At 71.4% G+C, this 115,343-nt stretch carries 77 protein-coding genes and 4 pseudogenes (1 of these 81 running past the window's edge); 36 read left to right on the forward strand and 45 right to left on the reverse strand.

Annotated elements, in window-relative coordinates:
• Positions 1 to 626 (reverse strand): annotated as a pseudogene (locus tag IG08_RS60675) (hypothetical protein); the annotation flags it as partial.
• 145 nt (positions 627 to 771) lie between these two features.
• Positions 772 to 4,464: a S8 family peptidase gene (locus IG08_RS0117075; RefSeq protein ID WP_052424741.1), complete on the reverse strand. Its 3,693-nt coding sequence runs from the start codon at positions 4,462 to 4,464 to the stop codon at positions 772 to 774.
• Between the two features lie 220 nt (positions 4,465 to 4,684).
• Here IG08_RS0117075 and IG08_RS0117080 point away from each other — a divergent pair, with 220 nt between their 5' ends.
• The 3 genes from IG08_RS0117080 (at position 4,685) to IG08_RS0117090 (ending at position 6,646) form a co-directional block, all read left to right on the forward strand.
• Positions 4,685 to 5,674: a helix-turn-helix transcriptional regulator gene (locus IG08_RS0117080; protein ID WP_030602430.1), complete on the forward strand. Its 990-nt coding sequence runs from the start codon at positions 4,685 to 4,687 to the stop codon at positions 5,672 to 5,674.
• A gap of 46 nt (positions 5,675 to 5,720) precedes the next feature.
• Positions 5,721 to 6,203, forward strand: a complete 483-nt coding sequence (locus IG08_RS0117085) for a DUF456 domain-containing protein (protein WP_030602434.1) — start codon at positions 5,721 to 5,723, stop codon at positions 6,201 to 6,203.
• A gap of 68 nt (positions 6,204 to 6,271) precedes the next feature.
• The gene (locus tag IG08_RS0117090; RefSeq protein WP_030602438.1) at positions 6,272 to 6,646 is read left to right on the forward strand and encodes a PPOX class F420-dependent oxidoreductase; all 375 of its coding nucleotides are present in this window, start codon (positions 6,272 to 6,274) and stop codon (positions 6,644 to 6,646) included.
• A gap of 49 nt (positions 6,647 to 6,695) precedes the next feature.
• Here IG08_RS0117090 and IG08_RS0117095 read toward each other — a convergent pair whose 3' ends face one another.
• The 7 genes and pseudogenes from IG08_RS0117095 to IG08_RS0117120 all read right to left on the reverse strand — a co-directional run bounded on the left by IG08_RS0117095 (position 6,696) and on the right by IG08_RS0117120 (position 12,835).
• Positions 6,696 to 7,241 (reverse strand): methylated-DNA--[protein]-cysteine S-methyltransferase, encoded by a 546-nt coding sequence (locus IG08_RS0117095; RefSeq protein WP_052424742.1) that lies wholly within the window; start codon positions 7,239 to 7,241, stop codon positions 6,696 to 6,698.
• Positions 7,238 to 8,629: a bifunctional transcriptional activator/DNA repair enzyme AdaA gene (locus IG08_RS0117100; RefSeq protein WP_030602443.1), complete on the reverse strand. Its 1,392-nt coding sequence runs from the start codon at positions 8,627 to 8,629 to the stop codon at positions 7,238 to 7,240. Before IG08_RS0117100 ends, IG08_RS0117095 begins: the two co-directional genes overlap by 4 nt.
• Positions 8,630 to 8,794: 165 nt before the next feature.
• Positions 8,795 to 9,897: pseudogene (rsgA, locus tag IG08_RS54240) on the reverse strand (ribosome small subunit-dependent GTPase A).
• Positions 9,898 to 10,148: 251 nt separating this feature from the next.
• A complete protein-coding gene (locus IG08_RS55855; protein WP_052424743.1) occupies positions 10,149 to 10,961 on the reverse strand; it encodes a hypothetical protein in 813 nt (270 codons plus the stop codon).
• 146 nt (positions 10,962 to 11,107) lie between these two features.
• The gene (locus IG08_RS61350; RefSeq protein ID WP_234342900.1) at positions 11,108 to 11,293 is read right to left on the reverse strand and encodes a cyclase family protein; all 186 of its coding nucleotides are present in this window, start codon (positions 11,291 to 11,293) and stop codon (positions 11,108 to 11,110) included.
• Between the two features lie 45 nt (positions 11,294 to 11,338).
• Positions 11,339 to 11,464: pseudogene (locus IG08_RS62480) on the reverse strand (cyclase family protein); the annotation flags it as partial.
• A 39-nt stretch (positions 11,465 to 11,503) separates the two neighbouring features.
• Positions 11,504 to 12,835 (reverse strand): cytochrome P450, encoded by a 1,332-nt coding sequence (locus IG08_RS0117120; protein ID WP_030602452.1) that lies wholly within the window; start codon positions 12,833 to 12,835, stop codon positions 11,504 to 11,506.
• 118 nt (positions 12,836 to 12,953) lie between these two features.
• Here IG08_RS0117120 and IG08_RS0117125 point away from each other — a divergent pair, with 118 nt between their 5' ends.
• From IG08_RS0117125 to IG08_RS57165, 4 genes and pseudogenes are all read left to right on the forward strand, one after another.
• Complete coding sequence (locus tag IG08_RS0117125) at positions 12,954 to 13,181, forward strand: hypothetical protein (RefSeq protein ID WP_158812255.1); 228 nt, start codon at positions 12,954 to 12,956, stop codon at positions 13,179 to 13,181.
• A gap of 191 nt (positions 13,182 to 13,372) precedes the next feature.
• Entirely contained in the window at positions 13,373 to 15,697 is a 2,325-nt protein-coding gene (locus IG08_RS0117130; protein WP_030602458.1) for an ATP-binding protein, read from the forward strand.
• A 41-nt stretch (positions 15,698 to 15,738) separates the two neighbouring features.
• A complete protein-coding gene (locus IG08_RS0117135; protein ID WP_030602460.1) occupies positions 15,739 to 16,707 on the forward strand; it encodes an MEDS domain-containing protein in 969 nt (322 codons plus the stop codon).
• Positions 16,708 to 16,848: 141 nt separating this feature from the next.
• Positions 16,849 to 17,241 (forward strand): annotated as a pseudogene (locus tag IG08_RS57165) (ATP-binding protein); the annotation flags it as partial.
• Between the two features lie 240 nt (positions 17,242 to 17,481).
• Here IG08_RS57165 and IG08_RS0117140 read toward each other — a convergent pair.
• The 7 genes from IG08_RS0117140 to IG08_RS0117170 form a co-directional block, all read right to left on the reverse strand.
• A complete protein-coding gene (locus IG08_RS0117140; RefSeq protein ID WP_030602463.1) occupies positions 17,482 to 18,360 on the reverse strand; it encodes a shikimate dehydrogenase in 879 nt (292 codons plus the stop codon).
• Positions 18,361 to 18,533: 173 nt separating this feature from the next.
• Entirely contained in the window at positions 18,534 to 19,268 is a 735-nt protein-coding gene (locus IG08_RS0117145) for an ABC transporter ATP-binding protein (RefSeq protein ID WP_030602466.1), read from the reverse strand.
• Positions 19,265 to 21,103, reverse strand: a complete 1,839-nt coding sequence (locus tag IG08_RS0117150) for a branched-chain amino acid ABC transporter ATP-binding protein/permease (protein WP_052424745.1) — start codon at positions 21,101 to 21,103, stop codon at positions 19,265 to 19,267. Before IG08_RS0117150 ends, IG08_RS0117145 begins: the two co-directional genes overlap by 4 nt.
• Positions 21,100 to 21,969 (reverse strand): branched-chain amino acid ABC transporter permease, encoded by an 870-nt coding sequence (locus IG08_RS0117155; protein WP_030602473.1) that lies wholly within the window; start codon positions 21,967 to 21,969, stop codon positions 21,100 to 21,102. Before IG08_RS0117155 ends, IG08_RS0117150 begins: the two co-directional genes overlap by 4 nt.
• Before the next feature lie 7 nt (positions 21,970 to 21,976).
• The gene (locus IG08_RS0117160; protein ID WP_030602476.1) at positions 21,977 to 23,137 is read right to left on the reverse strand and encodes an ABC transporter substrate-binding protein; all 1,161 of its coding nucleotides are present in this window, start codon (positions 23,135 to 23,137) and stop codon (positions 21,977 to 21,979) included.
• Between the two features lie 47 nt (positions 23,138 to 23,184).
• Positions 23,185 to 24,921: a thiamine pyrophosphate-binding protein gene (locus tag IG08_RS0117165; RefSeq protein WP_030602478.1), complete on the reverse strand. Its 1,737-nt coding sequence runs from the start codon at positions 24,919 to 24,921 to the stop codon at positions 23,185 to 23,187.
• The gene (locus tag IG08_RS0117170) at positions 24,918 to 26,420 is read right to left on the reverse strand and encodes an aldehyde dehydrogenase family protein (RefSeq protein WP_052424746.1); all 1,503 of its coding nucleotides are present in this window, start codon (positions 26,418 to 26,420) and stop codon (positions 24,918 to 24,920) included. Before IG08_RS0117170 ends, IG08_RS0117165 begins: the two co-directional genes overlap by 4 nt.
• Before the next feature lie 192 nt (positions 26,421 to 26,612).
• Between IG08_RS0117170 and IG08_RS0117175 the strand changes: the two genes are divergently transcribed.
• The 5 genes from IG08_RS0117175 (at position 26,613) to IG08_RS0117195 (ending at position 32,894) form a co-directional block, all read left to right on the forward strand.
• The gene (locus IG08_RS0117175; protein WP_030602484.1) at positions 26,613 to 27,380 is read left to right on the forward strand and encodes an IclR family transcriptional regulator; all 768 of its coding nucleotides are present in this window, start codon (positions 26,613 to 26,615) and stop codon (positions 27,378 to 27,380) included.
• 51 nt (positions 27,381 to 27,431) lie between these two features.
• Positions 27,432 to 28,784, forward strand: coding sequence for a CaiB/BaiF CoA transferase family protein (locus IG08_RS0117180; RefSeq protein ID WP_063757778.1), 1,353 nt, complete (start codon positions 27,432 to 27,434; stop codon positions 28,782 to 28,784).
• Positions 28,781 to 29,581 carry a citryl-CoA lyase gene (locus IG08_RS0117185; RefSeq protein WP_043454576.1) on the forward strand — a complete coding sequence of 267 codons (801 nt, stop codon included), beginning with the start codon at positions 28,781 to 28,783 and terminating at the stop codon, positions 29,579 to 29,581. Before IG08_RS0117180 ends, IG08_RS0117185 begins: the two co-directional genes overlap by 4 nt.
• Positions 29,582 to 29,776: 195 nt before the next feature.
• Entirely contained in the window at positions 29,777 to 31,930 is a 2,154-nt protein-coding gene (locus IG08_RS0117190; protein WP_052424748.1) for an outer membrane protein assembly factor BamB family protein, read from the forward strand.
• A gap of 16 nt (positions 31,931 to 31,946) precedes the next feature.
• Complete coding sequence (locus IG08_RS0117195; RefSeq protein WP_078655627.1) at positions 31,947 to 32,894, forward strand: ThuA domain-containing protein; 948 nt, start codon at positions 31,947 to 31,949, stop codon at positions 32,892 to 32,894.
• Between the two features lie 15 nt (positions 32,895 to 32,909).
• Here IG08_RS0117195 and IG08_RS0117200 read toward each other — a convergent pair whose 3' ends face one another.
• On the reverse strand, positions 32,910 to 34,235 hold the full coding sequence (locus tag IG08_RS0117200; RefSeq protein ID WP_030602499.1) for a lysine N(6)-hydroxylase/L-ornithine N(5)-oxygenase family protein: 1,326 nt from the start codon (positions 34,233 to 34,235) through the stop codon (positions 32,910 to 32,912).
• A 124-nt stretch (positions 34,236 to 34,359) separates the two neighbouring features.
• On the opposite strand from IG08_RS0117200, the gene IG08_RS0117205 reads away from it, so the two are divergent.
• On the forward strand, positions 34,360 to 35,307 hold the full coding sequence (locus IG08_RS0117205; protein WP_030602502.1) for a methionyl-tRNA formyltransferase: 948 nt from the start codon (positions 34,360 to 34,362) through the stop codon (positions 35,305 to 35,307).
• Here IG08_RS0117205 and IG08_RS0117210 read toward each other — a convergent pair.
• The 3 genes from IG08_RS0117210 to IG08_RS0117220 form a co-directional block, all read right to left on the reverse strand.
• A complete protein-coding gene (locus IG08_RS0117210; protein ID WP_052424749.1) occupies positions 35,286 to 36,155 on the reverse strand; it encodes an ABC transporter ATP-binding protein in 870 nt (289 codons plus the stop codon). The two genes, IG08_RS0117205 and IG08_RS0117210, sit on opposite strands and share 22 nt — an antisense overlap.
• Positions 36,156 to 36,159: 4 nt before the next feature.
• Positions 36,160 to 37,218: a FecCD family ABC transporter permease gene (locus IG08_RS0117215; protein WP_030602507.1), complete on the reverse strand. Its 1,059-nt coding sequence runs from the start codon at positions 37,216 to 37,218 to the stop codon at positions 36,160 to 36,162.
• A gap of 159 nt (positions 37,219 to 37,377) precedes the next feature.
• Positions 37,378 to 38,418: a FecCD family ABC transporter permease gene (locus IG08_RS0117220; protein ID WP_043454523.1), complete on the reverse strand. Its 1,041-nt coding sequence runs from the start codon at positions 38,416 to 38,418 to the stop codon at positions 37,378 to 37,380.
• A gap of 171 nt (positions 38,419 to 38,589) precedes the next feature.
• On the opposite strand from IG08_RS0117220, the gene IG08_RS0117225 reads away from it, so the two are divergent.
• Both IG08_RS0117225 and IG08_RS0117230 read left to right on the forward strand, forming a co-directional pair.
• On the forward strand, positions 38,590 to 57,273 hold the full coding sequence (locus IG08_RS0117225) for a non-ribosomal peptide synthetase (RefSeq protein WP_030602513.1): 18,684 nt from the start codon (positions 38,590 to 38,592) through the stop codon (positions 57,271 to 57,273).
• Positions 57,274 to 57,289: 16 nt separating this feature from the next.
• Positions 57,290 to 57,499, forward strand: coding sequence for an MbtH family protein (locus tag IG08_RS0117230; protein ID WP_030602516.1), 210 nt, complete (start codon positions 57,290 to 57,292; stop codon positions 57,497 to 57,499).
• 18 nt (positions 57,500 to 57,517) lie between these two features.
• Here the strand turns inward: IG08_RS0117230 and IG08_RS0117235 are convergent, their stop codons facing one another.
• From IG08_RS0117235 to IG08_RS0117300, 14 genes are all read right to left on the reverse strand, one after another.
• Positions 57,518 to 58,594 (reverse strand): iron-siderophore ABC transporter substrate-binding protein, encoded by a 1,077-nt coding sequence (locus IG08_RS0117235; RefSeq protein WP_030602519.1) that lies wholly within the window; start codon positions 58,592 to 58,594, stop codon positions 57,518 to 57,520.
• Between the two features lie 59 nt (positions 58,595 to 58,653).
• On the reverse strand, positions 58,654 to 60,399 hold the full coding sequence (locus IG08_RS0117240; RefSeq protein WP_030602522.1) for an ABC transporter ATP-binding protein: 1,746 nt from the start codon (positions 60,397 to 60,399) through the stop codon (positions 58,654 to 58,656).
• Positions 60,396 to 62,129 (reverse strand): ABC transporter ATP-binding protein, encoded by a 1,734-nt coding sequence (locus tag IG08_RS0117245; protein ID WP_030602526.1) that lies wholly within the window; start codon positions 62,127 to 62,129, stop codon positions 60,396 to 60,398. The genes IG08_RS0117240 and IG08_RS0117245 overlap by 4 nt, the downstream gene beginning before the upstream one ends.
• Positions 62,130 to 62,250: 121 nt before the next feature.
• The gene (locus IG08_RS55860) at positions 62,251 to 64,188 is read right to left on the reverse strand and encodes a right-handed parallel beta-helix repeat-containing protein (protein WP_052424750.1); all 1,938 of its coding nucleotides are present in this window, start codon (positions 64,186 to 64,188) and stop codon (positions 62,251 to 62,253) included.
• A 67-nt stretch (positions 64,189 to 64,255) separates the two neighbouring features.
• The gene (locus tag IG08_RS0117255; RefSeq protein WP_030602533.1) at positions 64,256 to 64,978 is read right to left on the reverse strand and encodes an SDR family NAD(P)-dependent oxidoreductase; all 723 of its coding nucleotides are present in this window, start codon (positions 64,976 to 64,978) and stop codon (positions 64,256 to 64,258) included.
• Positions 64,975 to 65,823 carry an ABC transporter permease gene (locus IG08_RS0117260; protein WP_030602536.1) on the reverse strand — a complete coding sequence of 283 codons (849 nt, stop codon included), beginning with the start codon at positions 65,821 to 65,823 and terminating at the stop codon, positions 64,975 to 64,977. Before IG08_RS0117260 ends, IG08_RS0117255 begins: the two co-directional genes overlap by 4 nt.
• 151 nt (positions 65,824 to 65,974) lie before the next feature.
• The gene (locus tag IG08_RS0117265) at positions 65,975 to 66,928 is read right to left on the reverse strand and encodes an ABC transporter permease (RefSeq protein ID WP_030602539.1); all 954 of its coding nucleotides are present in this window, start codon (positions 66,926 to 66,928) and stop codon (positions 65,975 to 65,977) included.
• Positions 66,929 to 66,931: 3 nt separating this feature from the next.
• Positions 66,932 to 68,509, reverse strand: a complete 1,578-nt coding sequence (locus tag IG08_RS0117270; RefSeq protein WP_030602543.1) for an ABC transporter substrate-binding protein — start codon at positions 68,507 to 68,509, stop codon at positions 66,932 to 66,934.
• A 54-nt stretch (positions 68,510 to 68,563) separates the two neighbouring features.
• Positions 68,564 to 69,619: a mandelate racemase/muconate lactonizing enzyme family protein gene (locus IG08_RS0117275; protein ID WP_030602545.1), complete on the reverse strand. Its 1,056-nt coding sequence runs from the start codon at positions 69,617 to 69,619 to the stop codon at positions 68,564 to 68,566.
• Positions 69,616 to 70,830 carry an ROK family transcriptional regulator gene (locus tag IG08_RS0117280; protein WP_078655629.1) on the reverse strand — a complete coding sequence of 405 codons (1,215 nt, stop codon included), beginning with the start codon at positions 70,828 to 70,830 and terminating at the stop codon, positions 69,616 to 69,618. The genes IG08_RS0117275 and IG08_RS0117280 overlap by 4 nt, the downstream gene beginning before the upstream one ends.
• Positions 70,831 to 70,959: 129 nt before the next feature.
• Positions 70,960 to 72,444: a cellulose-binding domain-containing protein gene (locus tag IG08_RS0117285; RefSeq protein WP_030602551.1), complete on the reverse strand. Its 1,485-nt coding sequence runs from the start codon at positions 72,442 to 72,444 to the stop codon at positions 70,960 to 70,962.
• 236 nt (positions 72,445 to 72,680) lie between these two features.
• Positions 72,681 to 74,021: a radical SAM protein gene (locus tag IG08_RS0117290; protein ID WP_030602555.1), complete on the reverse strand. Its 1,341-nt coding sequence runs from the start codon at positions 74,019 to 74,021 to the stop codon at positions 72,681 to 72,683.
• A gap of 58 nt (positions 74,022 to 74,079) precedes the next feature.
• Positions 74,080 to 74,742 (reverse strand): pyridoxamine 5'-phosphate oxidase family protein, encoded by a 663-nt coding sequence (locus IG08_RS0117295; RefSeq protein ID WP_030602557.1) that lies wholly within the window; start codon positions 74,740 to 74,742, stop codon positions 74,080 to 74,082.
• An 89-nt stretch (positions 74,743 to 74,831) separates the two neighbouring features.
• Positions 74,832 to 75,839, reverse strand: a complete 1,008-nt coding sequence (locus IG08_RS0117300) for a hydroxyacid dehydrogenase (protein WP_030602559.1) — start codon at positions 75,837 to 75,839, stop codon at positions 74,832 to 74,834.
• Between the two features lie 170 nt (positions 75,840 to 76,009).
• Between IG08_RS0117300 and IG08_RS0117305 the strand changes: the two genes are divergently transcribed.
• From IG08_RS0117305 to IG08_RS0117355, 11 genes are all read left to right on the forward strand, one after another.
• On the forward strand, positions 76,010 to 77,254 hold the full coding sequence (locus IG08_RS0117305) for a D-arabinono-1,4-lactone oxidase (RefSeq protein WP_030602562.1): 1,245 nt from the start codon (positions 76,010 to 76,012) through the stop codon (positions 77,252 to 77,254).
• Between the two features lie 121 nt (positions 77,255 to 77,375).
• Positions 77,376 to 78,623, forward strand: coding sequence for an ROK family transcriptional regulator (locus tag IG08_RS0117310; RefSeq protein WP_030602565.1), 1,248 nt, complete (start codon positions 77,376 to 77,378; stop codon positions 78,621 to 78,623).
• An 11-nt stretch (positions 78,624 to 78,634) separates the two neighbouring features.
• On the forward strand, positions 78,635 to 80,479 hold the full coding sequence (locus tag IG08_RS0117315) for a glycoside hydrolase (RefSeq protein ID WP_030602569.1): 1,845 nt from the start codon (positions 78,635 to 78,637) through the stop codon (positions 80,477 to 80,479).
• A 230-nt stretch (positions 80,480 to 80,709) separates the two neighbouring features.
• On the forward strand, positions 80,710 to 81,966 hold the full coding sequence (locus tag IG08_RS0117320; protein WP_030602571.1) for an ABC transporter substrate-binding protein: 1,257 nt from the start codon (positions 80,710 to 80,712) through the stop codon (positions 81,964 to 81,966).
• A gap of 20 nt (positions 81,967 to 81,986) precedes the next feature.
• Positions 81,987 to 82,952, forward strand: a complete 966-nt coding sequence (locus tag IG08_RS0117325) for a carbohydrate ABC transporter permease (protein ID WP_030602573.1) — start codon at positions 81,987 to 81,989, stop codon at positions 82,950 to 82,952.
• On the forward strand, positions 82,949 to 83,824 hold the full coding sequence (locus IG08_RS0117330) for a carbohydrate ABC transporter permease (RefSeq protein ID WP_030602576.1): 876 nt from the start codon (positions 82,949 to 82,951) through the stop codon (positions 83,822 to 83,824). Before IG08_RS0117325 ends, IG08_RS0117330 begins: the two co-directional genes overlap by 4 nt.
• A 27-nt stretch (positions 83,825 to 83,851) precedes the next feature.
• The gene (locus IG08_RS0117335; RefSeq protein ID WP_030602577.1) at positions 83,852 to 86,728 is read left to right on the forward strand and encodes a glycoside hydrolase family 2 TIM barrel-domain containing protein; all 2,877 of its coding nucleotides are present in this window, start codon (positions 83,852 to 83,854) and stop codon (positions 86,726 to 86,728) included.
• A gap of 133 nt (positions 86,729 to 86,861) precedes the next feature.
• A complete protein-coding gene (locus IG08_RS0117340) occupies positions 86,862 to 87,857 on the forward strand; it encodes an ABC transporter ATP-binding protein (protein WP_030602578.1) in 996 nt (331 codons plus the stop codon).
• A gap of 1 nt (position 87,858) precedes the next feature.
• On the forward strand, positions 87,859 to 88,662 hold the full coding sequence (locus IG08_RS0117345) for an ABC transporter permease (RefSeq protein ID WP_030602579.1): 804 nt from the start codon (positions 87,859 to 87,861) through the stop codon (positions 88,660 to 88,662).
• A gap of 5 nt (positions 88,663 to 88,667) precedes the next feature.
• Positions 88,668 to 89,468 (forward strand): ABC transporter permease, encoded by an 801-nt coding sequence (locus IG08_RS0117350; RefSeq protein ID WP_030602582.1) that lies wholly within the window; start codon positions 88,668 to 88,670, stop codon positions 89,466 to 89,468.
• Complete coding sequence (locus IG08_RS0117355) at positions 89,465 to 90,631, forward strand: MFS transporter (RefSeq protein ID WP_052424752.1); 1,167 nt, start codon at positions 89,465 to 89,467, stop codon at positions 90,629 to 90,631. Before IG08_RS0117350 ends, IG08_RS0117355 begins: the two co-directional genes overlap by 4 nt.
• Here IG08_RS0117355 and IG08_RS0117360 read toward each other — a convergent pair.
• Entirely contained in the window at positions 90,618 to 92,645 is a 2,028-nt protein-coding gene (locus IG08_RS0117360; RefSeq protein ID WP_052424753.1) for a DUF11 domain-containing protein, read from the reverse strand. The genes IG08_RS0117355 and IG08_RS0117360 overlap by 14 nt on opposite strands.
• 128 nt (positions 92,646 to 92,773) lie before the next feature.
• Positions 92,774 to 94,030, reverse strand: a complete 1,257-nt coding sequence (locus tag IG08_RS0117365; protein WP_030602590.1) for an MFS transporter — start codon at positions 94,028 to 94,030, stop codon at positions 92,774 to 92,776.
• Positions 94,031 to 94,142: 112 nt separating this feature from the next.
• On the opposite strand from IG08_RS0117365, the gene IG08_RS0117370 reads away from it, so the two are divergent.
• Positions 94,143 to 95,210, forward strand: a complete 1,068-nt coding sequence (locus tag IG08_RS0117370; RefSeq protein WP_030602593.1) for a glycoside hydrolase family 10 protein — start codon at positions 94,143 to 94,145, stop codon at positions 95,208 to 95,210.
• On the opposite strand, the gene IG08_RS0117375 is transcribed toward IG08_RS0117370, so the two are convergent.
• The gene (locus IG08_RS0117375; RefSeq protein ID WP_043454530.1) at positions 95,171 to 96,451 is read right to left on the reverse strand and encodes an MFS transporter; all 1,281 of its coding nucleotides are present in this window, start codon (positions 96,449 to 96,451) and stop codon (positions 95,171 to 95,173) included. The genes IG08_RS0117370 and IG08_RS0117375 overlap by 40 nt on opposite strands.
• Complete coding sequence (locus IG08_RS62485) at positions 96,448 to 97,026, reverse strand: ArsR/SmtB family transcription factor (protein ID WP_030602598.1); 579 nt, start codon at positions 97,024 to 97,026, stop codon at positions 96,448 to 96,450. The genes IG08_RS0117375 and IG08_RS62485 overlap by 4 nt, the downstream gene beginning before the upstream one ends.
• A 144-nt stretch (positions 97,027 to 97,170) precedes the next feature.
• Here IG08_RS62485 and IG08_RS0117385 point away from each other — a divergent pair, with 144 nt between their 5' ends.
• Positions 97,171 to 98,490: a jacalin-like lectin gene (locus IG08_RS0117385; protein ID WP_030602600.1), complete on the forward strand. Its 1,320-nt coding sequence runs from the start codon at positions 97,171 to 97,173 to the stop codon at positions 98,488 to 98,490.
• Between the two features lie 33 nt (positions 98,491 to 98,523).
• Positions 98,524 to 99,192, forward strand: coding sequence for an alpha/beta fold hydrolase (locus tag IG08_RS0117390; protein WP_030602602.1), 669 nt, complete (start codon positions 98,524 to 98,526; stop codon positions 99,190 to 99,192).
• A gap of 18 nt (positions 99,193 to 99,210) precedes the next feature.
• Here the strand turns inward: IG08_RS0117390 and IG08_RS0117395 are convergent, their stop codons facing one another.
• Positions 99,211 to 99,666 (reverse strand): MarR family winged helix-turn-helix transcriptional regulator, encoded by a 456-nt coding sequence (locus IG08_RS0117395; protein ID WP_030602604.1) that lies wholly within the window; start codon positions 99,664 to 99,666, stop codon positions 99,211 to 99,213.
• 194 nt (positions 99,667 to 99,860) lie between these two features.
• On the opposite strand from IG08_RS0117395, the gene IG08_RS0117400 reads away from it, so the two are divergent.
• The 5 genes from IG08_RS0117400 (at position 99,861) to IG08_RS0117420 (ending at position 104,551) form a co-directional block, all read left to right on the forward strand.
• Positions 99,861 to 100,829, forward strand: a complete 969-nt coding sequence (locus IG08_RS0117400; protein ID WP_030602606.1) for an alpha/beta hydrolase — start codon at positions 99,861 to 99,863, stop codon at positions 100,827 to 100,829.
• Positions 100,830 to 100,933: 104 nt separating this feature from the next.
• On the forward strand, positions 100,934 to 101,509 hold the full coding sequence (locus tag IG08_RS0117405) for a TetR/AcrR family transcriptional regulator (RefSeq protein WP_030602608.1): 576 nt from the start codon (positions 100,934 to 100,936) through the stop codon (positions 101,507 to 101,509).
• 33 nt (positions 101,510 to 101,542) lie between these two features.
• A complete protein-coding gene (locus IG08_RS0117410; RefSeq protein ID WP_052424754.1) occupies positions 101,543 to 102,352 on the forward strand; it encodes an alpha/beta fold hydrolase in 810 nt (269 codons plus the stop codon).
• A gap of 70 nt (positions 102,353 to 102,422) precedes the next feature.
• Positions 102,423 to 103,781: a prenyltransferase/squalene oxidase repeat-containing protein gene (locus IG08_RS0117415; protein ID WP_234342901.1), complete on the forward strand. Its 1,359-nt coding sequence runs from the start codon at positions 102,423 to 102,425 to the stop codon at positions 103,779 to 103,781.
• A 38-nt stretch (positions 103,782 to 103,819) separates the two neighbouring features.
• Positions 103,820 to 104,551, forward strand: a complete 732-nt coding sequence (locus tag IG08_RS0117420) for a hypothetical protein (protein ID WP_030602620.1) — start codon at positions 103,820 to 103,822, stop codon at positions 104,549 to 104,551.
• Here the strand turns inward: IG08_RS0117420 and IG08_RS0117425 are convergent.
• From IG08_RS0117425 to IG08_RS60155, 3 genes are all read right to left on the reverse strand, one after another.
• Positions 104,538 to 104,963, reverse strand: a complete 426-nt coding sequence (locus IG08_RS0117425; RefSeq protein ID WP_043454533.1) for an NUDIX hydrolase — start codon at positions 104,961 to 104,963, stop codon at positions 104,538 to 104,540. The genes IG08_RS0117420 and IG08_RS0117425 overlap by 14 nt on opposite strands.
• Before the next feature lie 111 nt (positions 104,964 to 105,074).
• Entirely contained in the window at positions 105,075 to 105,533 is a 459-nt protein-coding gene (locus IG08_RS0117430; protein WP_030602632.1) for a hypothetical protein, read from the reverse strand.
• A gap of 57 nt (positions 105,534 to 105,590) precedes the next feature.
• The gene (locus IG08_RS60155; RefSeq protein WP_030602633.1) at positions 105,591 to 105,959 is read right to left on the reverse strand and encodes a VOC family protein; all 369 of its coding nucleotides are present in this window, start codon (positions 105,957 to 105,959) and stop codon (positions 105,591 to 105,593) included.
• A 79-nt stretch (positions 105,960 to 106,038) separates the two neighbouring features.
• Between IG08_RS60155 and IG08_RS0117440 the strand changes: the two genes are divergently transcribed.
• A complete protein-coding gene (locus IG08_RS0117440; protein ID WP_420823287.1) occupies positions 106,039 to 107,451 on the forward strand; it encodes a hypothetical protein in 1,413 nt (470 codons plus the stop codon).
• A gap of 83 nt (positions 107,452 to 107,534) precedes the next feature.
• Positions 107,535 to 107,948, forward strand: coding sequence for a hypothetical protein (locus IG08_RS0117445; RefSeq protein ID WP_234342903.1), 414 nt, complete (start codon positions 107,535 to 107,537; stop codon positions 107,946 to 107,948).
• Here the strand turns inward: IG08_RS0117445 and IG08_RS0117450 are convergent.
• The 3 genes from IG08_RS0117450 to IG08_RS0117460 all read right to left on the reverse strand — a co-directional run.
• On the reverse strand, positions 107,917 to 109,878 hold the full coding sequence (locus IG08_RS0117450; RefSeq protein ID WP_338060161.1) for a PE-PGRS family protein: 1,962 nt from the start codon (positions 109,876 to 109,878) through the stop codon (positions 107,917 to 107,919). The two genes, IG08_RS0117445 and IG08_RS0117450, sit on opposite strands and share 32 nt — an antisense overlap.
• 139 nt (positions 109,879 to 110,017) lie before the next feature.
• Positions 110,018 to 110,878, reverse strand: coding sequence for a hypothetical protein (locus tag IG08_RS0117455; RefSeq protein WP_030602645.1), 861 nt, complete (start codon positions 110,876 to 110,878; stop codon positions 110,018 to 110,020).
• A protein-coding gene (locus tag IG08_RS0117460) for a caspase family protein (protein WP_030602648.1) crosses the window boundary here: on the reverse strand, positions 110,875 to 115,343 show its 3' portion. Its footprint extends 781 nt past the window's final position; the window shows 4,469 of its 5,250 coding nt (coding positions 782-5,250); its start codon lies beyond the right edge, outside the window; its stop codon occupies positions 110,875 to 110,877. Before IG08_RS0117460 ends, IG08_RS0117455 begins: the two co-directional genes overlap by 4 nt.

The raw sequence follows: 115,343 nt of genomic DNA on the forward strand, positions 1-115,343 counted from the left end.
GTGGGGAGGTCGACGCGGGTGGCGGTGCGCAGACCCTGCGGGGCGGGCGGGGAGGTGGGGTCGGCCGGGGTGCCCTGGTCGGCGGGCGTGGCGGGCTCCTGCTGGGCGGCCCACCAGTCGTCGTTCCGGGCCGTCTGGGCTGCGGGTCCCCCGGGCGGAACAGCGGGACCAGGCGGGGCGGTCGGCGGAGACGGCACATCGGGGGGCACCCGCGAGGCAGCGACCGTCGTGACGGGTGACTCCGTGGGCGTGCGGTCCTGGGGTGGTGTCCGCTCGACGAAGCCGGGCGGCTTCGGGCCCGGTGGGAAGGTCGCGGGGCCCGCGGGTGGGTCGGGCGGCGGTTCCCAGGGGGCACCCTCCGGCACGAACTCGGCGCCGTACGGAGTGTCCGCCGCGTCGGCGAGGCCCCTGCGCGGCGCGGGAACTCCGGCCCCCGCCCGGGAGCTCTCGTCCACCGCACCCGTGTCCGACTCGGCCCCGTCATTCACCGCCCCCGACGCGGAAGCGAACCGGTCGTCCAGTGAGTCGGCCGCGGGCGCCGGGCCCGTGTCCTCGGTGGATTCGTCGTACAGCTGGCCCCACCAGTCGTCCTCGTGACCGGTGGGCTTTCCCCCCTGCTGGCTCATGCCCCTAATTGTCCACCGCGCGGGCCGTATGAAAACGGGGCATCCGGAAAATCCGGCCTTACGAAGGAAGTCGCCGGACGGCTCCACCCCCACGGGAGAACCGCCCGGCGACACCAGGTGACCCGAACCTCCGATCCCCTACGCGCTAGCGCACGTCGTAGGCCCGGGTCACGATCTGGCTGACCGAGTTGCCGTTGGCGTCGGTCAGGTCGGCCCTGAGTGTGACCTGCTTCCCTGAGGCTGCGCTGTGATTCACGACCGCTTCCCAGGCCCCGCCACGCCGGACGGTCCTCGCCTCGGTCCAGGTCGCCCCCGCGTCGTACGAGTAGGCGAGCTTCACGGAGGTCAGTGCGCCGGGCGGGTAGCCCGCGTGCCCCGTGGCCGTGAGGCCGATGCGCAGGCCGTTCGCCGCCGGGAGCGTCTTGAGCCCGTCCTCAGGCAGGGTGTAGCGCGGGAAGAGCAGCGGGATGCCCTGCGAGTACGCGGTGTCGTCCCGTTCGGACCGGAAGGACCACGTCGTCGTCGTGCCCGTCGAGCGATTCCACACCCGCGCCGGCGCGCCGAACCTCTCGGTGTTCAGGGTGAGTTCGTATGACGACTCCTCGGCCGGGACGGTGAACACCCCGAACGGATAAGGACTGTCGCCGATGACCTCGCCGCCCCGTTTCAGCACCATGTTGCCGATGTCGCCGAAGCTGCCCTGGACGCCGAGGTGTTCACCGTCTCCCCAGAAGCCGGGTGCCACGCCGATCAGGTCGCCCTGCCGTTCGGCGGCGAGCGCCTGCTCCCCGTTCGTGTCGAGCGGGCCGGTCGGCGCGAGGACGCCGCCGTACCACTCCTCGGTCCGTCGCTCGCCCTTCTCGTAGGTCCGCACGGGGTCGATCATGAACTCGCCCCACGGGAAGCTGCTGGACACCTCGTGCTCCCAGCCGGTCGTGCCGGGCGTGTGGAACTCGGTGCGGGTGAAGGGCGCCGGGACGGTCTCCAGACCGCCGAAGTAGCCGGTCAGTCCGATCGGGCGGGTCATCGACTGCAGGTCGATGTGGTCGGTGGCGGTGCCCGCCATCGAGTTGTACGTCGCGGTCGTCGCCGCCAGTTCCTTGTCCCGCACGCGGTAGGCGCGGTCGTCCCGGATCTGTCCCGTCTCCGGGAAGGCGAGGTTGTAGACGTACGGGCTCTTGGCCGTGGCCTTCCAGCGCAGGCTCACGTCGCCGGCGGCGAGCAGGGCCGTCGCCTCCTCGGTGGGGATGGCGAGGGCGGGCAGCGGGCCACCGGTGAAGCCGGCCGACGGGTACCAGCGGCCGGGTGCCTCGCGGTAGGCCAGGACGGCCACCGCGCCTGCCTCCTGCGCGGCGGTCGCGACATCCAGCACCCCGCCGTCGTCCGGGACCTTGACGAGCGCGATCTTGCCCGCGGCTCCCGAAAGTTCTTCCGTCGTACCGGACTTGGCGTCGAAGAGCGGCGCCTTCCCGATCCCGTCGAGGTTCGCCGAACTCGTGGACGCGGTCACCGGGTGCAGCGACCGTCCGCCGACCACGGCGAGTTCGGTGATCTGCGGGGCGGCTGCACGCCAGAAGCTGTCGAACTCGAAGGTGCCGTCGGTCGCCTTACCCGTGACGTCCGCGTAGTAGCCGCGCAGGGAACGGCCTCCGACCGCGGTGCCCGCGTGCAGCCAGGTGTCGTCCCAGGAGCGGGCGAACCCGAGGGTGGCGCCCCGGAGTTCGGACGGCTTGTCCGTCTCGACGCTCAGCCGGTGGGCCTTGCGGGCGTCGAGGACGACGGTCGTGTCGCCACGGACCTCCAGCTGCGGACGGGCCAGATAGGCAAGGGAGTTGAGGAGGGTCCCCTCGGTCTCCGGGGTGGTGATGAAGCTGGAGAGGAAGTAGCTGCCGGGGCGGATCTCGTACGTCTGGCCGGTCGCGCCCTCGTTGAAGCGGCGCTCGCCGCTCGCGTCGTCGGTGCCGATGAGGTCGACCGAGGAGGCGCCGGTGGCGGGCTTGCCGAGGCGGTCGATGAGCTTGACGCGCAGAGTGACGGTCTCCGGCTGGACGTAGAGGGAGAAGGGGGTGGAGATCTTCACCCCGTCGGCCGTCGCCAGGACGCGGCCCGTGATGTCGCCGTACTGGGCGGGCGTGAGGCTCGCGGTCGGGTCGATCTTCAGCGGGACCTCGACGGTCCGCCCGGCCGGGACGGTGAGCGAGCGGGCTCCCGGCCGGGCGACCGTCGAGCGGACGGCGGAGCCGTCGTTGCCGGTGACTCCCACCACCGACAGCTTCAACTCCACCGTCCCGTCTGTGGTGTTGGTGTAGGGCACGGCGACCGTCGTACGGTCGCTGCTGTCCTGCGGCCAGTCGAAGGAACCGGCCTGGACGGCGGGCGCGCCGAGCACCGTCTGGTCGATCGCGGCCTTCACGTCGAGGCGTCCGCCGCCCGTCTCCCGGACGTCGCCGGGTGTGTCCGCGTCGGCGGAGGAGACCAGGGCCGCCTTGATCCGCTGGGCGCTCCAGTCGGGGTGGCGCTGCTCGAGGATCGCGGCGGCGCCGGCGACGTGCGGGGTCGCCATCGACGTACCGCTCATGGACTGGTAGGCGTAGACGCCGCGGCCGCCCGCGTTGGCGGCGGAGATGCCGACGCCCGGTGCGGTGATCTCGGGCTTGAGGGTGTGCGAGCCGTGGACGGGGCCGCGGCTGGAGAAGGTGGCGGTGGTGTCGTCGCGGTCGACGGCGCCGACGGTGAGGACGCTGGGCGCGCAACCCGGTGAGGAGACCGTGTTGTTGCCGGGTCCGGTGTTGCCCGCCGCGATCACGAACAAGGTGTCCTTGCTCGACTGGGCCAGCTCCTCCGTCGCCTGTGCCATCGGGTCGCCGCAGTCGGTGCGGGCTGGATTGCCGAGGCTCATGGAGACGACGTCGGCGCCCTCGTCGACCGCCCACTGCATGCCGGCGATGATCCAGGAGGTCTCGCCGTAGCCGTAGTCGTTGAGGACCTTGCCGTTGAGGAGGTCCGCTCCTGGGGCCACGCCCTTCTTCTTGCCGTCGCTCGCCGCGCCCGTGCCGCCCACGGTGGAGGTGGTGTGGGTGCCGTGGCCCTGGTGGTCGTCGGCGTCCGCGGAGTCGGTGAAGTTCTTCGAGGCGGTGATGTGGCCCTTGAGGTCCGGGTGGTCGGCGTCGACGCCCGTGTCCAGGACGGCGACCTTGGTGCCCTTGCCGTCGTAGCCGGCGGCCCAGGCTTCGGGGGCGTGGACCTGCTTGGTCGACTGGTCCAGGGTGGCCTGGACCTTCGCGTCGAGCCAGAGCTTCTTCACCGGACCCTTGTTGATGTCGGCCCAGAAGTCGTCGGCCCGCTTCTTGTCCGCGTCCAGGGAGACGCCGTCGATCGACTCCAGGACGAGATCGCGTTCGGCGCCGCGCGGGGTCGCCGGGACGCTGCGGGCTGTTATGGAGCGGTCGTACGTCGCGATCAGCGGCAGTGTGTCGCTGTGGGCGTCGTCGTAGCCCTGGCGGACCAGGCCGGTGACGTTGAAGAGCTCCTCGTCGACACGGCCGGCGGCCAGCGCCTCGATCGCGCCCTCGGGATAGACGTAGAGGTCGTCGCCGGACTGCCGCGTCTGGGTGAAGGGGGTCGTGCCGTCCGCGCCGGGCAGGGCGACGGCCCCGTCCTTCGTGACGAGGACCCGGTCGCCGGTGACGAGGGTGACGACGGAGCCGGAGCCGGGGGTGACCCGGCTGCCGACGGGCGGTCTCTGCGTGTCGGCCGCGTGCGTGGGCGCGGCTGTCGTGACGGCCAGGACGGCGGCGGTCGCCGCGCCCAGGGCCGTACGCCGTATCGCTCTCCCCAAGATCGCCTCTTCCCGTGCTGCCGTACTGCCCGCAGGCGCGAATGCGCAGGCCAAAGAGACCCAAGGCGGGCTTTACGGGCGGTGGTTGATGCTGCGGTGGCGCCACCTTGGCAGAGTGGCGGGTGGTGCGGCGATGATGTGCCGGGGCGGGTTTGCGCCGTGGCCGGTTTCCGCCAGGGGCACGCACCGCGGGACCGCTAAGGGGAGGGACGAGCGCCTGATGCTGTCGGCGATAGGTCTGGACGAGCGGCACGAGTCGGCGTACCGGGCGCTGGTGTCCGTGGGGGCCGCCGAGGTGCCCGATCTCGCGCGGCGGCTCACGCTCGGCGAACAGGACACCGAGCGGGCCCTGCGCCGGCTGGAGCGGCACGGGCTGGCCGCCCAGTCCTCGGCCCGGCCCGGGCGCTGGGTCGCCGCGCCGCCGGGGGTCGCGCTGGGCGCGCTGCTCACCCAGCAGCGGCACGAGCTGGAGCAGGCGGAGCTGGCGGCCGCGCTGCTCGCCGAGGAGTACCGGGCGGCGGCCGCCGAGCCCGCCGTACACGATCTGGTCGAGGTGGTGATCGGCGCGGCGGCCGTGTCGCAGCGCTTCCTGCAGCTCCAGCTCGGGGCGAGCCAGGAGGTGTGCGCGCTGGTCACCGGTAATCCGGTCGCCGTCACCGGCATGGAGAACGACGCCGAGGAACAGGCGGCCGGGCGCGGGGTCGGCTACCGGGTGGTCGTCGAGCGGTCGGTGCTGGACCTGCCGGACGGGATCACCGAGCTGACCGCCGCGCTGGGCCGCGACGAGCGGGTGCGGGTGGTGGATCAGGTGCCGACCAAGCTGGTGGTCGCCGACCGGAGCCTCGCCCTCGTACCGCTGACCTCGCACACCGCGGAGCCCGCCGCGCTGGTCGTGCACGCGAGCGGGCTCCTGGAACTGCTGCAGGGCCTGTTCGAGTCGGTGTGGGAGCAGGCTCTGCCACTCCGGCTCGGGGCGTCGGGGGTCGGCGAGCAGGAGCCGGACGCCCCCGACGGCGCCGATCTGGAGGTCCTGTCCCTGCTGCTCGCGGGGATGACCGACGCGAGCGTCGCCAAACAGCTCGACCTGGGGCTCAGAACCGTGCAGCGGCGGGTGAAACACCTGATGGAGCTGTGCGGGGTGAGCACCCGGCTGCAGCTGGGGTGGCATGCGTACGAGCGGGGCTGGGTGGCCCGGGAGCGTCCCGAGTGACCAACGCTGACCTGCGTTTTCTCACAGCCTCCGGCACCCTGGACAGATGGGAGTGTGGGACCTCCTGCTGGTCGGCGTGGTCATTCTCCTCGGCCTGTGCGGAGTACTGGTGCCCGGAGTGCCGGGGTCGTGGCTCGTGTGGGCCGCGGTCCTGTGGTGGGCGCTGAAGGATCCGCAGCCGGTCGCGTGGTGGGTCCTCGTGGGGGCCACCGTCGCGCTGTTCCTCTCCCAGGTGGTGCGCTGGGCCCTGCCGCCGAGGCGGCTGCGGGCGAGCGGCGCCACCCCGCGCATGGGCGTGTACGCCGGTGCGGGGGCGTTCCTCGGCTTCTTCCTGGTCCCCGTGCTCGGCGCGATCCCCGGGTTCATGGGCGGCATCTACCTCTCCGAGCGCCTCCGCCTCGGCCGCCACGGCGAGGCGGTGGCCGCGCTGCGTACGGCGATGCGCTCGGGCGGCTCCAGCGTGCTGACGGAGCTGTTCACCTGCCTGCTGATCACGGGGGCGTGGCTGGGCGCGGTGATCTGGGGCTGACGTAGGACCGCAGGCTTAAGCCGAGGAGCCGATGCGGTGGGCGGGGCGGGCGTGTTTGGGTGGCTGTCATGACCGCATTCAGCGAGGCCGAGCGTGCGTACCTCAGATCGCAGCGGCTGGGACGGCTCGCCACCGTCGACCCGCAGGGGCAGCCCCAGGCGAACCCGGTCGGCTTCTTTCCGCAGGACGACGGGACGATCCTGGTCGGCGGCTATGCGATGGGCACCACGAAGAAGTGGCGCAACCTCCGGAAGAACCCGAAGGTCGCGCTGGTCGTCGACGACGTCGTCAGCCTGCGCCCGTGGAAGGTGCGCGGCATCGACATCCGCGGGGAGGCGGAACTCCTCACGGGCCCGCACGACCTGGGCCCGCACTTCAGCGAGGAGGTGATCCGCATCCATCCGCGGCGGATCCACAGCTGGGGGCTGGACGACGACGCCTAGGGCTGTCCGGCGGATCAGGTCGGCGTCGCGGGGCCTGGCACGCACTCCCTCACTGCCTCAAAGGCGTGGGGGGACCCCCAGCGGCGTTGTCGTCGGTTGCCGACTCCCCCATCGCGTCGACGCCCTCCAGCGTGAGCAGCGTCGTCTTGCGTTCCAGCCCGCCCGCGTATCCCGTCAGGGAACCGTCCGCCCCGATCACCCGGTGGCACGGCCGGACGATCAGCAGCGGGTTCGCGCCGATCGCGCCGCCGACGGCCCGTACGGCGGCCCGGGAGGCGCCGATGCGCGCCGCGATCTCGCCGTACGTCGTCGTCGCGCCGTAGGCGACGCCGTCGAGGGCGGCCCAGACACGCTCCCGGAACTCGCTGCCCTCCGTGTGCAACTCCAGCCGGAACTCCTTGAGTTCACCGGCGAAGTAGGCGACGAGCTGTTCCTCCGCCGCACGGAAGGGGCCGGGGTCGCGCCGCCAACCCTCCTGGACGGTACGGCCGTTCTTCTGCCCCGGGAAAGACAGCGAGGTCAGCGCGCCGGTCTCGTCGGCGGTGAGGAGGAGGCGGCCGACGGGGCTTTCGAGGTGAGTCCAGTAGGTGTTCATGAGTACTCCAACTCCCCTGCTGTACGCAGGTGTTGCAAGGCATAGGAGCGCCAGGGGCGCCATGTGTCGGGTACGTCCGCGCCGGGCGGGGCGACGTCCGGGTCGCCGAGGGCGCGGGTGCGGATGACGGCGACGGTACGGGCGTGAAGGCCGGGCAGGGCGAGCAGGGCCGCCTGTGCGTCGTCCCGGTCGGCGCCCGGGTCCAGCCGTGGCGTGCCGTCGGCGAGGGCGGCGGTGAGCGCGCCCAGCGGGCCCTCGGGTTCGGCCTCCGCGATGGCCGACGGCTCGGGGAAGAGATGGGTGAGGCTGCCGCAGGGGGCGTCGAGCGTCTTGCCGTATCGCTGAACCAGTCTCCCGGCCTCCGCCCGTCCCACCACCGCCCGCACCGCCAGCTCCTCCGGATCGGCGGCACCCGGCGAACGCAGGCCGGGCCGGGCGGCGACCAGCGGGGCGAGTCGTTCATCGGCACCCAGCCGCTCGTCCACGGCGTACGGATCGGCGTCGAGGTCGAACAGCCGCCGCAGCCGCTGGACGGCGGTGGTCAGGTCGCGGGGGTCGGTGAGGTGCAGGTGGGCGTCGAGCCAGCCGCCGGGGTGGGCGGCGGACGTGGTGCGGGTCGTGCCCGGCCGTTCGTCGACGGCGACGATCCCGCTGCCGTGCGGAAGGCGGAGCGTACGGCGATACAGGCGGCGTCCGCGTGTCCCGCTCACTTCCTCGACGCCGGGCACGGCCTCGCTCTCCAGCAGGTCGAGGACGGCTCCGGCCTGGTAGGGGCCCCGGTAGGCCAGCCGCAGCGGAATGCCCGCCGTCGGGGTGGCCGTACGCCGGGCGGTCCGTACCGCGGCGCGCAGCGCGCTCGGTGTCGACGCGTACACCTCCCGCATCGTGTCGTTGAACTGCCGCACGCTGGCGAATCCCGCCGCGAACGCGATCTCCGTGATCGGCAGGCCGGTGGTCTGCAGCAGGACGCGCGCGGTGTGCGCCCGCTGGGCGCGGGCCAGGGCGACGGGGCCGGCGCCGAGCTCGGCAGTGAGCTGCCGCTGCACCTGCCGGGCGCTGTAGCCGAGCCGGGTGGCGAGTCCGGCGACGCCTTCGCGGTCGACGATGCCGTCGCCGATCAGGCGCATGGCCCGGCCCACGACGTCGGCGCGTACGTTCCAGTCGGCGGAGCCGGGCACGGCGTCCGGACGGCACCGCCGGCAGGCCCGGAAACCCGAGCCCTGCGCGGCGGCGGCCGTCGCGTAGAAGCGGACGTTGCGGCGCTTCGGCGTCACCGCCGGACAGCTGGGCCGGCAGTAGATCCCGGTCGTCTCGACGGCGAAGAAGAACTCCCCGTCGAACCGGGCATCCCGGCTCCGTACGGCTTCGTACCTGGTGTCTTCGTCCATCACATGTCCTAGTTTCCGCCGTGGGCGAGGGTGCCGCTGGCGGAAATCGGACATGGCGCTGGGGCCGGGCGGGGGTGGGCTCACCTGCGACGGCGTGCGCCTGACGGCAACTGGACCCACCCGGGGGCGCGGGGAACTGCGCGACCAGCCCCCACCGGCCCGCGGCTAGGAACGCCACCTGCCCCTCTTCGCCTCCATCGCCGCCTTGCCCTCCGCCCCCTTCCGCTTCCAGTCCTTCCGGATCTCCGCCCGGAGCCTCGCATCGGTCTTGGCGACGATCCGCTGGTTCTCCCGGATGAGCTTGCGGTAACTCTCCAGGCGCCGTTCGCCCAACTCGCCGGAGGCGATCGCGGCGAGGACCGCGCACCCCGGCTCGCTCTCGTGCGCGCAGTCCTGGAACCGGCACTTCTCGCCCAGTTCCGCGATCTCGGCGAAGACCTGCCCGACACCGGTCTCGGCGTCCCACAGCCCGACGCCCCTCAGCCCCGGTGTGTCGATGAGCACTCCCCCACCCGGCAGCGCGAGGAGGTTGCGGGTGGTGGTCGTGTGGCGGCCCTTGCCGTCCGCGTCCCGGGTGGCCTGCACGACCATGACCTCGTCGCCGAGGAGGGCGTTCGCGAGCGTCGACTTGCCCGCACCGGACTGCCCGAGCAGCACGGACGTACCACCGGAGACAAGGGCGACGAGGCCGTCGAGCCCGTCCCCGTCCAGCGCGCTGACCGGCAGCACCGTCACACCCGGCGCGGTCGTCTCGACATCCTGGACGAGATGCCCGAGCGTCACCGCGTCCGGCACGAGGTCGGCCTTGGTCAGCACGATCAGGGGCTGCGCCCCGGACTCCCAGGCCAGGGCCAGGAACCTTTCGATGCGGCCGAGGTCGAGCTCGCCGGCCAGCGACACGGCGACGACCGCGTGGTCGACGTTGGCCGCGAGGTCTGCCCCTCGGACCGCTCGGAGGAGGTGGAGCGTACGAAGGCGGTACGGCGGGGCAGATACGCGCGTACGTAACGGGGGTTGCCGGCGGGTTCCACGACGGCCCAGTCGCCGGTGCAGATGACCCGCATCGGGTCGCGCGGGGTGACGAAGGCGGTGTCCGCCCGTACGAGACCCTCTGCGGTGATCACGTCGCACTGCCCGCGGTCGACCCGGATGACGCGTCCGGGCAGGAGCCCCTCGGGCTCGTAGGGGGCGAACTCGTCCGCCCATGCCTCGTCCCAGCCGTAGGGAGCGAGAGCGGAGAAAACAGAAGAAGTGGAGCTGGAAGTCAAGGGTGGGCCCTTCACAAGGGCGGCCCCGGCATGCGTGGGAAGTCTGGGTTCAGCCGGCGGCCACGGAGGTGGAGTGGACGATCTTCTGGTTGCGGGCAGCGCCCATCACAGAGACAGCCATTGGTCACACCTCCCGTTCCTCACTCGGCCGACAGCGGCAGCCGAAGGCCGCCGCACGAAGCGGTCCTCACCTTAGAGTTGCGCGCACTCGGGTGCCACCGATTTACCGAAGGACAAAGGCAGCCGGTGCCTCACCCGAGGTACTGCGTGATCCGGGTCCACACAGTGGGCGAGCCGGCGGCGACGGGTGCCGGGCGTCGCTCTCGGAGCTGACGCCAGACGTCCTGCGGGCAGGGGCCCTTGGGTCTGGGGTCGGTGAACTTCCCGTAGGCCACCCGGCGTGGCGGGAGGCCTATCTCGACCCAGTGGTCCTTGTCGGAGGTGAAGTCCCAGCCGATGTTGGGGATGCGGATGTGGTCGTCGCGGCTGTCCTTGTCCTGGCTGGTGATCTGGAGCACTTCGACGTGGCGGAGGCCGGGCTTCATGACCACGCAGTAGTGCGGGCGTTCGGTGGCGGACTCCCGGAAGGGGACCAGGGCGTGCCAGATCTCGCCGGCGGCCGGGCGGCGTCGTCCGCCGTTGAGGCCGCCGTTGCCCCACCAGCGCACCGCTCGGTGGCAGAGGAACGCGGTGAGTCCGGCGGCCCCGCCCTGGGCGAAGGCACGGGAGTTCACGTCGGGTGAGTCGAATCGTGCCTCGGCCCAGAGCACGGCGGCCTGGCTGAGGGCGAGCACGACGGCCGTACGGGCGAGGAGGACCCGCCATGAGCCGCGACGCATCCGGCCCATGAACCCGGCCACCCCCGCGGCGACGGCGACGGGTGCGCCGTACACGAGCGCGTGCTGTCCGAAGCCGCGCAGTTGCAGCGGCGGCTCCTGAGAGGCCATCAGGTCGACCACAGTGACCGGCAGCGCCAGGGTGGAGCCGACGGCGGCCCACATGATCACCAGGAGATAGCCCTTGACGGCCATCCCCAGGCAGGACGTGTTGGTGCGACGGGCCACCGAATCCCCCTTTTTCTCCATGGACGAACATGATCCCCACGGAGGTGCCGTGCGGGATCCGTGGATCTACGTACGCGGTTACGGAGTGCGGGTCGACAGCCCTGCTCCGCCTCGGCCGTTGGCGGCGATGACCTTCTCCGCCCGGGTCACTGGTCCTGAACCCGCCCGTCGCCTTCGTCGGGCTCGTCGTCGAGCAGCGCGTAGGCCCGTACCGGGAAGGTGCCCATCTCTTCGACGGCCGGTGGCGCGGCGTGGAAGCGGAAGCCGTGCGGGGGCGGTTGCTCCAGGCCGCGCAGGTGCTCCACGACCGGGATGCCGGCGGCCAGCAGCATGGTGTGCGCGGGGCGGGCGCCGTCGTCGGTGTCGTCGATGTCGAGCGAGTCGATACCGACCAGGGCCGCGCGCTGCTCGACGAGCCAGGCTGCGCCACCCCTGGTGAGGTGGGGGTGGCCGCTTCCGTACCGCTCGGTGCCCCAGTGCCGGTCCCAGCCGGTGTGGATCAGTCGGCCCGCACCACGACGGGGGTGGTGCGCTGGGCCGGGTCAAGCGCCCGCGACACCGCCGGGCACCGGGCTGACGGGGCAGGCGCCGGCGTGCGTCATGCCGCCGGGGCCGCCTTGGGAATCATCGGTCGGCATGGCCTGCGAACCGCTCTCGTGCTCGTCCGAAGGCGGGGTGAAGGCGACGTCCAGGCGGGTGAGCCCGCGGAAGTTGAGGCTGCGCTGCCACTGCGGCGCGGGGCCGTCGAGCCGCAGGCCGGGGAGCCGGGTGAGGAGTGCTTCCAGGACGATCGCGCCTTCCAGCCGGGCCAGCGCAGCGCCGAGGCAGAAGTGCGGGCCGTGCCCGAACGCCATGTGCCGTCCGCCGGGCCGTTCGAAGTCCAGCACATGAGGGTCGGGAAACACGGCCGGATCCCGGTTGGCGGCGCCGCCCACCAGAAGCACCGTCTGCCCTTCGGCGATGGTGCGGCCCGCCAGGTCCAGGTCGTGCCGCGCCCGACGCAGCATCAGCTGTACCGGGGCGTCGTAGCGCAGGAGTTCCTCGACTGCGGCGGGCATCAGTTCGGGCCGGCGGCGCAGTTGGTCGGCCGCGTGCGGGTGGCGGAGCAGGGCGAGTGTGGCGTTGCCGATGAAGTGGGTGGTGGTCTCGTGGCCGGCGATCAGGAGCAGGGCGCAGTTGGCGAGGAGTTCGTCGAGGTCCTGGTCGGTGTTCGCGGCCTGTGCGCTCACCAGTGCGCGCAGACTGTGGGGGGCCGGCGGGGTGTCGTGGCGGGTGAGGAGTTCGCGGAAGTAGGCGAGCATGTCCGTCATGCTCTGCGAGGCCTCGCGGTTGCGGTCGGCGTCGAGCCGGGAGTTGCCTATGGCCTCGGCGATCGGCTCGGACCAGGAGGCGAGGGCTGGGCGGTCCTGCTGCGGTACGTCGAGGAGGTCGCAGATGATGGTGAGCGGCAGGGGTCGGGCGAGGTCCGCGACGATGTCCATCCGCCCGGTCGGCGCCGCGTGGGCGATGATCCGGTCGACGGCTTCGAAGATCCGGGCGCGGAGCGTCTCCACTGCCCGAGGAGTGAAGGCCTTGCTGATCAGGGCCCGCAGCCGGGAGTGGTCGGGGGCGTCGCTGTAGAGCATCTGCCGGCTCAGGACCCGGGCCAGCGGCCGCAGTTCCTCGGAGACGGCCTCGATGTCGGGATAGCGCACCGAGGACAGCCCCGGGTCACCCGCGGCTTTGCTGACGACCGCGTGTCCGGTAGCGACCCACGCGCGCAGGCTGCGGTCCCAGAAGAGGTCGTCGGCGCTCCTCAGCTCTTCGTAGAAGTCGTAGAGTCGCTCTTGGACTTGGGGCCGAAAGGCCCGCAACAGTGAGGTGGGAGTGCCCATCGCCCCATGTTAGGGGCCTGCGCCCGGAGTTCGATCAAGATATGCGGCGAGATGTCGCAGGATCGCGTCGGCACTCTTCGTCCGGATGCGGAAAGCGTGTCCCCGGCCGGTGGCGAACATGCGCCTCCTCCAAGCCCCTTACCAGGACAGGGACCCGTTGCCGTCACTGGAGGTGGTGCCTGCCCTGCTGGGTTCGGGTGCGGATGTGCACGTCCTCGACCGGGTCGGGGTCACGCCCGTCGGCCGGGCAGTCCTGCTCGACGACACGGCGCCGGAAGCCGCCGTCGACCGGTCGGTGGCGGTACTGGGGCTCCTGGTGAGAGCGTCAACGGCGCTGCGCGGCTGATCCACGGGTGAACGTCGTGAGACAGACTCTGCGCATATTCCGTCAGAAATGTGCCTCCAACTGGCAATGCCGTGCTCCGGGCGTTTCGCCCGCGTCCCGCCCATAGAGTTCTTTGAGGTCCGTGCGTCGCGAGGCCACGGCGGGCACCGGGCGTACCACTTTCGGAGGCGGGGCCGATTGTGCAGGTATCCGTGACGAGGGAACAGACCGGCCGGCCCGTCAGGACGTCGAGCTTCGTCGGCAGGCGCCAGGAGGCCGCCGAAGTCAAGCGTCTGCTGGCCACCCACCGGCTGGTGAGTCTGACCGGGACGGGCGGCGTCGGCAAGACCAGGCTGGCTCTGCACGCCGTGCCCCGGCTGGCGCGGGCGTTCCCCGACGGAGTGCACATCGTCCAGCTCGCCGGTGTGCGGGACGCGTCGCTGGTGCCGCTCGCCCTGATCGAGGGGCTGAACATCCGTGACGTATCGGGGCGTTCGCCCGTGCGGGTCCTGGTCGACCATCTCCAGGACCGGGAGCTCCTCCTGGTCCTGGACAACTGCGAACACCTGGCGGACGCCTGCGCACGGCTGGTCGAGGCGTTGCTGGCGGAGACCGCGGGGGTACGCGTCCTGGCCACCAGCAGGCATCCGCTGGACGTGCCCGTCCAACACGTCCTGGAGGTGCAGCCGTTGCCGACTCCCGCGCCGGGCGAGCCGTTGCCTCCGAAGCCCGCTCTGGAGTACCCGGCACTGGCGCTGTTCGCCGACCGGGCCGCGGCCGTGCTGCCCGGATTCACGCTCACGGCGGACAACCAGGACGCGGTGGCCGCCCTGTGCCACCGGCTGGACGGGCTGCCGCTCGCGATCGAGCTGGCGGCGGTCCGGATGCGTGCCCTGGGTGTGCAGCAGTTGCTCGAACGGCTCGACCGGCGCTACCGGTTGCTGGCCCACAGCGCCGACAGCGACGACAGCGACGCCGCCCTGCCCCGGCACCGCACCCTGCGGGCGGCCGTCGACTGGAGCCATGACCTGTGCACCGCCGAGGAGCAGACGGTGTGGGCGCGCGCCTCGGCCTTCGCCGGGAGTTTCGACCTGGGCGCGGCGGAGGAGGTCTGTGCCGGGCCGGGCCTCGACCGTGACGAGATGGTGGACGCGGTCGCCGGTCTGGTGGACAAGTCACTGCTGGTCCGGGACGGCGACGCCGTCCATGCCCGGTACCGGATGCTGGAGTCGATCCGGCAGTACGGCCTCGACCGGCTCCGCGAGGGCGGCCCCGACGCGGAGGAGGCGGCCCGGCGCCGGGTGCGGGACTGGTGCCTGGACTTCGTCGAGGAATGCGAGCGGCGATGGTTCGGCCCCTACCAGCCGGAGCTGGTCCGGCGGCTGCACGCGGAGTCGGACACCATCCGCTCGGCGTTGGAGTTCTGCCTGAGCACCCCGGGAGAGCTGCAGGCCGGGCTGAAGCTGGCCGGGCATCTGTGGTTCTTCTGGTTCGCGACCGGCACCCCTGTGGAGGGCAGGTACTGGCTGGAGCGGCTGCTCGCCGCCGCCCCCGAGCCGACCGTCGCGCGGGCGCGGGCACTGTGGGCCCTGGCCCTGATGCTGCTCAGCCAGGGCAATGCCGTCGAGGCCACGCCCCTCGTCGAGGAGGGACACGAGCTGGCCCTGCGGCTGGGCGACGAGGCAGGGGTGGCGCACAGCTACTTCGGCCGGGGCGGTGCCCGCCTGATCAGCGGTGACTACGAGCGGGCCCGGGAGGTGTACGAGGAGGCGCTCTCCCGGCCGCCGCGCGAGGGCGAGTCGATGAGCCTGGTCGGCTTCAAGTACATCGAGCTGGCCCATGTCCTCGCCATCCAGGGCGAGTACGACCGCGCCATGGCCCTGTGCGAGGAGTTCCGGCAGATCTGCCTGAGCCACGGCGAACAGTGGGTCCACTCCTACCTCCTGCGCATCCTCGCCTTCGCCGAGTGGGCCAAGGGAGACCAGGCGCCGGCCAGGACCCACGCCCGGGAGTGCCTGCGGCTCAAGCGGGCGGTCGGCGACGTGTTCGGGATCGGCATGACACTGGAACTGCTCGCCGCGGTCCACGCCCGCGACGGCGAGGGCCGGCCCGCCGCCGTTCTGCTGGGCGCGGCCAAGCGGATCTGGCAGGACGCCCACGTCGCACTGGACCGCACCCCGTCCCACGGTCCGGTGCGCACCGAGGCCGAAGAAGTCGCTCGCGCGCTGCTGGGCGACGCGTTCAGGGGCGCCTACCGCGAGGGCCTGGAGCTCACCCTGGACGACGCGGTGGGCTACGCGATGGGCGAGCGGGTGTCTCCCGCCCGGCAGGTGCTCGACAGTCCCCTCACCCGCCGGGAGACCGAGGTCGCCGAGCTCGTCGCGGAGGGGCTGACCAACCAGCAGATCGCCGACCGGCTGGTCGTCGCGCTGCGGACCGCGGAGGGCCATGTGGAGCGGATCCTCAGCAAGCTGGGCTTCACCTCCCGCAGCCAGGTCGCCGTCTGGGCCGAGGCGCGTCGCGCCATGCGCCCTTGACGACGTACACCCGTGAACCGAACCAAAGGGAAGGCAGACCGATGGATCACGGAGCACCCAGCACACCCGCCAAGCACCACGTCGGCGTCCACTCGTCCGACGAGGGGTTCCTGGCGGTGATGGTGCCGTTCCTCAGGGAGGGCATCGCCGCCGAGGACGAACCGGACCCGGCGGCCGTCACCACCTCGCGCAAGCTGGACCTGCTGCGGGACGCGCTCGGCCCGGACGCCCGCCACGTGGACTTCCTCGACTCCGCGCGGTGGTATCGCGGAACACCCGCGAACAGCATGGCCACCGCCCTCGACTACTACGTCGCGCACGCGAGCCCCGAGGGCCGTCTCCACTTGGCGGGCGAGCCGGTCTGGCCCGGCCGCTCGCCACGCCAGATCTCCGAGTGGAAGCGGTACGAGGCACTGGCCACCGAGCTCTTCACCGGGGCCCCGCCCGACCTGATGTGCCTGTACGACACCCGTACCGCACCGCCCGACGTCATCGACGCCGCCCGGCACACCCATCCGACGGAACTGCACCGGCACGGCATCCGGCCCAGCCCGCTGTACACGGAGCCCGCCGTCTACGCGACACAGGACCTCGGTCCGCTGCCCGCGCCGCCGCGGGACGCGGTCGGGGTCGGCCTCGACGGGGACCTGACCGCCGGTCACCGGTTCGCCGCGGACCAGGCACAGGCCCGCGGCATGGCGCCGGACGCGGCCGCCCGCTTCGGGCGGGCCGTGTCCGGTGCCACGGGCTACGCGGCCTCCCAGGGCTGCGACCGCGCGTGCCTGAAGCTGTGGTCGACCCGGGAGCGGGTCATCTGCGAGCTGCGCACCCCGCGCGGCCGCATCACCGACCCGTTCCTCGGCTTCCGGCCGCCGGGCCCCGGGACGCGGCCGGAGGACGGGCTCTGGGACACCCGTCAGGTCTGCGAGTTCGTGGACATGAGGTCCGGCGACGAGGCGAAGGAGGGGTGGACCATCCGTATGGAGACGGCCCTCGTACCGGCAGGTTGACGAACCGGCGCGCGGATTCGGGTAGTTCCCCCCGCGACCCCGACGGCACGGCCGACGCATGGTGGATACGAGGCCGGGCCCGTGGCGGACCGGCCTCGCACCACGCGAGCCGAACGCCCCGAGGGCCGAAGGGAAACGACCATGCCGAACGCCCGTCCGCGCGGCCTGCCGACCGTGGGCGATGGCTGCACCACGTTTCTGGGCCCGGGAAAGTCCTCGGTCCGCCAGGCCAGGGACGTCGTCCGCAAGTGGCTGGCCGAGTACGGCCTCCAGGATCTGGTGGACGTCGCCGAACTGCTGGTCAGCGAGCTCGCCACCAATGCGGTCGTGCACGCCGGCGGCCGGTATCGGCTCACCCTGTCCGTGGGCATCGGCACGCTGCGCTGCGAGGTGGCGGACGAGCGGCGGCAACTTCCCCGACCGTCGAACCCGCAGGCCGAGGACCAGGACGCCGACAGCGAGAGCGGGCGAGGTCTCCTCCTGGTCGACGCGCTGTCCCACCGGTGGGGCAGCCGCCTCAGCGGAGAAGGCAAGGAAGTCTGGTTCGAGCTGGAGATCGGCGCACCGGACCGTACGGACGGCGTGGGAGAGGCGGGCGCGCGCCCCACGGCGACGGATCGGCCACGAACGGAGGCGGTGACCGACCGCACCGAGCCGCACCACGAGCGGGTGGACCACCTCGACCCGACACCTGAACTGCACCGGTCGCGTCCCGCACCTACCGGCACCCCCTCAGCACTCACTCACACCCACCAGGAGTCACCCGTGCCCACTTCAGGTGTGGGCCTCCGGCGCCGCTGTCAGGTCGGCGAAGTCGGCGAGCATGTGGGAGGTGTGCGGTGCGAGGCCGGTGAAGTGGTGGAAGGCGCCGGCGGCCTGGTGGACGAGCATGCCGCCGCCGTGGAGGAGGCGGCAGCGGCGGGTGCGGCCGGCGAGCAGCAACGGGGTTTCCAGGGGGTGGTAGACGATGTCGGCGATCCAGAGGCCGTCGTGGAGCAACTCGACGGGGAGTGGCGTGCCCGGGTGGGCCGCCGTACCGACGGGTGTGGTGTTCACGAGGCCGTCCGCGCAGGGGAGTTCGGTCCCGAGCTGCTCCGGGAGGCAGGCTTCGGCGCGTTCGGTTCCGGCGTCCTCGTTGAGCGCCTTGACGAGGGTGGACGCGCGCTCGGTGACGGTGTCCACCACGGTGAGGCGGGCGACGCCGAGGTCGAGCAGGGCGTGGGCCACGGCGGATCCGGCACCGCCGGCGCCCAGTTGGACCACGTGTCCGCGGGGTGCGTCGGGCAGCCCGCGGGTGAAGGCCGCGGTGAAGCCGGTGATGTCGGTGTTGTGGCCGACGGCCCGGCCCTCCGGGGTGAGGACGACGGTGTTGACCGCGCCGAGGCGCGCCGCCTGGGCGGAGAGTTCGTCCAGGTGCGGCACGACGGTCTGCTTGCACGGGTGGGTGATGTTGAGCCCGTTGAAGCCGCAGTCCCGGGCGGCGCGGGTGAGGTGCCGGACGTCCTCGGCGGGGAGGCGGAGGTCGTCGATGTCGAGGAGCCGGTAGAGGTAGCGCACGCCGTGCCGGTCGGCCTCGCGTTGGTGGAGGCCGGGGCTGAGCGAACGGCCGATGCCTGATCCGATGAGACCGACGAGGTACGAGTCCTGGGCCACGGCTGCCCCCCGGGGAGTGCACGAACCAGTTATGTGAAAACCAGTTATGTACGAACCAGTTCGTTATGAATACCAGGGGCAGGTGTCGCCGGGGAAGCCTCAGGACGTCACAGTCCCAGTCCCAGTCCCAGCGCCGGTCTCAGCGCCGGTCTCAGCGCCGGTCTCAGCGCCAGTCACAGCCCCAGGTACACCTCCCTGACCCGGGGGTCGTGACGGAGGTCGGCGGAGGGGCCGGTCATGGCGACCTCGCCGTTCTCCATGACCAGGCAGTGGCTGGTGGCACCGAAGGTGAGCTTGGCGTTCTGCTCCACGAGCAGCAGGCTCAGGCCTTCCTCCCGGAGTTTCAGGAGCACGTCGAGGATGCTGCCGACGAGGATCGGCGACAGGCCCATGGAGGGTTCGTCCAGGACGAGCAGGCGGGGGCGGGACATCAGGGCGCGGCCGATGGCGAGCATCTGCTGCTGGCCTCCCGACAGGGCTCCGGCGAGCCGGTCGCGCATCTCCGCGAGGACCGGGAACAGGGCGTAGACCTCGTCGAGTTGGCGTTGTGTCTCCTTGTCCCAGGGCTTCGAGTACGCCCCCAGGAGCAGGTTCTTCTCCGCGGGCAGTCCGGGGAAGACGTGCCGTCCTTCGGGGACGTAGCCGATGCCGTGGCGGACCATGTCGCGGGCCCGGACCCTGGTCAGGTCGCGGTCGCCGAGGCGGATGCGGCCGCCGCTGCGGGGCACCAGTCCCATCAGAGCCTTGAGGGTGGAGGTCTTGCCGGCTCCGTTGGCGCCGATGATGCCCACGGACTCACCGGGCTCGACCGTGAATCCGATGGACCGCACGGCGCAGACGCCGCCGTAGTGGACGCTCAGGTCCTCGACCTTCAGGGTCCTGGCGGCATCCGCAGCGTCGGCCTTCATGAGGTGGCCTCCTTCGCGGGGCTCGGCCGCTCGGCCGACGGCGGGGCGCTCATGCCCAGTTCGGACAGGTCGGAGTCGCCGAGGTACGCCTCGATGACCTCGGGTGCGGCCACGACCTCGGCGGGCGTGCCCTCCGCGATGACCTTGCCGCTGGACAGGACGGTGATCTTCTCGCACAGGGACATGACCAGGCCCATGTTGTGCTCGATGAGGACGACGGTGGTGCCGCTGTCCCGGATGGAGCGGACGATGCGGACGAGTTGCTGTACTTCTTCGCCGTTGAGGCCGGCCGCCGGCTCGTCGAGCAGGAGCAGGCGGGGCCGGGTGGCCATGGCACGGGCGATCTCGATGCGCCGCTGGATGCCGTAGGGCAGGGAAGCGGGAGCGGCCTCGGCGAAGTCGACGAGGCCGTAGCGTTCGAGGACGGACTGGGCCGCACCGCGCAGGCGGCGTTCGCGACGGATGACACCCGGCTGCCACAGGGCGTACTGCCAGATGGTGTACGTGCGGGTGCGGTCGAGGGCGACCAGGATGTTCTCCCGGACCGTCAACTGGCCGAACAGGCGCAGGTTCTGGAAGGTGCGGGCCACGCCCGCGAGCGAGAGGGCGTAGGGGCGGGCCCTGGTGGTGTCGGCGCCGGCGAAGCGCACCGTGCCGGCGCTCGCGCGGTAGAAGCCGCTGACGACGTTGAACAGGGTGGTCTTTCCCGAGCCGTTGGGGCCGACGATGCCGCGTATCTCGCCCGCGTCGACGGTGAGCGAGACCTCGTCCAGGGCGCGCAGGCCGCGGAAGTCCTTGGAGACTTCGGCGACTTGGAGCAGGGGCCCGTCCTGCGACGGCTCGGGGCCCGGGGTGTACGGCGTGAAGGGGCGCAGTTCGGCACGGTCGTCGGAGGTGCGGCCGAAGCGGCGCCGGTACAGGTCTCGGAGGCGGGCGGGGACGCCGGCCAGGCCGGTGGGGGCGAAGACGACCATGAGGACGACGACCGCGCCGTAGCCGAGTTGGGCGTAGGTGGAGAAGTCCGAGAGCCATTCGCGGACGAGGGTCAGGCCGATGGCGCCGACCACGCAGCCGACGAGGGAGCGGCGGCCGCCGATGATGACCATGGCCAGCAGGATGAACATGTTGCCGAGGGAGAAGGTCTCCGGTGCGACGTAGCGGATCAGGCCGGCGTACAGGATCCCGGCCAGGCCGCCGTAGAGGCTGGCGAGCACGAACGCGGTCATGCGCAGGAGCGGGATCTCGGCGCCCGTCGCGCCCGCGGCCAGCGCGTCGTCCCGCATGGCGCGCAGCCGGCGGCCCAGCGAGGTGTGCACCACGAACAGGCCGAAGACGAGACCGAGGCCGAAGACGACGGCTTCCAGGTAGTAGTAGAGGTACTCGCTGGACAGGTCGACGCCGGGCAGGGTGGGCACGGGCACCCCGGAGATGCCGTCGGCTCCGCCGCTGATGTCGGCGTTGGTGATCCAGTTGATGAAGCCCAGCGCGAGGCCGAGGGTGACGATGCCCAGGTAGTGCGACTGCATGCGCAGGGCGGGGATGCCGACGAGCAGTCCGGTGACGACGGTGGCCAGGACGGCGAGGACGGCGGCCGCCCAGAAGCCGTAGCCGTTGTTGGTGGTGAGGATCGCGACGCAGTACGCGCCGACGCCGAAGAAGGCGACCTGGGCGAGGTTGATCTGGCCGGAGATGCCCATGGCCAGGCCCATGCCGATGGCGAGGAGGGCGTAGATGAGCGCGATGTCGACGACGTGGATGGTGTAGCTGCCCAGGCCGTAGGGCAGCGCCCCGGCGGCGACGACCAGAGCCAGTACAGCGGTGATGCGGGACTTCATGCGCGGCTGACCGTCCTTTCGCCGAAGATGCCCATGGGCCGGATCATGATCGCCACGGTGAAGACGAGGAAGGTCGCCAGGACCGAGTAGCCCTGGAAGTGGCCAGCGGTGTAGGAGTCGAGGACGCCGATCAGGATGCCGCCGACGACGGCCCCGTTGATGGAGCCGAAGCCGCCGAGCATGGCTGCCGCGAAGCCCTTGATGCCGAGGGCGCCGCCGAGCGAGGCGTCCACGTAGAGCATGGGGCCGACCAGGCCGCCGGCGAGGGCGGCGAGGCCCGCTCCGATGGCGAAGGCGAGGGCGTTGCTGCGGCCGACGTCGATGCCGACCGCGGTGGCCGCCTCGTGGTCCATGGCCACGGCCTGCATGGCCGCGCCGCGTTTGGTACGGGCGAGGAAGAAGCCGAGGCCGACGACGGCGAGCGCGGTGACGGCCATGACGAGCAGGTCGTACGTCCGCACGCGCACCCCGAGGATGTCCAGGGGTGCGGTGCGGACCGGGGAGGGCACGGCGCGGCCGGTGGTGCCCCAGATGAGGATGGCCACGGCCTGCAGGACGATGCCGAAGCCGATCGTGCCGATCAGCATCAGGTCGAAGTCCTTGTTCTCCAGGGGCCGCAGCACGCGTTCGATGACCAGGCCGATCGCCCCGGTGATGAGGATGGAGAGGACCATCGCGAGCGCGAAGGGGAGTTTCGCGGTGAGGTAGAAGGTGGAGGCCGCGTAGGCGCCGATCATCGCGATGTCCGCGTGGGCGAAGTTGACCAGGCCCATGGTCCGGTAGACCAGGGAGAAGCCCAGCGCGACCAGGGCGTAGACGGCGCCGAGGCTCAGGCCGCCGACCAGTGTCTGCAAGGTCTCCTGCACGACGGCCTCAGTCCTGGCGGACGAGCTTGCCGTCTTGGATGACGCCGATGCTGGTCTCGGTGATCCCGACACCGTCCGCGCCGTACCTGAACTGGCCGAGCAGTCCGTCGTACTGAGTGGCCCGGATGGCGTCGGCCAGCTTCTTGCCGGTGGCGACCTTGCTGGTCTTCAGCGCGGTGAGCAGGATGTTGGCGCCGTCGTAGGCCTTGGCTCCGTGCAGTTCCGCCTCCTCGCCGTAGGCGCTCTTGTAGGCGGCGGCGAACTTCTGGGCGGCGGGGCTGCTGTCGTTGCTGAGGTAGGGCGAGCTGACGATCGTGCCCTCTACGGCGGCCTTGCCGGCGGTGTCGATGAAGACGGGGGTGCCCTGCGGGGCGGCGCCGGCGAACGGGGCGGTGATGCCGAGGTCGCGGGCCTGCTTGACGATGAGGCCGGCCTCGACCTCTTCGGAGCCGATGAAGACGACCTGCGGCTTCTTGGAGCGGATGGCGGTGAGCGCGGCGCTGAAGTCCTTCTGGTCGGTGGTCACGACCTGGTCGGTGACCGCCTTGACCCCGAGGTCCCCCGCAGCCTTGGTGAAGGCGTCGTGCTCGCCCTTGCCGAAGGAGCCGTTGTTGGTGATCACGGCGATCTTCTTGTAGCCCTTCTCCTCGATCAGGTACTTGGCCAGCGTGGTGTCGTACGTCGTGCTGGTGGGCCCGTTGAGGAAGAGGAAGGGGCTCTTCTGCTCGACGAGGGCGTCGGCCTGGCCCGAGGTGATGTTGGGGATCTCCGCCTGCTGCAGCACGGGCGCCATGGCGACGGTGACCGCGCTCTCCGCCGTACCGATCATGGCGATGTACTTCTCGGCGGCTATCTTGCGGGCCAGGTTGGTGCCGGTGGTCGGGTCACCCTGGTCGTCGAAGGACTTCAGCTGGATCTTGCGGCCGTCGATGCCGCCCTTCTTGTTCCACTCGTCCACGGCCAGCTTGGCGCCCTTGTACTCCCAGTCGCCGAGAGAGGAGAGCTGGCCACTGCGGGCGTCCACGACAGCGATCTTGATCGGTCCGGAGTCGGACCCGGCTTTGTCGCTGTCGTCGCCGGGTGCGCTGCAGGCGGCCAGGGCCGCGGCCAGGGCGACGGCGCCGACTAGCGTGGTGCGTGGGGCCGAAGGCCGGTGGTTGCGGGGCATGTTGGTCACCTCTTGGAGACGAGTGGTGGATGAAGAGGCGTGGGGGGTCAAGCTGGGAAACGGCCGGCGTAGATGTCCTTGATGTTCCAGTGGCCGGGCGTGGGGACCGGCTCGTTGACCATCGGTACGTCGAGTACGGAGGGGCGGCGGCGGTCGATCGCGTCCTCCAGGGCCTTGCGCAGGTCGCCGGGGGCGGTCACGGCGTAGCCGTCGGCTCCGCAGGACTCGCCGTAGCGGGCGAAGTCGGGGCTGTACGGCCGGCCGTCCGCGTCCGTGAACTCGCAGCCGTAGGAACGGCCGAAGGCGGAGGACTGGAGGTCGGCGATGGTGCCGTGGGCGCGGTTGTTCATCACCACGAAGATGACGGGCGCGCCCTGCTCGACTGCCATGGGTACGGCGGGGAGTTGGGCACTCATTCCGCCGTCCCCGATCAGGGCGACCACCACCCGCTCCGGCTGGGCGAGTTGGACGCCCACGGCCGCGGCGGGGCCGAAGCCCATGGTCGAGAGGCCTCCGGGGGTGATGAAGCGGCCCTGTTCGGGCAGTTCGTAGCACTGGGCGACGCCGTTCTTGTTCCAGCCGACGTCGGTGACGAGCACGGCGTCGGCCGGGAGGGTGTCGCGCAGATCGGCCAGGATGCGCTGGGGGCGGAGCGGGAAGGCGTCGCTGCGGCCGGCTTCCTGAGCGGCGGTGAAGACCGCGCCTCGGGCTCTGGCGATCGCCTCGCGCAGGCCGGGCCGGGTCACGGCCTGCCTCCTCCGCGCACGCACTGCGGTGTCTACGGCATCCAGGGCGAGCCCGGCATCGGCCACTGCCCCAATTTCCACGGGGTAGTTGCGGCCGATCTCCGCCGGGTCGATGTCGACCTGGATCAGCCTGCTGGGCGGGAAGTTCCAGGTGTGGGCGCTCTCCCAGGAGCTCGCGTCCGTCTCGGCGAAGCGCGTCCCCACGGCGAGGACGACGTCCGCGCCCTTGGTGTGCTCGTGGGTGGTCTCCAGGCCCCAGAAGCCCGGCATGCCGAGCAGCAGCGGGTGTTGGTCGGGGACGACGCCCTTGCCCATCAGGGAGTGGGCGAGGGGGATGTCGAGGTGTTCGGCGAGGTGCAGGAGGGCGGTGCGGGCGCCGGGGTCGCGTACGCCGCCGCCGAAGTAGATCAACGGGCGTTCCGCTTGCAGGAGTTGGTCGGCGATGCGGGCGGCGGTCGGTTCGTCGAGCCCTGGGCGACCGAGGTGACCGGGCAGGGGGTGGTCGTTCGCGTACGGCCGGGCAGGCCTGCTGAACAGGTCCATCGGGACGTTGATCAGGACGCTGCCGGGACGGCCACTGGTCGCGGTCCAGAAGGCGCGCTCGGTGACGCGGGCCAGGTCCTGCACCCGCTGAACCCGCCAAGTGCGCTTGCAGAACGGGCCGTAGACTGCGCTCTGGTCGTCGTCCGCGTGGAGGTTGACCTCCTGGTGGGGATGCCGGCCGTAGTAGTACGACGGGATGTCGCCGGTGATGACGACCAGCGGGATCGAGTCGAGTGCCGCGGTGGCGACGCCAGTTACGGCGTTCATCATGCCGGGGCCGACGTGGGTGAGGAGGACGCCGGGGCGGCCGGTGGCACGGGCGTAGCCGTCGGCTGCGTGTGCGGCGGTCTGTTCGTGGCGGGCGATGACGAACTCGATCGGGCTGGGGCCGAGGGCGTCGAGGAGGGCGATGTTGGTGTGTCCGCAGGTGCCGAAGACGTACTCGACGCCGTAGGACTCGAGTTGGGCGACGAGGGCCTCCGCCGCGGTGGTCACAGTGCCTCCTTGGGCAGTTCGCGGTTCTCGCCCCAGACGGACAGGCCCCGCAGCACGAGGGTCTTGACGACGGTGTAGTCGTCGATGAGCCAGCGGGGCGCCTCGCGGCCGAAGCCGGAGTCCTTCACCCCGCCGAAGGGGACGTGGTCGAGGCGGAAGTTGGAGGAGCCGTTGACGATCAGCCCGCCGACCTCCAGACGCCGCCAGGCGGTGAGGATGCGGGTGATGTCGTGGGTGAAGAGGCCGGCCTGGAGTCCGTAGCGGCTGGAGTTGCACTGGTCGAGGACGGTGTCGAAGTCGTCGTAGGGCATGACCGCGACGAGGGCGCCGAAGACCTCGTGGACGACCACGGAGGCGTGCGGCGGCGGGTCGGCGACGATGGTGGGGGCGGCGGTGGCGCCGTCACGGGTGCCGCCCCTTACGACGGTCGCCCCCAGGTCCACGGCCTCCTTGGCCCACGTGACGACGCGTTCGGCGGCCCCCTCGTCGACCATCGAGCCGACGTCGGTGGCGTCGTCGAGCGGGTCGCCGACGACGAGTGTGTCGACGACGGCGGTGAAGGCGTCGAGGAAGTCGCCGTAGAGGCTGCGGTGCACGTAGACGCGCTGGACGGAGATGCAGCTCTGGCCGGAGTTGCTGTAGCCGGTGCGGGCGCAGACAGTGGCCGCCTGGGCGGGGTCGGCGTCCTCGCAGACGATCGTGGCGGCGTTGCCGCCGAGTTCGAGGGCCAGGCGTTTGGCACCGGCGGCACGGGCCACGGCGTTTCCGGTCGCCGCGCTGCCGGTGAAGCTGATGACGTCCACCTGCTCGGCGGCGCACAGGGCGGCGCCGATGTCGCCGTAGCCGTACAGGAGTTGGACCGCCTGCGAGGGCAGGCCGCTGTCGAGGAGGAGGGCGACGACGGCCGCGGAGGTGGCCGGGGCCTGCGGGGGTGCCTTGACGAGGGTGGTGTTGCCGGCCGCGAAGGAGGCGCCGAGTTTGTGGGCGAGGAGATTGGCCGGGGCGTTGAACGGCGTGATGGCCAGCGCCACTCCGGCTGGGGCGCGGTAGGTGAGGGCGGTGTGGCCGATGCCGGTGGGCCAGCCGGCCACCGGGAGCAACTCGCCGTCGATACGGCGGGCTTCGGCGGCGCAGACGGCGAAGGTGGCGGCCACGCGGTCGATTTCGGTGCGGCTGTCCTTGAGGGGTTTGCCCAGTTCCAGGGCCAACAGGCGGGCGAGACCGTCGCGGTGGGCGGTGGCGTTCCGGGAGGCGGCCTCCAGGATGTCGGCGCGGGCGGCGGGGGCGAGGGTGGCGACCTCGGGGGCGTAGGCGCGGGCCCTGGTGAGGGCGCGGTCGATCTCCTCGGCGGTCGCGGTGAGCGCCCTGCTGACGGTGCGGCGCAGGTAGGGGCCGGTGCGTTCCAGGGGCGGGCCCACGCCGCCCCATGCTCCGGCCACGAAGGGGAACACGTCGACGACGTCGGTTCCGTCGGAGGCCTTGAGGACCTCTTGCAGCATCACGCCTCCAAGAAAAACCACCTGGTGGTTTACATGGACTGCTGTGCGGACTGGCGTGTAACGTACGGGCGCCGGGAGGCCGTGGCAAGAGGCAGGGCGCAAGGATGTGGAGACCGGCGGTTTTCTCGGGGAGCCGGGATGTTTCCCTGGGAGGCCGCTGGGAGGCCGTTCCCCACTCGCGAAGGAGAGACCGTGGACGCCGAGCAAGGTCAGGGCGGTGTACGCAGTGTGCGCCGGGCTCTGGACATCCTGTCGCTGCTGACTGAGGATCAGCCCACCGTCCCGCTGCGCGACATGGTCGAGGCCACGGGTCTGCCGAAGACCACCGTGGTGCGTCTGGTGCAGACCCTGGAGCAGTACGGCCTGCTGTGGGCGACACCGGCCGGCTACTCGGCCGGGCCCGGGCTGTGGCGCTGGGCCCATCTGGCGCACACCAGCTGGGAGTTGCCGCCCGACACCCAGAAGCTGCTGCGGGAGCTGGCGGACCGGCGGGGCGAGACGGCGAACCTGATGATCCGCCGTGACATCCACCGGGTGTGCGTCGCCCAGCAGGAGAGCCCCCAGCCCCTGCGGCACGTGGTGCGGGTGGGCGACGAACTGCCGCTGTGGGCGGGCGCCTCGTCCAAGGTGCTGCTCATCGGCGCGACCGACGGCCTGCTGCAGCGGGTCGCCGCCGCCTCGCCGCACGGGGTGGCGCACGTGGAGCAGTTGCGGCTGTGGGCCGACGAGGCCGCGGACCGCGGCTGGGCGGTCAGCCACGGCGAACGCGACGTCGGCCTGACCGCCGTCGCCGTGCCCGTCACGACCCGCTCGGGCGTCGTGGTCGCCTCGCTCTCGCTCAGCGGCCCCACCGCACGCATCCCCGAGCGGGTGACCGCGGACTTCGCGGAAGACCTGTTGCAGGTGGCCGCGCAGATCGCCTCCCAGGGTTTCGACCATCCCCTGGGGCCGCGCGGCTGACACCGGCACACCGAGCGGCGCCGGGCTCGGCGCCCTGGAAGGAGTCGCCCCATGCACGTCCGCCCGCTGGACGGAATACGCGTTCTGGACCTCACGAACGTGCTGGCCGGACCCTATTGCAGCTATCAACTCATGCTCCTGGGCGCCGAGGTGGTCAAGATCGAGCGCCCCGGACAGGGCGACCTCGCGCGCAGCCTCGGCCCCGACCCCTCGCTCAACGACGAGGCGATCGGGGCCTCGTTCCTCGCCCAGAACGCGGGCAAGAAATCCGTCGAGCTCGACCTCAAGGACAGCGCCGACCGGACGTTCTTCGAGGAGCTGCTCACCGGCGCCGACGTCCTGCTGGAGAACTTCCGGGCGGGTGTCCTGGAGCGGATGGGCTACGACACCGACCGGCTCCGGCACCTCAACGAGCGGCTGGTCTACTGCTCCATCTCCGGCTTCGGGCACACCGGCCCGATGAGCGACGTCCCTGCCTACGACCAGATCGTGCAGGGTCTGACGGGCATGATGAGCGTCACGGGGACGCCCGAGACCGCACCCCAGCGTGTCGGCTTCCCGGTCTGCGACACCACCGGAGGGCTGATGGCGGCCCTGGCCGTCAGTGCCGCGCTGCTGCAGCGCGAGCGCACCGGACGGGGCAGCAGGCTGGACGTCTCCATGCTGGAGGTGTCCCTGTCCACGATGGGCTGGGCCGTGTCGAACTACCTCGTCAGCGGGATCCCGCCGCGGCCCCTGGGCGACCAGAACGCGACGGCCGCCCCCTCCGGCACCTTCCACACGCTCGACGGACCGCTCAACATCTCGGCCAACCAGCAGCGCCAGTTCGAGACACTGTGCCGCCTGGTGGGGGCGCCGGAACTCGTCTCCGACCCGCGCTTCGGCGAACGCGAGCAGCGCAAGGTGCACCGGGCCGAGCTCAACGCGGCCCTCGACGCGGCGCTGGCCGCGCGGCCGGCGGCCGACTGGGAACGGGAGTTGACCGCCGCCGGCGTCCCCGCCGCGCGCGTACTCACCGTGCCGCAGGCGCTGGAACAGCCGCAGCTGGAGCACCGCGGGTTCGTGGCCGAACTGGATCACCCCGGCCGGGCCGGGCAGCCGCTGCGGGTCGTGGGCAACGGGGTGCTCTTCGACGGCGAGGCCTTCGCGCCGCCGTCCCGTCCGCCGCTGCTCGGCGAGCACAACCATGAGCGGCGGCAGCTGGCCCGGCGATGGGCGTCGGCGGCGGCTTCGACCTCGGCTCCGGCTCCGACTCCGACTCCGACATCGGCTCCGACTCCGGCATCGGCTCCGACCTCGGCTCCGGCTCCGGCTCCGGCATCGGCTCCGACCTCGACCTCGGCTCCCGCTTCGCCTTCCACTCCGGCTTCGCCCTCCGCTTCGGAGGAGGCCACCGCGTCATGACGACCGCCGACGACGAAGCCGCCCAATGGTGGGCCACCGCCATCAGCCACATCGAACCCGGCAGCATCGAACTGCGCGACCGCCCCGTTCAGGAACTGATCGGGTCCGTCGGCCTGGTGGACGTCATCTGGCTCCTTCTCCGCGGCGGCCTGCCGAGCGCACGCGAAACCGCCCTGCTGGAGGCCGCGTTGGTCGCCGGTGTGGACCACGGCCCGCAGGCCCCCTCGATCGCCGCCGCGCGTATGGCGGCCACCTGCGGGGTCGGCCTCAACAACGCGATCGCCACCGGGGTCAACATGCTCGGCGACTCACACGGCGGCGCGGGCCAGCAGTGTGTGGAGATGCTGACCGAGGTCTGCAACCGCCGGCAGATGGCGGGCAGTTGGGACGAGGCCGCCCGGGAGGTAATGGCCGAGTGGCAGAGCCACTCACCCTATCTGCCCGGCTTCGGGCACCGGTTCCACCCCGTCGACCCCCGCCGCGACCCGTTGATCGCCCTGGTCCACCAGGCGGTCGCCGACGGCATCGTCGCCGGCGAGTACCTCAGCGCCGCCCTCGCCGTGGAGGAGGCGCTGCGCCTGCGCCGTACCGGAGCCCGTCCCGTGCCGATGAACATCGACGGAGCCACCGCCGTCATCTACGCCGAACTGGGCTTCCCCGCCCCGCTCGCACGCGGGCTGTTCGTGCTCAGCCGCTCCGTGGGCCTGCTCGCCCACGCCTGGGAGGAGTCCGGCCAGGGCCGCCGCAACAAGGGGCCGATCCCGCGCAGTGTGATGCCGGCCCGCCTCACCACCTGAACAAGACGCGTTCCGCCCCCTTGTCACACCCGTGGCGCGTCCCTAACGTATGGAACCGCCGATCGGCAACCACCCTACGGGTTACGCGAACCGTACAGCGGACCACGAGCCGCACCGCTCCTCCCTCCCCCACTGCCTGCACCCCGGCCTCTTCGCCATTCAGCCTGGTCAGGTACATGCCACGAAAGAGGGATCATGGACAGACGCAGCTTTCTCACCTCGACGGCCGCCGGGACGGCGGGCACGGTCGCCCTGCTCGGCACCCCCGCCGCCCAGGCCGCCGAGAAATCCAAGGACGGCCTGGCGCTCCCGGTGCCCGCCCAGTCGCACGCGGCCACCGGCAAGGACCACCCCAAGGCCGGCGGCAACCTCGGCAACCACAGCTACTCCTCGCTGAAGCGGATCACGACGGCCAACGTCCGTGACCTGGGCGGGGCTTGGCACATCAACCTGGAGGGCGGCTCCACCGCGGCCCACCAGCAGTGCGCGGTCATCGCGCAGGACGGTGTCCTCTACGTCGTCACCACCCAGCAGAACGTCTTCGCCGTCGACGGCCGTACAGGGGCGGTCCGTTGGAAGACCAGCGTCGGCACCGAGACCACCAACATGCGCGGTGTCGCCCTCGGCGAAGGGCTGGCCTTCACCATCTCCGGCGCCAACATCGTGTACGCGCTGGACCGGCAGACCGGCGCCGTCGTGTGGACCCGCGAGCTGCTCGTCGAGGACCAGGGCGACCCGGGCTGCGACCCCGAGAGCGGTCAGTGCGGGGGCAGTTCGGGCGGTCTGGCGGGCGCGGTCGTCTACTGGGACGGCCTGATCTACATCGGCACCGAGGGCAGCACCGCCGGTGCCCGCGGCCGTGGCTACGCGCTCAAGGCGTCGACCGGCGAGGTCGCCTGGACGTTCTGGGGCACCCCGGGGCCCGGCGAGTACGGGCACGACACCTGGGAGGGCGACTCCTGGAAGACCGGCGGCGCCGTGTGCTGGATCCATCCCGCCGTCGACCCCGAACTAGGCCTCGTCTACTGGACGTTCGGCAACCCCTATCCCCGCACCGACGGCTCCTCCCGGGCCGGTGACAACCTCTTCGGCAACTGCCTGGTCGCCCTCGACGCCAAGACGGGCGAACGCCGCTGGCACTTCCAGTCCGTCCACCACGACATCTGGGACTACGACAACGTCATGTCCCCCGTCCTCGCCGACCTGTTGATCGAGGGGAAGAAGCGCCGGGTCGTCGTCTACGGCAGCAAGACCGGCATGTACTACATCCTCGACCGCGTCACGGGAAAGCCGGTCCACGGCATCGAGGAACGCGCCGTACCCCAGCACGCGGCGCAGAAGACCGCGCCCACGCAGCCCTTCCCGGGCGGCGAACCCTTCGTCGAGACCGAACCCCGCTTGGACAAGGCCACCCGGCCGGTCCCCTTCTACCCCACCGGCGGGATCTACGAGGTCTTCTGGGACCGGGCCACCATCCTCTTCCCCGGCGCAGGCGGCGGCGCCGACTGGGCCTTCCCCTCCTTCAGCCACCGCACCGGCCTTCTCTACGTCGGCTACGGCCTGGTCAACTCGGCCTACTCCAACACCCACGGCGGCCGCGTCAACACCGCCCGCCCGCTGGGCGAGTACTTCGCCGGGGGCCTCGCCGCGGTCGACCCGCGCACCAACACCCTCGCCTGGCGCCGGGAGGGCGACTGGTCCCTCGCCCACGGCAACGGCGTACTCAGCACCGCCGGCGGCGTCCTCTTCCAGGGCCGCCCGGACGGGATCCTGACCGCCCTGGACGACCGCGACGGCCGTCAGTTGTGGAGTTGGCAGTGCGGGGCCGGGGTCAACACCAGCCCCCTGACGTACGAGATCAACGGCGAGCAGTACGTCGCCGTCCTCGCCGGCGGCAACTGGCTGCCGTATCCCGACATCCCCAAGGGCGACCACCTGTGGGCGTTCAAGCTCGGCGGCGAGGTCGGACCCGCCACCGCCCCCACTCCCCCGTCCCGGCGCAACCAGATCCGCACCGCCGCCGTCACCGGCGAGACCGCCGGCAACACGGTCACCCTGGGCCGCATCTGGAGCAGCGCGACGCAGACCCCCGGGACGACGGAGAACCTGGTGGCCCAGAACGCCATGGCGCCCCAGCACCTGGCCGTTCCGAAGGGAACGGCGGTCACCTTCACCAACCCCTCGGACAACAGGTCCGCGCACGGCGCCGTGTCGTTCTTCGAGGCCGAGTTCGACACCGGCCTGCTCATGCCGGGCGAGTCGTACACGTACACCTTCGAGACGCCCGGCGAGTACTTCTACAACGACCCGGTCGCTCCCCAGAACACCGGCAAGATCGTCGTGAGCTGAGGAAGGGCACTCGACCATGAGATCAAGAGCCAGATTCGCCACCCTGGGCATCACACTCGCCCTCGCGGCCACCGCCACCCTCAGTTTCGCCCAGGGCCGCGTGGGCCAGGGCGCGCAGGAACTGGGCGACCCGGACTACGGCGTGTGCCGTGGCGTCAGCTCCCGCTGCTATCACGACTGGGGCAACTTCGACCCGGCCCAGGGCTACAAGGTCCTCCTCTACACCCGCACCGCCGGCCCCCGCCACGCCAACCTCGGCCCGGCTCTGGCCACGGGGTTGAACCCGCCGCTCACCGCCGCGAACGTCGTCCAGAACGCCGTACTCAAGATGGGTACGGACAACGACTTCCAGGTCGACTACACCGAGGACGTCACCCAACTCGCCTCCCCGGCAACCCTGTTCAAATACAACGCCGTCGTCTTCTACTCCACCAGCCGCGACACCCTCGACGACGCCGCGCAGACCTCGCTGCGCCAGTACGTCCGGGGCGGCGGCGGCTTCGTAGGCATCCACAACGCCTTCGGTACGGAGTACAACTGGCCCTGGTACGAAGGCCTGTTGGGCGGCGCGAACTTCTACGACCACGGCCCCGTGCAGGCCGGCACCGTGCACACGGTGGACCGCAAGGACGCCTCCACGAAGGCGTTGCCGTCCACCTGGACCTTCACCGACGAGTGGTACAACCTCGTCCCGGCCCCCTCCCGGGTCCGCGTCCTGGCCGAGGTCGACGAGAGCACCCTGACCGAGGGCGTGACCGGCAACTACCACCACCCCGGCCACGGCGAGCGGCATCCGGTCGCCTGGTGCCAGTACTACGACGGCGGCCGCGCCTGGCTGACCACCCTGGGCCACGACGCCCGGGACTTCTCCACCGACGGCTCCTTCCCCGGCGCCGCCGAGTTCCAGAAGCTGATCCTGGGCGGCATCGAGTCGGCGATGGGGAAGGAGCCCTTCTGCCGGTAGAGCACCGCAGTCGCTTCAGAGACCTTGCCGGAGTCCGCGGTGGGCGAGGAGGGACGCCCGGATCTCCCCGGCCCGCACCGCAGTCGTGGACAGGAGGGTCGAGGTCAGGCCGTGGGTGTGTTCGGTGGCGCCCTGGAGGTAGATGTCGGCCAAGACGTGCGGGGCGGTCGCCACGCGGTGGTCGCGGCCGACCTGGAGAGCGTCCTCGTCGTCGCGCAGGCAGAGCTTGCCGAGCTCCCCCAGGCGGTCGGCTATGCCCTGCGGCTGGTAGCCGGTGGCGTAGACGAGCAGGTCGGCGGCGAGGACCTCGCGTTCACCGGTCGGCAGGAACTCGACCGTCACCTCGACCTCGTCCGCGTGGGCCTCGACCTCGCGGATGCGGGACACGTTCATCATCCGCAGCCGCTGCCGGCCCTGGACCTTCTCCTGGTACATCGTGCGGGACAGGGACTCGATCAACTCCATGTCGACCACGGAGTAGTTGGTGGTGCGGTGGTAGTCGAAGAGCGACTGCTTCACGTCGCGGGGCGCGCCGTAGTACAGGTCGACGGCCTCGGGGTCGAAGATCTTGTTGGCGAAGGGGCTGTCGTCGGCGGGGGTGTAGCCGTACTTGGCGAACACCGAGCAGATCTCGGCGTCCGGGAAGCCGCGGTGGAGGTAGTCGACGGCCTCGGCGGCACTCTGGCCCGCGCCGAGGACGACGGCTCGGCGCACCGGCCCGCCGGAGCGTTGGAGTTGTTCCACTCGTGGCAGCAACTCGCTGTTGTGCCAGACGCGTTCGGTCAGGGCGGCGCCGGGCGGCAGGTGCGGTTCGAGGCCGGTGGCCACGCAGAGGCTGCGGGTACGGCGGACGGTGAGCCGTTCGGGGGCGGCGGGGTCGCGGCTGAGGACGTCGAAGCAGCGGATCTCGCCGTCCTCGGTGACGGGTCGTACGGCGACGACCTCGGCGGAGTACTCGACGAGGTGCGCGACCCGGGCGGCGGCCCACTCGAAGTAGTCGTGGAACTCGATGCGCAGCGGGAAGAGTGTCTTCAGGTTGAGGAAGTCGACCAGCCTGTCGCGGTCCCGCAGATAGCAGAGGAAGCTGAAGTCGCTGGTGGGGTCGCGCATCGTCACCAGGTCCTTGAGGAAGGACACCTGCATGGTGGCGTCGTCGATGAGCATGCCGCGATGCCAGCCGAACCGCGGTTGCCGTTCGAGGAATCCGACCCTCAGCGCCTCCCCGTCCGGGGACCTCGCGGAGTGTTCGTGGAGTGCGATGGCGAGTGCGAGATTCGACGGTCCGAATCCGATCCCGAGGACGTCGTACACGGAGTCCGGCCCGCTCTGCAGTGTCGTCACCGCGTCATCGCCTCCCGTAGGCGGGGGTTCACAGGATCCTCAAAGTGGGACCACAGCCTCCCCCAAGCAGGCATATGTTAGATAAGGTAAGCCTTACCTAGCAATGGCTGAGGAGGGCTCATATATGCGAGTCGTCATGTTCGGTTACCAGACCTGGGGACACCGGACGCTGCAGGCTCTGCTGCACTCCGGACACGAGGTGGTCCTGGCGGTGACCCACCCGCACAGCGACCACGCGTACGAGAGGATCTGGAGCGACTCAGTGGCCGACCTCGCCGAGCAGAACGGCGTACCGGTGCTGTTGCGCAACCGTCCCGACGACGACGAACTGCTCAGCACCCTCAAGGAAGTCGATCCCGACCTCATCGTGGCGAACAACTGGCGCACCTGGCTGCCGCCGGAGATCTTCGACCTGCCCCCGCACGGCACCCTCAACATCCACGACTCGCTGCTGCCCTCCTACGCCGGCTTCTCCCCGCTCATCTGGGCGCTCATCAACGGCGAGAAGGAGGTCGGCGTCACCGCCCACCGCATGGACGCCGAGCTCGACATGGGCGACATCCTGCTCCAACGTGCCGTACCCGTCGGGCCGTCGGACACCGCGACGGACCTGTTCCACCGCACGGTCGACCTCATCGGCCCGCTCGTCACCGACTCCCTGGAGCTCATCGACTCCGGCAAGGCGGTGTGGACGCCGCAGGACCGCTCCCGGTCGAGCTTCTTCCACAAGCGGTCCCTGACCGACAGCGGGATCAACTGGACCTGGTCGGCAGAGGAGTTGGAGCGTTTCGTGCGGGCCCAGTCCGATCCGTACCCGAACGCCTTCACCCACCACCGCGGCAACCGTCTGCGGATCGTGTCGGCCGCGGTCTCCGAGGGCCGCTACGGCGGCACACCGGGCCGGATCTTCATCCGCGAGGGCGACGGGGTCGTCATCGTCGCCGGTGCCGAGGCCCGTTCAGGTCGTCTGCCCGGGCTGGTGGTGAGGCGGGTACGGACGGAGGACGGCACGGAGTACGCCGCGACCGACTACTTCCGCACGATGGGCGGCTATTTGACGGACCGTCCGTAAACCACGTCCGCCGCCCGCCCCTCGCCTTCGTGGTGCCGCCCCATCGGCACCACCATCGGCGTCCCGCTCACCGGGTCCTCGCCGACCACGCATCGCAGCCCGAAGACGTCCTCCACCGTCGCGGCGGTGACGACCTCGGCGGGGGTCCCCTCGGCTGCGATACGGCCGGCCTTCATGGCGATGACGTGGTCGGCGTACCGGCAGGCCTGGTTGAGGTCGTGCAGCACCATGACGACGGTGCGGCCCTGGTGCCGGTTCAGGTCGGTGATCAGGTCGAGGACGTCGATCTGGTGGGCGAGGTCGAGATAGGTGGTCGGCTCGTCCAGGAGCATCACCGGGGTGTCCTGGGCGACCGCCATGGCGATCCAGGCCCGCTGCCGCTGTCCGCCGGAGAGTTCGTCGACGGCGCGGTGCGCGAGGTCGGTCATCGACGTGGCTCTCAGTGCCGCGTTCACGGCCTGCTCGTCGGAGCTCGACCACTGCCGCCACCAGGTCTGGTGCGGTGAACGGCCGCGCCCCACAAGGTCGATGACCGTCAGCCCCTCGGGCGCGAGGGGCGACTGCGGGAGGATGCCCAGCTGCTGGGCGAGGGTGCGGGTCGGGATCGAGTGCACCGAGCGTCCGTCGAGCAGGACGGTGCCGGCCTTGGGGGTGAGCAGCCGGGCCAGGGCGCGCAGCAGGGTGGACTTGCCGCAGGCGTTCGCGCCGACGACCGCGGTGATACGGCCCGGCGGGATCGCCAGATCGAGATCGTCCACGACGATCCGGTCGTCGTACGCCAGCCGCAGGCCCTCGGCCCGCAGATCGGGGCCTTCGCCCGCCGGGCGCACGCCGTTCTCCTTCGACACGTCTTCAGCCTCCTGAACCGGCGCGGTTGGCGCGGACGAGCAGCCACAGCAGGACGGGTGCGCCGAGCACACCGGTGACGATCCCGACGGGAAGCTCGGTGTCCGGGACGAGCTTCCGTGCGATCAGATCGGAGCCCAGGACCATCACGGCGCCGGTCAGCCCGGCGGCCACGGGCGGGGGGAAGGCCGTCCCGCACAACCGCTGGGCGATCTGGGGCGCGGCCAGCGCCACGAAGGCGACCGGGCCCGCGGTCGCCGTCCCGAAGGCGACGAGTCCGACGGCGACGAGCAGTACGGCGATCCGGACGACCTGCACCCGTGTCCCGAGCCCCCGGGCCACGTCGTCCCCGAGCTGCAGGATCCGCATCTGGCGGCCGAGCAGCAGGGACACGGGGAGCAGGACGGCCATGGTCAGGGCGAGCGGACCGATCTGGTCCCAGGTGCGGCCGTTGAGGTTGCCGACGAGCCAGCCGAGCGCCGCCTGCGCCTGGAAGCGCTGGCCGCGGGCCATGAGGTAGTCGGTGGCGCTGGTGCAGATCCAGGCGACACCGACGCCCACGAGGACGATCCGGTAGCCGGTGGTGCCGCGCTTCCAGGCCAGGGCGTACACCAGCAGCCCGGCGGTCAGCGCGCCGAGCAGGCCCAGGGCCTGGGTGCTCATCCCGGCGTCCCAGCCGAGGACGATGCCCGCGACGACCGCCGTGCCGGCGCCCTGGGTGATGCCGATCATGTCGGGGCTGGCGAGCGGGTTCAGGGTGACCGTCTGGAGGAGGGCGCCGGAGACGCCGAACGCGATGCCGACGAGCAGCCCGGCGAGGGCGCGCGGCAGGCGCAGTTCGTGGACGATCAGCTCGGTGCCGGGGTCGCCGGTTCCGGCGAGGGCCTTCATGACGTCGGTCAGCGGGATGGGGATGTCGCCGACTGAGGTCTCTACGCAGAACGCCAGGAAGGCGGCGGCCGCGAGTGCCAGGCATACGGCGAGCATGCGGGGGCGCAGGATGCCGGAGATCGGCGGGGTGGGGAGTCGGAAGGGGACGCGGTCCGGGGCGAGGTGAGTCGTCATGGGGTTACGGCTCCTTCGTCTTCGGCTGCGGGTCCGTTGTGGCTGGTCGCGCCCCGCGGCGGAGCCGCAAGTCGACACAGCCCCGCGCCCCTTGGGTCGGTTGCAGCCCTGCACACCATCAGCGTCCCGCCGAACATCGCGAACTCCCTCGTCATCGCCTCACAGCTCCGCAAGTCGGCGCCTGCGGACCAGCGCGATGAAGAACGGCCCCCCGACGAACGCGACCAGGACTCCGGCCTGGATCTCCACCGGCCGGGCCAGCAGCCGCCCCGCGATGTCCGCGGCCAGCAGCAGGCAGGGCGCGAGGACCGCCGACAGCGGCAGCAGCCAGCGGTAGTCCGGGCCGATGCCCGCCGACTGGGCCAGGACGCGGGCGATGTGCGGCACGACCAGGCCGACGAAGACGACGGGTCCGATGACGGCCACCGCTCCGCCGGTGAGCAGTGTGACGGCGATGACGCCCTGGATGCGGATCAGCCCGAGCTTGAGCCCGAGGGACTTCGCCACGTCGTCGCCGAGCGCGAGGCTGTTGAGGGCGGGTGCGCAGGCCAGGGCGAGGACCGCGCCGACGGCGAGGAACGGCAGGACGCGGAGCAGGACCCCTTCGTCCTGGCTGGCCAGCGAGCCCGCGGACCAGAAGCGGTAGCGGTTGAGGGCGTCCGGGTCGGTGAGCGCGACGGCGCTGGTCAGCGAGAACAGCACGGAGGTCACGGCGACACCGGCCAGGGCGAGCTTGACCGGGGTGGAGCCCGACCGGCCCAGCCCGCCCAGGAGGTAGACCAGGACGCTCGCGGCGAACGCTCCCGCGAAGGCGAACCAGACGTATCCGTAGACGGAACCGATCCCGAGGACGCCCACCGACAGCACGACGGCGAAGGCCGCACCCGCGCTGACACCGAGGATCCCGGGATCGGCCAGCGGGTTGCGGGTCAGGGCCTGCATCAGCGCGCCCGAGAGGCCCAGGGCGGCTCCGGTGGCGAGGCCGAGGGCGGTGCGGGGCAGCCGTACGGACCAGATCACGGTGTCGATACGGGAGTTGGGCGGATCACCGAGCAGCGTGTGCCAGACCTGGTCGAGGGGGACGCCGAGCGCGCCGTACGCCATCGACAGGGCGCACAGCGCGAGGAGCGCCGCGCCACTGAGCGCGAGCAGGAGTACTGCGCGGGGGCGCATCGCCGCCCGGACCGCCGAGGTCCCCACGTCAACTTCCTTAGCTGAGGCTGGCCTTAACTGTAGGACGACTCCGGCAACCGTCCCACCCCCTGCCGTATCGCTGTGCATACCCTGTGAATTAGGTAACCCTTACCTTAGTATGTCGCCGACCCCCTGGCCCAGGGCCGGGGCAACGACCCGCTGGGGAGGCACGCTGCTGTGTGCGGTTCCGAGGAAGTCCTGGCGTACTGGCGGCGGTTGCTCACCCCGCTCCCTCTGGAGACCGCACTGCCGGCAGATCGGCCACATCCGCCGGAGCCAGCGCCGGAACGCCAGGTCCACACCGTGTATGACGTCCCCGAGGCCCCCGACCCCGTACGGCTCGCGGCCTTCGTGGCCCTGCTCCACCGCTACGGCGGGGCCGTGGACATCACCGTCGGGTACGACGAACTCCCGGTGCGGGTCTCCGTCGAACACGAGCCGACCTTCCGGGAGTTGACGCTGCGGGTGACGCAGGCCTGGGAGGAGGCCGTGGCCCAACGGGTGCCGGTGGACCTCCTGGTGGACGAACTGCGTCCTCGGCCGACGCGCGGCGGCGGGCTGTTCTTCAACACGGCTTTCGGTACGGCCGACCGCGCCACCGGAGAGCATCCCGGTCCCGTCGACCTCCTGCTGGAGACGGGCGAAGGCACGGCACGGGCGACGTACAACCCAAGTCTCTTCGACGGTACGACGGTTCAGCGCCTGCTCGTCCACTACCGCACCCTGCTCACCGACGCCCTGGCCCACCCCGATACCCCGGTCGCCCGGCTCGCCCTCATGGGCCCGGAGGAGTACGAGCAGGTCGTCGTCGGCTGGAACGCCACCGCGCACTCGGTCCCCGCCGGAACCTGGCCCGCGATGTTCGCCGAGCAGGTCCGGCTGCGCCCCGACGCCGTCGCCCTGGTCTTCGAGGACGAGGAACTCACCTACGCCGAGCTGGACGAGCGGGCCAACCGCCTCGCGCACGCCCTGATCGCGCGCGGCGCCGGCCCCGAGCGCATCGTGGCGCTGGCGCTGCCGCGCTCCCTCGAGCTGATCGTCGCCGAGGTCGCCGTCCTCAAGTCCGGTGCCGCCTATCTGCCGATCGACCACGACTATCCGGCGGACCGGATCGCGTACATGCTCGGGGACGCGGTGCCCGTGTGCACGGTGACCACGCAGGAGACCGGCGAGGGCCTTCCCGACTTGCTGGAGCTCGACTCCCCTGCCATGAAGGCCGAGTTGGCGGAGTTGCCGAGCCACGACCCCACCGACGAGGACCGCGGCGGACCACTCACCGTCCTCAACGCCGCCTACGTGATCTACACCTCGGGTTCCACCGGACGCCCCAAGGGAGTCGTTCTCTCGCACGCCGGCGTGGCGAAGCTGGTCGCCACGCAGAGCGAGCGGTTCGGCATCGGACCGCACAGCCGGGTGCTGCAGTTCGCCTCGCCGAGCTTCGACGTCGCCTTCTGGGACCTGTGCCTCGGGCTGCTCTCCGGCGGCCGTCTCGTCGTCGTACCGGCCGAGCGCCGGGTGCCAGGACCGCCGCTCGCGGACTACGCGAACGCCCACGGGATCACGTTCATGATCCTGCCACCCGCTCTGCTCGCCGCGATGCCTGATGACGTACAACTGCCGCCCGCGGCCACCCTGTTGGCGGGGACCGAGCGGGTCTCCCCCGAGCTGGTCGGGCGGTACGCGCGTGGGCGGATGATGTTCAACGCGTACGGCCCCACCGAGGCGACCACCAACTCCACGCTGGGGCTGTGCGATCCGGACACCCCGGCCGGGGCGATCGTGCCGATCGGGGTGCCCGACCCGGGGACGCGGGCGTATGTGCTCGACGCCTTCCTGCGGCCGGTCCCGGCGGGTGTGACGGGCGAGTTGTACCTCGGGGGCGCGGGACTGGCCCGGGGGTATCTCGGGCGCCCGGACCTGACCGCGGAACGGTTCGTCGCGGATCCGTTCGGCGCGCCGGGCGAGCGGCTGTACCGCACGGGTGACCTGGTCCGATGGCGGGCCGACGGGCGGCTGGAGTTCCTCGGCCGGGCCGACGCCCAGGTCAAGATCCGTGGCTTCCGCATCGAGCCGGGCGAGATCGAGTCCGTACTGCGCGGGCATCCGGCCGTCGACCAGGTCACGGTGACCGTCCGCGAGGACCGGCCCGGCGACCGGCGACTGGCCGCGTACGTCGTCCCCTCCCTCGACGGACCCGACGTCCGGGTGGAGGAGTGGAAGCAGGTCCACGAACTCCTCTACAGCGCCGCCGGCACAGAGGGCTCTCAGGAGAACTTCGCGGGCTGGAACAGCATGTACGACGGCCGGCCGATCCCCGTGGAAGAGATGCGCGAGTGGCGGGAGGAGACGGTCGCCCGCATCCGCGCACTCGGCTCTCAGGGACGGGTGTTGGAGATCGGCGTCGGCAGCGGACTGATCCTGAGCCGCATCGCGCCCGACTGCGAGAGCTACTGGGGCACCGATCTCTCCACGGAGGCGATCAGGACACTGCGCGCCCAACTCGACCCCCAACTGGCGGCCAAGGTCGAGCTGCGCGCCCAGCCCGCGCACGACACCGACGGGCTGCCCGTCGGCTACTTCGACGCGATCGTCCTCAACTCCGTCGCCCAGTACTTCCCGAGTGCCGCGTACCTCACCGACGTACTGCGCCAGGTCTCGGGGCTGCTCGCGCCCGGCGGGCGGATCTTCGTCGGGGACGTACGCAATCTGCGGCTGCTGCGCACGCTGCGGGCAGCTGTCGAGACACGGCGGGCCGAGGAGTCGGACGACAAGAACGCGCTGCGGGCCGCCGTCGAACAGTCGGTGCGCTGGGAGGGCGAGCTCCTGCTGGACCCGGACTTCTTCGCCGCGCTCGACGGGTTCGACGCGGAGATACGGATCAAGCGGGGTATTCATCACAACGAGCTGAGCCGGTACCGGTACGACGTCGTCCTGCGCCCCGGACCACGTGCGATCCCTCCGGAGGAGCGGGTGGTCTCCTGGGCGGAGGTCGGCACGGGGCTGACCGATCGGCCTCGACGGCTACGCATCACCGGAATCCCCAACGCCCGGCTCTCCGACGACCTGGCGGACCTGTGGCGGCTGGAGGGCAGCAGCGGGACGGCGGCCGCGGGGGCGGATCCGGAGGACCTGCACGCCCTGGCCGTCGAGCACGGATACCGGGTGGCCCTCACCTGGAACGGCAGCGCCGACGACGGTGCCTTCGACGCCGTACTGGCCCTCGACGGCCCGCTCACCGGGCTGTACCGGACCGCCGGCGCGTACCCCCACGCCAACCGCCCCGCACCCTTCCGCGAGGTGACGGCGCTGATGAGGACCCTGCGCGCGCATGCCGCCGAGTGGCTGCCCGACTACATGGTCCCGTCGGCGTTCGTCCCCCTGTACACCCTGCCCGTCACCCCGAGCGGCAAGATCGACGCGCGGGCGCTGCCCGCCCCGGACTACGCCGGGATGAGCTCGGGGCGCCCCGCCCGGACCGCGCGCGAGAAGCTGCTCTGCGCGCTGTACGCCGAGGTGCTCGGGCTGGACTCGGTGACGGCGGAGGACGACTTCCTCGCCCTCGGCGGCGACAGCATCACCGCCATCCAACTGCTGATCGGGGCACGGCAGGCGGGCCTGCGGCTGACCACCCGGGACGTGTTCCGGCACCGTACGGTCGAGGCCCTGGCGAAGGCGGCCGTCGAGCGCACCCATGAACGGGCCGATGAAGCGCCCCTGTTGGAGCTCGACGCGTCCGAACTGGCCGAGATCCAGGGCGAACGTCCGCTGGAACTCGAGGAGTTGCTGCCGCTCACCCCGCTCCAGCAGGGCTTCTTCTTCCACTCGCTGACCGGCGCGGCGGACGGCGGCGACCTCTACGTGGTCCAGCAGGTCCTCGACCTGGCCGGGCCGATCGACGGTCCGACGCTACGACGGGCCGCGCAGCGCCTGCTGGACCGGCACGCCCCGCTGCGGGCGGCCTTCCGTCGGCGTCCGGACGGCATGCCGGTGCAGATCATCGCCCGGGGTGTCGAGCTGCCGTGGCGGGAGATCGCCGGATCCCCGGAAGACGGTGAGGCGCTCGCCGCCGACGAACGGGCCGCCGGCTTCGACCTGGCCGCACCGCCGCTCCTGCGCTGCGCCCTGGTCCGCCTCGGTGAGCAGCGCGCTCGCCTGATCCTGACCTTCCATCACATCATCGCGGACGGCTGGTCGTTGCCCGTCCTGCACCGCGAACTGATGGCGCACTACGGCACCGACGCGCCCCCGCTCGACGAGGTCACCCCGTACCGCGCCCACCTGCGCCGCCTCGCCGAGCAGGACCGCGAGGCCGCGCGCGAGGCCTGGCGCGGCGCCCTCGCCGGGCTCGACGAGCCCACGCGACTGGCCGACTCCCCGGCAGGACGGGCACTCGTGCGGCCGGAGCACGTCCGGGTGGAGCTGCCCGAGCTGACGACCGCCCGCCTGGCCGAGCGCGCCCGCGAACACGGGGTCACTCTCGGCACGGTGGTGCAGGCCGCCTGGGGGCTGTTGCTGGGCAGGCTGACGGGCCGGGGGGACGTCGTGTTCGGCACCACGGTCTCGGGGCGCGACACCGAGGTCGACGGCATCGCCTCGATGGTGGGGCTGTTCATCAACACCCTGCCGACACGCTTCCGTTGGGCGCCGGGCGAGTCGCTCGGGGCGCTGCTGCGACGGCTCCAGGAGGAGCAGGCGCGGCTGCTCGACCATCAGCACCTCGGGCTGGCGGAGATCCAGCGGCTGGCGGGGCACGCGGGCGGGGGCGAACTCTTCGACACGCTCGTGGTGTTCGAGAACTACCCCGCCGAGACCGACCTGCGGGACGCCTCGGGCCGCGTACGGATCACCGGCGACGCGTTCCACGACGCCGTCCACTATCCCCTCGCCCTCGTCGTCAAGCCCGGCAGACGGCTCGACCTGCGACTCAAGCATCACGCGGAGCGGCTGGACGGTGACTTCGTACGAGGGCTCGGCGAGCGGCTGGCGCGGGTCCTGGAGGCCATCGCCGAGGACCCGGAGCAGCGTGCCGCCGGTGTCGAGCTGCTGTCGGCCGACGAGGCGCTGCGGGCCCATCCGGCCGGCGAGGAGCGCCAGGTCGCGGCGGTCACCTTGGCGCAGGCGTTCGCGGCCCAGGTGGCCCGGACGCCGGAAGCGACGGCCGTCGTCTTCGAGGGCGAGCGGCTCACTTACGCCCAACTCGACGCGCGGGCAGATCAGTTGGCCGCCCGACTCCGCAGGCGTGGCGCCCGCCCCGGTGCGTTCGTCGCTGTCGCCGTCCCGCGCTCGACGGAGCTGATGGTCGCGCTGCTCGGCGTACTGAAGTCGGGCGCGGCCTATCTGCCGCTCGACCTGGACTACCCGGCGGACCGGGTGGCCCACATGCTGGCCGACTCCGGCGCCACCGCGGTGGTGACGGTGTCGGGCAGTGCCGGCCGACTGCCACGAACAAACGTTCCGCCACTGCTCCTGCTGGACCTCGAATCGCGCGATTCGGGGGCCGCTCCCGAGCCGCCGGCCACCCCCGACGACCCCGCCTACCTCATCTACACCTCCGGCTCGACCGGCCTCCCCAAGGGTGTCGTCGTCACCCACCGCGCCATCCTCAACCGGCTCGCCTGGATGCAGGACGCGTACGGCCTGCGCGCCGACGACCGGGTCCTGCAGAAGACGCCGTCCAGCTTCGACGTGTCCGTGTGGGAGTTCTTCTGGCCGCTCCTGGAAGGCGCGGCCGTGGTCCTCGCCCGGCCGGACGGCCACCGGGACCCCGTCCACCTCTCCGGGCTCGTGCGCGAGCAGGGCATCACCACGATGCACTTCGTGCCGTCCATGCTGGAGGCGTTCCTCCAGTCCGACCAGGTCACGGGCGACCCCGGCTGGGCGGCCTCGCTGCGCCGGGTGCTGAGCAGCGGCGAGGCACTGCCGGTGGCCGCCGCGAGCCGCTGGCACACGCTGACCGGCGTACCGCTGCACAACCTGTACGGCCCCACCGAGGCCGCGGTCGACGTCACCCACCACCCGTACGACGGCGCGGCGGAGGGTTCGTCCGTGCCCATCGGGCGCCCGCTGTGGAACACGGGACTGCGCGTGCTGGACTCCTGCCTCCGCCCGGTCCCCGACGACGTCCCCGGCGAGCTCTACCTCACCGGCGTCCAGCTCGCCCGCGGCTACCACGCCCGTCCGGCACTGACCGCCGAGCGGTTCACGGCCGATCCCTACGGCCCGCCCGGCAGCCGCATGTACCGCACCGGCGACCTGGTACGGCGTCGCCCGGACGGAGTGGTCGAGTACCTGGGCCGGACCGACCGGCAGGTCAAGCTGCGCGGCAACCGGGTCGAACTCGGCGAGATCGAGGCCGCGTTGGTGCGTCTGGAGGGTGTGGCGCAGGCGGCCGTGACGGTACGGGAGGACACGCTCGTCGCCTACCTGGTGGCTGCCGGCACAACGCCCCAAGTCACCGAACTCCGCGAGGCCTTGGCCGACGCCCTCCCCTCCCCCATGGTCCCGGGCGCCTGGGTCGTCCTCGACGCGCTGCCGCTCACGCCCAGCGGCAAGCTGGACCGGGCCGCGCTGCCCGCCCCGCAGGCCGTACGGACCACCGCCACTCGCGCCCCGGCCGATCCCCGGGAACAGGTCCTCACCGAGATCTTCACCGCCGTACTGAAGGTGCCGGACGTCGGGGTCGACGACGACTTCTTCCTGCTCGGCGGCGACAGCATCAGCTCCATCGCGGTGTCCAGCCGGGCCCATCGCGCGGGTCTGGTGCTCGGGCCGCGTGACGTGTTCGAGCACCGCACACCGGCGGCGCTCGCGGCGGCGGCCACCGTCGCTCTTGCCGATACGGCGACCCCCGCGTCCACCTTCGCCCTGGCCGAGGAAGAGCGTGCGCACGTCGAACGGCTCGCCCCCGGCCGGATCGAGGACGTGTGGCCGCTCGCCCCGCTCCAGGAAGGCCTGTTCTTCCACTCCACGTACGACGACGGCGCCCTGGACGTGTACACGGTCCACGAGTCCTTCGACTTCGCCGACCGCGTGGACACCGAGCGGCTGCGTGCGGCGACGCGCACCCTGCTGGCCCGCAACCCGAGCCTGCGCGCCGGGTTCACCAGCGAAGGTCAGCGTCAGCCGGTGCAGTTCATCGTGCGGGACGCCGAGATCCCGCTGACGGAGGTGGACCTGTCCGGGCTGCCGTCGGCCGAACAGGACCGGTGTGTGCGGGAGTTGATGGACGAGGAGCGTGCCCGCCGCTTCGACCTGAGCCGTCCGCTGCTCTTCCGGATGCTGCTGGTGCGGCTCGGCGACGGGCGCGGCGACCGGCTCGTCGTAGGACGGCATCTGATCCTGTGGGACGGCTGGTCGGCCTGGCTGTTCCTGGACCAGTTGTTCGCGCTGTACGAGAGCGGGGGTGATCCGGCGGGGCTGGCCCGGCCGGGCTCGTACCGCGACTATCTGAGCTGGCTGGAGCGGCAGGACGACTCCGAGGCGTCCGGTGCGTGGCGGGCCGCGCTGGCCGGTTTCGACGAGCCCACGCTCCTGGTGCCCGCCGTCACCGACGACCGGGGCCTGGAGCCGGTGATCCCCGAGCAGCTCGACGCCGTACTCGACCCGGCCGCGGCCGAGCGGCTGCGCGGCACCGCCCGCCGTCACGGTCTGACCCTCAACACCGTGCTCAACGCGGCCTGGGGGCTGGTCCTGGCGAGCGCGACGGGCCGCGACGACGTCGTCTTCGGCACCACGGTCGCCGGGCGGCCGACGGAGGTGCCGGACGTCGAGAACGTCATCGGCATGTTCCTCAACACGGTCCCCGCGCGCCTCGCCTTCGACCCCCGCGAGCCGGTCCTCGACCTGCTGCACCGCGTCCAGGGCGAACGGCTGGCGCTGATGCCGTACGAGTACCTGGGCCTGGGTGTGCTGCAGGCCGAGACGGGTCACCGTCGGCTGTTCGACACGCTCTTCGTGCTCCGCAACGCCGACACCGACGAGCGGCTCGCCGAGCTGCGCGACCGGCACGGCGCCACCGCCGTCGCCAACGTGGACGCCACGCACTACCCGGCCAACCTGGTCGTCACGCCCGGCGAACGGGTCCGGGTCACGCTCACCTACCGCCCGGACCTCATCAACGCCCCCTACGCACAAGCCCTGTTGGACCGGTTCGTGCATCTGCTGGACCGACTGATCAGCGACCCGTCCGCCCCCGTCGGCGCACTGGACCCGCTGCTCCCGGCGGAGTCCGCCGCACTGGCCCGCGAGGAGGCCGGGCAGCGGCAGCCCGTGCCGCACGAGACGGTGGCCGACTTGCTGGCCGCGCAGGCCGCCCGCACCCCGGACGCGACAGCCCTCGTCTTCGGCGCGCAGACGGTGACGTACGCCGAACTCGACGCGCGCTGCAACCAGCTGGCCCGGCTGCTGATCGCGCGCGGTGCCGGGCCGGAGCAGGTCGTCGCGCTCGGTCTGCCGCGCTCGATCGACATGGTGGTGGCGCTGTTCGCCGTCCTGCGCACCGGCGCCGCCTACCTGCCGCTGGAGCTGGACCACCCGGCCGAGCGGCTGTCGCTGATGCTGGCCGACGCCCACCCGCTGCTCCTGCTGTCGACGAAGGCGGTCTCGCGGACCCTCACGGGCGACATCCCTCGTGTACTGCTCGACGAACCGGACGTGCTCGGGGGGCTGTCCACCGATCCCGTCTCCCGGGTCTTCAGCCTCGACCACCCGGCCTACGTCATCTACACCTCAGGGTCGACCGGCCGCCCCAAGGGTGTCGTCACGCCCTACACCGGCCTGACGAACATGCAGCTCAACCACCAGAAGGAGATCTTCGCCCCGGCGATCGCCTCGGCCGGCGGGCGGCGGCTGCGCATCGCGCACACCGTGTCGTTCGCGTTCGACATGTCCTGGGAGGAGCTGCTGTGGCTCGTCGAGGGACACGAGGTGCACATCTGCGACGAGGAGTTGAGGCGGGACGCGACCGCGCTGGTGGCGTACTGCGAGGAGCACCACGTCGACGTGGTGAACGTGACCCCTACCTACGCCCATCTCCTCATCGAGGAAGGCCTGTTGGAGGGGCACCGGCCGCCCTTGGTGCTGCTCGGCGGCGAGGCGGTCACCGAGACGGTGTGGAACACGCTGCGGGACACCGAGGGGACGTACGGCTACAACCTGTACGGACCCACCGAGTACACGATCAACACGCTCGGCGGCGGCACCCACGACAGCGCGACCCCGACCGTGGGCCGCCCGATCCGCGCCACCCGCGCCCGCATCCTCGACACCTGGCTGCGTCCGGTGCCGGACGGTGTGGCGGGCGAGTTGTACATCGCGGGTGTGGGCCTGGCCCGCGGTTATCTCGACCGGCCGGGTCTGACCGCCGAGCGGTTCGTGGCCGATCCGTACGGGCGGCCGGGTGAGCGCGTGTACCGCACCGGCGACCTGGTACGGCGTCGCCCCGACGGCAACCTGGACTTCCTGGGCCGCACCGACGATCAGGTCAAGATCCGTGGCTACCGGGTGGAGTTGGGTGAGATCGAGTCGGCGCTCGCCCAGCACCCCGAGGTGTCCCGGGCCGCCGTGATCGCCCGGGACGACACCTCCGCACCCGGCACCAAGCGACTGGTGGGCTACGTCGTGCCCGCCGAACCCGACGATTCGACAAGGGAGTTGGCCGAGCGCGAGCAGATCGGTGAGTGGCGGGAGATCTACTCCGCCGAGTACACCGAGATCGGCACGGCCCTCTTCACCGAGGACTTCGCCGGCTGGGACAGCTCCTACGACGGCGAACCGATCCCGTTGGACCACATGCGGGAGTGGCGCGAGGCGACGGTGGAGCGCATCCGCGAGCTGCGGCCGCAGCGCATCCTGGAGATCGGCGTCGGCTCCGGCCTGCTGCTGTCCCGGCTCGCCCCGGAGGCCGAGTCCTACTGGGCGACGGACTTCGCTGCGCCGGTCATCCGCAAGCTCGGCAAGGATCTGAAGGCCGATCCGGCGCTGGCCCGGAAGGTGGAACTACGGTGCCAGGCCGCCGAGATGACGGAGGGACTGCCGGTCGGATTCTTCGACACGATCGTCATCAACTCCGTCGTGCAGTACTTCCCGAGCCTGGACCATCTGCGCCAGGTGATCCGCGGTGCGATGGGCCTGCTCGCGCCGGGCGGTGCGCTGTTCCTCGGTGACGTCCGGGATCTGCGGCAGGCGCGGGCCTTCCAGACGGGCATCCAGCTCGCCCGTACGGGCGACCAGGATCTGCGCCGGTCCGTGGACCGGGGTCTCGCGCTGGAGAAGGAACTCCTCGTCGATCCCGACTGGTTCACCACGCTCGGCGTGGGCGTCGAACTGCGCACCAAGGCAGGACGGCACCACAACGAACTGACCCGCTACCGGTACGACGTCGTGTTGTACGACGGCGAAGGCTCCCTGGACCTGCGTGACGCGCCCGTGCGGGACTGGTCCGGGAGAGGCGCGCTCCAGGCACGGCTGGAAGAGGCCGAAGTGCTCCGCGTACGGCGGATTCCCGACCCTCGTACGGCGGAGGATCTCGCGGCGATGCGGGCGATGGACGCCGGGCGGCCCACCGCTCCCGGCACACCGGGCGTGGAGCCGGAGGAGCTGCGCGGCTTCCGCGAGGGCTGTCACGCGCTGACCACGTGGTCGGACGAACCGGGCTTCTACGACGCCGTGTTCGTGCGCGGTGACGCCGACCCGGTGCGCACGTCCGGCTTGTACCGCCCCCGCGCCGACCGCGGCACCGCTCCGTACGCCAACACCCCCACCGCGACGCGCGGCAACGGCGCCCTCGTACGGCGGCTGCGCGAGGACCTGGGGCAGCGGCTGCCCGGCTACATGGTCCCGGCCGCCTTCGTGGTCCTGCCCGGGCTGCCGATGAACGACAACGGCAAGCTCGACGTGCGCGCGCTGCCGGACGCCGAACCCGCGCTGGCCCTGTCGGAGGGGCGCGGGCCGCGCACGCCCGTGGAGGAGGTGCTGTGCCGTCTCTTCGCCGAGGTGCTGGGGCTGCCCCGCACCGGCGCGGAGGACAACTTCTTCGACCTGGGCGGTCATTCGCTGCTGGCGACACGGCTGATCAGCCGGGCCCGCACCGAGCTGGGCGCCGAGCTCGCGATCCGTGACCTGTTCGAGGCGCCGACGCCCGAGGCGCTGGCGCTGCGCGCGGAGGGCGGGCGGCCGGCCCGGCCGGTACTGAAGCCCGTGGCCGAACGGCCCGCCCGTATCCCGCTGTCGGCGGCCCAGCGGCGGCTGTGGCTGGTGGAGCGGATCACCGGTGATCCTGACGGCGGGGTGGCGTACAACTTCCCGCTGGTCTTCCGGCTCCGGGGGGCACTGGATCTGGACGCGCTGCGGGCCGCCGTATGTGATGTGACGGATCGTCATGAGGCACTCCGTACACGGTTCCTGGAGGAGGACGGCGAGCCGTACCAGTGGATCGTGCCGCCCGGTGAGGCCGAGCCGGAGTTCGTCGTGGCCGACGTCGACGAGGGTGAACTGGGCGCGCGGATCGAGGCGGCCCAGCGCCGCCCCTTCGACCTGGGTGTCGAACTGCCCGTACGCGCCGAGGTGTTGAGGCTGCGCGCGGACGACCACGTGGTGGCGCTGGTGCTGCACCACATCACGACCGACGAGTGGTCGGACCGGCCGTTCCTGACCGACCTCACCACGGCCTACGAGGCCCGCCGTGCGGGCCGGGCACCGGAGTGGGCGCCGCTGCCGGTCCAGTACGCCGACTACACCCTCTGGCAGGACACGCTGCTCGGCCAGGTCGGCGAGGCACAGCTCGCCCACTGGACCGAGGCCCTGCGGGACCTGCCCGAGGAGCTGGCCCTCCCTCTCGACCGCCCCCGGCCCGAGGAGCCTTCCGGGCGCGGCGGCAAGGTCCGCGTGGAGCTGGCCGCCGACACCGGCCGCGCCCTGCGTGAGCTGTCCGGCGCCACCGGCACCAGCATGTTCATGCTGTTCCAGGCCGCCACCGCCGCTCTGCTGCACCGGCTCGGCGCCGGGGAGGACATCCCGCTGGGGGCGCCCATCGCGGGCCGCACGGACGAAGCGCTGGGCGACCTGGTCGGCTTCTTCGTCAACACGCTCGTGCTGCGCACCGACCTGTCCGGCGAGGACGTGACGTTCCGCCAACTCCTCGCGCGGGTACGGGAATCGTCCCTGGACGCGTTCGAGCACCAGGACCTGCCCTTCGACCAGGTCGTCGAGGCCGTCAACCCGCCCCGCATGGTGGGCCGCAACCCGCTGTTCCAGGTCATGCTCGGCTACCACTACCGGCCCGACGGCGACCCCGACGTGCTGGGCATGCCCACCGAGTGGTTCGACATGGACACCGGCATGGCGAAGTTCGACCTCCACTTCACGTTCGTGGACGAGGTGGGCCGGGACCGCCTCGCGCTGCTCCTGGAGTACGCCGTCGACCTGTGCGACGCCGCGACGGCCGAGCGGCTGGCCGGTCGGCTGGTCCGGCTGCTGGAGCGGGTGGTGTCCGAACCGGACTCGCCGGTAAGGGACTTGGAGGTGCTGGACGACGAAGAGCGTGAGTCGGTCCTCCGTCATTGGAACGACACCGCGCACGAGGTCCCGGCGACGACTCTCCCGGAGCTGTTCCGCGCCCAGGTGGATCGCACGCCCGACGCCCTGGCCCTGGTCTTCGGCGAACAGCGCCTGACCTACGCGGAGTTGGACGCACGCGTCGAGCGGACAGCAGGGATGCTGGCCGGGATGGGGGTGGGTCCGGAGTGCACGGTGGCGGTGGCACTGCCGCGTTCGGTGGACCTCGTCGTCGCCCTGCTGGCCGTGCACCGCGCGGGCGGGGCGTACCTGCCGCTGGATCCCGACCAGCCGAGTGAGCGGCTCGCGCTCATGCTGGAGGAGTCCCGGCCGGTGTGCGTGGTGGAGGACGCGCTGCCGGAGGGGCCTGAAGGTGCACTACCCACGTCGTACGACCCGTCGACCCCGGCCTACGTGATCTACACCTCCGGGTCGACGGGCCGCCCCAAGGGCGTGGTCGTCCCGCACCAGGGCATCGTCAACCGGTTGCTGTGGATGCAGGACGCGTACGGTCTGACGGCCGAGGACCGGGTGTTGCAGAAGACTCCGACCGGCTTCGACGTGTCGGTGTGGGAGTTCTTCTGGCCGCTGATCACCGGAGCGGCGTTGGTGCTCGCTCGCCCGGACGGCCACAAGGACCCTGCCCACCTGGCCGGGCTGATCCGGGAGCAGAGCATCACCACCGTGCACTTCGTGCCGTCCATGCTCCAGATCTTCCTGGAGGAGCCCACCGCCGCGCAGTGCACCGGTCTGCGTCGGGTCATGTGCAGTGGTGAGGCGCTGCCGGTCGCGGTGGCCGAGCGTTTCCACCGGGTGCTGTCGGCCGAGCTGCACAACCTGTACGGGCCGACCGAGGCATCGGTCGACGTCACGGCGATGGAGGTGCTGCCGGATGCCGGGCGCGTGGTGATCGGCCGACCCGTGTGGAACACCCGCGCGTACGTCCTGGACGCCTCGCTGCGACCGGTTCCGCCCGGCGTCGCGGGAGAGCTGTACCTGTCGGGCGTCCAGCTGGCCCGCGGCTACCTCGGCCGCCCCGCCCTCACCACCGAGCGGTTCGTCGCCGACCCGTACGGCGCACCGGGCGCCCGCATGTACCGCACGGGCGACCTGGCCCGTTGGCGGCCCGACGGCACGCTCGACTTCCTCGGCCGCACCGACCACCAGGTCAAGATCCGCGGTGTGCGGATCGAGCCCGGCGAGATCGAGACCGTCCTGACACGGCACGGCTCCGTCGGTCACGCGGTCGTCGTCCCGCACGACCAGCGACTCGTGGCGTACGTCGTCCCGGGCGCCGGAGCGGTCCTCGACACGGAGGCGCTGCGCCGTCACGCCACTGCCGCCCTGCCCGAACACATGGTCCCGGCGGCCTTCGTCCCGCTCGACACCCTACCGCTCACCCCCAACGGCAAGCTCGACCGCCGCGCGCTGCCCGCCCACGACTTCGCGGCGAGCGGCGGAGCCGGCGGCCGGGCGCGCGATCCCCGCGAGGAGATCCTGTGCGGCCTGTTCGCGGGCGTGCTGGGGGTGGAACGGGTCGGCGTCGACGACGACTTCTTCGTCCTGGGCGGCCACTCGCTGCTGGCCATGCGGCTGGTCGCCGGGATCCGGGCGGCGTTCGGGGCCGAGGTGTCGCTGCGCACGGTGTTCGACGCGCCGACGGTGTCCCGGCTCGCGGCCCGACTGGCGGAGGGCGGTGCGCTCGACGTCCGTCCGGTGCTCAGGCCTCGCCCGCGGCCCGAACGACTCCCGCTGTCCTCCGCCCAGCAGCGGCTGTGGGTGCTGTACCAGGTGGAGGGGCCCAGTGCGACGTACAACATCCCCTCGGCCTGGCGGCTGACCGGCGCCCTGGACGTCGGGGCGCTGCGGGCGGCGGTGCAGGATCTCGTCGTACGGCACGAGACGCTGCGGACGGTGTTCCCCGACGAGGAGGGCCGGTCTTGCCAGCGGATTCTGGAGCCGCACGAGGCCGCCGTCCCCTTCGAGGTGGAGGACATCGACGCGGGCCTGCTGCCCGAGCCGCTCGCTCAGGCCGGGGCTTACGGCTTCGAGCTGGACCGTGAACTGCCGCTGCGCGTCCATGTGTTCCGCACCGGCGAGGAGGAGTGGACGCTGCTGCTCCTGCTGCACCACATCGCCGGTGACGAGTGGTCCGAGGGGCCACTGAACCGGGACCTGGCACTCGCCTACGCGTCCCGTGCCGAGGGTCGGGCGCCCGACTGGGAGGCGTTGCCGGTCCAGTACGCGGACTACACGCTGTGGCAGGAGCGCCTGCTCGCCGAGGTCGGTGAGCGGCAACTCGACTACTGGAAGCAGGCGTTGGCGGGCCTGCCCGAGGAGCTGGTTCTGCCCGTCGACCGGGCCCGGCCGCTGGAGTCGACCTACCGCGGTGGCTCCGCCGACCTGTCCCTGGATGCCGAACTGGCCGCGGATCTGCGCCGGTTGGCGCGGGACAACGGCGTCAGCGTGTTCATGGTGCTCCAGGCGGCCGTGGCGTCCCTGCTCACCCGGCTGGGCGCGGGCCACGACATCCCGATCGGCAGTCCGATCTCCGGCCGGACCGACGCGGCCCTGGAGGATCTGGTCGGCTTCTTCCTCAACACCCTGGTGCTGCGCACCGACACCTCCGGTGAGCCGACCTTCCGGCAGCTGCTCGCCCGGGTGCGGGAGACGGACCTGGCGGCCTTCGACCACCAGGACGTGCCCTTCGAGCGGCTGGTGGAGGCGCTCAACCCGGCGCGTTCGCTGGCTCGGCATCCGCTGTTCCAGGTGATGGTGGTGTATCTGGCGTCGGGCGGGGACGAAGACGGGCTGCTGCCCGGGCTGAGGACCCACCGGGACGAGGTGGTGAACACGACCGCCAAGTTCGACCTGTCCTTCGACTTCGTGGAACGCGGCGACGGCGGTGGCGTCGACGGCGTCCTGGAGTACAGCGCCGACCTGTTCGACCACGCCACCGCGCAGTCCTTCGCGGACCGTCTGCGGCGCGTCCTGCGGGCCGTCACCGCGGACCCGGACCTGCCGCTCGGGCGCATCGACATCCTCGACACGGACGAGCGGCGCCGCCTGACCGGTGGCTGGCACAGCCGCCCGGTCCTCGCCGCGCCGACCACCGTGCCCGCGCTGTTCGACGAACGGGTGGGCCAGTGCCCGGAGTTGCCCGCCGTCGCCTCCGACGGCGTCGAGCTCACCTTCGCCGAGCTCAACGCGGAGGCCAACCGGCTGGCCCGGCTGCTGGTCGAACTCGGTGCGGGACCTGAGCGGTTCGTGGCCCTCGCGCTTCCGCGCACGGTCCGCTTCCTGGTCGCCGTACTCGCCGTGCACAAGGCCGGTGCGGCGTATCTGCCGCTCGACCCGGACGTGCCGGTGGAGCGTACGGCGGACGTGCTCGACGACGCCCGGCCGGTGCTGACGCTCACGACGCGTGAACTCGCCCACGCGATCCCGGCCGGCATCGAGACGCTGGTGCTGGACGCCCCCACGACGCCCGAGCGGGTCGCCGCGCAGTCCCCGGCCGATCTCACCGACGTCGAGCTGACACCTCGTCACCCGGCCTACGTCATCTACACCTCCGGTTCCACCGGCCGCCCCAAGGGAGTCGTGGTCACCCACGAGACCCTGGGCAACCTCTTCCACAGTCACCGCGAGACGCTGTACGCACCGGCGATCGAGGCCACCGGGCGGCGGCACCTGCGGGCCGGGCACGCCTGGTCGTTCTTCTTCGACGCCTCCTGGCAGCCCCAGTTGTGGCTGCTGGACGGGCACTGCGTGCACATCGTGTCCGAGGAGGTGCGGCGCGATCCGGAACTGCTCGCGGCAGCCGTGGTCCGGCACCGGTTCGACTTCCTGGAGGTCACGCCGTCGTTCTTCGCACAGATGGCGGAGAGCGGGCTCATGGACGGCGACGCGTGCCCGCTCTCGGTCGTCGGCGTGGGCGGCGAGGCCGTACCGGTCGCGCTGTGGCGGCGGCTGGCCGCGCTGCGCGGCACCGAGGCGTTCAATCTGTACGGGCCGACGGAGTCGACCGTGGACGCCCTGGTGGCCCGCGTCCGTGACAGCGAACGCCCACTCGTGGGGCTGCCGGTGACCGGCACCCGGGCCTACGTCCTGGACGGGCTGCTGCAACCCGTGCCGCCCGGCGTCACCGGCGAGCTGTATCTGTCCGGCGGCGGTCTCGCCCGCGGGTATCTGGGCCGTCCGGGGCTGACGGCCGAGCGGTTCGTGGCCGACCCGTTCGGCGGGCCGGGCGCACGGCTGTACCGCACCGGTGACCTGGCCCGCTGGACCGCCGACGGGCGCGTCGACTACCTCGGCCGGGCCGACGACCAGGTCAAGATCCGCGGCTTCCGCATCGAGCCGGCCGAGATCGAGTCCGTGCTCGCGAGTCATCCGGACGTCGGTCAGGCGCTGGTGACGGTACGTCAGGAAGGGGCGCGCAAACTGCTCGTGGCCTACGTGGTCCCGTCCCCCGGCGCCGCCTCGGACCCCGCCGAGCTGCGCGCGCACGTCGCCGCCCGGCTGCCGGAGCACATGGTCCCGGCGGCCGTGGTCGCCCTCGACCGTTTCCCGGAGCTGGCGAACGGCAAGCTGGACCGGGCCGCGCTGCCCGCGCCCGACTTCTCCGCCGTCTCCTCCGGCCGCCCGCCCGCCACCGACCTGGAGAAGGCGCTCTGCGCGGTCTTCGCCGAGGTGCTGGGGCTGGAACAGGTCGGCGTGGACGACGACTTCTTCGCGCTCGGCGGCGACAGCATCGTCGCGATGCAGCTCGTCGGACGGGCCCGGGCGGCGGGCGTACGGATCACTCCGCGGCTGGTCTTCCGGCACCGTACGGTGGCCGCGCTGGCCACGGTCGCTGAGTCCACGAAGGCATCCCGCCCGGAGGACGACGGCACCGGCACCATCCCGATCACACCGGTGATGCACTGGCTGCGCGAACTCGGCGGCCCGTTCTCGACGTACCACCAAGCGGCTCTCGTCCGCACCCCCGCGGACCTGGACCTGCCCGGCCTGACCGCCGTACTCCAGGCACTGGCCGACCGGCACGACCTGCTGCGGGCGACCCTTGTACGGCCGTCCCGACAGGCCACCGAGGACTGGTCGCTGCACGTCCCGCCGACCGGTACGGTCGAGGTGGCCGAGTGGCTCGACCACATCGATGTGACGGGCCTCGACGCCGAGGAGCTGGGCGAGGCGGTCCGCGAGCACGCCCACGCGGCCCGTGCCCTGCTGGACCCGGACGCGGGAGCCATGGTCAGGGCCGTGTGGTTCGACGCGGGCGACGCGCCCGGCCGGCTGCTGCTGATGGCCCACCACCTGGTCGTGGACGGCGTGTCGTGGCGCGTCCTGCTCCCCGACCTGGCCGCGGCCTGGCGGGACGTCTCCGCCGGGCGGCCGGCGCGGCTCGCCCCGGTCGAGACGTCCTTCGCCCGCTGGTCGCGGCTGCTGACCGAGCTCGCCCAGGATTCGGCCCGCGAGGCCGAACTCCCCCTGTGGACAGCCGTGTCGGACGGAGACTCCGAACCCTTCCCGCTCCTGCGGGAGCCGGACCCCGACCGCGACACCACCGCGACCCGGCGGGAGGTGATCCTGCGCCTGCCCACCGAACTCACCGCACCACTCCTCTCCACGGCACCCGCCATGTTCGGCGCCGGTGTCAACGACGTGCTGCTCGCGGGGCTCGCGCTGGCCTTCGCCGACCGGCGGCGGCGCGATGGAGGGTCCGACACCTCCGTCCTGGTCGACCTCGAAGGACACGGCCGTGAGGAGGAGTTGGGCGGGGACGGCGTCGATCTCTCCCGCACGGTGGGCTGGTTCACCAGCGTCTTCCCGGTGCGGCTCGATCCGGGTCCGGTCGATCCGGCCGAGGCCTTCGCGGGCGGAGAGGCCGCGCGGGAGGCCGTACGGCGGGTGCGTGAACACCTCGCGTCGCTGCCCGCGAACGGCGTCGGCCACGGCATGCTGCGGCACCTCAACCCCCGTACCCGCGAGGAGTTGGCGAGCCGCGAGCCCGCCCGCGTCGAGTTCAACTACCTGGGCCGGTTCGGCATCCCGGAGGAGACGGACTGGTCCTACGCACCCGAGGAGGACCTGGCCGACATCGGCCCGGAGGCCGCGATGCGGCAGGGGCACGCGCTGGAGATCAACGTGGTGACGGAGGACCGGGCCGAGGGGCCCGTGCTCACCGCCCACTGGTCGTATCTGGAAGGGCTGTTGGCGCACGAGACGGTCCAGGACCTCGCCGAGACGTGGTTCAGGGCGCTGGAAGGGCTCGTCGCACGGGCCGACAGAGACACGCCGACAAGTTCATGAGGAGAGGAACAACAGCATGAGCAACCCGTTCGAGGACCCCGAGGGCGTCTACCTGGTGCTGGTCAACGACGAGAACCAGCACAGCCTCTGGCCGGACTTCGTGGACGTGCCGGCCGGCTGGCGCGTGGTGCACGGGCCGGCCGACCGGCAGTCCTGCCTGGATCACGTCGAGACCCACTGGACCGACATGCGGCCGCGGAGTCTGGCGGAGGTCATGGACAACTGACGCTCCACGCGGGCGGTTTCAGGACGCGGGCTGCTCCACCTTCGTGTCCGTCTTGCCGTCGACGGCCGCCGCCAGCTGCGGCACCAGTCGCTCGATGACGTACCGCAGGCTGAGGACGGTGCCCATGGACAGGGCGTTGCCGTAGTCGCTGGTCTCGTTGACGTAGACCTCACGGCCCTGCTTCACCACGTTCAGGTCCTTGTAGGAGGCGTCCTTGTGGAGCTTGTCGGCGTCCTTGGTGACGTCCCCGACCTGCCACACGAGGGCGTCCTGGTCGAGCAGGTCGGTGCGCTCCTTGCTGATGTTCGCGCCGAACTGGTCGCCGATCACCTTGTCCAGGTCGGCGGGCAGGGTGAACCCGAGGTCGGTGAGGAGGTGCGAGCGCGGGTCCTGGCTGCCGAAGACGAAGATGCCCTCGTACGGCGTGGCCATCACGGCGGAGGCACCCTTGAACTCGGGGTGCTCCGCGACGGCCGCCGCGATCCGGTCCTCGGTCTCCTTGACGGCCGTCGCGGCCTCTTCCGGCTCGCCGAGCGCCTTGCCGATCGTCTCGGCCTGCTCCTGCCACGGGACGCCGTAGTCGTTGTACTGCTTCGGCTGGGCGACCACGGGGGCGAACGCGGACAGCGACGTGTACTGCTCCTTGGTGAGTCCGCCGTACACCGCGAGGATCAGGTCGGGCTTGAGGGCGGCGATCTTCTCGACCTGCGGTCCGGTGCCGGTGTCCTTGAGCACGGTCGGCGCCGCGGCCGAGCCCAGCTTGTCCGCGGCCCAGGGGCCGACGGCGCCCTTGTAGCCGCCGAGCCATTCGGTGGTGCCGACGGGGACCTTGCCGAGGGCGAGGACCGCGTCCTGGTCGGTGAGGCCGACGGTGACGATCCGCTGGGGCTCGGACTTGATGGTCGTACTGCCGTACTTGTGGGCGATGGTGACCGGGAAGGCGGAGTCGGCGGAGGAGCTCGCCTCCGCGCCGGCGTCCGAGGCGTCGGATCCCGAGTCGTCGCCGCCGCAGGCCGTGGCGGTGACGAGGAGGAGGGCGGTTGAGGTGAGCGCGGCGGCGAGGCGTGGCGCTCTGCTGGAGCGGAAGCGGAACATCGGCGGTCCTTCGGGGTTCGAGGTGTCAGGTGGTGCGGGGAACAAGGGACCGTGGGGGGCTAGGGGCCGCTGCCGCGGGTGTCCGACCACGCCTCCCAGAGGGCGGCGTACGGACCCTGGCCGGCGCGGAGTTCGTCGTGGGTGCCGGTCTCGACGACGCGGCCGGACTCCATGACGACGATGCGGTCGGCCACCGCCGCCTGGCTGAGGCGGTGGGCGACGATCAGCGCGGTGCGGCCGTCCACGGCGCGGGTGACGGCCTTCTCCAGGGCGCGCGCTCCGGCGCTGCCCGCCTCGGCGGTGGCCTCGTCGAGGATGACGAGGGACGGGTCGGCGAGGATCAGCCGGGCGAGGGCGAGGGCCTGGGTGCGGGCGCCGTCGAGGCGGTGCCCACCGTTTCCTACGACGGTGGCGAGACCGTCGGGCAGGGCCTCGGCCCAGTCGAGGGCGTCGACGCTGTCGAGTGCGGCGCGCAGTTCGTCGTCCGTGGCGTCGGGGCGGGCCAGGCGCAGGTCGTCGGAGAGCGGGCCGGCGAATACATGGGTCTCCTGGGTGATCAGGGCGACGCCGGTCGGGCCGAGTGCGGTGGGGGGAACGCCGCCCACCAGGACGCTGCCGGCTGTAGGTGCTTGGATGCCCGCGACGAGCCGGGCCAGGGTGGTCTTCCCGGCGCCGCTGGCACCGACGAGGGCCACCCGCTCTCCGTGACGGATCGTCAGGTTGACGTCCCGGAGGACGAGTTGACCGGGGCGGTAGGCGTGGCTGAGCCCGCGGACCGTGACGTCGACGTCGCCGGCCCCGACGCTGCGGCCCGCCGGCGGGGGCGGCTGGTCGGTGACGCCGACGAGGCGGGCGAGGCCCGCCGTGGCCGCCTGGGCGTCGTCGAGGAGGGCGAGGGCGGCGTTGACGGGGGTGAAGAGGCTGTGGAAGTAGAGGGCGGCGGCGGTCGCCGTGCCGATGGACGCCGAGTCCTGGCGGACCAGCCAGTAGCCGGTGGTCAGTACGGCGGCCAGGCCGATGTACTCGGCGATGTGGAGGCGGCTGTAGAAGCCGAGGACGAGCCGGACCCCGCGCATCGTCAGCTCCACCACGGACCGGGAGCGCTCGGTGACCCGCTCGCTGTGCTCCCGCTCCAGCCGGAAGGCGCGGACGGTGGAGCTGCCGGCGACGGTGTCGAGCAGTTGCTGCTGTTGGGCGCCGGCGGCCACGCGCTGCGCGGCGTAGAGGGGTACGGCCCGGGTGACGTACCAGCGGGCGGTGAGCACCTGCACGGGCACGGCCAGCAGCGCGGCCAGCAGGAACCGCCAGTCGAGCAGGGCGAGGGCCCCCAGGGTGAGGACGATGGTGAGGAGCGAACGGGCCAGTTCGGGAAGGGCACTTCGGACGGCGTCGGCGATGAGGGACACGTCGGCGGTGACCCGTGCGGTCAGGTCGCCGGCTCCGGCCTTCTCGACCCGCTCCAGCGGCAGGCCCAGCGCCCGTTCGACGAACTGCTCGCGCAGTCGGGCCAGGGTCGTCTCACCGAGCCGGGAGATCAGGGACAGCCCGAGGCCCGCAGTGATGCCCTGGGCCACGGCGACGGCCACGAGGAGGGCCACCGTGGTGGTGATGGCGTCGACGGAACCGTGCTCGGCGGCGAGGTCGACGATCCGGCCCAGGAGGGGCTGCACGAGCAGTCCGACGGCGGTGGAGCCGGTCATGACGGCGAACGCCGTCAGGGCCAACGCCCGGTGCGGGCGCAGTAGTTCGGCGACCGCCGCGCGGGTGCGGGCCGGTGCGGCGACGGGCAGTAGGGACTCGTTCATGTCACCACCGCGGCACGGTAGTCGGCGTGTTCGTGGACCAGCCGCTCGTGGTCGCCGGCCGCGGCGACCCTGCCCTCGTCGAGGAGGAGGACCCGGTCGGTCACGGCGAGCAGGGCGGGGCTGTTGGTGACGAGGACGGTGGTGCGGCCCCTTCTCAGGTCCCTGATCCCGGCGGCGATCCGCACCTCGGTGACGCTGTCGACGGCCGTGGTGGGTTCGTGGACGACGAGGACCGGCGCGTCGGCGGCCAGCGCCCGGGCGAGGGCGACCCGCTGCCGCTGACCTCCGGAGAGGGAGCGCCCGCGTGCGGTGACGGGGGTGTCGGCGCCGTCGGGGAGGGTGCGGACGACCTCGTCGGTGCCGGATGCGGTGATTGCGGCGGAGACCTGCTCACCGGACGCAGCGGATACGTGCTGACCGGACGCGGCAGTGACTTGCCCACCGGACGCGGCAGTGACGTTCTCGAGGACCGTCCCCTCGAACAGGTCCGCGTCGTGCTCGGCCACCAGGATCGCGGTGCGGACCTGCGCGAGGTCCAGCGCGGGCAGTTCGGTGCCGTCCAGCTCTACGGCGCCCTTGTCCGGGTCGGCGCGGCGGCCGAGGCAGTGCAGCAGGGCGGCCGCGTCGGCGGGGTCGGTGGTGACGACGCCGACCGTCTCGCCGGGGGCGATGTCGAGATCCACGCCGCGCAGGGAGCCGTAGGACAGGCCGCGCAGCCGCAGTCGTCCCTCGAAGGGGCGCCGCTCGGACGGTGTGGACCTCACGGCGGGCGGGGCGTCGAGGATCGCGGCGATGCGGGCGGCGGACGCGCGGCCCTGCGCCAACTCCGCGTTGACCCAGGAGAATTCGGAGAGCGGGCCGATGAGGAAGAGGGCCAGGGCGACGGACGAGACGAGTTCGCCGAGGCCGATGTCGCCGCGTGCGGCGAGCCGCCCGCCGACGAGGGCGACCAGGGCGAGGAACGCCCCGGTGAGGATGGTCAGTACGCCGCTCTGCCAGGCCTCGGCGCGGGCCGCGCGCAGGGTGGCGGTCAGCGCGCCCTGGCTGATGCGCCGGTAGCGGGCGGCGGCCGCCGGTTCGGCACCGATGCCCTTGAGGACGCGCAGTCCGGCCACGAGGTCGGCGGCGACGCCCGAGGCCCGTGCCGCGCGTTCCTGCTCGGTCTCACTGCGTCGTTCCAGCGGCTTGCTCAGCAGATGCCCCAGCCACAGCAGCAGCGGGGCGCCGAACAGGACGAGGAGCCCGAGGGGGACGGACATCAGCAGCAGGACGACCGCGCCGACCACCAGACCGGCGGCGGACGCGACGGCGACGATGATCGCCATGGCGACGCCGCCGACCCGTCGGGCGTCCTCGGTGGCGGTGTTCGCCAGCTCGCCGTGCAGCCGGCCGTCCTCCGCACCCCCTTCGGGCGCGAGCAGGCGGCCGACCAACCGGGTTCGGAGAAGGTGCGCGGCGACGACGGAGGCGCGTTCACCGGCCCGGGCACTGCCGCGCCAGCTGAAGGAGAGACCGACGTAGACGACGGCCAGCACACCGAGCCACAACAGCAGCCCGGCGGCGTCGCCGTCCACGATCCCCCGGTCGACGGCCACACCGATGAGGACCGGCACCAGCGCCTCGCCCGTCTGGTGCCCCATGCCGAGCAGCGCGCCGAGCGCGATGTCACGGCGTTGGCCGACGACCGCGCCCCACAGCACGCTCCGTCCGGGCAGGCCCGCTTCTCTCACCCATCCCCCCGGACCGGAATTCACGGCGCTCAGACACCGCACAGGAAAACTTAGGTAAGGCTAACCAGATTCCTGTCCGGGGGCCAGGGTCTTCACCAAGCGCCTTTTCAGGCTTCCGGTTTCAGGCTTCCGGTTGCACGATCACATCGTCGACGTACGACGTCCCGCCCGATGTCGCCCGCAGCCGCAGCGTCGTCGCGGTCGACGGAGCGGTCAGCTCCACACGGTGCCATTCGCCGGCCGTGGTGTCGGCGGGGGTGGCCGTGGCGACGACCGTGCCCGCGGAGTTCAGGGCCTCGACCGTCACCGGCGCGGACGCGGAGTCGGAACGGACGAGGGACGAGAGCCGGCGGGAGGTGGTGCCGGAGATGGCCCGGGTGAGGGCCGAAGCGCCGGTGAGCTGCCCGGAGTTGCCGAGGTCGCCCGCCGGGTCGGTGGCCACGGCCGCCGTGCCGGTGATCGTCCACGATGAGGCGAGGGTGTCGAAGATGTCGGTCAGAACGGGGGTGCTGGTGCCGCTGCCGTTGTAGGCACCGATGTTGGGGGCCGACGTGGCCGAGACGGAGTTGCCGTAGTAGTCGAGGCCGCCGTTGCCGGAGACGACCGCGCCGGTACCGAGGGTGCCGTAACCGGTGAGCAGGCGGTAGCCGGCGGGGTCACGGGTGCCGGGGGCGACGAGACCGGGGGCCGTCGTGACCGAGTTGGTCGCGCCGGTCGGGGCGGTCACGCCGTGGAAGGCGTTGTGGTCGAAGGTGACGCCCGAGTCGGAGAAGCTCCAACTCACCGATCCGCTCCCGGTCTTGCGCACGATGTTGTTCGTGAACGACAGGTCCAGGGACGCCGAGGTGGACTCGGTCAGGAAGACGGGGCTCAGCCCGCCGCCCACCGCGACGGTGTTGTTGTAGATCTGCCCGTTCTCGATCTCGCCGCTGCAGACCTGGAAGGTGCGGGTGCGGTCGTTGACGGAGATGTTGTAGCGGATCACGAAGTCCGTGACCGGGGTGTCGTAGGGGCAGAGCAGGAAGAAGCCGCCGTCGTTGTCGTGGGAGAGGTTGTACTGGAAGAGGGTGTTCTTCGTGGAGTGGTCGACGTCGTAGGACTGGCCGTCCTTGGTGGTGTTGCCGCCGGAGACCTCGTTGTACTGGAAGACGCCGTTGTCGCTGTTGGCGGTCCAGATGCCGATGTTGACGCTGCCCGCCCGCTCGTTGAAGCCGGTGACCGTGTTGTGCTCGACGAGCGCGCCGTCCTGGCCCTTGGCGACGATGCCGTCGCCGCCGATGTCCCGCAGGTCGTTGCCGCGTACGACCAGGCCGGTGGAGGCCTTCCAGTCGGCGAAGCAGAGGGAGTCCTGCCAGAACGCGGCGAGCTGGTCGCGCTTGCACCAGTTGGACCAGGTGTAGATGCCCTGGCGGTCCACGGAGTGGACCTCGTTGTCCAGGATGTGGGTGTCGGCGAAGGCGGTGGGCGTGGTGGTGCCCTGGGCCTCGATGACGATGCCGCCGGTGGCGTTCGCGTACTTGCCGGTGCCGTGGTAGTTGCCACTGACCGTGGCGGGCAGGACGCCGCGCACGTCGTGGATGTCGAGGCGCTGGAGGGTGATGCCGCTGACGGTTCCGGCGTCCTCGGCGTACACGTGAACCCCGCGCCGATACGCCGTGTTGTCGCCGTCGGCCGTCAGCTCCAGGTCCTGGACCGTGGTGTACGGCGTGTTGTCGAGGAGTACGGCGTCGACCTCGCCGTCGGCGTTGATCGCGGGCAGGTCGCCGCTGCCGTAGGCACCGATGACGACCGGGGCGGCGGCGGTGCCGGTGGCATCCGGGGCGAACCGGCCCGAGCAGGCCGTGCCGCGCTTGAGGAGAACCTGGTCGCCTGCCGTGAGGGTCAGGGCGTTGGCCGAGGTCAGGGTGTTGTAGGGGGAGGCGGACGTGCCGCTGCCGTTGGTGGTGGCGGAGCAGTCGACGTAGTACGTCGTGGCGGCCGCCTGGGCCGGCGGGGCGGCCGCGAGGCCGGTGCCGAGGGCCGTCAGGCAGGCGAGCAGGGCGGTGCTGCGCAGGCGCATGGAGGGACTCCGTGAGGAATGTGTCGGCCGAAGGGGGGAGTCGAGCGAGCAGTGCAGCTACATCGGGTCACAGGGCCACTTCCGGGATACGGGCGGACAGACCGCCGTCTACGGGCAGTACGGCACCGGTGACGAACGAGGCGTCGTCCCCGGCGAGGAACGCGACAGCCTTGGCCACCTCGTGGGGCAGTCCAGGGCGCCGCAGCGGATAGGGCCGGACCCGGGCGGCCAACTCCTCGGGATCCTCGGCCAGATGGGCGTTGCGCTCGACGAGGATCAGCCCGGGCGCGACCGCGTTGACCCGGATGCCGTGCGGGCCCCACTCCAGGGCGGCCGTGCGGGTGAAGGCGACGAGTCCGGCCTTGGCGGCGGAGTAGGCGCCGAACTCGGCCGCGGCGAACTGGGCGTGGACGGAGGCGATGTTGACGATCGCGCCTGGCCTGCCCTCCGGAATCAGGCGGGCGGCGAAGGCGCGGGAGAGGCGGACGGCCGCGTGCAGGCTGACGTCGAAGGTGTGCCGCCAGCCGTCGTCGGTCGCGTCGAGGAGGAGTGAACGCGCCTCACTGAAGGCGCAGTTGACGAGAAGGCCAGGCTTCCCGTCGAGTACCTGGCCCGGCGTCTGAGGGTCGGTGAGGTCGGCGACGACGGCCCGGATCCGGTCGGTGACAGTCGACTTCACGGACTCCAGGACGTCGACGGCGACGACTTCGTGCCCTCGCTCGGCGAGTTCGGTGGCGATCGCGCGCCCGATGCCGCGGGCGGCACCGGTCACGACAGCGGTGGTGGTCATCGCTTCAGCAACCCCTTGTTCAGTCCGTCGGCGAGCAGGTTGAAGCCGATGACGAGTCCGACCACGACGGCGACCGGGCCGAGCGCGTAGGCCGGACTGTCGTCCAGGAAGGTGGCGCCGGTACGCAGCAAGGCGCCCAGCGAGGGGGTCGGCGGGCTGACGCCGATGCCGACGAAGCTCATCGCGCCTTCGACGAAGACGGCCGTGGACAGGGACAGCGCGGCCTGGACGACCAGGGCGTCGAGGATGTTCGGCAGGATCTCGCCGAACAGGATCCGGGGCCGCCCCGCCCCCAGCGCCACGGCCGCGAGCACGTACTCGCGGTCCTGCTCGGAGCGGACGGCGTCCCGGGCGATCCGCCCGAACAGCGGCACGTTGATGCCGGCGACGGTCCAGAAGACCGCGGCGGTGCCCGGACCCAGGATCGCGGCAAGGGTGACGCCGAGGATCAGCGCGGTGAACGCCAGCATCACGTCGAAGACACGCTGCAGGACGACGTCGAGCGCGGGGTGCAGGCCGCACAGGACACCGAGGACGACCCCGGCGAGCCCGCCGAGCGGCACGGCCGTGGCGGCGACGAGCAGGTCGAGCCGGATGCCGTAGAGGATACGGCTGAGCAGGTCACGGCCGAACTCGTCGGTGCCGAGCGGGTGTTGGGGGACAGGGCCGAGAAGGGCTTCGGGACCTTGAGTGAGGGGCGAGTAGGGAGTCAGGAGAGGCGCGGCGACGCCGGCCAGCGTCAGCAGGAGCACCAGCGCGAGGCCCCAGCGGGCGGCGGGCGCGACGAGTGCGCGGGAGCGCGTGACGCGGCGGACCTGTCCTCGAACGGCGACGACGGCACTCATCCAAGCGCTCCGATCCACAGCCACGGCCGTGGCCGTAGCCGTAGCCGTAGCCGTAGCCGTATGAAGGCAACCGCATTCGTCCGGGCCGCCCGCCGTCTCTGCCCCACCAAGACCCCGCCCACTCCGCTCCCCCGGCCCACCATGACGCCGCTCACCCGGCCCCTCCCATCCGCACCCGCGGATCCAGCCGCGCCTGCACCAGATCCGTGAGGGTCTGCAGGACGACGAACACGGCGACCGCGAACAGCAGCAGGTCCTGGACGAGCAGGTAGTCCCGGCCGAGCACGGCCTGGAGGAGGAGCTGGCCCAGGCCGGGCCACGCGTACACCGCCTCGACGACGATCGCGCCGCCGAGCAGCTGACCGGTCTGGATGCCGAGGACGGTCACCACGGGCGGCAGCGCACCGGGCAGCACGTGCCGGGCCAGCAGGTGGCGCCGGGGCAGACCCTTGCCGTGGCCGGTGCGGACGTAGTCCTCCTGCTCCGCCCTGCGCAGGGCGGTGGCGAGGAAGCGGGCGAGAACGGCACCGGTGGGCAGCGCCAGGCAGACCGCGGGCAGCAGCAGGTACTGGGCGCCGATCACCGGGTCGGCGAGGAGCGACTCGTGGCCGGAGGCGGGCAGCACCGGGAGCGCGACCGCGAAGACGAGCACGAGGAGGACGCCCGTGGCGTACGGCGGGACGGCGAGCGCGAGATTCACCGCGCCGCCGACCAGACCGCGTACGGCCGGACGCCGGGCCGTGCCCAGCGCGAAGCCCGCCGCGCCCCCGCCCGCCACCGCCAACAGCAGGGCCGCGACGGTGAGTTCGAGCGTGTTGCCGAGGCCGTGCCCGATGAGCGTGGCGATGGGCGCACCCAGGATGAAGGACGTGCCGAGGTCCCCGGTGAGGACGCCGGTGAGCCAGGTCCAGTACTGGGCCGGCAGCGGGGAGTCGAGGCCGAGCGAGGCGCGGACCTCGGCGACCGTGGCCGGGGAGGCGTCCGGACCGGCGAGGACGACGGCCGGGTCCCCCGGTGCGAGCCGGAGGACGCCGAAGACCAGCACAGAGGCGACGAGCAGGACCAGCAGGGCGGACGGGAGCCGTCGGAGGGCGTAGCGCAGCACGTCTCAGCCGATCGCCGTGGCGTCGAGGTCGAGGTAGTCGTACATCGTCCAGTTGAGGCCGCTCACCTTGCTGCTGAGCGTGAAGGTGTGGGAGCTCGCGACGAGGTCGGACACGAACTGCTCTTCCAGGAGCAGGTCGTTGAGCTGGTCTGCGACCTCCTTGGCCTCGGACTCCTCGGTCGTCTTCCACAACCGGTCGGCCAGTCGGCGGTATTCGTCGCTGTCGAAGTTGGAGGCGTTCTTGTCGGCGTTGAAGGGGAAGGCGCCCTTGACGAGGGTGGCCGGGTGGAGCTGGCCGAAGCCGTGACCGTTGATGAACAGGCCGGGCAGTTCCCCTGCTTGCAGCTTGGCGAGGAAGTCGGCTGCCTGGAGCGGTTCGGCCTTGGCGTCCAGCCCGATCTGCGTGAGGTCGTACTGGACGATCTCGGCGATCTTCGCGTTGGTGGCGAGGCCCGCGTTGTAGACGACCTTGACGGTCCTGCCGTCGGCGCCCGCCGCTCTGATGAGCGCCTTGGCCTTGGTCAGGTCTCGGCTGTAGTGGGCGGCCTTCGTCTTGTCGTACGCCGGTGAACTCGTCGCCCAGGGAAGGGAGGTGACCGTGCCGATGCCGCCGAGGACCTGGCTGAGGATGCGGTCGCGGTCGACGGCCCAGGCGACGGCCTGACGGACGCGCTTGTCGTCGAGCGGCTTCACCCTGACGTTGGAGGCGACGTAGAAGCCGGAGTCGTGGGCGTCGGAGACGGTGACCTCGAAGCGGTCGTCGCTCTTGACCGAGGCCGCGTCCAGGGGCGCCACGTCGACGAGGAGGTGGGTGCCGCCGGAGCGCAGGGAGGAGACCATCGAGGCGGACTGGCTGACGACGGTGACCTCGACGGCGTCGAGCAGCGGGGCGCCCTTCTTCCAATAGCCGTCGTAACGCTGGAGGTCGAGGCCGGTGCCGGGGGTGTGGTCGGCGACCTCGAACGGGCCGGTGCCGATGATCTTCGTGCCCTTGAGCAGCTCGCCGATGGACTCCTTGTCGACGATGAGCAGGATCTCGAAGAGATCGAAGAGGTTGCTGACCGGGTGGGCCAGGTCGAGCGTGATCGTGTGCTCGTCGTCCTCGGTGATCCTCCGGACGGCGAGGGCGACGTGCTTGAGCTGGGAGGCGATCGTCTCCTTCGTCAGGTTCTCCAGGGCGAAGGTGACGTCCGCCGCGGTGAAGGGGCGGCCGCTGTGGAAGGTGACACCCTTGCGGAGCTTCAGGGTGATCGACTTCTGGTCGGCGGCGACGGTCCAGGACTCCGCGAGGGAGGGCTTGGGCTCGAGCGTCTTGTGGTCGTACTCGGTCAGGGTGTTGAAGACCGTGCGGGCGAGCGTGAAGTTCGGGTTGTTCTGGCCGAAGAGGGTCGCGGGCGCGATGTCGGCGGTCTGCGCGATCTTCAGCGTGCCGCCCTTCTCGGCGGCTCCCCCGGTGGAGCTCTCCTCGGCGGCGCTGCGGCAGGCGGGCACGGCGAGCAGGGCACCGCCGACGCCGATCGCGGCGAGCAGGCGGCGGCGGGACAGCGTGAGTCCTTCGGGGGCAGGGGTGTGCGAAGGCATGACGGAACTCCGTTTGACAGGAAGGGAGATGAGGCCGTGTGAAGCGGGCGGGCGTCAGCTGCGACAGGACGGACGCGGCTCGAGCCGCCCGCTCCACACCCGCGTGACCGCCGGGTGCTCGGTGTCGAGGTCGAGGCCGATGCCGGGGGCGTCGGTCAGGGTGAGCCGACCGCCCTGGACGCGCTCGGCTCCGTGGACCACGTCGGAACGCCAGGGGACCTCGCCGTAGGCGTACTCCAGGCGTTCCGCGAGGTGCGCGGGCGTGAGCTGGGCCGCGTGCAGGGTGGCGACGGGGCCCGAGGGGTTGTGGAAGGAGATGCGGGCAGGACCCGCGTCGGCGGCCAGATCGAGCGCGGTGCGTGGTCCGCCCGCGTGCTTCACGTCGGGCAGGAAGACGTCGAGCAGTCCGCGTACGGCATGGACGTCCTCGCACCGGAAGGCGAACTCCCCTCCGGCCAACCGCAGTTCGGTGCGTGCCCGCAGCTCGGCGAGTTCGGCCGGGTGGCCGATGCCGACGCCGTCCTCCAGCCAGTACAGGCCCAGCTCCTCGAACGGCCCGAGCAGCGGGGCGAGTTCGGCGAGGGTAAGGCGTTCGTGGACATCGACCATGACATCGACGCGGTCACCGACGGCGTCCCGCACGGCCCGCACCCGCTCCAGGCCGATCTCGGCGAGGGTGCGCCGCCTGTCGCCGTCGGGAGTGTCGAAGGGAGCGAGCTTGACCGCCGTGAAGCCGTCACGCACGGCCGCCTCGGCGACCCGGGCGACCTCGCGCGGGGTGCGTCCGCCGGGAACGCGGTTGATGTTGGCGTACAACTCGACGGATTCCGGCGGTAGTTCACCGGTGAGCAGCCGCCGCAGCGACACCCCGGCCTGCCGCGCCTCGCGGTCCAGCCGGGCCTGTTCGAGACCCCCGCGCACGGTGACGGCGGCGAAGTCGTCCGCCCCGGGTTCGTCGAGTTCCTTCAGTACGACGTCCAGGGCGCCGGCGTCCGAGCACTCCCCGTACCCGTACGAGCCGTCCACCCCCTCGACGCGCAGCACCAGCCACTCGGTGCGCGCGCTGACGGCCACGCGGAAGAGCTCCCACTCAGCCCGCTCACCGCTCATGACGCCTCCGCTTTCCCGTCCAGGCCGAGCGCGGCGATCGGGTCCTGGTAGACGCCCTCCAGCAACGGCATCGCGGAAGCGACGACCAGCGTGCCCGAGCCGAAGGTGCTGGGCACGATCCGCTCGTCGGCGCTCCAGCCCCGGTGCACCCGGTCGGTGACCTCGGCGCGCAGGTCGGTCAGGTACTCCTCGGCGGCGACGATGCCGCCGGCCAGGACCACGCGGCTCGGGTTGAGCAGGTCCGCGACGGTCGCGACGGCGCGTCCGGCGTGCCGGGCGCGGGTGCGCAGGAGGTCCTGGGCACGCAGGTCGCCGGAGCCGGTTCCGGCAGGGCGGGCGGCGGCGATGAGCCGCTCCAGCGGAAGGTGTTCGTCGGCCGCGGCCAGGATGCCCCGCTCCCGGGCCCGCTCCACGAGGACGGCGTCGCTCGCGACCGCCGACAGACAGGCGGCACCGCAGCAGGCACACGGAGTGCCCTCGACGCCGCTCACCGGAAGGTGCTCGATACCGCCCGCCGCCGCACCCGGGCCGCGGTGCACGGACCGGTCGACGACCACGGCGGCGCCGAGGATGTTGCCGAAGAAGATGTACACGAAGTCGTCGGCCTCGCGTCCGGCGCCGAACCACAACTCGGCACGCGCGGCGGCCCGTACGTTCTGGTCGAGCACCACGGGCCCGGGCAGTCGCCCGTCCAGCAGGTCGAGCAGGCGTACGTCGGTCCAGCCGAGCGCGCTGTGCTCGACGACCGTGCCCATCTCGCCGTCGACCCAGCCGCCGAGGCTGATGCCGGTACCGAGGAGGGTGCGGGCGCCGAGCCGGGCGGCGACGAACTCCCGTGCCCCGTCGACGGCTTGCTCGGCGATACGGCGCGGGTCCAGGTCGCCGTCGTGATCGAGGACGTACTGCGAGATCACCGTGCCGTCGAGGGCGACCAGGCCTAGCGTGGTGCGCAGCAGACCGATGTGGACACCGAGGGCGACCGGGCCCCGCGGGGCGATCCGTACGGGGACACGCGGCCGGCCCTGGGTGGCCTCCAGCGGCGCCTGTTCGCTCAGCAGGCCCGCGTCCATGAGGACGGCGGTGAGCTTGGTGACGCTGGGCGCGGACAGTCCCGTACGGCGGACGATGTCCGCGCGGGAGAGCGGCCCGTCGGCGAGCACCGCACGCAGCACTGCCGAGGCGTTGCCGCGGCGCATGCCTTCCGCTCTCATCGTCGCTTCCCCCCCCTGTCAGCAGCCCCCGGTGTGACTTAATTTCAGAAATTAAGTCACACCGGGGGCGCCACGCAACAGCCGACGGGAAGGATCTCGCCAGATGGACACCGGGCCCGTCCGGGCGGCTCACCCCTTCGTGCAGCTGTGCCCGTTCAGGCTGAAGTCGTACGCCGGCGCGTTCTTGCCCTGCCAGGAGGCGAGGAAGCCGAAGGAGAGGTCGCCGTCCGCGGGGACCGACTTGTTGTAGTCGGCGGCGGTGGCGGTGACGCGGGAGCCGCTCTGGGTGAAGCTCGCGTCCCACATCTGGTTCACCTTCTGGCCGTCCTTGAAGGACCAGGCGACGCGCCAGGAGTCGAGGGCCCGGACGCTGGTGACGGTGACGGAGGCCTGGAAGCCGTCGGGCCACTGGTTGACGAGGTCGTACTGGACGCTGCAGAGCGGCGATCCGCTCTCACCCGGGGCCGGATCGTCGCCGCCGGTGGCGGAGGAAGAGGTGCCCTGGGGCTCCGGGTCGGGGTTCTCCGGGTCGGACGACTCGGAGGCGCCTGCGGCACCGGTTTCCGAGGGCTCCGCCGAGCCGGACGGCCGCGCCGTGGCGGACGGGAACGACGAACCGGGGTCCGCCGCCACCGGCTGGCCCTCGCCCGAATCACTGGGCCGCGCGGCGCCGTTGTCCATGTCGGCACCCGGCATCATCGAGACGGCGAGCGCCAGCAGGGAGACGAGGACGGCCGCGACGAGGAGCCCGCCCCGCACGACACGTGCCTTGTGAGCGCCGGGGTTCGGGGGTCCGCCGTCCAGGGAGGCCGGGCGCCCGGCGCCCAGACGCACCTCGACGGCCCGGCGGCGGCGCTCCAGATAGGCGAGGCCGCCCCAGCCGATCACTCCGCCGGCGAGGGCCCCGGGCAGTCCGCCCCCGTGCAGCCGCAGACACGCGGCGGCCTCCGCGCACTGCACGCACCGCGCGAGGTGCCGGGAGAGATCCTCGGGGGTGTCGGCGGCGCTCGACCGGGTGACCGCGTCGAGCAGCCGGGCATAGCTCCGGCACTGCGCGTCCATCGGTGTGTCGAGGTGGTTGCGGTGGCTGCGGTCCCTGAACAGGCCGCGGACCTGGGCGAGTTCGTCGGCCGCGTTGGACGGGTCGAGGCCGAGTCTTCGGGCCACCACGGACAGCGGCAGCGCCTCCACCTCGGCCAGCCACAGCAACTCCGCGTCCGCCGCCTGCAGATCGCGCAGGCCGCGCAGCGCGAGCGGGCGCTGCAGCGGGGGGCCGGTGTAGCGGGCGGCCTTGTCGGAGTTGAGCCACAGGCGCAGGTCGGGGTCGAGCTTGTGGCCCTGCCCCTGGAGCTCCCAGTCCGCCGCGGTCGTGCGTACGGCGGTGAGCAGCAGGGGGATCCTGGGCAGGTGGGCCGGGCGGCGGCCGGCGCCGCGGGCGGGAGCGGAATCCGCGTCGCGGGCCTCGCGCATACCGAGCGAGAATGCCTCCGCGGCCAGCTGGTTGGCCGCGGTGGAGCCGGCCGTGCACAGGTCGGCGTAGGAGAGCACGGCATCCCAGCACTCGGAGAACAGCGCTGCTTCGGCGGCGTCCTGGGGAGTCGGCAGGTCGGGCAAGGGGTCTCCTGCATCGAGAGCGAGGTCAACTCACCTTATTGGCAACGGAGTTGTGGGGAACCTCACGGCAGGGCCCGAGCCTTTCACGCTATCGACACAACTGACAAGCGCACTATTCATTTCCGGTTACCGGGGGTTCGGGCACAGCCACTTCCCGTTGCTCGTACAGGCATACGCAAAGAAGGCCCGGACGGTTCGATCCGGGCCTCTTTGTCGATTCCTCGACCCTTTGCCGACTATCCCGCCGACGGCACCTCGACCGGCTCCTGGGCCGGAAGGCTGTCCATGAACGAGCTGACGGAGAAGACCGCGCGGCCGGGCCCGGGCGGACCGTAACCGGGAGGCGAGGACAGGCCGAAGTCGTCCATCGTCGCGCGGTAGGCCTCGAGAAGGCGGATGTGGTACTCCAGCGGCGCACCCTGCGGGTTGGCCTTGCCGAGCGGGGTCGTCGGCTCGGGGCACCAGGTGGTGAAGCGGGGCGTGATGCCGTGCGACATGAAGAAGCGCAGGCCCTCGGTCGTGGAGGCGATGGCCTCGTCGACCGTCGTGAAGCCGAAGGGCTCGGCCATCTCCACGCCCGCCACGAAGTTGGGGATCACGTTGCGCGCGCCGAAGACCTCCGCCGAGTCGAGGATCCGCTTGTGCCACTCGTCGCGGCCGACGTAACGCTCCTTGCCGGGGCAGTACAGCTCGAACAGCCGGCGGTCCCACACCTCGTAGTTGGGGTGGTAGATCTGCACGCCGTAGTCCTTGAACCGCTGCACGTCGTCGCGCGGCAGCGCCTGCGCGACGACCTTGCCGATCCAGCGTCCGGGGAAGTGCTCCTCGATGGCCTTGGCGTAGAGACCGTAGAAGTCGGCCTCGTCACGGCCCTGCAGCTTCGAGGTGATCGCGCCGCCGGTGAGGGTGTAGGCGGTGGACGCCTTCGCGGTGTCGTACCGGTCGATGATCTCGAGCGCTTCGAGGACCTCGTCGACGTCCTTGACGCCGGTGTAGGGGCGGCCCGCCGCCTTGTGCTGGCGCCAGTTGTGGTTGATGTCGCAGTACTGGCACTCCTCCTTGGCGCCGAAGTACTGGCAGACCCGGAAGACGGTGAGATAGATCAGGTAGCCCCACTGGATCGTCGGGGCCACCTCCATCACGGACTTCCCGTTGGAGAGCTTGTGCCGGTAGTACTCCGGCATCGGCGGCACACCGACGTCGGAGATCCGCTTCCCGTCGAGGTAGAGCCCGAGCACGCCCTCCTCGTCGGCGGCGACCCGGTACGGCGAGGACGGGTTCACGCGCACGGAGACCACGGTCCGCCGCAGGTCGTACGGCCCGCCCGTGAGGATGATCTCCTCCGGCGGCCGCCTCAGCGCGGCCTCGCCGAGCTCGGGCAGGGTGCCGTGGTCGAAGGAGAAGATGAAGTACGACTTCGGCTTGACCTCGCCGGCTGCCTCGTTGGTGGTGTCGCTCAGCGCGGATGGGTCGAAGGCCACACCACCGCGCAGCAGGTCCTCTTTGAAGACGGCTTCCCGTGGAACATGCGGGAATCGCTCCATCAGATCCTCGACCAGTGCGGTGCGGCTGCCCATCCCGTGTCTCCTCCCGGCTCAGGCGTACGACTCCTCACGGTATGCCCTCGCTCCGACATCAACCGTGCCGGGTCCCCCCGCGCCGCGAAATGTGTGCTGGTACGGGGGTTTCCGGAGGCAGCAGCGGATCGGCGACGGGAGCACCCCACACCGAGGCGAGCGGGAGCACACCGGCCCACAGACCCAGCTCCGCGTCGGGCCCGTCCCCGTCGTCGGGCGCACCGGTGCGGATCTTGACCGAGGCCTCTTCGAGGGAGAGGGCGAGGAGGGTCGTGGCGGCGAGTTCCTTGCGGTTCGGGCTTCGGGCGTACGACCACTGCCCGGGCGCCGCGTGCTCGGTGAGGCGGCGCAGACCCTCCAGCCTCTCCTCGGGGTCGGTGACCTTGCGCGCCTCGCCGTGGATCATCGCGCTGCGGTAGTTCACCCCGTGCTCGAAGACGGACCGGGCGAGGACCAGCCCGTCGACGTGCGTGACGGTGACGCATACGGGAGTGCCGCCCGCGAGACTGCGGCTGGCCACCGAGCCGTGCAGATAGAGCTGCCCCTCGTCCCGGCCGTACACCGTGGGCACGACCAGCGGCCGCCCCTCGACCACCACGCCGAGGTGGCACACGAACCCGGCGTCGAGGATCGCGTGCAGATCGGCGCGGTCGAGGCTGCCCTGATCACGGAGGCGGCGGTGGCGGGTGAGGTCGGTCTCGGGGAGCGGGTCGAGCGTCATAGCGGCCGACGCTACCGATATCGCGCACACATGGCTAGATCCCTGCGAATAACAGCACAAGAACTCGGAAATTCAACGAAATCCGCAGTTCAGGCTTCGCGCTCCAGCGCCGCGAGGTCGACCGGGTACGCCACCTGCCCGCCGGACGTCAGCCGCTCCGCCTCCGCTACGACCGCCGCGCCCAGGCGGCCCAGCTCGTTGCCCTGCGAGCCCGCGAGGTGCGGGGTGACGAAGACGTTCGGCAGGTCGAAGAGAGGCGAGTCGGCGGGCAGCGGCTCGGGGTCGGTGACGTCGAGGATCGCGCTGAGGCGCCCGGCGCGCAGTTCGCCGACGAGGGCGTCGTGGTCGACCAGTCCGCCGCGCGCGGTGTTGATCAGGACCGCGCCGTCGGGCATCAGGGCCAGCTCGCGGCCGCCGATCAGATGGTGCGTCTCCGGGGTCTCGGGCGCGTGGATCGTGACGATGTCCGAGGTGCGCAGGAGGTCGTCCAACTCCAGGAGCGGTACGCCGAGTTCGGCCGCCTGCGCCTCGTCGACGTACGGGTCGGTGAGGGCGGGCCGCAGGTCGAGCGGGCGCAGGAGCGCCAGGACGCGGCGGCCGATCCGGGAGGCGCCGATGACGCCGACGCGGCGGCCGTGGTTGCCGATGCCGGGAACGACTCCCCAGCCGGGTGAGACACGCTCGGTGCGCAGGCGCTCGCGACGGACGAACACGTCCTTGCCGGCGAGCAGGATCATGGCGAGGGTGTACTCGGCGACGGGCAGCGCGTTGGCCTCGGCCGCCGAGGAGACGGCGATGCCCCGCTGCCAGATCTCGGGCGTGGCGAAGCCCTTGACCGAGCCGGCCGAGTGGAGCACCGCACGCAGCTTCGGGGCCGCGTCGAGGACGGTGGCGTCGAGGCGGGGGCAGCCCCAGCCGGTGACGAGGATCTCGGTGCGGGCGAGCGTCTCCCTGATCCGCGGGTCGGTGAAGTCCTCGGCGACCAGGGCCGGTTCGATGTCGACGACCTCGCGCAACCGCGCCAGCACCTCCGACGGGAAGACCAGCGGCACGTTCTCGGCGGACATGGCGAACAGTGCCTGGGGGCGCTCGGTCAAGGTGATGGTCCTCCGGTCGGCGACGAGGAGACAGAAGAGACGGGAGAAGGGACAGGAGAGGGGACGGGAGAGGAGACGGGAGAGAAGCGATAGAAACCGCTCTCTACGGTAGGCGTCGGCAGATGAGAGGGTCAACGCAGCACACGCACTCTCCTGGAGGGACACCAAGGATGACGCAGACGGTCACCAACTGGGCGGGCAACATCACCTTCACCACCAAGGAGCTGCACAGCCCGCACTCGCTCGACGCGCTCAGCTCCCTCGTGGCCGGCAGTGCGAAGGTGCGGGTGCTGGGCAGCGGGCACTCCTTCAACGAGATCGCCGAGCCGGGCCCCGACGGGGTGCTGCTGTCGCTGGCCGCGCTGCCGGCCGAGGTCGACGTCGACACGGCGGCCCGTACGGTGCGGGTCGGCGGCGGTGTCCGGTACGCGGAGCTGGCCCGCCGGGTGCACGGGCACGGGCTCGCGCTGCCCAACATGGCGTCCCTGCCGCACATCTCGGTGGCCGGGTCGGTGGCGACCGGCACGCACGGCTCGGGGGTCGGCAACGGGCCGCTCGCCTCCCCCGTGCGCGAGGTGGAGATCATCACCGCGGACGGTTCGACGGTCGTCGTCGGGCGTGGGGACGAGCGGTTCGGCGGTGCCGTCACCTCGCTCGGCGCCCTCGGGGTCGTCACCGCACTCACCCTCGACCTGGAGCCCGCCTTCGAGGTCGAGCAGCATGTCTTCACCGAACTGCCGCTCACGGGGCTCGACTTCGAGACGGTGGCGGCCGCGGCGTACAGCGTCAGCCTGTTCACCGACTGGCGGGAGCCGGGCTTCCGACAGGTGTGGCTCAAGCGTCGCGTGGATCAGCCACTCGGCCAGTTCCCGTGGGCCGCGCCCGCCACCGAGAAGCTGCACCCGGTGCCGGGGATGCCCGCGGAAAACTGCACCGAGCAGTTCGGGGTGCCGGGGCCGTGGCACGAGCGGCTGCCGCACTTCCGGGCCGAGTTCACGCCGAGCAGCGGGTCCGAGCTGCAGTCGGAGTACCTGCTGCCGCGCCGGCATGCCGTCGACGCGCTGCAGGCGGTCGATGCCGTCCGGGAGACGGTCGCCCCCGTACTGCAGACCTGCGAGGTGCGTACGGTCGCCGCCGACGAGCAGTGGCTGAGCCCCGCGTACGGCCGGGACACCGTGGCCCTGCACTTCACCTGGATCGAGGACACGGCGGCGGTGCTGCCGGCGGTGCGGCGGCTGGAGGCGGCACTGGACGCCTTCGACACGCGGCCGCACTGGGGGAAGGTGTTCACGGTGCCGGCCGCGGTGCTCCGTGAGCGGTACCCGCGCCTCGCCGACTTCCGGGCGCTCGCCCGGGAGCTGGACCCGGAGCGTAAATTCGCCAACGCCTTCGTGCAGGCAGTCCTCGCCGACTGACTTTATAAAGCCCCTTTCCTAACCCCTTGTCGAAAGTCCCCCGCAGCCCATAGCCTTGCGCCGCGCCGGTGCCGATGCCGTCCCGGCCTGAGCTGAGCCGAAGGGATGGGGTCGGCCCCTGATGAAGCGCACATCACGTGACATCCGCACCACGAACCGCTACCAGGTGCTGCGCCAGATCATCGCCGAGTCGCCCACCTCCCGGCAGGAGCTGGCGGCGGCCACCGGGCTGAGCCTGGCCACGGTCGCCACGCTCGTCGGTGAGCTGCTCGACCTCCGCATGATCACGGAGGTCGGGTTCGAGGACTCGGCGGGAGGCCGCCCGCGGGGTCTCGTGGCCGTCAACGCGTCGGGAGGCGCGTTGATCGGCGTCGACATCGCAGAGACGTACGTCCATGTCGAGCTGTTCGATCTCGCGCTGAACGTCCTGGCCCGCGCCGAGGAGGACGTCCGCCCCGGCGAGAGCCTCCCCGAGCAGGTGGTCGGCCATGTCGCCGCCGCCGTCGGCTCGGTGGTCGCGCAGGCCGGGATCGAGGGCGCCCGGGTGCTCGGCGTCGGCGTGAGCGTGCCGGGCCAGGTGGACCGCGCGACCGGCATCTCGGAGTACGCGCCCAACTGGGACTGGCACGACGTGCCCCTGCTCGACCTGCTCACCGAGCACATCGCCTACCCCCTCTACCTGGACAACCCGCTGCGCGCCGGTGCGGTGGCCGAGCTGTGGTTCGGGGCCGCGCGCGGGCGCGGGAACGCCGTGGTGGTCAACCTCGGCACCGGCGTGGGCGCCGGCCTGATCCTGGGCGGCGGGCTGCACCGGGGCGTGAGCAACAGCGCCGGCGAGTGGGGCCACACCACGATCGTCCTGGACGGCCGGCTGTGCCGCTGCGGCAACCACGGCTGTGTGGAGACGTACGTCGGCGCGCCCGGCATCATGCTGAACCTGCGCGAGCTCAGCCCCGGCAGCACGCTGCTGCACCCGGAGGACCAGACCGCCACCATCGACGCGCTGTCCCGGGGGATGCTCGAGCAGGACCCGGTGGCGCTCAAGGTGGTCCGCGACACCGCCCGCTATCTGGGTGCCGGCATCGCCTCCCTGGTCAACATCTTCAACCCCGAAGTGGTCGTGCTCAGCAGCTGGGTCGCGGCCACCCTCGGCGAGCCGCTGGTCGCCGAGGTGCGCGAGGCCGTCGCCCGGCACGCGCTGCCGCGGCCGATGGCCGCCACCGAGATCGTCCTCTCCCCGATCCCCACCGACCCGGCCTGCCTGGGTGCGGCGACGTTCGCGCTCGAAGGGGCGCTGCAGTCGGTCGGACAGAGGAACGGAAAGAAACGCACCACCCCCGCAAGGAGCCGTACCGCACCACCTTCATGACGACGGAAGGGATGCACATGACTCAGCCCCACCCCAGAAGATCGGTCCTCCTGACAGCAGCAGCCGCACTCGCTGTCGCCGGACCCCTGATATCCGCACCGCCCACCTCGGCCGCGACCCCCACGGCGGCCGAAGTCTCCCCGTACGCCGCCCAGACCATCGACAACATCGGTGCCTCGGGCGCCTGGTGGGTCAACGACCTCAAGAACTTCGACCCGAAGGTCCAGGCGAAGGTCGCGAAGCTGCTGTTCTCCGCCGACGGTCTGGACCTCAGCAACTACCGCTACAACATCGGCGGTGGCGGCACGGGCGTGACCTACGCGCCGCGCGCTCCCGAGGACTTCCTGAACGACGACGGGACGTACGACTGGAGCAAGGACAAGGCCGGCCGCACGTTCCTCTACTACGCCGCCAAGTACGGCGTCGAGGACCTGGTCGCCTTCGTCAACAGCGCGCCCGCCCAGTGGAAGACGAACGACAAGAGCTGCGGCGGCTATCTGAAGACGGAGAACGAGCAGGACTTCGCGAAGTACGTCGCGGACGTCACCGACCACTTCGCGAAGCAGGGCGTGAAGTTCGACTACATCAGCCCCTTCAACGAGCCGACCAACAGCTTCGACAGCTGCGGCCAGGAGGGCATGCTGGTCCCGGTCGACCAACGCGACGACATCGTGCGGGCGTTGGGGGCAGAGCAGGACGCGCGGCACCAGAGGACGAGCATCATCGCCGACGAGTCGAGCAGCACGGTCGGCTTCAACACCGAGCTCCCTCAGTGGATTTCGCAGCCGGACACGGCACAGTACGTCTCCAAGCTCGCCCACCACACGTACAACAACCCGGGTGACGACCAGCGGGCGAAGATCTACGAGACCTCGAAGTCGGTCGGCAAGCAGTCCTGGTCGACGGAGATCTGCTGCTTCGGTAAGGGCGGCACGGGCTGGGCGCAGGAGTACGACCCCACCATCGACGGCGGTCTGAACCTGTCCCGGATCATCTACAAGGACTTCGCGACCGCGCACGACTCGGCGTTCCAGTGGTGGGTCGCCCTGTCGGAGATGATCGGCTCCGACCCGCTCGCGAAGAACGACGAGGGCTGGAACGACGGGCTCATCTACTACGACCCGAACTACGCCACCAACGGCAACCAGACCCTGTACTACACCAAGCGGTACTACGCGCTCGGCCAGTACAGCAAGTTCGTCAAGCCGGGCTCGGTCGCGCACAACGTGACGGACGCGCCGGACGGCGTCGAGGTGTCGTCGTACGACAAGGACGGCAAGTGGGTGGTCGTGGTCAACAACCACAACACCACCGACACGGCACTGAATTTGCACTTCAACAGCAAGACGCCGGTGCGGGCGAGCAAGGCGGTGCGCACCTCGGCCACGGAGGAGTGGGCGAACGTCGCCAAGCCCTCGGTGAGCGGCGGCACGGCGTCCGCGACGCTGCCGGCCCGCTCCATCACGACGTACGTCTTCGACCAGAAGGGGCACGGCAGTTCGGCCGTCACGGGCGCCCTGCAGGGCAAGCAGTCCGGCAAGTGCCTGACGGCGGACACCTCGGGCGCGGCGATCAACACGTGCACCGGCGAGGACGTCCAGTCCTGGTCGTACGACCGCAAGGGCGCCCTGAAGGGTGCCGGCGGCTATCTGACGGCCGGGAGTTCGGGGCTGGCGACATCCGCCGAGTTCACCGGTGACGCGACCCAACGCTGGCTGCTGAACTCCAACGGCCAGATCGTCAGCGAGGCGTCCGGGCAGTGCCTGGACGTCGGCGGGCAGGCTACGACCGACGGCAGCAAGGTCGGTCTGTGGACCTGTAACGGCGGGACCAACCAGGCGTGGTTCCGGCAGTGACGCGTAGCACCTGAAAGTGGGTTGCGGGCCGCTGGTGCGGCGGCCCGCAACCCGTGACGTCCGGTATCCCGAACGCTCCACAACGCTTCGAACAGACTTCGTCCAACCCCTTGCCGAAGCCTTAGCCGAAGGTTAACGTCCCGCACCGCAACCCCATTTGAGCCAACTGGCGCTGAGCCGCAGAGCCACAGGCGCAGAGCCGCAGCCGTACTCGAGACAAGGACGTCAGCATGTCGGCAATGAGCAACAACAACTGGGACCGCCGTACCGTGATGCGGGCCGCGATGGGCCTGGCCGCCGCCGGCGGACTCGCCGCGTGCGGCGGAAACACCGGCCGCAGCAGTTCCGGGGACAGCCTCACGCAGTACTTCCACGCGTACGGCGAGGCGGGCACCGAGCAGGCCATCAAGAAGTACGCGAAGGCCTACAAGGGCGCCAACGTCACCACGCAGTGGATCACCGGCAGCAACTTCGAGAACAAGCTGTTCCCTGCCCTGCTCACCAAGAACGCGCCCGACGTCTTCGAGTTCCACCCGCAGCTCCAGATGGTGACGAGCGGTCAGGTGGCGGACCTGAGCGACCTCATCGACCCGGTCAAGGACGACTTCAACCCGGCCGACATCGCCTCGCACACGGTCGACGGGAAGATATACGGCATCCGGATGATCGACGACCCGCAGTTCTTCTACTACCGGCCCTCGCTGTTCGAGAAGGCCAAGGTCGAGGTCCCGGAGACCCTGGAAGACCTGATCGAGGCCATCAACAAGCTCACCACCGACAAGGTCAAGGGCGCCTTCCTCGGCAACGACATCACCCCCGTCCAGAGCCCGCTGATCTGGTCGGCCGGCGCGGACACCCTCAACGCGAAGAACGAGATCGCCTACCACACGGACGCCGTGGCCGACGGTCTGAGCCAGCTGCGCAAGCTGTTCACCAGCGGCAACCTGCTCCTGGACGCCCCCGCCGACTGGTGGGACCCCTCCGCCTTCACGCAGGGCCTGACCGCGATCCAGTGGTGCGGCATGTGGGCGATGCCCGTGATCCAGAAGGCGCTCGGCGACGACGTCGGCATCTTCCCGTTCCCGAAGGTCGGCGACGCCGGCAAGCCCTCGGTCGTCAACGGCGGCTGGTCGATGTTCGTCAACGCCAAGAGCAAGAACCTCGACGCGGCCAAGGAATACGTCAAGTGGCTGTGGATCGACCAGAAGGAGTACCAGGAGGACTGGGCGCTGTCCTACGGCTTCCACATCCCGCCGCGCACCTCGATCGCCGAGTCCGCCACCAAGCTGAAGTCGGGTCTGCCGGCCGAGGGCGTCAAGCTCTTCACCGACTACGGGCACTTCGACAACATCGGCTGGACCCAGGCCATGATCGCCGCGGTGAACGACGTGATCGCCAACTCCGTGCGCAAGAACGGCAGCCCGGAGGCCGCGCTCGACGCCTGCGACAAGAAGGTCAACGCAGAGCTCAAGAAGCTCTTCGGATAGGCCGGCGGACGGACCACACCATGTCGACCACCACCAAGATCGACCTCGCGACCTCCGCCTCGGCGGGGCCTGAGAAGGCCCGGCCGCGGCGGAGTCTGCGGGCCAACGCCACCCTCAACTTCTGGCTCTTCACCGGGCCCTTCCTCATCGGCCTGGTGATCTTCGTCTTCGTGCCGATGGGCTGGAGCATCTACCTCAGCTTCTTCGAGGCACGCTTCACCGTCTCGCCGAGCACGTTCATCGGCTTCGACAACTACCGGGCGATCCTGGACAACCCGGACTTCACCGGCTCCCTGGTCACCTTCACCGTCTTCGCCGCGTTCATCGTGCCCACCACCTGGGGGCTCTCGCTGGGCCTGGCGCTGCTGGTGAACAGGCTGCGTTTCATGAAGGCGTTCTTCCGGTCGGTGTTCTTCCTGCCGACCGCCGTCTCGTACGTCGCCGCGGCGCTGATCTGGAAGATGTCCATCTTCAACGGCGTCCGCTTCGGCATGGCGAACACGATCGTCGGCTGGTTCGGCGTCGACAACGTCGCCTGGCTGGCCAACCCCGACCCGCCCTGGTACTGGCTGGTCATCGTCACGCTGCGGCTGTGGCTGCAGGCCGGCTTCTACATGATCCTGTTCCTGGCGGCGCTGCAGAACATCCCGGCGGAGCTGTACGAGGCCGCAGCCATCGACGGCGCCAAGCCGGGCTGGCAGACCTTCTGGTACATCACGCTGCCCCAGCTGCGGGCCACCTCCACCGCGGTGATCCTGCTGCTGTTGATCGCCGCCTACCAGGCCTTCGACGAGTTCTGGAACCTGCTCAGCAGGGCGACCTGGGGCCAGCCACCCCTCGTCGAGCTGTACAAGACGGCCCTCGGCGAGAGCCAGGACTACGGTCAGGGCAGCGCGGGCGCCGTCATCCTGACCCTGCTCATCCTTGTGATCACGCTCTTCCAGGGCAAGATCATGGGCTTCGGAAGGGGTGAGGAGTCCAAGTGACCACCACCGCACCTGAGGTCAGGAAGACCCCCGGCAAGAAGCGCGGGGGCAAGGTCATCGGCAACACCGGCCTGTACGTCGCCACCGGTATCGCCGCCCTGCTGTTCCTGATCCCGTTCTATCTGATCATCCGCAACGCCCTGATGACGGACCCGGAGATCACGGGCGAGAACTGGAAGTGGTTCCCCACCGACATCCAGTGGGGCAACTTCACCGAGCCGTTCAACGACGACACCGTCGACTTCGGCCGGGCCCTGTGGAACTCCTGGGTCGTCGCCATCCTGCACACGACCGGCATCCTGCTGATCTGCTCGCTCGCCGGGTACGGCCTCGCCCGCATCCCGTACAAGCACGCCAACAAGATCTTCTACATGGTCCTGGTGACCCTGATGATCCCGACGGCCGTCACCTTCGTGCCGAGCTTCGTGCTGGTGTCGTCGCTGGGCTGGGTGGACACCTACCGCGGTCTGATCATTCCGGCCCTCTTCAGTGGTTTCACCTGCTTCCTGTTCCGGCAGTACTTCCTGGGGTTCCCCAAGGAGCTGGAGGAGGCGGCGCGCGTGGACGGACTCTCGTACTGGGGGGCGTACTGGCGGGTCGTCGTGCCCAACTCGCTGAACTTCTTCGCGGCCATGGCCACGATCACGTTCATCAGCGGCTGGAACTCCTTCCTGTGGCCCCTGGTCATCGGCCAGGACCCGAGCTCCTGGACAATTCAGGTCGCGCTGTCCTCGTACATGACCAACCAGACCGTGAACTACCACCTGATCTTCATGGCCACCGCCATTTCCATCCTTCCCTTGTTGTTCGTGTTCCTCTTCCTCCAGCGCTGGCTGGTGCAGGGGATCGCGCAGACCGGCATCAAGGGCTGACACCTTCTTTCGAATACCTGGAGACCGATGTCTTTCCGCACCACCGCCTTCGACTACGTCGAGGACGTCTCGCCGGGCAGCGGGGCCCTCCCGCCCCGTGCCTGGTACCCGTCCTCGGACGCGAAGGCGCTGTCCCTCAACGGCAGCTGGCGCTTCCGTCTGTCCGCGACCGTCGACGCCGAGGACGACTCGTTCGCCGAGGAGGGCTACGACGCAGGGGGCTGGGCCGAGGTCTCGGTCCCCGGCCACTGGGTCCTCCAGGGCGACGGGGCCTTCGGCCTGCCGATCTACACCAACCACCTCTACCCGTTCCCGGTGGACCCGCCGCACGTGCCGACGGAGAATCCGACCGGCGACCACCTGCGGGTCTTCGACCTGCCGGCGGACTGGCCTTCGTTGTCCGAGGGGGGCGCCGTCATCCGTTTCGACGGCGTCGAGTCCTGCGCCCGCGTCTGGCTGAACGGCACGGACATCGGCGAGTTCAAGGGCTCCCGGGCCCCGCACGAGTTCGCGGTCGGGCACCTGCTGAAGCCGACGGGCAACGTGCTCGCGGTCCGCGTGCACCAGTGGTCGGCCGGCTCCTATCTGGAGGACCAGGACCAGTGGTGGCTGCCCGGCATCTTCCGTGACGTCACCCTGCTGCACCGCCCGGCGGGCAGCGTGCTCGACTTCTTCGTGCACGCCTCCTACGACCACGTCACGGGCGAGGGCACCCTGCGCGTCGACTCCGACGTCGACGGCCGGGTGACGGTGCCCGCACTGGACATCGATGTCGCCACGGGCGAGTCGGTGACGGTCCCGGTCCTGCCGTGGACGGCTGAGAGCCCTCAGCTGTACGACGGCGTGCTGACCACCGAGGGCGAGCTGGTGCCGCTGCGCATCGGCTTCCGTACGGTCGTGCTCGAGGACGGCCTGATCAAGGTCAACGGCAAGGCGGTCCTCTTCAAGGGCGTCAACCGCCACGAGTGGCACCCTACGATGGGCCGCGCCCTCGACCTGGAGACCATGCGCGAGGACGTGCTGCTGATGAAGCGGCACAACATCAACGCCGTGCGCACCTCGCACTACCCGCCGCACCCGGCCTTCCTGGACCTGTGCGACGAGTACGGCCTGTGGGTCATCGACGAGTGCGACCTGGAGACCCACGGCTTCACCGAGCAGGCCTGGCGCGACAACCCGGTCGACGACGACCGCTGGACCCCGGCCCTCCTGGACCGTGCCGCCCGCATGGTCGAGCGTGACAAGAACCACCCGTCGATCGTCTTCTGGTCGCTGGGCAACGAGGCCGGCACCGGCCGCGGTCTGACCGCGATGGCCGAGTGGATCCACGGCCGCGACTCCTCCCGCCTCGTGCACTACGAGGGCGACTGGAACTGCCGCGACACGGACGTGTACTCGCGGATGTACGCCAACCACGCCGAGGTCGAGCAGATCGGGCAGCGGCTCGACGGCGGCACCCTGGGGCGCCGCGAACTCCCCTTCATCCAGTGCGAGTACGGCCACGCCATGGGCAACGGCCCCGGCGGCATCGCCGACTACCAGGAGCTCTTCGAGAAGTACGACCGGCTCCAGGGCGGCTTCATCTGGGAGTGGATCGACCACGGCGTCAAGCACCCCGAGCTGGGCTACGCCTACGGCGGCGACTTCGGCGAGGAGCTGCACGACGGCAACTTCGTCTGCGACGGGCTGATCTTCCCGGACCGCACCCCCTCCCCCGGGCTCCTCGAGTACAAGAAGGTCATCGAGCCGATCCGGATCGAGGGCGACGGCACCGACGGCACCGTACGGGTCACGAACAAGCACGACTTCGCCGACCTGTCGGCGCTCGTCTTCGAGTGGTCGTACCAGGTGGACGGCGAGACGGTCGAGGCGGGCACGCTGTCGGTGCCTTCTTTGAAGGCCGGCGAGTCGGCCGACGTGAAACTGCCGGAGCCTCCGTCGGACGCGCACGGCTCCTCGGAGTCCCAGTGGACGGTACGGGCCCTGCTGGCGTCCGACACCCCGTGGGCGCCGAAGGACCATGTCGTCGCGTGGGGGCAATTCCCCGCTGTCGTACGGCCGTTGCCCTCCGTCTCCCCGACCGACCGGCCCGTGCTCGGCGAGCGGCTGATCACCCTCGGCCCGGCCTCCTTCGACGCCCGCACCGGTGCGCTGAAGACGGTCGGCGCGGTCTCCGTCGAGGGTCTGCGCCTGGACGTGTGGCGGGCGACGACCGACAACGACGAGGGCACGGAGTGGCAGTCGGGCACGCAGTACAGCGCGCTGTGGCGCACGCTGGGCCTGCACCGTATGCAACACCGTCTGGACGCCGTTGAGTTGGGCGAGGACGCACTGACGGTGCGCACCCGGGTGGCGCCCGCCGCCCGTGAGGTGGGCCTGAGCACGGTCTACCGCTGGACCTCGGACGGCGACCGGCTGCGGCTGACCGTGTCCGTGGGCCCGGACGGCGAGTGGACGCTGCCGCTGCCCCGGCTGGGCATCCGGCTCGCACTCGCCGAGGCGGACCAGGTGAAGTGGTTCGGCGGCGGTCCCGGCGAGGGGTACCCCGACACCAAGTCGGCCTCGATGGCCGGCCGTTGGCACTCGACCGTGGACGGCCTGCAGACCCCGTACCTCCGTCCGCAGGAGAACGGCGCCCGTGCCGACGTCCGCTGGGTGGAGCTCGGCGGGCTGCGCATCGAGGGCGACCCGGAGTTCTTCTTCAGCGCCCGCCGCTGGACGACCGAGCAGCTGGACGCGGCCTCTCACCTCACCGACCTCGCGGCCGGCGACAAGGTGTGGGTCAACCTCGACAACGGCCTGCACGGCATCGGCTCGCAGTCCTGCGGTCCGGGCCCGCTGCCTCAGTACCACCTGCGCGCCGAGCCGACGGAGTTCTCGTTCGTGTTCTCGGCGATCGATTAGTCCAATCCACTGATCAATTAATCCATTGACCGATTGATCGACATTCTGCGACGGTGATGACATGCCCGCGGCCGGTCGGCGCTCCTGCCCGACCGGCCGCAACTTGTTTGACGTACAAGGGAGTTGATGTGGCTTGGATGCCGGCATCGAGGTCCGCGGCCTGTCCCGTACCTTCCACACCACCGTCCGCCGCCCGGGCTTCACCGGCGCGCTGCGGTCCCTGGTCAACCCGGAGCGGGTCGCCAAGCACGCCGTCTCCGACGTCAGCTTCGACGTCTCCCCCGGCGAACTCCTCGCCCTGCTCGGCCCGAACGGCGCCGGCAAGTCCACCACCATCAAGATCCTCACCGGCATCCTCACGCCCACCTCGGGCGAGGCCCGCGTCGCGGGTGTCGTGCCGTACGAGGAGCGCGAGCGCAACGCCCGTAACATCGGCGCGGTGTTCGGGCAGCGCACCCAGCTGTGGTGGGACCTGCCGGTGCGCGAGTCGTTCGCGATCCTCAGGGACATCTACGAGGTACCGAAGGCCGAACACGCCGCCCGGCTCAAGGAGTTCGACGACCTCCTGGACCTGTCGTCCTTCTGGGACACCCGGGTCCGTCATCTCTCCCTCGGCCAGCGGGTGCGCTCCGACCTCGCGGCCGCCCTGCTGCACGACCCACCGGTGGTGTTCCTCGACGAGCCGACCATCGGCATGGACGTGGTGGTCAAGGAGCAGGTGCGGGAGTTCCTGAGGTACCAGGTCGAGGAGCGCGGCCGTACGGTCCTGCTCACCACCCACGACATGACCGAGGTCGAGCGCCTCTCCGAACGCGTGGTCCTCATCAACCACGGCCGGCTCGTCCTCGACGGCAGCCTCGACGAGATCCGCCGCACGTTCGGCTCGACCTGGCAGGTCCGCGCGACGCTCGCCGACGCGCACACGGACGTCGCGGGGCTGCCGGGCATCGCGGTGCTGCGGCACGACGGCCCGCAGGTCGTCTTCGGCCCCGACGGCCCCGACGCACCCACCGTCCACCAGGCGCTGAAGGCGGTCATCGAGCGGTACGAGGTGACGGGCATCGCCATCGACGAGGCCGACCTCGAGGACGTGATGCGGGCCGCGTACGTCCACGCCGAGGCGATCTGACATGGCCGTTCTGCACGCGTGGCGCACCGCCCGCGTCACCCCCCTCGGGGAGCTGCACACCCCGCCCCGGATGACCGCCGTCCTGCTCCGGCTGACGGTGCAGGTGATCCTGGTCGCGTCCCTGTGGCACGGCCTGTACTCCCACACCGGCACGACCGCGGGACTCGACGTCGACCAGGCGGTGACGTACGCCGTGCTGGCCGTACTCGCCTCCCGGTTGCGGGAGTTGGACCAGTTCTCGGGCCGGGACACCGTGATCCAGCACATGCACTTCGGCACGATCGTCTACTGGTACCTGCGCCCGCTGCCGCCCCAGCGCTATCACGCGCTGCGCGCCCTCGGCGAGCAGCTGTACGGGTTCGCCTGGGCGCTCGGCGGATATGTGGTCTGCCTTGCGGCCGGGGTCGTCGAACCGCCCAAGTCGGCGGCGGTGGCAGGGGTGTTCGCGCTCAGTCTGGTGCTCGGTCAGCTGGTGCTGTACTTCGTGATGCTCGTCCTGGACCAGTTGTGCTTCTGGACCGTGCGCAACAACGCGGCGATGCTCATCCTGATCTTCGCGCAGAACCTGCTGTCCGGGGTGTACGCGCCTCTGTGGTTCTTCCCGGACTGGTTCGTGACGATGAGTCAGTTCCTGCCCTTCCAGGCGACGTTGAGCGTGCCGCTGTCGCTCTACATCGGCCGTATCCCGCTGTCGGACGCGGCCGGGCAGCTGGCGATCCAGGCCGTCTGGGTCGTACTGCTCTTCCTGTTCACCCGTTTCCTGTGGCGGCGGGCCGCCCGCCGTGTCATGTCCCAAGGAGGCTGATGCCTATGAATGCCGTCCGGATCGCCTGGCGCGTGACGCGTCTCAACTTCCGTGCCCAGCTGGAGTACCGCACCGAGTTCCTGCTGATGATCGCGATCGGCGCGATCTGGCAGGTGTCCGTGATCGTGTTCGCGACGGTGCTGCTCACCCGGTTCACCGGGATGGGCGGCTGGGACAGCTCGGAGGTGCTGCTGATCCCGGCGACGCGGATGCTCGCGCACGGGTTGTTCGTGCTGGTGCTGGGGCGGGTGCACCTCGTCGGCCGGCAGATCCAGGAAGGGAAGATCGACACCTATCTGCTGCGCCCCATGCCGGTGCACCGGCAGGTCCAGCTCGCCTTCTTCCCCACGAACGCGATCGGGGACCTGACGGTCGCGGTGGGTCTGATGGCGGGCGCGCTCAGCCGCAGCAACCTGGACTGGACGCCCGGCCGGATCTCGTATCTGATCGCCGCGATCCTCGGCGGGATGCTCCTGGAGGCGGCCCTGTTCACGGGGGTGGCCTCCGCCTGCCTGCGCTTCCCGGCCGCCGACTACTGGGGCCGCTGGCTGGAGGAACTGCTCGGCACGTTCGGCAGCTACCCGCTGAACGTCCTGCCGAAGGCGGTGGGCGGCTTCCTGACGTACGGTCTTCCGCTCGCGTTCGTCGCGTACTTCCCGGCCGCGATCCTCACCGGCCACGGCCACGACACCGGCGTCCCGTACTGGCTGGCGGCGCTCTCGCCCCTGCTGGGCGTGCTCGCGTACCTCGGCGCGCGGCTGCTGTGGCGGTGGAGCCTGCGCCACTACACGGGCGTGAACGGATGACGACCGCCACCGCCTCCCGTGACGGCCTACGGCCCCGCCTCGCGGTCTCCCTGGTGTTCGTCGTCCTGGGTGGCACGCAGGGCGGCTGGATGGCCCGGATCCCCGCGATCCGGGACCAGGTCGGCGTGGACACCGCGCAGTGGGGGCTGCTGAGCAGTTCGTCCGCCGCCGGTGACCTCGTCGCGATCGTAATGATCACGGTCCTGATCGGCCGGGTGAGCACTCGGCTGCTGAGCCTCGCGGCCGCCGCCCTGGTACTGCTCAACGCACCGGTGCTGGCGGGCGCGTCGGCAGTGCCCGCACTCGTCCTGGGCCTGACGGTGTGGGGGCTGTCGGCGACGTTCCTGGCCACGCCCGTCAACGCACTGGCCGTCGCAGTGGAGCGCCACCAGGACCGCCCGCTGATGTCGGGCTTCCACGCCTCCTACAGCTGCGGAGTGCTGGCGGGCGGCGCCCTCGGCACCCTCGCGGCGGCCACCGGGATCTCGCCGGGCGTCCAGATGGCGATCAGCAGTGGCGTCCTCGGGGCGCTGCTGCTGGCGTGGTCCCGCTGGCTCCCGGAGGAGTCGGTCGCCGTGGGCAAGGAGCAACGGCGGCCGCTGAAGCAGCGGTTCACGCCTCAGCTGGTGCTGCTCGCCGCCATCGCGTTCCTGGCCTCCTTCGCCGAGGGTGCGGCCTCGCAGTGGAGTTCGGTGTACACGGCCGACTACCTCGACGAGGGCGCGGCGCTCGGGGCGGCGACGTACACCTGCTTCTCCGTCGCGATCCTCGTCGCCCGGCTGCTGGGCGACCGGTTCGTGGCCCGCCTCGGCCGCCGGTTGTTCGTCCAACTCTCCCTGCTCACGGTCGCGTTGGGCGTGACGGTGGTCGTCGCCAGGCCTGCTCTCCCGCTGGCATTAGTCGGCTTCACGGTCGTGGGACTCGGCATCGCCTGTGTGCTCCCGGCGGCGATCGCCCTGGCCGGCCGGCAACCCGGGGTACCGGCCGGCGAGGGCGTCTCGGTCATCACCATCGGCCAGTGGCCGGGCTTCCTGCTGGCGGGCCCTGCCGTGGGACTGCTGGCCGGCACGACCAGCCTCCGCCCGGCCCTGGGGGCGCTGATCGTGTCGTCCCTCGCCGCCGCACTGCTGGCGCGGTGGATCGTGATCCCTAAGGACAGCTGAGCCGCGTGTCCCCGGTGTCGGTCGTGCAGGTGTCCGTGCCGAAGCCGCCGTTGGCGGTGTCGTTTCCGGAGACGTTGTCGACGGTGTTCAGCCGGTCGTTGCCGTAGTTGCCGATGAGGTTGTCGTTGCCGGGGCCGCCGTTCAGGGTGTCGTCGTTGAAGCCGCCGTCCACGCGGTCGTTGCCGTGGTTGCCGTACGCGGTGTCGGTGCCGTAGCTCGCGTTGATCGTGTCGTCGCCGCCGAGGCCGCAGATCACGTCGGTGCCGTAGGTGCCGGTGATCGTGTCGTTGCCGCTGGTGCCGATCCTGGTGCAGCCGCGGGAGTTGTTGACGGTGGTGGTGACCGTCGCGCTGTTGTTGGCGGGGGTCGGGTCGGTCTGGGTGGCGGTGACCGAGGCCCGCTCGGTGAGGGTGCCGGTGGCCCTGGGTTCGGCGACGACGGTCACGGTGGCCTTCGCGCCGGGGGCGAGGGTGCCGAGGGCGCAGGAGACGGCGGTCGTGCAGGTGCCCTGGGAGGGGGTCGCCGAGATGACGGTGCCGGCGGGTCCGGTGAAGGTGTCGGTGAGGGAGACGCCGGTGGCCGTGGCGGTGGTGCTGTTGTTGGTGACCGTCACGGTGTAGGTGGCCCGGTCGCCGATGCTGACGGTGCCCGTGCCGGTCTTGGTGACGGACAGGTCGACGCCGGTGGGCGGCGGGGGCGGCGGGGTACCGGTGCCGCCGAGGTAGCGGGCCAGGGCGCGGTCGTCGCCGTTGTTGCCGTACGCGACGATCCTGCCGTCGGGCTGCACAGCGACGGCGTGTGCCTCGTCGAAGAAGCCGAAGCCCATGTCGGTGGTCGTCCTGCCGCCGGTGCCGAAACCGGTGTCCAGGCTGCCGCCGGTGGTGTAGCGGACCAGGGCGAAGTCGGTGTTGGCCTGGCCCACGGCGACGATCCTGCCGTCGGACTGCAGAGCGAGGTCGAACGCGCCGTCCGCGCCGCCGTTGAAGTCGGTGGTCACGATGCCGTCGGTGTCGAAGGCGGGGTCGAGGGTTCCGCTGCTGGTGTACCGGGCGAGCGCGAAGTCGTAGGCGCTGTACCCGGCCGCGACGATCCTGCCGTCGGACTGCACGGCCACGCCGCGTGCCGAGTCGTCGCCGGCAAAGCCGGGCGCGGAGCTCAGGACGGTCGTGACCGTGCCGCCCGTGCCGAAGGTGCTGTCGAGACTGCCGTCGGTGGTGTAGCGGGCCAGCGCGAAGTCGTTGGGGCCCGAGGGACCGCCCGTGTCGCCGGCCACGACGATCCTGCCGTCCGGCTGGAGCGCGAGGTCGTAGCCGGAGCCGCCGCCGGCGAAGGGGGTGAGGACGTACCCGTCGGTGCCGAACCCGGTGTCCGGGCTGCCGTCGGGGTTGTACCGCGCCACCGCGAACCGGAGGTCGCCCAGACCGGCGGCACCCTGTCCGGCGGCGACGATCTTGCCGTCGGGCTGTACGGCGATCGCTCGGGCGACGCCTCCGGAGCCGTCGAGACCGAAGCCGGTGAGGACGCGTCCGCCGGTCCCGAAGCCGGTGTCCAGGCTGCCGTCGGCGTTGTAGCGGGCGACCGTGAACGAGCAGCAGCCGCCCTCCGACTCGCCGGACTCCCCCGCCACGAGGACCTTGCCGTCCGACTGGAGCGCCACGCCGTGCGCCCGGTCCTCACCGCCCGCGAAGTCGGTGACCGTCTCCCCGCCCGATCCGAAGGACGTGTCGACGCTGCCGTCGGCGTTGTGCCGCATCACCGAGAAGTCGGAGGACAGGTACTCGGCCTCCCGGTTGGTGCCGACGGTGACGATCCGGCCGTCGGCCTGGAGGGCGAGGTCCTGCCCCTCCTCCCAGTAGCCGCGGTCGACGGTGACCTTTCCGCCGGTCCCGAATGTGGTGTCCAGGTCACCGGGCGCCGCGAACGCGCCGTTCGGCACAGCGATGGTGAGCGCCAGCGCCGCCGCAAGGGCGAGGGCGGGGCTCAGGAATCCCCGTAGGGAAGGGAGGGTGGGCATGCGTCCAGCTTCCGGACGTCCGTACGACGCCTCGGCGCGACTGGCATGCGGTGGGCCCACTGGGCCGCAGAGTTCCACCCTCCGGGGTGACCGCACCGACAATCGGCCCGCCGCGTACGGGGGTGGGGTCAGGACCGCCGTATCGGTGTGAACAGCGCGGCCACCGCGATCAGTACGCAGCACACACCCGCCACCAGGCCGACCGGGGCCGTGCCCTGATGCTCCGCCGCCCAGGTGAGGACAGCCGCGCCGATCGGGGCCGCGGAGTAGTGGAGGGTCCAGAAGGCTGAGGTGACCCGGCCCAGGAGCGGTTCCGGGGTGATCTCCTGGCGCAGGGACATGGAGCAGGTGCCCGCCACGGCGACACAGGCGAGGAAGGCCGCACTCAGGGCGGCGACGACGGGTACGTCCCGCGCCCAGCCCATCCCGGCGAAGGCGAGGCCGCACACCGCGACCGAGCCGGTCCAGGTCGCGCCGAAGCCGAGCCGGCGGCGGACGCGGGCCACCAGCAGGGCGCCGGTGATGGTGCCGAGCGCACCGATGGCCATGACGGTACCGACCGTGTCGTCGTCGTGGCCGAGGTCGTGCTTGAGGTGGTAGATGAGCAGGTCGGTCAGGCCGAAGGTGAGGAAGCTGAAGACGAACAGCAGGGCGGTGAGCGAGCGGAGTACGGGGTGGCTGCGGAGGAACGCCGCTCCGGTGCGCAGGTCCCGCCACAGACCGGTGCGTTCACCCTTCTCGGCGGGGCGTGCCCGGAACCGTACGAAGACCGTGCACAGGGCCGACACGCCGAAGCTGGCCGCGTCCACGCCGACGGCGGTCGCCGGGCCGGTCAGGGCGGCCACCAACCCCGCGCACAGCGGGCCCAGTACACCCGCGGCCGCGGCGGTGGCGTTCAACCGCCCGTTGGCCTCCGTCAGTTGGCCGGTTCCGACCAGACTCCGCACGACGGTGACGTAGCCGACGGCGAACAGCGTGCCGAAGGCCTCGCACACCGGCAGGACCGCGTACAGCAGCCAGACCTGCGGTCCGAACAGCCACACCAGCGGGATCACGCCGTACAGCACCATCCGCACGAGGTCGCAGCCGATGAGCAGGCGGCGCCGGTCGACCCGGTCCACCACCACCCCGGCGAACACCGCCGCCACGACCGCGGCCGCCCCGCCTACGGCTGTCAGCAGACCCATGCTCGCGAGAGAACCCGTGGCCTCAAGTACCAGCAGGGGCAGGGCGATCAGGGCGAAGGAGTCACCGAGCACGGAGAGGGTCTGCGCGGCCCAGAAGACGGTGAAGTTCCGTTGCCGCCACAGCGGACGCGGGTCGTCGGGCGGTACGCGGGGTGTGCTGCTGCCGGATTCCCCGTCGCGCTGCGCCTCGTACGCCATGCCCCTCCCCCGTGTCCACGACAACCTCGGCAACCTTATGGTCACCGGTGACGACACGGAAATGACTTACCGCGCCCGCATCCGTCGTCCTCGTCGTCCCGCAGGAGAAGCCGTGTCCCACCGCCGTCGCCGTGTCCTCCGTCCCGTCCCGCTCGCCGTCGCGGGCGCCCTGATCGCCGCCGCTGCCGTCGCCGTCCCCCAGCTCACCCCGGACGCCTCGGCCGCGACGACCCTGCGCGGCTACGCCGACGCCCGCGGCGTGAAGATCGGCGCGGCCGTGGGTGACACCCCGCTCACCTCCGACTCGTCGTACACCACCGTCCTGGACCGGGAGTTCAACTCGGTGACGGCGGAGAACGCGATGAAGTGGGACGCGCTGGAGCCGAGCCGCGGCAGCTACAACTGGGCGGCGGCGGACCGGCTGGTCAACCATGCCGCCGCGCACAACCAGGGCGTACGGGGCCACACGCTGGCCTGGTACTCGCAGCTGCCGTCCTGGCTGAAGAACGGCGGCTTCTCCGCGACCGAGCTGAACACGCTCCTCAAGAAGCACATCGACACGACCGTCGGCCGCTACAAGGGGAAGATCTACGCCTGGGACGTGGTCAACGAGACGTTCAACGAGGACGGCTCGATGCGCAGTTCGCTGTGGCAGGACAAGCTCGGCACCGGCTACATCGCGAACGCGCTGAAGTGGGCCCACGCCGCCGACCCCGCCGCCAAGCTGTACATCAACGACTACAACATCGAGGCGGACAACGCGAAGAGCGACGCCCTGTACGCGCTGGCGAAGCAACTCCTCGCGCAGGGCGTGCCGTTGCACGGCATCGGCTTCCAGTCCCACTTCGTGGTCGGCGGGGTGCCGTCGACGATGAAGGCCAACCTCAAGCGCTTCTCCGACCTCGGCCTGGAGGTCTCCGTCACCGAGCTCGACATCCGCATACCGCTGCCCGCCTCCTCCGCCGAACTCGCCCAGCAGTCCGCGGACTACAAGCTGGCGAGCGAGAACTGCCTGGGTGTGGCGCGGTGCGCGGGGGTCACGGTGTGGGGCCTGACCGACAAGTACTCGTGGATACCGGGGACGTTCAGCGGATACGGGGCGGCCCTGCCGTACAACGAGAGCTACGCGGCGAAGCCCGCCTACACCGGGCTGTCGAACGGGCTCAACCCGGCGCTCTGAGCGTCCGGGACGTCCCGCTCCAGGGACCGGATGCCGGGTATGGGCGACGGCAGCAGCCAGAGCAGGGACAGCACCCCTCCGACGGCCGCCACGACGAACGTCGCCCTGAGCCCGATGCCGTCGGCCAGCGCCCCTCCGACGATCGCGCCGAGGGGGCGCACGCCGTAGTTGACGGTGCTGTAGGCGCCGACCACGCGGCTGCGCAGACCGTCCGGGACGACGGCGGCCTGCAGCGAGTTGAGGTTGACGTCGAACAGCATGACCCCTAGCCCGATGAGGAACTGGGCGGCGCCCAGCACCCCGGCGCGCGCCCACACGGGACCGCCGGCCACGGCCGCGAGGGCGAAGGGCGCCGGGAACAGGACGGCTCCGACGGCGATGGCGCGTCCCACGCCGATACGACGGGACGCCCAGGGAGCGATCAGCGCCCCGACGAGAGCCCCGCTCGCCCCGATGCCGAGGGTCAACCCGATGGCGCCCGGGGAGAGTTGGAGGACCCGTTCGGCGAACAGCACGACCAGGCCGGTACCCGCCAGGAACGTGAAGAAGTTGAGCGTCGTCGCACAGCCGAGGCTCGCCCGCAGCACCGGATGCCGGACGACGAAGGCCAGCCCGTCCCGGGCACCGCGCCACAGCGACGTCCCGTTACGGCGGTCCGGCACCGGCTCCTCGACCCGCACGGGCCCGAGCAGGACCGCCGACGCCAGGAAGGACAGCGCGTCGACGACGACGGCGACCGGCGCGGTCAGCGCCTGCACGAGGCCGCCGCCGAGCGCGGGCCCGGCGACGAGGGAGCCCGAACGGGCGGCGCCGAACTTGCTGTTGGCGTCGACGTACGAGGAACGCGGCACGATCCGGGCGAACAGCGGCATCCAGGCGCAGCCGGCCAGCACGCCCGCGAAGCCGCACAGCAGGACGACGGCGTACAGCTGCACCAGCGTCACGGCGCCCCACAGGTAGGCGGCGGGCAGCGTCAGCAGCACCACGGCCCGGAACACGTCACAGCCGATGATCAGCCGCCGCTTGCGCGCCCGGCCGTCCACCCACGTCCCCAGCAGCATCCCGAGAAGGTGCGGTGCCCAGGCGAGCGCAGTCAGCCAGGCCACCTGCCCGGCGGAGGCGTCAAGGACCGTGACGGCGATCAGCGGCACGGCCACCTCGGAGACCCGGTCGCCGACCTGGGAGACCGCGCTGCTGGTCCAGGTGAGCAGGAAGGGACGGTCGCGCCAGAGGGAGGTCACGCCTCCGCCTCGGGCAGGGAGTACCGCAGGAACCGTACGTCCCGGTATCCCGGCGGGCGTTCGTCGGCGCCACGCATGACATAGGGGGCGAGTACGGCCTCCATCGCGTCCTGGATGGCGGCGAGTTCCTCGGCCGACACCACGACCCGTGTGTTGGCCAGCCCGGCGAGCCGCCGCCAGTCCGGTTCCAGTTCCGGCTCGGTCTCGGTCGCCCACCGCTCGGCCTGCTGCGCGCCACGGGCGAACATCTCCCAGCCCAGCGCCCGCGCGGCCGAGGCACCGTCCTCGTCCTCCGGCACCTCGATCCGGAACCCGCGCGCCACCGCCTCCCACCGCCGCTCCCGCCGGTCGCTGCCGCTCTCGGCGTCCCGCACCAGCCCGAACCCGGCGAGATGCCGCAGATGCCAGCTGGTCACGGACGGTGTCGCGCCCACGTGCGGGGACAACTGCGTTGCCGTGGCGGGCCCGTGGCGCTGCAGCCGCTCGAGTACGGCCAGCCGTACGGGATGCGCGAGCGCGCGCATGGTCTTCGGGTCGGTGATCTCTATGTCGCCGAGACGATTGCCGGATGCCATGACGTGAGAGTGTCCTCTCACAAAGTATGAGAGTCAACTCTCATGACTCTCACTGTTTCCCCAACTGCCCTTGCCCGTCACACTGGTTGCCCCGAACCTGAACAACGTTCATCTCCCACACCCCCGAGCGGAGACACCCCCACCATGAGAAGACTCCTCGGCGCTCTCGCGGCCGCCGCCCTGGCCCTCACGGGCCTCGCCGCCACCGGCGCGACACCCGCCGCGGCCGCCACCACCGGCTCGTTCAACGTCCTGACCTACAACGTCGCGGGCCTGCCGGAGGGCCTGAGTTCCGGCAATCCGGAGACGAACACCCCGCTGATATCACCGCGGTTGGCGTCGTACGACATCGTGAACGTCCAGGAGGACTTCAACTACCACGCGGCCCTGTACGCGGGCGACAACCACCCGTACCGCACCGCGACCAGCGGCGGCGCGGGCATCGGCGACGGTCTCAACACCCTCTCGGACTACGCTTTCGAGGACTTCGAGCGGGTGAAGTGGAACAACTGCACGGGCACCAACTGCCTGACCCCGAAGGGCTTCACCCTCGCCCGGGTGCGCCTCGCCGAGGGCGTCTTCGTCGACCTCTACAACGTCCACACCAACGCGGACGACACCGACGACGCGCTGGCCGCCCGCCGCGCCAACGTCGACCAGCTGTCGGACTTCATCCAGGCGAACTCGTCCGGCAACGCGGTGATCGTCATGGGCGACACCAACACGCGCTACACCCGCTCCGGCGACAACATCCGCACCCTCGCCGACGAGAACGGCCTCACCGACGCCTGGGTGCAGCTGGCCAAGGGCGGCACGCGGCCCACGCAGGGCGCGGACGCGCTGCTGTGCCCGACGACGGCGCCGACGAACGACTGCGAGGTCGTCGACAAAATCCTCTACCGCGGCAGCAGCCTGTTCTCGCTGTCCGCCACCCGCTACAACAACGAGTGGGCGTCGTTCCTCGACTCCGCCGGGGGCAACCTCTCCGACCACTTCCCGCACACGGTCGACTTCTCGTACACCCTCAACTCGTCCCTGAAGGCCAGCGACTTCTTCGGCGGACCGCACGGCACGGCCTTCAACGACGCGGACAACCTGCCCTCCACCGTGTCACCCCGCACCCTGACCCTGCGCGGCGCCTCCCGCCTCGACGCGGTCTCCCTGACCCACGACGGCGGTACGACCCTCACCCACGGCGGCACCGGTGGCACGGCCACCTCCCTGACCCTGGCCTCCGGCGAGCACCTCACCTCGGTGAAGCTGACACAGGGTCAGAAGGACGACCGTACGCGGATCTTCTCGGCGGCCTTCACCACCGACAAGGGCCGCACCCTCTCCTCCGGCACGGCGACCTCGGACACGAAGACCTTCACGGCCCCGTCCGGCTGGCAGATCGTCGGGTTCACGGGACGGTCGGGCGACGAGATCGACAAGCTGGGGGTGCTGTACGCGCCGATCGGCTGACAGCGGCGCGGAAGACACCCAGGAGGCCCCGGAATGACCGACGACACCACGGTCCGGCTCGCCCACCGCGAGTCGGGCGATGCCGGGGCCCCGCCGCTCGTCCTGCTGCACGGGCTGACCTCGGACGGCACGGCCTGGGACGAGGTGGCGGCACACTTCGCCGACCGCCACCGCGTCCTCGTCCCTGACCTGCGGGGCCACGGCCGCAGCCCACATCCGGGGACGTACTCCTTCGAGCTGATGCGGGACGACGTACTCGCGTTCCTCGACGAACTCGCCCTGCCGGACGTCGTGTTGATCGGGCACAGCCTGGGCGGAGTGGTGGCGTACCTCCTGGCGGCCCTGCATCCCGAGCGGGTCACGCGGCTGGTCCTGGAGGAGACACCGCCACCCGTTCCCCTCGACCGGCCGGCACCGCAACGCCCTTCGGAACCGCTCGCCTACGACTGGGCGGCCCGCGAGGCGATCGTGGGGCAGCTCAACTCACCCGACCCGGCGTGGCGGGAGGCCCCGAGGGCCGTCGCGGTGCCCACGCTGGTGGTCGCGGGCGGGCCGGAGAGTCACCTCCCCCAGGACGAGATCGCCGCCATGGCCGCCCGCTTCCCCGCCGGCCGGCTCGTCACGATCCCCGCGGGACACCGCGTCCACGGCACACTCCCGGAGGAGTTCTGCGGGGCGGTCGCGGAGTTCCTCGCCGCCTGAGCGCCGGCCAGGCCCCGGTCAGCCCCCGGCGACATTCCCGGCGATCAGCCGCAACAACTGCTTCGCCAGCGCGTCCTGTTCAGGAGTCAGCCCCATGGCGTCGCCGATGGCGGGCGGCACCACACGGGCCCGCTCCCGCAGCTGCGCGCCCTCCTCGGTGAGCCGGATCGCGACCGAGCGCTCGTCGTCCGGGCGGCGTTCGCGCCGGAGCAGACCACCCGCCTCGAGGCGCTTGAGAAGGGGCGACAGCGTGCTGGACTCCAGCTGGAGGGCCGTACCCAGATCCCGTACGGAGATCGAGTCCTGCTCCCAGAGCACGAGCATGACGAGGTACTGGGGATAGGTCAGGCCCAGCTCGTCCAGAAGGGGCCGGTAGCGCGCGGTGACCGCCCTCGACGCCGCGTACAGCGCGAAGCACAGCTGGTCGTCCAGATGCAGGGATCCCTCGGTCGTCCGACCTGCGGCTGGGCTCACGACACGACTCCTGGCTCCTGTGGTTCCCGGGTTCCTCACGACGCTCACCACCCTACCTTTCAAGTCCCCTCGATTCCATCGAGCACTATTTAGTTGTGCACGACTTAATCGCACGCTACTCTTCATGGCATGCCGCAGCTCGGCGAAACCCGCCGTCCGAGCCTGCCCGCCGCATCCGATCCGAGGAGATCGCCATGACCGACACGACCACCCCGCGCCCCGTGCTCGAACCGGCGGCCCAGGCCTTCGTCGAGGCCACCGCGAACCCGCCGTACCTCTTCGACCTCGGCCCCGACGAGGGCCGCAAGACCGTCGACGAGGTGCAGTCGGGCGAGATCGCGAAGCCGGCCGTCGACGAGGAGTGGGTCACCGTCCCCGGCGGACCGGCGGGCAGCGTCCGGGCGCGCATCGTCCGTCCCGCCGGGGCCACCGGCCCGCTCCCCGTGATCGTCTACATCCACGGCGCGGGCTGGGTCTTCGGCAACGCGCACACCCACGACCGCCTCGTGCGCGAGCTCGCCGTCGGCGCCGGAGCCGCCGTGGTCTTCCCGGAGTACGACCTCTCCCCCGAAGCCCGCTACCCGGTCGCCGTCGAGCAGAACTACGCGGTCGCCCAGTGGGTCGTCGGGCAGGGCGCGGCCAGGAACCTGGACGCCACCCGGATCGCCGTGGCCGGGGACTCCGTCGGCGGCAACATGAGCGCCGCGCTGACCCTGATGGCCAAGGAGCGCGGCGACGTCCCGCTCGTCCAGCAGGTCCTCTTCTACCCGGTGACCGACGCCGCCTTCGACACCGGCTCCTACCGCCGGTTCGCCGAGGGCTACTTCCTGCGCCGCGACGCCATGCAGTGGTTCTGGGACCAGTACACGACGGAGGAGGCCGACCGCGCCCAGATCACCGCGTCCCCGCTGCGCGCCACCACCGAGCAGCTCACCGGGCTGCCCCCGGCCCTGGTCATCACCGCCGAGGCGGACGTTCTGCGCGACGAGGGCGAGGCCTACGCCAACAAGCTGCGCGAGGCCGGCGTCCCCGTCACCGCGGTCCGCTACCAGGGCATCATCCACGACTTCGTGATGCTCAACGCCTTGCGCGGGACCCACGCCGCCGAGGCCGCGATCAGCCAGGCGATCGGCACCCTGCGGACAGCTTTCGCGACGGCTTGACATCCCCTGCCGACGGGTGGCCCCGGGTCACACCGACCCGGGGCTCACCTGTATGAGCTAGTGTTTTGCCTAGGACCTCTAGGTATCCCATCGGAGATGTGCCCATGGCCCGCGCAGGACTCACCCCCGACCGCCTCACCGAGGCCGCCGCCGACCTCGCCGACGAGGTCGGGTTCGAGAACGTCACCCTCTCCGCGCTGGCCCGGCACTTCGGCGTCAAGGACGCGAGTCTGTACTCGCACGTCAAGAACCTCCAGGACCTGCGCACCCGCGTCGCCTTCCTCGCCGGCGGCGAGATGATCGACCGGATCGCCGTCGCCGTGGCGGGCCGGGCGGGCAAGGACGCACTGGCCGCGTTCGCCGGCGCCTACCGGGCGTACGCGCTGGAGCGGCCCGGCCGTTACGCTGCCACGCAGATGCGCATCGACCAGTCCCTCGTCGCCGACGCACCCGCCCTGCGCCGCACCGCCGAGATCACCTACGGCATGCTCCGCGCCTACGGCCTCGAGGAACCCGATCTCACCGACGCCGTCCGCCTGTTGCGCGCCACCTTCCACGGCTACTGCGCCCTGGAGTCCGCCGGCGGCTTCGGCGCCCCCCGCGACGTACAGAAGTCCTGGGACCGGGCGGTCGACGCACTGCACGTGGCACTGGAGAACTGGCCCCATGACACCCCGTGACACTCCATGACAAGACGCAAGAGGAAAGGAACCATGACTGACCTGCACTACGACACCCGCGGCAGCGGACCCTTCCTGCTCGTGATCCCCGGCGGCGCCGGGGATCCCACGGCGCTCGACCCGATGGCCGACGTACTCGCCGAGCACTTCACCGTCGTCACGTACGACCCGCTCGGCCTCGCCCACGGCCACCTCGGCCTGCCCGTCGCCGACCAGCGGGTCGAGGACTGGAGCGAGGGGGCCCGGCGCGTGCTCGACGCCGTGCTCCCCGAGGGCGAGTCTGCGTACGTCTTCGGCACCAGTGCCGGCAGCGTCCCGGCCCTCGACCTGCTCACCCGGCATCCGGAGCGGCTGCGGCACGTGATCGCGCACGAACCGCCGTGCGTGGGGCTTCTTCCGGACGGGGCACGGCAACAGGCCGCGTTCCGGGAGGTGTGCGACGTCTACCGCGCCGAGGGTCCCGCAGCGGCGGCGGCCCGGATGACCGCCGTGCTGGAGGAGCGGGTGCCTGAGGACAGCGCTCCTGTTGGCCAACCCCTGTCACGGGAAGAGGAGTTGACCAACCCGATGGCGCTCATGCTCGCCCATGTTCTGCGGCCGTTCACGTCGTACATGCCGAAAGCCGAGCCGCCGCACGTCCGCCTCACCCTCGCCGCCGGCACCGATTCCCGCGGTCAACTCCTGTACCGCAATGCCCAGATCCTCGCGGACACACTGCACGGCGACTTCGTCGAGCTCCCCGGCGGGCACATCGGCACGGTCCAGCACCCCGCCGCCTTCGCCGAGGGGCTCGTCAAGACGTTGCTGACGGTCACCGCCCCTGGTGTCTCTCCGACCCCATAGACTGGAAGCTTCGCGGAAGCCCTGGGGGAGGGAGCGCGTCTTGTCTCAACAGCAGCTGGGACGCGGTCCCTTGAGATCCGACGACCCCCGACCGGAACCCGGTGGCCCGGGCGAGGCCGCGCGTTTCGTCGGCTGGCTGGGCAGCCTCGGCTGTGCGGCCGCCGGTTACGCGGTGTTCCAGTTCCTCTTCACGGTGCTGCCCGGCTCCCTGGACGGCGAGCCCGCCAGGTACCTGATCTCCGGGGTGAGCGGACTCGGCACGGCCACTGCGGCCTGGCTGGCGGCGGCGCTGCTCCGCGCCCGGACCGGCGCCGCACCCGTCGCCCCGCCCGCGGCGCCCACCGCCCTGCCTCCGGGTCCGCTCCCCGAGGTCTTCGCCGCCGCGCACGACACGCTCGTCGGCCAGGTGTCCGTGGTGGACGAGCCGGACCGCGGCCGGCTCACCGGCTGGTCGCACTCCCTGGGCGAGAGCACGCCCTCACGCCCCACCTCCGTCGGCACCGCCTACGGCCTGCACATCATGCTCGACCTCGGCGTGCCCGACGGCCGACTGAGCACCGGGGACCTGGTGGACACGCTGTGGCGGCTGCGGCTGCCGGGCGGCGGATGGTCGGCGCGTTCGCAGGGGGCCGTGGCCCGACCGGAGGTGACCGCGACGGTGCTGGGCGCGCTGGCCCGGGCGGGCGTGTCCGCCGAGCGGCTGGCGGCGGAGGTCGAGCGGTGCACGGCCGGGTTCACCCTGCAACTCGACCGTGCGGGACGGGAGTCCACCCACGTCGTCACCACCGTGATGCGCGGCCTCCTGCGCGCGGCGCCCCGCTCCGACGCCCTGCCGCTGCTTCGCGAAGCCCTTCTGGACGGCGCGATCAGCGACCCTCGGCGCGAGCACCTGCGCTGCTGGAGCCACCGGCTCGACCCGCCGTACGGGCCGTCGGCGCTGCGCGGACCGTCCCCGCTGCACACCGCGCAAGCCGTCGTCGCCCTCGACCGCACGGCCCGGATCCTGGGCGACACCCGCGGTGCGCGGGAGGCCCGCCAGGACGGTGTGCGCTGGCTGCTGGCCTGCCCGGACGTGCCCCACACCAGCTGCCCCGACCTGACGAACCTGCGCGAGGAGGTGCGCCGGCCACGCCCGGACGACCCCTCACGCCACGAGGTGCTGGGCGTACGGCACCACACCGCCGCCTGGATCGTCCGCGCCCTGCTCTCCCCCGGCGCCCGGGAGGTCGCCCGCGAGGACGGGCGGGAACAGGAGTGGCGGGAACGGCTGGACGGTGCCGCCGCTGCCGTACGGGCGGGGCAGACCGGCGGAATCTGGACATGGGCGGGCCAGGACGGCGGTGACCTGCACCAGCCCCTGTGGATGACCTATCAAGGTCTTTCCGCACTGCGGGCGCATGCCGTATGGATGTACCAACCGGGCGAGTGAACTCCGGGCGGACGAACGAGAATGGGAGGGGGGCCTGGATGGGTGGTCGACAGATTCCGGCGGCACGACGACTGCTGACCGGGATGCTGGACGGCGATCCACCCGAGCGCGAGCTCGTCGCCACCGCCCGGTGGGTCGTCGCCGAACTCGGCGCACCTGAGCGGCTGTCGGACCTCGTCTCCGAACTCGCCCGCGGCGAGGGCGATCCGGAGCACTGCGCCCGGCTGTCGTACCGCCACGTCCTCGGCTTCGACAAGCTGCTGCTGATCGACGGCGGTCCGCGGCACATGCTGCGCGCCCATGTGTGGCACCCCGGGGCGGGTGCGATCGGCGAGGAGGACATCCACAACCACCGTTCCCCGCTGGCCTCTTACATCGTCCGGGGCCGACTCGCCATGGAGCTGTACGAGGCGGGGGCGCCGGGCGAGGGCGGGATCGAGGCGGCCCGCTACGAGGAGTCGCTGTCGGAGCGCTCGGCGGACTGGCTGCTCAAGCCCACCGGTCCGGCGCGGCTGCGGCTGACGCACGTGGGGCAGTACACGGCGGGCAGCGCCTACGCCCTTCCCGCGCACACCCTGCACCGCGCCTGGTGCGACACCGACGTGCCGACGGTGACGCTGTTCCTGGAGACGGGAAGCGAACGGCGGCGCCACACCGATGTGTTCACGCCCGCGGGCCCGCATCCGGGGGCGGTGGCGAAGGTGCCGCTGGACGTGCCGGACTATCTGGGGGCGTTGAACTCGCTGGCGGAGCTGCTCAGGAGCTCGTGAAGGCCTGGTCCACGATGTCGAGGTTGTACGCGTCGATGTCGACCGTGGTCAGTTCGGAGCGCCCGAGCCAGCGGTGCTCCTGGTCGGGCTTGGGGAGAGTGACCTGCCGACTCAGCGGCCTGACAAGGAAGTTGTCCTGCCAGTTCTTGATCTCGTGGCCCTGGTACTCACTGACGAACGACGACTCGCCGACCCTGCGGACGATCTCGCCGAGCAGCCCGGTCTCTTCCTTCAGCTCCCGCAACGCGCCGTCGGCGGCGCTCTCGTCGGGGTCGAGCTTCCCGCAGGGAACGCCCCACACGCCGGGCAGGAACGTCTCCGTCTCACTGCGGCGGACCAGAAGCACGCGCCCCTCGTCGTCCATCACGACGGCGGCCGCCAGTCGCTTGTCGCCGGGGATGTCCATGTCCATGGTTCCTCGGTCCCTCGCCGGAGATGAGTCCAAAGGGTCTGATACCCACGAAAGCGTCAACCGTACCAGGGACGCACGGCCCACCGCTGTGAGCCGGATCGCCCCGCTCGGTCACGAGAGATCGCCCACCGCGTCGGCGTAGTACGTCGATCCCCTGAGGTGGACGGCGAGTTCGCGGAAGGTCCAGCCCTCGCCGGGCGAGTGGTCGAGCTGCTCCTCGGTGAGGGCGCCGAGGCGGTTGGCCCAGATCCGGGCGAGCCGGGTGAGGCGGCTGCGGGCCTCGTCCAGGTCCTCCTGGGTGAAGGGGGCGAGGTCCGCCTCGGTGGTGGTCGCGGAGGCATGCCAGTGGTCGGGCTGCGGGGTCTCACCGACCAGCCTGGCCTCGAGTTCGGCCAGGTGGTCGACGAGATGGTCGGCGACGCGGCGGATCGCCTTGTGCGGGGTGTACACACGGTCGTCGACGTGTGCGGGCCTGCCGTCCCAGCGCGTCCAGGTCGCGGCCAGGGCGAGGACGTGGTCGACCATGCCGGTGACGGCCTCGACGGGTGCTTCCTGCGGGCTTTCGGTCATACGGCGACGCTAGGGGCGTATCGCTTCGGCGGCGGCCGAAGTGTCCTGGGCCTCGCTTCAGTTCCCGCGCTCCGCCGCACTGCGCTCCACGCAGAACTCGTTGCCCTCCGGGTCGGCGAGGACGGCCCAGCCCGTGCCGTCCTCGTTGCGGCGGTCGTCCAGCAGCGTGGCGCCGAGGGCGAGCAGACGGTCGACCTCCTCGTCGCGGGTGCGGTCCTGCGGCTGGAGGTCGAGGTGCAGGCGGTTCTTGACGGTCTTGGCGTCCGGCACGGTGACGAAGAGCAGGCCCGCGGCCTCGATCAGCGCCATCGGGTCGCCAGGGTTGTCGTCCTCGTGCAGCGGCTGGTCCAGGACCCGCGACCAGAAGCCGGCGAGCTCGTAGGCGTCGGCGCAGTCGATCGTCGTGTGGCGGATGGTGGAGGTCATGCGGAGGATCTTCGGGCACCTCGGTCGATCAAGGCAAGATGCGCGGCAACCTCCACGGCTCCGGCGGCGACCTGGGGGTATGACTTCCGCAAGACGCATGCCGTCCGAAGGCGCAGGCGCCAGTGCCGGCCACCGCCGGGTCCGTGTGACCCGTAAGCCCGTCATCGCAGGACTCGCCGCCGCCGGCGCGCTCCTCGGCGCCTGGTACGCCACCGCCGGCGCCGCGACGACCGACGCGCCGGCCCTCACCGTGACCACGACCGCCGTGAGCCTGCCGGCCAAGTTCCCCTATCTGTCCGCCGGTTACAACAACACCCGCGAGTGGACGCGGACGACAACCGCGGTGGCCCCGAACGGCACCCTGCGCGTCGCCTGGCCCGCCTCGGACGGCATCCATGTCACCCCGCTGACATCCACCGGGAAGCGCTCCGGCTCGGACACCGTGGTCAAGGGCACCAAGGAGGTGGGTGGGCTGGTCGCGCACAACGACGGCTTCGCGCTGCTCACCCGGGTCGCCGACACCAACAAGTGGAAGGAGACGGCGGCCGCGATCGTCCGCTACACGGGCGCCAAGAAGACCTGGAGCACCAAGCTCACCGGCACCGCCTCGCACGACACGTCCCCGCTGCTCGACGGCCAGCTCACCTGGAACGGCAAGAAGTACGGCGCCTACTTCGTCGTGCACGGCGCGGGCGGCTTCGCCGACGGCCACTTCGGCGACAAGCTGTCGTACATCAGCCCCAAGGGCAAGAAGCTGAGCGGTGGTTGGGGCTGGGGCTGCAGCCACAACGAGGGCATCGCGCTGCACGCCGAGACGTCCGGCGCGTTCACCTCCCTGTGCTTCGACGACTGGCGTTCGGGCCTCTTCGTGTCGACGGGGATCGCCGCGCCCGACGTCGCTCCGGTGGTCCAGCGCGAGCAGTGCTGGGCTGGTTACTGCGGCGGCACGTTCGCCGGCCGTACCGGTGACCTCGTCAAGTCGTCCACCGGCCGCTACGCCACCGCCTTCGCCTCCCGCGGCGCCGCGTCCGCCAAGAAGAACCCGGACGACTCGTCCGGCCGCGGCTGGACGGTCAAGCCGAAGACGAGCACCCACCAGGTGGCGGTCGCCTTCCTCAAGAACCGCAACTCCGGCCCCGGCAAGGCGATCTACCTCTCCAGCGCGAAGACCACGGAGCACGTCAACGTCCGCATCGCGCCGTACGGCAAGAACCGCCTCCTTCTGTCCTGGGAGTCCCTGAAGAACGCCAAGTGCTCGACCGGCACCTGCACCGGCACCTTCGCGGGCACGCATCTTCGGCTCATCGACTGGAACGGCAAGTTCCAGAGCGCGGACAAGGTGGTGAGCGCGCGGATCACGGGCGACATCGCGGTGCAGAAGGACGGGACGCTGACGTGGGCGTCCGTGCCCGTCACACCGTCGTACGCGAGCGCCCTCACCGGCGCGTCCCCGACCACGAAGACTCTGAAGATCGCCCGACTGACTCCCTGACGACTCCCTGAAGGCGCACAACCACCGACCCCGTCCGAGGCGTCTCACAGATGCGATGCACGCGGACGGGGGAGGTCGGTGTGGTGTCAGGCAAGGGATACAAGGGGCACGTGCGGGACGTGCGGCGGTTCTTCTGGCTTCCTCGGGAGACGCCGCGCAGTCCCGTGGCGGCATGGCCCACGCTGCAGGTCTGGCTGTTCTGCCTGGCCGTGGGAGCCGTGGGCGCGGCCCTCAGTTGGGAGGAGCAGGGCCCGCTGCTGATGATGGTCGTGGTGCTGATGGAAATGTTCGAGAACGTGGTCAAGGGCGTACGGCACCGCTGGCCCGCCTTCGTGGCCGCGCTGGCGGTCGGCTGGGGCGTCAACCGGCTCGCGTATGCCGGAGTGCCCGACTCCGATTCGCTGTGGGGCGGGTACTGCGTCTATGCGCTGTGGACGTTGGCGGCGCTGGCGACGTTCGTCGCCGTCACTCGTCTGCCCCTGGGACGAGCTTTCTGATCACCTCGACGGGCAGCGCCGGATTCCGGGCGGCCGTCTCCGCGCCGCCGTCTCTCAACAACCAGGTCAGGAGCCGGGCAGGCAGGTGGGGGTGGAGCGCGGCGGCCTGCCGTATGTGCTCGTGCGGATCCTCCAGCAGCCTCGCGGCGGCCGCCGCCGACAGCCGGGGGTCGGTCGCGGCGCGGTACCGCACCTCCTCGCTGGGGTCCCGGCTGAGCCGTTCCACCAGGTCGGGTGTCGACTCCGGATCGTCCAGGGCCAGCCTGCGCATGCGCGGGCTGGGGTCGTCGGCGTACCGCAGGAGGTCGTGGCGGGGGAAGTTGGGGTGGCCGCGCGGGCGGTCGGGGGTGGTGAGGCTGCCGTCCCACCACTGCCACACCTCCAGCAGCATGTCCGCGGGCGCGTCGTCGCACGACTCGGCCAGGAAGAGCTGTACGACACGATCCTCGTCGCGCGCGAGGCGTGCGACCACGTCCGGCGGCAGGTGGCGGGCGCGGGCGACGCTTCTGCGGACGAGGGGGTGGGCGGAGGCGGCCAGGCGGCGCATGGCGTCCTCGTCGTGGTGCAGGGCCACGACCCAGTCGAGGGCCCAGGAGCGGAGCTTCGGGTCGAAGTCGATGTCGATGCCCGCGCGTTGCTCCTCGGTGAGGTCGGCCCGCACCGACACCGCGGAGCGGACGCCGGCGTCGGGATCCTCGGCGAGGAGAGCGACAAGGTCCGGGTCCAGGTGCGGGTTGCGGGCGAGGAAGCGGCGCTCGTCGGGCTCGCCGTGCCGGGCCAGGTGCTCGGCGAGGTCGTGCTCCAGGCGGCAGGTCTCCAGGGCCTTGCGCTGGGTGTCCTGGACTTCCTGGGCCTCGAACACCGGCCGGGGCATCGGGTGTTCCTGGTGGTGCAGCAGCAGGACCCGGTCGCGCACGATGCCGTGCGGATCGGCCAGGAGCGCCTCCCGTGCGGCAGCGTCGAGATGGGGCCAGGCCACCTGGCAGGCCACGGCCCGCACACCGTCGTCAGGGTCACCGGCCAGCGCGATCGCCAGATCGGCAGGCAGGCCCTTGAGGCGGGCAGTCTCGGAGCGCACACGTGCGGACGGATCAACGGCGAGCCTGCGGCAGGCGTCCTCAGTGAGCTCGGCCCAACGGTCCGCGGCCACCATGGTCAGGATCCACCGCTGACGCTTGTCCTGCTCCGCGAGAATCACGCGGGCCCACTGCTCGGGCGTGATGTTCGGCTGATGCTCGGCCGCGCTCATCCGCATCTTCCAGTCCGGGTGGGCCAGGACCGCGTCCACCGCTTCCGTCGGCAACCTGCTGTACATCGCATACGACGACCTGTCCACCAACCGGGGCCGGAGCTCCTTCGGAGTGGCCGGGTTGAGCGAGAGTCCGCGCGCCCATGCGTCGAGCAGTCTCTGCGTGGGCTTCGGCCCCTCGAACAGGGACTCCCAGGCAGCCGCCCGTTCCTCCGGTGTCTCCCGGCCCGCGGCCTGCGCGGCCTCCTCCTGCCGCTCCTTGATCCGGTCGACGGCGACGAGCCAGACAGCGTGCTCCTCGGTCGTGGCACCCAGCAGGGTGTCCCCGGCCGGCGACAGCGTGAGGAACTCCGGCTGCCCGGGCCGGTCACCGAGCACTCCGGCGAGATCCCAGTCGGCGGTGAGCCGGACCCGGATCCAACGCCGGGGCGAGCAGCCGGCGTCGATGAGGAACACCCCGTCCTCGCCGAGAATCCCCGTCTCGGACGCCAGCCGGTGCCACTGCGCGTTGAGCTCGGCGACCAGGTCGGGCCGGTCCGAGCCGACCGCCACGGCCGGCTCGGCCTCCCACGCGGCGACACGGCGCCATGCGAACGGGGGCGGCAGCACCTCCTCGACCCGCCGGTCCTCCACGATCTCCAGCCCGGCCCTACGCAGCAGCTCCGAGAGCTCATCCCTCATGGGGATCATCCTGCCCGAGGAGCTTCGCTCCGGAGTGATTCCCTGGTCACCCGAGCACCCCGACCCGCGATCCGGCGATGCCTTCCGAACTCGTTTACTGCAGCTGCCGGTTGGGCGCGGCGATCGACGTCACCGCACGTCAGTCCGCAGCAGACGTGCGCAGCGCCGCGGCGATCGACTGCCCGGTCTCCCGGGCGGTGAGATACGGCCGCACATCATGCGCCTTGGCCCCGTTGTGCACGAGGAGGTCGGTGACGCGGTCGCCGAACACCGGTGCCAGTTCCTTGGCCAGGGCCACGGCATCACCCCGGTCGGCGATGTTGGTCCAGCGCTTGACGGGGGCCGGCCAGCGGGCACGTCCGTCGCGTGGAGCCGGGACCAGCCGGTCGAGGACCAGGCCGCGTACCGCGAGCGGCGAGCCGAGGGTGACCAGAGTCAGGTCCGGCAGCTCCGGGCGGGCACACAACGCCTCGTAGGCGACGACGGAGCCCAGCGAGTGGGCGACGACGACCTCGGTCCGTTCGGTCAGAGCGGCGAGGAAGCGTTCCTGGATGGCGTCGCGCAGGTCCGGTTCGGTGAAGTAGCGGCGGACCTGACGGGCATCGGAGATCAGCAGCCGATCGCTGAGGCCCGCGAAGAAGGCGGAGTGGCTGAGGGCGTCCAGGGCGCGCTGCACCAGGTAGGGGGTACGGCCTCGCGCTGCCGCGTCCGGTCCGGGCACCCGGCTCTCCGCCCGGGCCGCCGCCTCCCACCAGGCCAGCAGCAGGTCCCGTTCGAGCCCGTCCTCGACGTCGGAGGCGTCCAACTCGGGCTCGCCGAGGCCCCGATGGCCCGCGGATCGGAACAGATCGCCGTAGAACGCCATGGTCGCGTCCCGCTGTTCGAGCACAGCGCCGGCGAGGGTGACGCCGTCGGCGAGGGCGGGGTACCAGTCGGCGAGGAGGGTGTGGGGGCCCTTGTGCTGCTGGGCTATGCCGTGGAGGAGGACGACGCGGGTCACCGGTCGTCTCCCCGGGGCTCCACGGCATCGCCGACGTTGAGGCCGAGGACCACCACACCCATGTCCGTCGCCAGACAGACATGCCCGGAGGGGGCCGCGGCCACGGCGTTGATGCCGCCGCCCACGTCGAGTTCGGCGCTCCAGCCCGGGTGCCGGGTGTCCCAGACGCGGACCAGACCGAAGTCGTCACCGGCGATGAGGAGCGGTACGCCGTGGATGTCCGCCGCCCTGAGCGCCCGGGCCCGGGACGGGAACGGCTCCAGGTCGGGGCCTCCGACGGCCCGGGTGGCCAGGTCCCGGAAGACCAGCCGGCCGTCGCCGCATCCCACGACGAGGAGACCGCTTCCGTGGCGCACGAAGTCCACGCTGAACGCGCCCCGTTCGTGCCCGGTCAGCGGCTCACCTACCGGTTCTCCGGTGCACAGGTCCCACAGCCGAACCGTGCCGTCCAGGGAGGCGCTGGCCAGGAGTTCCCTCTTCCCCGACCGGACGGTACGCAGGTCCATGACCTGGGCCGTGTGGCCGGGCATCGGCGGGCAGACGGGGGCCTGGGTGCGCGGGTTCCAGGCGTGCAGGGTGAAGTCGCCCGCGACGGACACGACGAACGCCGTGCCGTCGACGGCGTGCAGGGAAGCTCGCCAGGACGTGCCGAACCGTTTGCCGAGACGCCGGCGCGGCACCAGGGTCCAGGCGTCCGCTTCCGTCCAGTTGCTCGTCACGACCACCGTCTCGTCGTTCAGACGAGCGCCGGCGGCATGGAAGACCTGGAAGGTGCTGGACGTGATGTGGGGGGCGACCTGCGCTCCGGTGTCGAGGTCGTGGAAGCGGACGCCGCCGTACAGGCTGCCGGTCACGACCATCGCCCCGCCGTCGGGCGCCGCGACGACGTCCGCGGAGACCAGGCCGCGGTCCACCCCGCACAACGGCTCGCCGAGCGGGCTCATGGTGCCGATGTCCCAGACCCGCACCTCACGGGTGAAGGCGGTCAGCACGACCGGTGCCCCGTCGACGGTGCCGAGCGCGGGTGACGGGCACGGCCGCGTCACGTCGCTCAGTCTCGTCATGCCCTCCAGCGGCGGGTCCAGGGCCGAGCGCGTGTCCAGGTCCCACACCCGGACGGTGTCGTCGTAGGCGAGGGAGGCGACCAGAGTGCGGCCGCCGATCCGGGCGAGCGTGCCGCGCAGCACCCCGTTGGTGTGTCCGACCAGCGGTCCGCCGGCCGACGCCCGGGTCGCGATGTCGTGCACGTGCACGCCGTTCCCCTCGCGCGTGGACAGGACGACGGGGCGGTCCCCCAGGAAGGACACGCCCAAGGCGCGGGCGTACAGCGAGAGTTCCTCCAGGTCGAGGTGGGCCTCCAGGGTGCGCGTACCCTGCGCGTCCACGTGCCAGACGTACGCATGGTCGAGGGCGGTCGCGACGGCGATCTGGAGCGTGCGGCCCACGCTGCGGACGGCCAGATACTCGACACCGCCGATGTGGGTGTCCAGGGGTGGGCCCAGGGGCTCACCGGTGGCCTGTCGCCAGATCCGGACCGTGCCGTCCTCGCCGCCACTCACCAGGACGGCTGCACCGTCCAGCATGCCGAGCGCGACGCAGCGCACCACGTTCGTGTGACCGGCGAGCTCGGGCCCCAAGGCCCGGCCGGTGCACGGATCCCAGCATCTGACCTGGGTGTCCTCGCCTCCCGTGACGGCGACGGGCCGGCCGCACACGGTACCGAGGGCCACTGCGAGCACACGTCCCTTGTGCCCCTCCATCGTGCGGCCGATCTGCTCACGGGTCCGCAGGTCCCACAGACGCGCCGTGCCGTCGGCCCCGCCGGTGAGCGCCAGGGGGCTGCCCCCGATCTCCTGGACGGCTACGGCGTCCACCTGTCCGCTGTGGCCGTCGTTCGGCTGGTCGGCGGACAGGTCCCAGACGCGCGCCGTCCGGTCGGAACTGACGGTGACCGCCAGGGACGTGTCCCCGCGGCTGGTCAGGGCCGCCGCGCAGATGTCGTCCATGTGGCCGCGCAGCGGGGGCACGAGCTGGCGCAGGCTCGGCAGGTCCCACAGCCGCGTCTCCTCCCGACCGCAGGTCAGCACGACGGTACGGTCGCCGAAGCGCCCCATAGCGGCGGACAGCACACCGCTGCGCTCGTAGTAGCGGTGTGCGACGACCGGTTCTCCGATCTGTCGGCGCTCGGCGAGGTCCCACAGGCCGAGCGTGCCGGTCACGTCTCCGACCACCAGAACGGTGCGGCCCGCCACCTCCCCCGTGCACAAGGCCCTGACCCCGCCGGCGGGCCCGATCAGCGGGCTGCCGTCGACCCGCGCGTCGCCGCCGTCCATGACGTCGCCGAGGTCCCAGATCCGTACGGCCTTGTCGTCCCCGCCTGTGACGGCCAGGGGGCGTCCGTCCACCTTCGCCAGGACCGCGTCCCACACCGTGCGCCGATGCCCGGACAGCGGAGCTCCGAGCTGCCTGCGCTCGGCGAGGTCCCACAGGCGTGCCGTTCCGTCACCGCCCGCCGTCAGCACCACCGTCCGACCGCCCAGGGTGCAGACGCGGATGACCTGGATCACGTTGGTGTGCCCGGTCAGCGGAGGGCCGTACGGCTGGCCGGCCGAGAGGTCCCAGATCCGGACCGTGCCGTCGACGCCGCCGGCCAGGACCACGGTGTAGTCGCCGAGTTCGCCGATGGCGACCGCACTCACCGCGACGCCCATCGCCAGTGGTTCGCCGATCTGCCGCTGGGTGGTGAGGTCCCAGACCCGGACCGTGCCGTCCCGGCTGCCGGTCACGGTGACGGGGCGTTCGTCGAGATGGCCCACGGAGACGCAGGCGACGCTCCGGGTGTGGCCGCTGAGCAGCCGGTGGGCGCCGCTGGCCGACCACCACGCCCAGCGCGCGGTCCAGGGCAGGGCGACGCCCAGGCGTTCGACACGGTCCGCCAGGCGGTCGGCCTCGCAGCGCCGCGCGGACAACTGGAGGTCCGCGGCGCGGGCGCCGAGCGGACGGTCGGGCGTCAGACGGTGCGCCACCTGTTCGTATGCGGTGCGGATGCGGCGCGAGGCGTCCCCGTCGACCGACGCCAACGCGCGCAGCAGGCCCAGGGGTTCGCAGGCGAGCAGAAAGCCCGGGTCCTCGATGAGCCCGGCCAGCCGGCCGGCGGCCGCGGCGTGGGTGGCCAGGTGCTGACGGACGTAGGGCACCGCGGCGAGCCAGTCCCGTCTGCCGTCGGCGACGGCCGGGACGACCGACACGAGGGCGTCGACGACGGCTCGCTGGATCTCGGCCGTCGCCCGCCCGGCCGTCCTGCGCAGATGCTCCGCCAACGCCTTGTGGTAGAGCCGGTACACCGAGCGCCAGTCGTCGTCGACCACCTCCGCCACGTACGCCTCGGCCACGTCGAGGGCCCAGGAGACGTCCGCCTCCGTGCACTCGACCCCGGAGATCACGCTGCTGAGCCTGGTCCAGATCCGTCCGCGCGGGAGGCCGGTGCCCTCGGAGAAGGCGAGGGCGAGCAGCATGCGGCGGACCCGCGGCTCGTCGGGGCCGAAGCGGGCGAGGTAGTCGTCGAAGGCCTCGCCGATCTCGCTGGGCAACTCGTCCGCCCAGCCGGGGCGGTGGGTGTCGACGGCGTTGCGGTCCGAACGCAGGGTGCGTGCGGTGGTCCGGGCGTAGAGGTACACCCCGGCGGCCCGGGCGGCGACTCCCGCAGCGACGGCCCGGGCGAGTTCGGGACGGTCGCGGTAGGGGCTGTGGACCTCCGGCTCCTCCGTGGCGAGGAGCATCTTGGTGACGTATCCGGCGACGTCGTCCCGCTCCGCCCGGTAGCCGGGACGGTCGAGGTCGATGCAGTGGAAGGTGGGGCCGAGCGGGGTGACCAGTTCACGGCGGGTGCCCACCAGCAGCCGTACGCCCTGGATCTCGGACATGGGCCGTAGCAACTCGCGGGTGATCCGGCGAGGTTCGCCGTGTCCGCCGGCGTCGGCGGCCGTGTCGGAGCCGGCCTCGTCGACCGCGTCGACGACGATGACGACGGGCGGGCCCTTACGGCCGCGGCGGGTGAGTTCCTGGAGGAGGGCGGCGGAGCCGTCGGCACTCACGCCCAGGTTGTCCGCGATGCGTTCGACGATCTCGTCGAGCCGCTTGTGGCGGGCGTGCACCGCGGCCGTCACACAGCCCTCGGGGACGACCGTCGCGGCGTCGAGCGCGCCGAGGTCGAAGCGGGGACGGTAGCCGGAATCGGACAGGGCGACGACCCGGCCCAGGACGGCCGACTTGCCGCAGCCCGGTTGGCCGGTGACGACCCGGCCCCGGCCGTCGCCCTCCTCACCGGTCAGCCACGCGGTGAGTTCGGTGAGGACGCGGGCGCGCCCGCTGAAGTACAGGCCGTGCTCGGACTCGAACTCCACCCCTCGCGAGCGCGGCCCGAAGTGCTCGGTGAGGTCCTGCCCGGCGACCCGGCGCTGGATCT

This window comes from Streptomyces fulvoviolaceus (genome assembly GCF_000718165.1).
In the GTDB taxonomy this organism is placed as follows: domain Bacteria; phylum Actinomycetota; class Actinomycetes; order Streptomycetales; family Streptomycetaceae; genus Streptomyces; species Streptomyces fulvoviolaceus.

What these genes read in the sequence shown, in the direction of transcription:
- IG08_RS0117215 (WP_030602507.1), bottom strand. Translation starts at nt 37,218, where the DNA reads ATGACGACTCACCTCGCCCCGGACCGCGTCCCCTTCCGACTCCCCACC.
- IG08_RS0117450 (WP_338060161.1), bottom strand. Translation starts at nt 109,878, where the DNA reads ATGAGGGATGAGCTCTCGGAGCTGCTGCGTAGGGCCGGGCTGGAGATC.
- IG08_RS0117135 (WP_030602460.1), top strand. Translation starts at nt 15,739, where the DNA reads ATGGATCACGGAGCACCCAGCACACCCGCCAAGCACCACGTCGGCGTC.
- IG08_RS0117390 (WP_030602602.1), top strand. Translation starts at nt 98,524, where the DNA reads ATGACCGACGACACCACGGTCCGGCTCGCCCACCGCGAGTCGGGCGAT.
- IG08_RS0117160 (WP_030602476.1), bottom strand. Translation starts at nt 23,137, where the DNA reads ATGCCCCGCAACCACCGGCCTTCGGCCCCACGCACCACGCTAGTCGGC.
- IG08_RS0117385 (WP_030602600.1), top strand. Translation starts at nt 97,171, where the DNA reads ATGAGAAGACTCCTCGGCGCTCTCGCGGCCGCCGCCCTGGCCCTCACG.
- IG08_RS0117080 (WP_030602430.1), top strand. Translation starts at nt 4,685, where the DNA reads ATGCTGTCGGCGATAGGTCTGGACGAGCGGCACGAGTCGGCGTACCGG.
- IG08_RS0117310 (WP_030602565.1), top strand. Translation starts at nt 77,376, where the DNA reads ATGAAGCGCACATCACGTGACATCCGCACCACGAACCGCTACCAGGTG.
- IG08_RS0117230 (WP_030602516.1), top strand. Translation starts at nt 57,290, where the DNA reads ATGAGCAACCCGTTCGAGGACCCCGAGGGCGTCTACCTGGTGCTGGTC.
- IG08_RS0117260 (WP_030602536.1), bottom strand. Translation starts at nt 65,823, where the DNA reads ATGAGTGCCGTCGTCGCCGTTCGAGGACAGGTCCGCCGCGTCACGCGC.
- IG08_RS0117410 (WP_052424754.1), top strand. Translation starts at nt 101,543, where the DNA reads ATGACTGACCTGCACTACGACACCCGCGGCAGCGGACCCTTCCTGCTC.
- IG08_RS0117320 (WP_030602571.1), top strand. Translation starts at nt 80,710, where the DNA reads ATGTCGGCAATGAGCAACAACAACTGGGACCGCCGTACCGTGATGCGG.
- IG08_RS0117360 (WP_052424753.1), bottom strand. Translation starts at nt 92,645, where the DNA reads ATGCCCACCCTCCCTTCCCTACGGGGATTCCTGAGCCCCGCCCTCGCC.
- IG08_RS0117125 (WP_158812255.1), top strand. Translation starts at nt 12,954, where the DNA reads ATGCGCCTCCTCCAAGCCCCTTACCAGGACAGGGACCCGTTGCCGTCA.
- IG08_RS0117315 (WP_030602569.1), top strand. Translation starts at nt 78,635, where the DNA reads ATGCACATGACTCAGCCCCACCCCAGAAGATCGGTCCTCCTGACAGCA.
- IG08_RS0117420 (WP_030602620.1), top strand. Translation starts at nt 103,820, where the DNA reads ATGGGTGGTCGACAGATTCCGGCGGCACGACGACTGCTGACCGGGATG.
- IG08_RS0117150 (WP_052424745.1), bottom strand. Translation starts at nt 21,103, where the DNA reads ATGAAGTCCCGCATCACCGCTGTACTGGCTCTGGTCGTCGCCGCCGGG.
- IG08_RS0117085 (WP_030602434.1), top strand. Translation starts at nt 5,721, where the DNA reads ATGGGAGTGTGGGACCTCCTGCTGGTCGGCGTGGTCATTCTCCTCGGC.
- IG08_RS0117270 (WP_030602543.1), bottom strand. Translation starts at nt 68,509, where the DNA reads ATGCCTTCGCACACCCCTGCCCCCGAAGGACTCACGCTGTCCCGCCGC.
- IG08_RS0117100 (WP_030602443.1), bottom strand. Translation starts at nt 8,629, where the DNA reads ATGGACGAAGACACCAGGTACGAAGCCGTACGGAGCCGGGATGCCCGG.
- IG08_RS0117400 (WP_030602606.1), top strand. Translation starts at nt 99,861, where the DNA reads ATGACCGACACGACCACCCCGCGCCCCGTGCTCGAACCGGCGGCCCAG.
- IG08_RS0117405 (WP_030602608.1), top strand. Translation starts at nt 100,934, where the DNA reads ATGGCCCGCGCAGGACTCACCCCCGACCGCCTCACCGAGGCCGCCGCC.
- IG08_RS62485 (WP_030602598.1), bottom strand. Translation starts at nt 97,026, where the DNA reads ATGGCATCCGGCAATCGTCTCGGCGACATAGAGATCACCGACCCGAAG.
- IG08_RS0117235 (WP_030602519.1), bottom strand. Translation starts at nt 58,594, where the DNA reads ATGTTCCGCTTCCGCTCCAGCAGAGCGCCACGCCTCGCCGCCGCGCTC.
- IG08_RS61350 (WP_234342900.1), bottom strand. Translation starts at nt 11,293, where the DNA reads ATGCTGCTGGCCGCCGGCATCCCGGTCGTGGAGCACCTGCGCGGCCTG.
- IG08_RS0117205 (WP_030602502.1), top strand. Translation starts at nt 34,360, where the DNA reads ATGCGAGTCGTCATGTTCGGTTACCAGACCTGGGGACACCGGACGCTG.
- IG08_RS0117240 (WP_030602522.1), bottom strand. Translation starts at nt 60,399, where the DNA reads ATGAACGAGTCCCTACTGCCCGTCGCCGCACCGGCCCGCACCCGCGCG.
- IG08_RS0117185 (WP_043454576.1), top strand. Translation starts at nt 28,781, where the DNA reads ATGACGACCGCCGACGACGAAGCCGCCCAATGGTGGGCCACCGCCATC.
- IG08_RS0117305 (WP_030602562.1), top strand. Translation starts at nt 76,010, where the DNA reads ATGACGCAGACGGTCACCAACTGGGCGGGCAACATCACCTTCACCACC.
- IG08_RS0117280 (WP_078655629.1), bottom strand. Translation starts at nt 70,830, where the DNA reads ATGAGAGCGGAAGGCATGCGCCGCGGCAACGCCTCGGCAGTGCTGCGT.
- IG08_RS0117355 (WP_052424752.1), top strand. Translation starts at nt 89,465, where the DNA reads ATGACGACCGCCACCGCCTCCCGTGACGGCCTACGGCCCCGCCTCGCG.
- IG08_RS0117095 (WP_052424742.1), bottom strand. Translation starts at nt 7,241, where the DNA reads ATGAACACCTACTGGACTCACCTCGAAAGCCCCGTCGGCCGCCTCCTC.
- IG08_RS60155 (WP_030602633.1), bottom strand. Translation starts at nt 105,959, where the DNA reads ATGACCTCCACCATCCGCCACACGACGATCGACTGCGCCGACGCCTAC.
- IG08_RS0117325 (WP_030602573.1), top strand. Translation starts at nt 81,987, where the DNA reads ATGTCGACCACCACCAAGATCGACCTCGCGACCTCCGCCTCGGCGGGG.
- IG08_RS0117365 (WP_030602590.1), bottom strand. Translation starts at nt 94,030, where the DNA reads ATGGCGTACGAGGCGCAGCGCGACGGGGAATCCGGCAGCAGCACACCC.
- IG08_RS0117425 (WP_043454533.1), bottom strand. Translation starts at nt 104,963, where the DNA reads ATGGACATGGACATCCCCGGCGACAAGCGACTGGCGGCCGCCGTCGTG.
- IG08_RS0117440 (WP_420823287.1), top strand. Translation starts at nt 106,039, where the DNA reads ATGACTTCCGCAAGACGCATGCCGTCCGAAGGCGCAGGCGCCAGTGCC.
- IG08_RS0117145 (WP_030602466.1), bottom strand. Translation starts at nt 19,268, where the DNA reads ATGAAGGCCGACGCTGCGGATGCCGCCAGGACCCTGAAGGTCGAGGAC.
- IG08_RS0117290 (WP_030602555.1), bottom strand. Translation starts at nt 74,021, where the DNA reads ATGGGCAGCCGCACCGCACTGGTCGAGGATCTGATGGAGCGATTCCCG.
- IG08_RS0117190 (WP_052424748.1), top strand. Translation starts at nt 29,777, where the DNA reads ATGGACAGACGCAGCTTTCTCACCTCGACGGCCGCCGGGACGGCGGGC.
- IG08_RS0117180 (WP_063757778.1), top strand. Translation starts at nt 27,432, where the DNA reads ATGCACGTCCGCCCGCTGGACGGAATACGCGTTCTGGACCTCACGAAC.
- IG08_RS0117335 (WP_030602577.1), top strand. Translation starts at nt 83,852, where the DNA reads ATGTCTTTCCGCACCACCGCCTTCGACTACGTCGAGGACGTCTCGCCG.
- IG08_RS0117350 (WP_030602582.1), top strand. Translation starts at nt 88,668, where the DNA reads ATGAATGCCGTCCGGATCGCCTGGCGCGTGACGCGTCTCAACTTCCGT.
- IG08_RS0117090 (WP_030602438.1), top strand. Translation starts at nt 6,272, where the DNA reads ATGACCGCATTCAGCGAGGCCGAGCGTGCGTACCTCAGATCGCAGCGG.
- IG08_RS0117275 (WP_030602545.1), bottom strand. Translation starts at nt 69,619, where the DNA reads ATGAGCGGTGAGCGGGCTGAGTGGGAGCTCTTCCGCGTGGCCGTCAGC.
- IG08_RS0117430 (WP_030602632.1), bottom strand. Translation starts at nt 105,533, where the DNA reads ATGACCGAAAGCCCGCAGGAAGCACCCGTCGAGGCCGTCACCGGCATG.
- IG08_RS55860 (WP_052424750.1), bottom strand. Translation starts at nt 64,188, where the DNA reads ATGCGCCTGCGCAGCACCGCCCTGCTCGCCTGCCTGACGGCCCTCGGC.
- IG08_RS0117255 (WP_030602533.1), bottom strand. Translation starts at nt 64,978, where the DNA reads ATGACCACCACCGCTGTCGTGACCGGTGCCGCCCGCGGCATCGGGCGC.
- IG08_RS0117195 (WP_078655627.1), top strand. Translation starts at nt 31,947, where the DNA reads ATGAGATCAAGAGCCAGATTCGCCACCCTGGGCATCACACTCGCCCTC.
- IG08_RS0117345 (WP_030602579.1), top strand. Translation starts at nt 87,859, where the DNA reads ATGGCCGTTCTGCACGCGTGGCGCACCGCCCGCGTCACCCCCCTCGGG.
- IG08_RS0117170 (WP_052424746.1), bottom strand. Translation starts at nt 26,420, where the DNA reads ATGCTGCAAGAGGTCCTCAAGGCCTCCGACGGAACCGACGTCGTCGAC.
- IG08_RS0117120 (WP_030602452.1), bottom strand. Translation starts at nt 12,835, where the DNA reads ATGGGCACTCCCACCTCACTGTTGCGGGCCTTTCGGCCCCAAGTCCAA.
- IG08_RS0117295 (WP_030602557.1), bottom strand. Translation starts at nt 74,742, where the DNA reads ATGACGCTCGACCCGCTCCCCGAGACCGACCTCACCCGCCACCGCCGC.